Source organism: Streptomyces sp. V4I2, from assembly GCF_030817655.1.
GTDB classification, from domain to species: domain Bacteria; phylum Actinomycetota; class Actinomycetes; order Streptomycetales; family Streptomycetaceae; genus Streptomyces; species Streptomyces plumbiresistens.
In genome coordinates this window covers 9129607-9242955 of the sequence record NZ_JAUSZM010000003.1, presented here as the reverse complement: position 1 = coordinate 9242955, position 113349 = coordinate 9129607, and the positions used below count along the sequence as shown (strand labels likewise).

Annotated in this window: 97 protein-coding genes and 1 pseudogene (2 of these 98 cut by a window edge); 44 read left to right on the top strand and 54 right to left on the bottom strand. The window is 71.6% G+C overall.

Going from position 1 to position 113349, the window contains the following annotated elements; all coding sequences use genetic code 11:
• The 5 genes from QFZ76_RS43115 to QFZ76_RS43095 all read right to left on the bottom strand — a co-directional run.
• A protein-coding gene (locus tag QFZ76_RS43115; protein WP_307678784.1) for a 1-acyl-sn-glycerol-3-phosphate acyltransferase crosses the window boundary here: on the bottom strand, nucleotides 1–751 show its 5' portion. The gene continues 47 nt to the left of window position 1, outside the view; only the first 751 of its 798 coding nucleotides appear in the window; it begins with the start codon at nucleotides 749–751; the stop codon falls past the left edge of the window.
• The gene (locus tag QFZ76_RS43110; protein ID WP_307678783.1) at nucleotides 751–1521 is read right to left on the bottom strand and encodes a GNAT family N-acetyltransferase; all 771 of its coding nucleotides are present in this window, start codon (nucleotides 1519–1521) and stop codon (nucleotides 751–753) included. The genes QFZ76_RS43115 and QFZ76_RS43110 overlap by 1 nt, the downstream gene beginning before the upstream one ends.
• Nucleotides 1522–1726: 205 nt before the next feature.
• A complete protein-coding gene (locus tag QFZ76_RS43105) occupies nucleotides 1727–2476 on the bottom strand; it encodes a succinate dehydrogenase/fumarate reductase iron-sulfur subunit (RefSeq protein WP_266450819.1) in 750 nt (249 codons plus the stop codon).
• The gene (locus tag QFZ76_RS43100; RefSeq protein WP_307678782.1) at nucleotides 2473–4425 is read right to left on the bottom strand and encodes a fumarate reductase/succinate dehydrogenase flavoprotein subunit; all 1953 of its coding nucleotides are present in this window, start codon (nucleotides 4423–4425) and stop codon (nucleotides 2473–2475) included. The genes QFZ76_RS43105 and QFZ76_RS43100 overlap by 4 nt, the downstream gene beginning before the upstream one ends.
• A gap of 2 nt (nucleotides 4426–4427) precedes the next feature.
• A complete protein-coding gene (locus QFZ76_RS43095; RefSeq protein WP_307678781.1) occupies nucleotides 4428–5096 on the bottom strand; it encodes a succinate dehydrogenase in 669 nt (222 codons plus the stop codon).
• 119 nt (nucleotides 5097–5215) lie between these two features.
• On the opposite strand from QFZ76_RS43095, the gene QFZ76_RS43090 reads away from it, so the two are divergent.
• Nucleotides 5216–6103, top strand: a complete 888-nt coding sequence (locus tag QFZ76_RS43090; protein ID WP_266450813.1) for a LysR family transcriptional regulator — start codon at nucleotides 5216–5218, stop codon at nucleotides 6101–6103.
• Between the two features lie 18 nt (nucleotides 6104–6121).
• Here QFZ76_RS43090 and QFZ76_RS43085 read toward each other — a convergent pair whose 3' ends face one another.
• The 4 genes from QFZ76_RS43085 to QFZ76_RS43070 all read right to left on the bottom strand — a co-directional run bounded on the left by QFZ76_RS43085 (nucleotide 6122) and on the right by QFZ76_RS43070 (nucleotide 11767).
• Nucleotides 6122–7462, bottom strand: coding sequence for a protein kinase (locus QFZ76_RS43085; RefSeq protein ID WP_307678780.1), 1341 nt, complete (start codon nucleotides 7460–7462; stop codon nucleotides 6122–6124).
• 153 nt (nucleotides 7463–7615) lie between these two features.
• The gene (locus tag QFZ76_RS43080; protein ID WP_307678779.1) at nucleotides 7616–9751 is read right to left on the bottom strand and encodes a bifunctional diguanylate cyclase/phosphodiesterase; all 2136 of its coding nucleotides are present in this window, start codon (nucleotides 9749–9751) and stop codon (nucleotides 7616–7618) included.
• Complete coding sequence (locus QFZ76_RS43075; protein ID WP_307678778.1) at nucleotides 9748–10560, bottom strand: SAM-dependent methyltransferase; 813 nt, start codon at nucleotides 10558–10560, stop codon at nucleotides 9748–9750. The genes QFZ76_RS43080 and QFZ76_RS43075 overlap by 4 nt, the downstream gene beginning before the upstream one ends.
• A gap of 232 nt (nucleotides 10561–10792) precedes the next feature.
• Nucleotides 10793–11767, bottom strand: a complete 975-nt coding sequence (locus tag QFZ76_RS43070; protein ID WP_307678777.1) for an SCO0930 family lipoprotein — start codon at nucleotides 11765–11767, stop codon at nucleotides 10793–10795.
• Between the two features lie 415 nt (nucleotides 11768–12182).
• Between QFZ76_RS43070 and QFZ76_RS43065 the strand changes: the two genes are divergently transcribed.
• The 3 genes from QFZ76_RS43065 to QFZ76_RS43055 all read left to right on the top strand — a co-directional run bounded on the left by QFZ76_RS43065 (nucleotide 12183) and on the right by QFZ76_RS43055 (nucleotide 14124).
• On the top strand, nucleotides 12183–12428 hold the full coding sequence (locus QFZ76_RS43065) for a hypothetical protein (protein ID WP_307678776.1): 246 nt from the start codon (nucleotides 12183–12185) through the stop codon (nucleotides 12426–12428).
• Nucleotides 12429–12600: 172 nt separating this feature from the next.
• Nucleotides 12601–13365: a hypothetical protein gene (locus QFZ76_RS43060; protein WP_307678775.1), complete on the top strand. Its 765-nt coding sequence runs from the start codon at nucleotides 12601–12603 to the stop codon at nucleotides 13363–13365.
• 243 nt (nucleotides 13366–13608) lie between these two features.
• Nucleotides 13609–14124: a hypothetical protein gene (locus QFZ76_RS43055; protein ID WP_307678774.1), complete on the top strand. Its 516-nt coding sequence runs from the start codon at nucleotides 13609–13611 to the stop codon at nucleotides 14122–14124.
• A gap of 138 nt (nucleotides 14125–14262) precedes the next feature.
• On the opposite strand, the gene QFZ76_RS43050 is transcribed toward QFZ76_RS43055, so the two are convergent.
• Complete coding sequence (locus QFZ76_RS43050; protein WP_307678773.1) at nucleotides 14263–14760, bottom strand: hypothetical protein; 498 nt, start codon at nucleotides 14758–14760, stop codon at nucleotides 14263–14265.
• A gap of 333 nt (nucleotides 14761–15093) precedes the next feature.
• Between QFZ76_RS43050 and QFZ76_RS43045 the strand changes: the two genes are divergently transcribed.
• Nucleotides 15094–15765, top strand: a complete 672-nt coding sequence (locus QFZ76_RS43045) for a class F sortase (RefSeq protein ID WP_307678772.1) — start codon at nucleotides 15094–15096, stop codon at nucleotides 15763–15765.
• Nucleotides 15766–15798: 33 nt separating this feature from the next.
• On the opposite strand, the gene QFZ76_RS43040 is transcribed toward QFZ76_RS43045, so the two are convergent.
• The gene (locus QFZ76_RS43040) at nucleotides 15799–16647 is read right to left on the bottom strand and encodes a polysaccharide deacetylase family protein (RefSeq protein ID WP_307678771.1); all 849 of its coding nucleotides are present in this window, start codon (nucleotides 16645–16647) and stop codon (nucleotides 15799–15801) included.
• 493 nt (nucleotides 16648–17140) lie between these two features.
• Here QFZ76_RS43040 and QFZ76_RS43035 point away from each other — a divergent pair, with 493 nt between their 5' ends.
• Nucleotides 17141–17605, top strand: a complete 465-nt coding sequence (locus QFZ76_RS43035; protein WP_307678770.1) for a universal stress protein — start codon at nucleotides 17141–17143, stop codon at nucleotides 17603–17605.
• 14 nt (nucleotides 17606–17619) lie between these two features.
• Here the strand turns inward: QFZ76_RS43035 and QFZ76_RS43030 are convergent, their stop codons facing one another.
• Nucleotides 17620–18636, bottom strand: coding sequence for a 2-oxoglutarate and iron-dependent oxygenase domain-containing protein (locus QFZ76_RS43030; protein ID WP_307678769.1), 1017 nt, complete (start codon nucleotides 18634–18636; stop codon nucleotides 17620–17622).
• Nucleotides 18637–18835: 199 nt separating this feature from the next.
• A complete protein-coding gene (locus tag QFZ76_RS43025) occupies nucleotides 18836–19651 on the bottom strand; it encodes an alpha/beta fold hydrolase (RefSeq protein WP_307678768.1) in 816 nt (271 codons plus the stop codon).
• 57 nt (nucleotides 19652–19708) lie between these two features.
• Between QFZ76_RS43025 and QFZ76_RS43020 the strand changes: the two genes are divergently transcribed.
• Nucleotides 19709–20182, top strand: coding sequence for a MarR family winged helix-turn-helix transcriptional regulator (locus QFZ76_RS43020; protein ID WP_307678767.1), 474 nt, complete (start codon nucleotides 19709–19711; stop codon nucleotides 20180–20182).
• A 6-nt stretch (nucleotides 20183–20188) separates the two neighbouring features.
• On the opposite strand, the gene QFZ76_RS43015 is transcribed toward QFZ76_RS43020, so the two are convergent.
• Entirely contained in the window at nucleotides 20189–21340 is a 1152-nt protein-coding gene (locus QFZ76_RS43015; protein ID WP_307678766.1) for a CapA family protein, read from the bottom strand.
• A gap of 213 nt (nucleotides 21341–21553) precedes the next feature.
• Between QFZ76_RS43015 and QFZ76_RS43010 the strand changes: the two genes are divergently transcribed.
• From QFZ76_RS43010 to QFZ76_RS43000, 3 genes are all read left to right on the top strand, one after another.
• Complete coding sequence (locus tag QFZ76_RS43010) at nucleotides 21554–22099, top strand: sigma-70 family RNA polymerase sigma factor (protein ID WP_030674233.1); 546 nt, start codon at nucleotides 21554–21556, stop codon at nucleotides 22097–22099.
• A 135-nt stretch (nucleotides 22100–22234) separates the two neighbouring features.
• On the top strand, nucleotides 22235–22750 hold the full coding sequence (locus QFZ76_RS43005) for a hypothetical protein (RefSeq protein WP_307678765.1): 516 nt from the start codon (nucleotides 22235–22237) through the stop codon (nucleotides 22748–22750).
• A 151-nt stretch (nucleotides 22751–22901) separates the two neighbouring features.
• Entirely contained in the window at nucleotides 22902–23558 is a 657-nt protein-coding gene (locus QFZ76_RS43000) for a zf-HC2 domain-containing protein (protein ID WP_307678764.1), read from the top strand.
• 31 nt (nucleotides 23559–23589) lie between these two features.
• Here QFZ76_RS43000 and QFZ76_RS42995 read toward each other — a convergent pair whose 3' ends face one another.
• The 3 genes from QFZ76_RS42995 to QFZ76_RS42985 all read right to left on the bottom strand — a co-directional run bounded on the left by QFZ76_RS42995 (nucleotide 23590) and on the right by QFZ76_RS42985 (nucleotide 27993).
• The gene (locus QFZ76_RS42995; protein WP_307678763.1) at nucleotides 23590–24453 is read right to left on the bottom strand and encodes an Fpg/Nei family DNA glycosylase; all 864 of its coding nucleotides are present in this window, start codon (nucleotides 24451–24453) and stop codon (nucleotides 23590–23592) included.
• A 31-nt stretch (nucleotides 24454–24484) separates the two neighbouring features.
• Entirely contained in the window at nucleotides 24485–26572 is a 2088-nt protein-coding gene (locus QFZ76_RS42990; RefSeq protein WP_307678762.1) for a SpoIIE family protein phosphatase, read from the bottom strand.
• Between the two features lie 77 nt (nucleotides 26573–26649).
• Complete coding sequence (locus QFZ76_RS42985) at nucleotides 26650–27993, bottom strand: DUF6777 domain-containing protein (protein WP_307678761.1); 1344 nt, start codon at nucleotides 27991–27993, stop codon at nucleotides 26650–26652.
• A 193-nt stretch (nucleotides 27994–28186) separates the two neighbouring features.
• Here QFZ76_RS42985 and QFZ76_RS42980 point away from each other — a divergent pair, with 193 nt between their 5' ends.
• Entirely contained in the window at nucleotides 28187–29608 is a 1422-nt protein-coding gene (locus tag QFZ76_RS42980; protein ID WP_307678760.1) for a lipase maturation factor family protein, read from the top strand.
• Here QFZ76_RS42980 and QFZ76_RS42975 read toward each other — a convergent pair.
• The 8 genes from QFZ76_RS42975 to QFZ76_RS42940 are packed head-to-tail and all read right to left on the bottom strand — an operon-like array spanning nucleotide 29596 to nucleotide 37470.
• Nucleotides 29596–30420: an amidohydrolase gene (locus QFZ76_RS42975; RefSeq protein WP_307678759.1), complete on the bottom strand. Its 825-nt coding sequence runs from the start codon at nucleotides 30418–30420 to the stop codon at nucleotides 29596–29598. The two genes, QFZ76_RS42980 and QFZ76_RS42975, sit on opposite strands and share 13 nt — an antisense overlap.
• Nucleotides 30417–30731 (bottom strand): L-rhamnose mutarotase, encoded by a 315-nt coding sequence (locus QFZ76_RS42970; protein WP_307678758.1) that lies wholly within the window; start codon nucleotides 30729–30731, stop codon nucleotides 30417–30419. The genes QFZ76_RS42975 and QFZ76_RS42970 overlap by 4 nt, the downstream gene beginning before the upstream one ends.
• The gene (locus tag QFZ76_RS42965) at nucleotides 30728–31714 is read right to left on the bottom strand and encodes an aldo/keto reductase (protein ID WP_307678757.1); all 987 of its coding nucleotides are present in this window, start codon (nucleotides 31712–31714) and stop codon (nucleotides 30728–30730) included. The genes QFZ76_RS42970 and QFZ76_RS42965 overlap by 4 nt, the downstream gene beginning before the upstream one ends.
• Nucleotides 31711–32466, bottom strand: coding sequence for an SDR family NAD(P)-dependent oxidoreductase (locus tag QFZ76_RS42960; protein ID WP_307678756.1), 756 nt, complete (start codon nucleotides 32464–32466; stop codon nucleotides 31711–31713). The genes QFZ76_RS42965 and QFZ76_RS42960 overlap by 4 nt, the downstream gene beginning before the upstream one ends.
• The gene (locus QFZ76_RS42955; RefSeq protein ID WP_307678755.1) at nucleotides 32463–33836 is read right to left on the bottom strand and encodes an L-fuconate dehydratase; all 1374 of its coding nucleotides are present in this window, start codon (nucleotides 33834–33836) and stop codon (nucleotides 32463–32465) included. The genes QFZ76_RS42960 and QFZ76_RS42955 overlap by 4 nt, the downstream gene beginning before the upstream one ends.
• Nucleotides 33837–33873: 37 nt before the next feature.
• Complete coding sequence (locus QFZ76_RS42950) at nucleotides 33874–34902, bottom strand: ABC transporter permease (protein WP_307678754.1); 1029 nt, start codon at nucleotides 34900–34902, stop codon at nucleotides 33874–33876.
• The gene (locus tag QFZ76_RS42945; protein ID WP_307678753.1) at nucleotides 34895–36394 is read right to left on the bottom strand and encodes a sugar ABC transporter ATP-binding protein; all 1500 of its coding nucleotides are present in this window, start codon (nucleotides 36392–36394) and stop codon (nucleotides 34895–34897) included. The genes QFZ76_RS42950 and QFZ76_RS42945 overlap by 8 nt, the downstream gene beginning before the upstream one ends.
• Nucleotides 36394–37470, bottom strand: a complete 1077-nt coding sequence (locus QFZ76_RS42940) for a sugar ABC transporter substrate-binding protein (protein WP_307678752.1) — start codon at nucleotides 37468–37470, stop codon at nucleotides 36394–36396. The genes QFZ76_RS42945 and QFZ76_RS42940 overlap by 1 nt, the downstream gene beginning before the upstream one ends.
• A 164-nt stretch (nucleotides 37471–37634) precedes the next feature.
• Between QFZ76_RS42940 and QFZ76_RS42935 the strand changes: the two genes are divergently transcribed.
• Both QFZ76_RS42935 and QFZ76_RS42930 read left to right on the top strand, forming a co-directional pair.
• The gene (locus QFZ76_RS42935; protein ID WP_307678751.1) at nucleotides 37635–38345 is read left to right on the top strand and encodes a FadR/GntR family transcriptional regulator; all 711 of its coding nucleotides are present in this window, start codon (nucleotides 37635–37637) and stop codon (nucleotides 38343–38345) included.
• Entirely contained in the window at nucleotides 38345–39118 is a 774-nt protein-coding gene (locus QFZ76_RS42930) for a YqjF family protein (RefSeq protein ID WP_373464567.1), read from the top strand. Before QFZ76_RS42935 ends, QFZ76_RS42930 begins: the two co-directional genes overlap by 1 nt.
• Before the next feature lie 175 nt (nucleotides 39119–39293).
• On the opposite strand, the gene tnpA is transcribed toward QFZ76_RS42930, so the two are convergent.
• Entirely contained in the window at nucleotides 39294–39725 is a 432-nt protein-coding gene (tnpA, locus tag QFZ76_RS42925; protein WP_307678750.1) for an IS200/IS605 family transposase, read from the bottom strand.
• A 23-nt stretch (nucleotides 39726–39748) separates the two neighbouring features.
• Here tnpA and QFZ76_RS42920 point away from each other — a divergent pair, with 23 nt between their 5' ends.
• Nucleotides 39749–40600, top strand: a complete 852-nt coding sequence (locus QFZ76_RS42920; RefSeq protein WP_307678749.1) for a substrate-binding domain-containing protein — start codon at nucleotides 39749–39751, stop codon at nucleotides 40598–40600.
• A gap of 50 nt (nucleotides 40601–40650) precedes the next feature.
• Nucleotides 40651–41679, top strand: a complete 1029-nt coding sequence (locus tag QFZ76_RS42915; protein WP_307678748.1) for a S9 family peptidase — start codon at nucleotides 40651–40653, stop codon at nucleotides 41677–41679.
• Between the two features lie 15 nt (nucleotides 41680–41694).
• On the opposite strand, the gene QFZ76_RS42910 is transcribed toward QFZ76_RS42915, so the two are convergent.
• Nucleotides 41695–43239 (bottom strand): alpha-L-fucosidase, encoded by a 1545-nt coding sequence (locus QFZ76_RS42910; protein WP_307678747.1) that lies wholly within the window; start codon nucleotides 43237–43239, stop codon nucleotides 41695–41697.
• A gap of 17 nt (nucleotides 43240–43256) precedes the next feature.
• Nucleotides 43257–45092: a family 20 glycosylhydrolase gene (locus QFZ76_RS42905; RefSeq protein ID WP_307678746.1), complete on the bottom strand. Its 1836-nt coding sequence runs from the start codon at nucleotides 45090–45092 to the stop codon at nucleotides 43257–43259.
• 249 nt (nucleotides 45093–45341) lie between these two features.
• Between QFZ76_RS42905 and QFZ76_RS42900 the strand changes: the two genes are divergently transcribed.
• Nucleotides 45342–46679 (top strand): amidase, encoded by a 1338-nt coding sequence (locus QFZ76_RS42900; RefSeq protein ID WP_307678745.1) that lies wholly within the window; start codon nucleotides 45342–45344, stop codon nucleotides 46677–46679.
• A 7-nt stretch (nucleotides 46680–46686) separates the two neighbouring features.
• Here the strand turns inward: QFZ76_RS42900 and QFZ76_RS42895 are convergent, their stop codons facing one another.
• Both QFZ76_RS42895 and QFZ76_RS42890 read right to left on the bottom strand, forming a co-directional pair.
• Nucleotides 46687–47169, bottom strand: a complete 483-nt coding sequence (locus QFZ76_RS42895; RefSeq protein ID WP_307678744.1) for a GNAT family N-acetyltransferase — start codon at nucleotides 47167–47169, stop codon at nucleotides 46687–46689.
• Nucleotides 47170–47228: 59 nt separating this feature from the next.
• Complete coding sequence (locus tag QFZ76_RS42890) at nucleotides 47229–47402, bottom strand: hypothetical protein (RefSeq protein ID WP_184826938.1); 174 nt, start codon at nucleotides 47400–47402, stop codon at nucleotides 47229–47231.
• Nucleotides 47403–47850: 448 nt separating this feature from the next.
• Here QFZ76_RS42890 and QFZ76_RS42885 point away from each other — a divergent pair, with 448 nt between their 5' ends.
• Together QFZ76_RS42885 and QFZ76_RS42880 are read left to right on the top strand one after the other, a co-directional pair.
• Nucleotides 47851–48300 (top strand): hypothetical protein, encoded by a 450-nt coding sequence (locus QFZ76_RS42885; RefSeq protein WP_307678743.1) that lies wholly within the window; start codon nucleotides 47851–47853, stop codon nucleotides 48298–48300.
• A 25-nt stretch (nucleotides 48301–48325) separates the two neighbouring features.
• Nucleotides 48326–49120: an SDR family oxidoreductase gene (locus QFZ76_RS42880; protein WP_307678742.1), complete on the top strand. Its 795-nt coding sequence runs from the start codon at nucleotides 48326–48328 to the stop codon at nucleotides 49118–49120.
• 167 nt (nucleotides 49121–49287) lie between these two features.
• On the opposite strand, the gene QFZ76_RS42875 is transcribed toward QFZ76_RS42880, so the two are convergent.
• From QFZ76_RS42875 to QFZ76_RS42855, 5 genes are all read right to left on the bottom strand, one after another.
• On the bottom strand, nucleotides 49288–50781 hold the full coding sequence (locus QFZ76_RS42875) for an SDR family NAD(P)-dependent oxidoreductase (protein ID WP_307678741.1): 1494 nt from the start codon (nucleotides 50779–50781) through the stop codon (nucleotides 49288–49290).
• A gap of 102 nt (nucleotides 50782–50883) precedes the next feature.
• The gene (locus tag QFZ76_RS42870; RefSeq protein WP_307678740.1) at nucleotides 50884–52212 is read right to left on the bottom strand and encodes a wax ester/triacylglycerol synthase family O-acyltransferase; all 1329 of its coding nucleotides are present in this window, start codon (nucleotides 52210–52212) and stop codon (nucleotides 50884–50886) included.
• 191 nt (nucleotides 52213–52403) lie between these two features.
• Nucleotides 52404–53624, bottom strand: coding sequence for a glucose-1-phosphate adenylyltransferase (gene glgC / locus QFZ76_RS42865; protein ID WP_307678739.1), 1221 nt, complete (start codon nucleotides 53622–53624; stop codon nucleotides 52404–52406).
• A 79-nt stretch (nucleotides 53625–53703) separates the two neighbouring features.
• On the bottom strand, nucleotides 53704–54855 hold the full coding sequence (glgA, locus tag QFZ76_RS42860) for a glycogen synthase (protein ID WP_307678738.1): 1152 nt from the start codon (nucleotides 54853–54855) through the stop codon (nucleotides 53704–53706).
• 38 nt (nucleotides 54856–54893) lie between these two features.
• On the bottom strand, nucleotides 54894–55661 hold the full coding sequence (locus QFZ76_RS42855; protein WP_307678737.1) for a (2Fe-2S)-binding protein: 768 nt from the start codon (nucleotides 55659–55661) through the stop codon (nucleotides 54894–54896).
• A gap of 210 nt (nucleotides 55662–55871) precedes the next feature.
• Between QFZ76_RS42855 and QFZ76_RS42850 the strand changes: the two genes are divergently transcribed.
• The gene (locus tag QFZ76_RS42850) at nucleotides 55872–57143 is read left to right on the top strand and encodes a DMT family transporter (protein WP_307678736.1); all 1272 of its coding nucleotides are present in this window, start codon (nucleotides 55872–55874) and stop codon (nucleotides 57141–57143) included.
• On the opposite strand, the gene QFZ76_RS42845 is transcribed toward QFZ76_RS42850, so the two are convergent.
• Complete coding sequence (locus QFZ76_RS42845) at nucleotides 57133–58320, bottom strand: transglycosylase family protein (RefSeq protein WP_307678735.1); 1188 nt, start codon at nucleotides 58318–58320, stop codon at nucleotides 57133–57135. The two genes, QFZ76_RS42850 and QFZ76_RS42845, sit on opposite strands and share 11 nt — an antisense overlap.
• A 224-nt stretch (nucleotides 58321–58544) precedes the next feature.
• Between QFZ76_RS42845 and QFZ76_RS42840 the strand changes: the two genes are divergently transcribed.
• From QFZ76_RS42840 to gndA, 3 genes are all read left to right on the top strand, one after another.
• A complete protein-coding gene (locus QFZ76_RS42840) occupies nucleotides 58545–59126 on the top strand; it encodes a toll/interleukin-1 receptor domain-containing protein (protein ID WP_307678734.1) in 582 nt (193 codons plus the stop codon).
• Nucleotides 59126–60976 (top strand): toll/interleukin-1 receptor domain-containing protein, encoded by a 1851-nt coding sequence (locus QFZ76_RS42835; RefSeq protein ID WP_307678733.1) that lies wholly within the window; start codon nucleotides 59126–59128, stop codon nucleotides 60974–60976. Before QFZ76_RS42840 ends, QFZ76_RS42835 begins: the two co-directional genes overlap by 1 nt.
• A gap of 155 nt (nucleotides 60977–61131) precedes the next feature.
• Entirely contained in the window at nucleotides 61132–62571 is a 1440-nt protein-coding gene (gene gndA, locus QFZ76_RS42830) for an NADP-dependent phosphogluconate dehydrogenase (RefSeq protein WP_307678732.1), read from the top strand.
• A gap of 586 nt (nucleotides 62572–63157) precedes the next feature.
• On the opposite strand, the gene QFZ76_RS42825 is transcribed toward gndA, so the two are convergent.
• The 5 genes and pseudogenes from QFZ76_RS42825 to QFZ76_RS42805 form a co-directional block, all read right to left on the bottom strand.
• Nucleotides 63158–63508, bottom strand: coding sequence for a GNAT family N-acetyltransferase (locus tag QFZ76_RS42825; RefSeq protein ID WP_307678731.1), 351 nt, complete (start codon nucleotides 63506–63508; stop codon nucleotides 63158–63160).
• Between the two features lie 39 nt (nucleotides 63509–63547).
• Nucleotides 63548–63967, bottom strand: a complete 420-nt coding sequence (panD, locus tag QFZ76_RS42820) for an aspartate 1-decarboxylase (protein WP_307678730.1) — start codon at nucleotides 63965–63967, stop codon at nucleotides 63548–63550.
• Between the two features lie 281 nt (nucleotides 63968–64248).
• A pseudogene (locus QFZ76_RS42815) lies at nucleotides 64249–64369 on the bottom strand (transposase); the annotation flags it as partial.
• 247 nt (nucleotides 64370–64616) lie between these two features.
• Nucleotides 64617–66050, bottom strand: a complete 1434-nt coding sequence (locus tag QFZ76_RS42810; protein ID WP_307678729.1) for a glycoside hydrolase family 43 protein — start codon at nucleotides 66048–66050, stop codon at nucleotides 64617–64619.
• Nucleotides 66051–66963: 913 nt separating this feature from the next.
• On the bottom strand, nucleotides 66964–67854 hold the full coding sequence (locus QFZ76_RS42805; protein ID WP_307678728.1) for an AfsR/SARP family transcriptional regulator: 891 nt from the start codon (nucleotides 67852–67854) through the stop codon (nucleotides 66964–66966).
• A gap of 314 nt (nucleotides 67855–68168) precedes the next feature.
• Here QFZ76_RS42805 and QFZ76_RS42800 point away from each other — a divergent pair, with 314 nt between their 5' ends.
• The 13 genes from QFZ76_RS42800 (at nucleotide 68169) to QFZ76_RS42740 (ending at nucleotide 85422) form a co-directional block, all read left to right on the top strand.
• Nucleotides 68169–69152 carry an AfsA-related hotdog domain-containing protein gene (locus tag QFZ76_RS42800; RefSeq protein ID WP_307678727.1) on the top strand — a complete coding sequence of 328 codons (984 nt, stop codon included), beginning with the start codon at nucleotides 68169–68171 and terminating at the stop codon, nucleotides 69150–69152.
• Complete coding sequence (locus tag QFZ76_RS42795) at nucleotides 69149–69823, top strand: HAD family phosphatase (protein ID WP_307678726.1); 675 nt, start codon at nucleotides 69149–69151, stop codon at nucleotides 69821–69823. Before QFZ76_RS42800 ends, QFZ76_RS42795 begins: the two co-directional genes overlap by 4 nt.
• Nucleotides 69820–71505 (top strand): FAD-dependent monooxygenase, encoded by a 1686-nt coding sequence (locus QFZ76_RS42790; RefSeq protein WP_307678725.1) that lies wholly within the window; start codon nucleotides 69820–69822, stop codon nucleotides 71503–71505. The genes QFZ76_RS42795 and QFZ76_RS42790 overlap by 4 nt, the downstream gene beginning before the upstream one ends.
• Nucleotides 71502–73817 carry an MMPL family transporter gene (locus QFZ76_RS42785; protein ID WP_307678724.1) on the top strand — a complete coding sequence of 772 codons (2316 nt, stop codon included), beginning with the start codon at nucleotides 71502–71504 and terminating at the stop codon, nucleotides 73815–73817. The genes QFZ76_RS42790 and QFZ76_RS42785 overlap by 4 nt, the downstream gene beginning before the upstream one ends.
• Nucleotides 73792–74910, top strand: coding sequence for an NAD-dependent epimerase/dehydratase family protein (locus tag QFZ76_RS42780; protein WP_307678723.1), 1119 nt, complete (start codon nucleotides 73792–73794; stop codon nucleotides 74908–74910). The genes QFZ76_RS42785 and QFZ76_RS42780 overlap by 26 nt, the downstream gene beginning before the upstream one ends.
• Nucleotides 74911–75022: 112 nt before the next feature.
• Nucleotides 75023–75928, top strand: a complete 906-nt coding sequence (locus QFZ76_RS42775) for an alpha/beta hydrolase (protein ID WP_307678722.1) — start codon at nucleotides 75023–75025, stop codon at nucleotides 75926–75928.
• A gap of 149 nt (nucleotides 75929–76077) precedes the next feature.
• Nucleotides 76078–78279 carry an MMPL family transporter gene (locus tag QFZ76_RS42770; protein ID WP_307678721.1) on the top strand — a complete coding sequence of 734 codons (2202 nt, stop codon included), beginning with the start codon at nucleotides 76078–76080 and terminating at the stop codon, nucleotides 78277–78279.
• A gap of 25 nt (nucleotides 78280–78304) precedes the next feature.
• Nucleotides 78305–79648: a metallophosphoesterase gene (locus QFZ76_RS42765; RefSeq protein ID WP_307678720.1), complete on the top strand. Its 1344-nt coding sequence runs from the start codon at nucleotides 78305–78307 to the stop codon at nucleotides 79646–79648.
• A 71-nt stretch (nucleotides 79649–79719) separates the two neighbouring features.
• Nucleotides 79720–79914, top strand: a complete 195-nt coding sequence (locus tag QFZ76_RS42760; RefSeq protein WP_307678719.1) for a hypothetical protein — start codon at nucleotides 79720–79722, stop codon at nucleotides 79912–79914.
• Nucleotides 79915–80165: 251 nt separating this feature from the next.
• A complete protein-coding gene (locus tag QFZ76_RS42755; protein WP_307678718.1) occupies nucleotides 80166–81137 on the top strand; it encodes an alpha/beta hydrolase in 972 nt (323 codons plus the stop codon).
• Nucleotides 81138–81176: 39 nt separating this feature from the next.
• On the top strand, nucleotides 81177–81893 hold the full coding sequence (locus QFZ76_RS42750; protein ID WP_307678717.1) for an alpha/beta fold hydrolase: 717 nt from the start codon (nucleotides 81177–81179) through the stop codon (nucleotides 81891–81893).
• Between the two features lie 133 nt (nucleotides 81894–82026).
• On the top strand, nucleotides 82027–84330 hold the full coding sequence (locus tag QFZ76_RS42745) for a helix-turn-helix domain-containing protein (RefSeq protein ID WP_307678716.1): 2304 nt from the start codon (nucleotides 82027–82029) through the stop codon (nucleotides 84328–84330).
• A 111-nt stretch (nucleotides 84331–84441) separates the two neighbouring features.
• Nucleotides 84442–85422 (top strand): helix-turn-helix domain-containing protein, encoded by a 981-nt coding sequence (locus QFZ76_RS42740; protein ID WP_307678715.1) that lies wholly within the window; start codon nucleotides 84442–84444, stop codon nucleotides 85420–85422.
• Nucleotides 85423–85436: 14 nt separating this feature from the next.
• Here the strand turns inward: QFZ76_RS42740 and QFZ76_RS42735 are convergent, their stop codons facing one another.
• On the bottom strand, nucleotides 85437–87338 hold the full coding sequence (locus tag QFZ76_RS42735; protein WP_307680295.1) for an ABC transporter ATP-binding protein: 1902 nt from the start codon (nucleotides 87336–87338) through the stop codon (nucleotides 85437–85439).
• 209 nt (nucleotides 87339–87547) lie between these two features.
• On the opposite strand from QFZ76_RS42735, the gene QFZ76_RS42730 reads away from it, so the two are divergent.
• Nucleotides 87548–88525, top strand: coding sequence for a lysylphosphatidylglycerol synthase transmembrane domain-containing protein (locus QFZ76_RS42730; RefSeq protein WP_307678714.1), 978 nt, complete (start codon nucleotides 87548–87550; stop codon nucleotides 88523–88525).
• A 1-nt stretch (nucleotide 88526) separates the two neighbouring features.
• On the opposite strand, the gene QFZ76_RS42725 is transcribed toward QFZ76_RS42730, so the two are convergent.
• From QFZ76_RS42725 to QFZ76_RS42715, 3 genes are read right to left on the bottom strand one after another with little or no spacing between them, the layout of a single operon-like run.
• Nucleotides 88527–89777: an NAD(P)/FAD-dependent oxidoreductase gene (locus tag QFZ76_RS42725; protein ID WP_307678713.1), complete on the bottom strand. Its 1251-nt coding sequence runs from the start codon at nucleotides 89775–89777 to the stop codon at nucleotides 88527–88529.
• Nucleotides 89774–91180, bottom strand: a complete 1407-nt coding sequence (locus QFZ76_RS42720; RefSeq protein WP_307678712.1) for an FAD-dependent oxidoreductase — start codon at nucleotides 91178–91180, stop codon at nucleotides 89774–89776. Before QFZ76_RS42720 ends, QFZ76_RS42725 begins: the two co-directional genes overlap by 4 nt.
• Complete coding sequence (locus QFZ76_RS42715; RefSeq protein ID WP_307678711.1) at nucleotides 91177–92616, bottom strand: FGGY family carbohydrate kinase; 1440 nt, start codon at nucleotides 92614–92616, stop codon at nucleotides 91177–91179. The genes QFZ76_RS42720 and QFZ76_RS42715 overlap by 4 nt, the downstream gene beginning before the upstream one ends.
• A gap of 284 nt (nucleotides 92617–92900) precedes the next feature.
• Here QFZ76_RS42715 and QFZ76_RS42710 point away from each other — a divergent pair, with 284 nt between their 5' ends.
• The 3 genes from QFZ76_RS42710 to QFZ76_RS42700 all read left to right on the top strand — a co-directional run bounded on the left by QFZ76_RS42710 (nucleotide 92901) and on the right by QFZ76_RS42700 (nucleotide 96768).
• Entirely contained in the window at nucleotides 92901–93890 is a 990-nt protein-coding gene (locus QFZ76_RS42710) for a hypothetical protein (RefSeq protein WP_307678710.1), read from the top strand.
• Nucleotides 93891–93942: 52 nt separating this feature from the next.
• Entirely contained in the window at nucleotides 93943–95472 is a 1530-nt protein-coding gene (locus QFZ76_RS42705; protein ID WP_307678709.1) for an amino acid permease, read from the top strand.
• A 198-nt stretch (nucleotides 95473–95670) separates the two neighbouring features.
• Nucleotides 95671–96768: a mechanosensitive ion channel family protein gene (locus QFZ76_RS42700; RefSeq protein ID WP_307678708.1), complete on the top strand. Its 1098-nt coding sequence runs from the start codon at nucleotides 95671–95673 to the stop codon at nucleotides 96766–96768.
• 38 nt (nucleotides 96769–96806) lie between these two features.
• Here QFZ76_RS42700 and QFZ76_RS42695 read toward each other — a convergent pair whose 3' ends face one another.
• Nucleotides 96807–98348, bottom strand: a complete 1542-nt coding sequence (locus QFZ76_RS42695; RefSeq protein ID WP_307678707.1) for a M1 family metallopeptidase — start codon at nucleotides 98346–98348, stop codon at nucleotides 96807–96809.
• Nucleotides 98349–98571: 223 nt separating this feature from the next.
• Here QFZ76_RS42695 and QFZ76_RS42690 point away from each other — a divergent pair, with 223 nt between their 5' ends.
• On the top strand, nucleotides 98572–100791 hold the full coding sequence (locus QFZ76_RS42690; protein WP_307678706.1) for an NADP-dependent isocitrate dehydrogenase: 2220 nt from the start codon (nucleotides 98572–98574) through the stop codon (nucleotides 100789–100791).
• A 74-nt stretch (nucleotides 100792–100865) separates the two neighbouring features.
• Here the strand turns inward: QFZ76_RS42690 and QFZ76_RS42685 are convergent, their stop codons facing one another.
• Nucleotides 100866–101207: a DUF5713 family protein gene (locus tag QFZ76_RS42685; protein ID WP_307678705.1), complete on the bottom strand. Its 342-nt coding sequence runs from the start codon at nucleotides 101205–101207 to the stop codon at nucleotides 100866–100868.
• Between the two features lie 85 nt (nucleotides 101208–101292).
• Here QFZ76_RS42685 and QFZ76_RS42680 point away from each other — a divergent pair, with 85 nt between their 5' ends.
• The gene (locus QFZ76_RS42680) at nucleotides 101293–102090 is read left to right on the top strand and encodes an N-formylglutamate amidohydrolase (RefSeq protein WP_307678704.1); all 798 of its coding nucleotides are present in this window, start codon (nucleotides 101293–101295) and stop codon (nucleotides 102088–102090) included.
• A 482-nt stretch (nucleotides 102091–102572) separates the two neighbouring features.
• Here the strand turns inward: QFZ76_RS42680 and QFZ76_RS42670 are convergent, their stop codons facing one another.
• The 3 genes from QFZ76_RS42670 to QFZ76_RS42660 are packed head-to-tail and all read right to left on the bottom strand — an operon-like array spanning nucleotide 102573 to nucleotide 105180.
• Entirely contained in the window at nucleotides 102573–103097 is a 525-nt protein-coding gene (locus QFZ76_RS42670) for a hypothetical protein (protein WP_307680294.1), read from the bottom strand.
• 14 nt (nucleotides 103098–103111) lie between these two features.
• Complete coding sequence (locus tag QFZ76_RS42665) at nucleotides 103112–103750, bottom strand: RNA polymerase sigma factor (protein WP_307678703.1); 639 nt, start codon at nucleotides 103748–103750, stop codon at nucleotides 103112–103114.
• Nucleotides 103747–105180 carry a S8/S53 family peptidase gene (locus QFZ76_RS42660; protein WP_307678702.1) on the bottom strand — a complete coding sequence of 478 codons (1434 nt, stop codon included), beginning with the start codon at nucleotides 105178–105180 and terminating at the stop codon, nucleotides 103747–103749. Before QFZ76_RS42660 ends, QFZ76_RS42665 begins: the two co-directional genes overlap by 4 nt.
• A gap of 149 nt (nucleotides 105181–105329) precedes the next feature.
• Between QFZ76_RS42660 and QFZ76_RS42655 the strand changes: the two genes are divergently transcribed.
• Nucleotides 105330–107897: a CHAT domain-containing protein gene (locus QFZ76_RS42655; RefSeq protein ID WP_307680293.1), complete on the top strand. Its 2568-nt coding sequence runs from the start codon at nucleotides 105330–105332 to the stop codon at nucleotides 107895–107897.
• Nucleotides 107898–108011: 114 nt separating this feature from the next.
• Here the strand turns inward: QFZ76_RS42655 and QFZ76_RS42650 are convergent, their stop codons facing one another.
• Nucleotides 108012–109841, bottom strand: coding sequence for a LuxR C-terminal-related transcriptional regulator (locus tag QFZ76_RS42650; RefSeq protein WP_307678701.1), 1830 nt, complete (start codon nucleotides 109839–109841; stop codon nucleotides 108012–108014).
• 77 nt (nucleotides 109842–109918) lie between these two features.
• Between QFZ76_RS42650 and QFZ76_RS42645 the strand changes: the two genes are divergently transcribed.
• Nucleotides 109919–111004, top strand: a complete 1086-nt coding sequence (locus QFZ76_RS42645) for a M12 family metallopeptidase (protein ID WP_307678700.1) — start codon at nucleotides 109919–109921, stop codon at nucleotides 111002–111004.
• 120 nt (nucleotides 111005–111124) lie between these two features.
• Here the strand turns inward: QFZ76_RS42645 and QFZ76_RS42640 are convergent, their stop codons facing one another.
• Nucleotides 111125–111607 (bottom strand): GNAT family N-acetyltransferase, encoded by a 483-nt coding sequence (locus tag QFZ76_RS42640; protein WP_307678699.1) that lies wholly within the window; start codon nucleotides 111605–111607, stop codon nucleotides 111125–111127.
• A gap of 8 nt (nucleotides 111608–111615) precedes the next feature.
• Nucleotides 111616–112596: a YafY family protein gene (locus QFZ76_RS42635; protein WP_307678698.1), complete on the bottom strand. Its 981-nt coding sequence runs from the start codon at nucleotides 112594–112596 to the stop codon at nucleotides 111616–111618.
• 99 nt (nucleotides 112597–112695) lie between these two features.
• On the opposite strand from QFZ76_RS42635, the gene QFZ76_RS42630 reads away from it, so the two are divergent.
• On the top strand, nucleotides 112696–113070 hold the full coding sequence (locus tag QFZ76_RS42630) for a hypothetical protein (protein WP_307678697.1): 375 nt from the start codon (nucleotides 112696–112698) through the stop codon (nucleotides 113068–113070).
• Here QFZ76_RS42630 and QFZ76_RS42625 read toward each other — a convergent pair.
• Nucleotides 113049–113349, bottom strand: the final stretch of a protein-coding gene (locus QFZ76_RS42625) for an NtaA/DmoA family FMN-dependent monooxygenase (protein WP_307678696.1). Its footprint extends 1067 nt past the window's final position; 301 of the gene's 1368 nt are visible here — the last part of the coding sequence; its start codon lies off the right edge, out of view; it ends in the stop codon at nucleotides 113049–113051. The genes QFZ76_RS42630 and QFZ76_RS42625 overlap by 22 nt on opposite strands.

Genomic DNA, 113349 nt, shown 5'->3' with positions numbered 1-113349 from the left:
CCGCCCGGGCCAGCGCGCGGCGGTCGGGGTGGCTGCCCGCCGGGATCACGGCCCGTACCTCGACCTCGGCCACCAGCCCGCGTGCCGACGCCACCCGCCACAGCGAGGCGAGCAGCGTGTCCTCGCCGACGAAGGCGGGCGCCGTGCTGGCAGCTCCCCGAGCCGTGCGGTAGTGGATGCGGACCGGCTGGATGGGCACCCCCGCGTCGAGCGCGGCCTGGAAGACGGCCCGGCGGAAGGGCCCCTGGGCGCGGCCGCACCAGGTGCTCCCCTCCGGGAAGGCGACGACCGCGGAGCCGTCGCGCAGCGCCCGGGCGACACCGGCGACCGTGGCGGGCAGCGCGCGCAGCCGGTCCCGCTCGATGAACAGCGCGCCCCGCGCGGTCAGCGGCCCCGCCACGGGCCACCGCCGGATCTCGGCCTTGGCGAGCATCTTGGCCGGGCGTACGGCACCCAGCAGCGGGATGTCCAGCCACGAGATGTGGTTGGCGACCAGAAGCAGTCCGCCGGTGGGCGCGGCGGCGCCGGTCATCCGGATCCGCACCCCCGCGGCCCGCACGACCGTCCGGCACCACCACCGCACCACGGCGGTGGGGACGAGCCCGCCGATCGGCGACAGCAGGACCCCGGTGACCACCAAGGCCGTCACCGCGGCCAGCCGCAGCACGGCCAGCGGTACGGCGACGGCGGCGCCGGCCGGCTCCACGCACGCCCTCGGGGTGCAGGGCGCGCCCGGCAGCCAGACGCTCATCAGGCGGGGACGAGGGAGAGGAAGTGCCGCAGGTAGCGCGGGTTGACCCGGCGCATCGACAGCAGCACGTACAGGTCGGCGACCCCGAAGTCCGGGTCGTGGGCGGGCTCCGCGCAGACCCAGGCGCCGAGGCGGAGGTAGCCGCGCAGGAGTGCGGGGAGTTCGGTACGCGCCGGGACGCTCACGTCCTTCGGGACCCACGGCAGCAGCGGACGTACCCGGAACTCCTCCGGGGCCAGGTGCTTCTCCCGCACCCGGTCCCAGGTACCGGCCGCGACGGTGCCGCCGTCGGCCAGCGGGATGGAGCAGCAGCCGGCGAGCCACTCGTGGCCCCGGTCCACCATGTAGCGGGCGATGCCGGCCCAGATGAGGCCGATGACCGCACCGTCCCGGTGGTCGGGGTGGACGCAGGAGCGGCCGACCTCGACGAGCCCCGGGCGGATCGGGTGGAGCGGGGTGAGGTCGAACTCGCCCTCCGAGTACAGCCGTCCGGCGACCGCGGCCCGCTCCGGCGGCAGCAGCCGGTACGTCCCGACGACCTGCCCGGTCGTCGTGTCGCGCACGAGCAGGTGGTCGCAGTACGCGTCGAAGGCGTCGACGTCGAGTCCGGGCTGCGCGGAGGTCAGGAGGGCGCCCAGCTCCCCGGCGAACACCTCGTGCCGCAGCCGCTGCGCGGCCCGCACGTCGGCCTCGTCGCGGGCCAGGGTGACGGTGTAGCGGGTGGGGGCGGTGGACTGCGGGGGACGGTCGAGCGTGGAAACGCCGGTCATGGCACTCTCCTGGTCACAGGCCTGGGGCGGCGAGCGGTGCCGCCGCTCCTGTTGTGCCGACGCCGGCTGTCCGGCGCGTGACCCGCGCAGAGAGACATGATGTGGGCTTGTTGAATGCCAGGGGTGCCTGGCGGGGCCGGGGTTGAGCACCACGGCGGCCCCGCCCGTCCGCACCTTGTCGGCGAACGTTCTTGAGCAGCGGCGTCTAGCGCTTCGCCACCTTGCGGGTCGCGCGCAGCCACTCCTTGTTCATGCCGGTGATGGACACCAGCGGGATGCCCTTCGGGCACGCCGTCGCGCATTCACCGGCGAGGGTGCACCCGCCGAAGCCCTCCTCGTCCATCTGCGCGACCATGTCCAGCACGCGGGTCTCGCGCTCGGGCGCGCCCTGGGGCAGGACGTTGAGGTGATTGACCTTGGCGGAGGTGAACAGCATCGCCGCCCCGTTGGGACACGCGGCCACGCACGCCCCGCACCCGATGCACTCCGCGTGCTCGAAGGCGAAGTCCGCGTCCGGCTTGGGCACCGGCGTGGCATGGGCCTCCGGCGCGGCGCCCGTGGGCACGCTGATGTACCCGCCGGCCTGGATGATCCGGTCGAAGGCGGACCGGTCGACGACCAGGTCCTTGATCACCGGGAACGCCGACGCCCGCCACGGCTCGATATCGATCGTGTCGCCGTCCTTGAAAGACCGCATGTGCAGCTGGCAGGTGGTGGTGCGCTCCGGGCCGTGCGCGTCCCCGTTGATCACCAGGCTGCACGCCCCGCAGATGCCCTCCCGGCAGTCGTGGTCGAAGGCGACCGGGTCCTCCCCCTTGAGGATGAGTTCCTCGTTGAGGGTGTCGAGCATCTCCAGGAAGGACATGTCGGAGGAGATCTTGTCCACCTCGTAGGTGGACATGGTGCCTTCGGCGTCGGCGTTCTTCTGCCGCCATACGCGCAGGGTGAGCTTCATGCGTAGCTCCGCTGAGTGGGGTGGACGTACTCGAAGACCAGGTCTTCCTTGTGCAGGACGGGGGCGTCACCGGTGCCGGTGAACTCCCAGGCGGCCGCGTACGCGAACTCCTCGTCCCTGCGGGCCGCCTCGCCGTCGGGAGTCTGGGACTCCTCCCGGAAATGGCCGCCGCAGGACTCGGCGCGGTGCAGCGCGTCGAGGCACATGAGCTCGGCGAGCTCCAGGTAGTCGACGACGCGGTTGGCCTTCTCCAGCGACTGGTTGAACTCCTCGCCGGTGCCGGGGACCTTGATGCGCCGCCAGAACTCCTCGCGGATCTGCGGGATCCGCTCCAGCGCCTTGCGCAGTCCGCTGTCGGTGCGGGCCATGCCGCAGAACTCCCACATGAGTTCGCCGACCTCGCGGTGGAAGGAGTCGGGGGTGCGGTCGCCGTCGACGGTCAGCAGCAGGTTCAGCCGGTCCTCGGTCTCCGCCAGCACCTCCTGTACGACGGGGTGTTCGGCGGTGACGGCCTCGTGGTGCGGGCTGCGGGCGAGGTAGTCGTTGATGGTCGCCGGCAGCACGAAGTAGCCGTCGGCGAGGCCCTGCATGAGGGCGGAGGCGCCCAGCCGGTTCGCCCCGTGGTCGGAGAAGTTGGCCTCACCGACGGCGAACAGGCCGGGGATGGTGGTCTGGAGGTCGTAGTCCACCCACAGCCCTCCCATGGTGTAGTGCACGGCGGGATAGATCCGCATCGGCACCTCGTACGGATCCTCGTCGGTGATCCGCTGGTACATGTCGAAGAGGTTGCCGTACTTCGCCTCGACCGCCTTGCGTCCCATCCTCTTGATCGCGTCGGCGAAGTCGAGGTACACGCCCTGCCCGCCGGGTCCGACGCCCCTGCCCTCGTCGCAGACGTTCTTCGCGGCGCGGGAGGCGATGTCACGCGGGACCAGGTTGCCGAAGGACGGGTAGATGCGCTCCAGGTAGTAGTCGCGCTCGTCCTCGGGGATCTTGTTCGGCGGCCGGTCGTCGCCCTTGGCCTTCGGCACCCAGATCCGGCCGTCGTTGCGCAGCGACTCGCTCATCAGCGTCAGCTTGGACTGGTGCTCTCCGGTGCGCGGGATGCAGGTGGGGTGGATCTGTGTGAAGCAGGGGTTGGCGAAGTAGGCGCCGCGCCGGTGCGCCCGCCAGACGGCGGTGGCGTTGGAGTTCATGGCGTTAGTCGACAGGTAGAAGACGTTGCCGTAGCCGCCGCTCGCCAGGACGACGGCGTCCGCGAAGTAGGTGTCGATGCGCCCGGTGATGAGATCCCGGGCCACGATCCCGCGCGCCTTCCCGTCGATGACGATCAGGTCGAGCATCTCGGTCCGCGGGTGCATCTCGATGTTCCCGGCCGCGATCTGCCTGCTGAGGGCCTGGTAGGCACCGAGCAACAGCTGCTGGCCCGTCTGGCCGCGGGCGTAGAAGGTCCGTGACACCTGGACGCCGCCGAAGGAGCGGGTGTCGAGCAGACCGCCGTACTCCCGCGCGAACGGCACGCCCTGTGCCACGCACTGGTCGATGATCTCGACGGAGATCTGCGCGAGCCGGTGGACGTTCGACTCGCGCGCCCTGAAGTCGCCGCCCTTCACCGTGTCGTAGAACAGGCGGTGGATCGAGTCCCCGTCGTTGCGGTAGTTCTTCGCCGCGTTGATGCCGCCCTGCGCGGCGATGGAGTGCGCGCGGCGCGGGGAGTCCTGGTAGCAGAACTGGACGACGTGGTAGCCCTGCTCGGCGAGGGTGGCACCGGCGGAGCCGCCCGCGAGACCCGTGCCGACGACGATCACGGTGTGCTTGCGCCGGTTGGCCGGGTTGACCAGCTTGGCCTCGAAACGGCGCTTGTCCCAGCGCTCGTTGACGGGTCCGGCGGGGGCCTTCGTGTCGACGACCGGTTCTCCGGTCGTGTAATCCACGTACTCAGCAGTCATCTTCAGCTCACCACTCCGGTCATGACGCCCACGGGTACGGCGATGAAGCCGGCCGTGAGCAGCAGCGCGAGGACGTTGGCGACGGTCTTCAGGGCGCGGTCACGGGCCTGGCTGCCGACGCCCATGGTCTGGGCGGCGCTCCAGAAGCCGTGCCGGATGTGCAGGCCGAGGGCGAGCATCGCGACGATGTAGATCACGTTGCCGTACCAGGTGGAGAAGGTGTCCACGACGTTCTGGTACGGGCGGCCCGCCTGGAAGCCGGGGTGCACGGTGCCGGTGGTCAGGTCCAGGATGTGCCAGACGATGAACAGGCCGAGGATGATCCCGCCCCAGCGCATGGTGCGCGTCGCGTAACTGGCCCGCGGCTTCTTGTGGACGTACTTGCTGGGGCGCGCCTTGATGTCGCGGCGGCTGAGCTGGTACGCGGACGTGGCGTGGGCGACCACCGCGACCACCAGCACCACGCGGATGAGCCAGAGCGTCCACTCGTAGTGCATGAACGGCTCGCCGACGGTGCGCAGCCAGTGCGCGTAGTGGTTGAACTCCCCCGCGCCGAAGAAGATCTTCAGGTTTCCGATCATGTGGGCGACCAGGTACAGCAGCATGATCAGGCCGCTGACGGCCATCACGGTCTTCTTGCCGACGGAGGAGTCCCACACGGTGCGTGCCATGGACGGTCGTCGGTCCGTCCGCGTTGCCAGAGCCATGTCACAGCACGCTACGGGCGTGCTGCCGATCGGTCCAAGACATGGTCCGGCTTGATTCCATAGCCTACGGCTATCGTAGGCCCATGCAGTTCCAGCAGCTCCAGTACTTCGTGGCCGTCGCCGAGACCCGGCACTTCACCCGCGCCGCCGAACTCGTCCATGTCGCCCAGCCGTCCCTGTCGCAGCAGATCAAGGCGCTGGAGCGGGAGTTGGGCGCGGATCTGTTCCTGCGGGCGCGCGGCAACATCACGCTCACCGACGCGGGCGAGGCCCTGCTGCCGCTGGCCCGGCGCATCCTCGCCGACGCGGACACCGCCCGGCACGAGGTGCTGGAGCTGGTGCAGCTGCGCAGCGGCCGGGTCCGGCTGGGCGCGACCCCGAGCCTGTGCACGGGTCTGCTGCCGGACGTGCTGCGCGCCTTCCACGACCGCTACCCGGGCATCCGGCTGCTGATCGAGGAGGGCGGCTCGCACGATCTCGTACGGGAACTGGCGCGCGGCGCCCTCGACCTGGCCCTGGTCGTCCTCCCGCTGCCGACGCCCTCCCCCGCGCTGACGACGGTGGAGCTGCTGCGCGAGGACCTGGTGGTCGTCTCGTCTCCGGAGGCACCGGCGCCGGGCGGCCCGGGCCGGCGCACGGTCCGGATCGCCGACCTGGAGGGCGAACGCCTGGTGATGTTCCGGCACGGCTACGACCTGCGCGAGCTGACCGTGGCGGCGTGCCGCGCCGAGGGCTTCGAGCCGGACTTCGCGGTGGAGGGCGGGGAGATGGACGCGGTGCTGGGCTTCGTACGGGCGGGGCTCGGCGTGGCCGTCGTGCCGCGGATGGTGGCGACGCGGTCCGGGCGCGGGCTGCGGGTCACTCCGCTGGCCCGGCCCGGACTGCATCGGATCATCGCCCTCGCACACCGCAGCGACGTGGCTCCGCCGCGGGCGGCACGGGAGCTGCAGCGGATGCTGCTGGAGCGCTGAGCCGTCGCCCGGCCGTCGCTATCGGTCGCGATAGAGGTGCCTGTTCGACCGACGCCTGTTCCGCACATGTACGAACGTTGCGCTGCCGACCGTCAGGATGAGGGCCGCCCACCAGGGCAGCAGCAGGACGGTCACCACCATCATGATCGCCCCGACCGTGAGGGGCTCGTCCCTACGGGACCTGGGCCGGGGCGGCGGCGCCGGCGCCGGCGTCCGTGAGACGGCGCGCTCGCGGCGGTTCGGCTGCGGAGGCCGGGCATCGGCCCAACCCCGCCAGGCGGGGCGGTGCGGGGCCGCACTCCCGGGATCCGAGGGGATCGGCGGACGCGAGGCCGCGGTGCCGCGGTCCAGCCGGGTCGGGGGATGTGAGGCCGCCGGCCTGGGTGAGGGGGGTGTGACCCGGGTCCGGGCGTCGGCCTCGTGCGGCGCGTCCGCGCGCGGGCTCCTGCGCGGAGGTGGCGCAGGCGGCGGTGTGGCGGAGCCTTCGCCGCCCAGTTCTTCCAACCGCTCCCGCACGTCTCGCGCGGTCTGCGGACGGTCGTCCGGGCTCTTGGCGAGCAGGGCGAGAATCAGCGCGTCCCAGCCCGTCGGCAGCTCCGCGCGCAACCGGCGCGGCGGGGTGGGCGGTTCGTCGATGTGCTTGCGCAACAGCGGGTACACGGAGGGCGCTTCGAACGGCAGCCGCCCGGTGACCAGCTCGTAGAGTATGCAGCCCAGCGAGTAGAGATCGCTGCGCTCGTCGACCGGCCGGTCCGGGTCCGCCCGGATCTGCTCCGGCGACATGTAGGCGGGCGTGCCCAGCGACGTTCCCGTGGCGGTCAGTGCCGTCGGAGCCCCGGTGCCGTCGAGGAAACGGGCGATACCGAAGTCCAGCACCTTGACCTGACTGTCGTCCTCGCCCGCCTCGCCCCTGGTCACCAGTACGTTCGCCGGTTTCATGTCCCGGTGCACCACCCCGGCCGCATGAGCCGCCACCAGCGCCTTGGACATCTGGCTCCCCCAGCGGCACGCGTCGTCCAGCCGCGGCAGCCGGCCGGCCCCCTGGATCAGCCGGTCCAGCGGCCGACCGTGCAGCAACTCCATCACGAGGTACGGCAGTTCCGGTCCGCCGTCGAGGGCGGCCGTCCCGATGTCGTGCACCGTGACGATGTGCCGGCTCGACAGCCTCGCCACGACCTGGGCCTCCTGGACGAACCGCGCCACGGCCTTCGGGTCCTGGACCTGACCGAGCTGGGTGATCCGCTTGACGGCGACCTCGCGGCGCAGTCGCTCGTCGTGGGCGCGCCACACCTCCCCCATCCCCCCGGCACCGATCCGGTCGGCCAGTAGGTAACGCCCGTCCAGCAACCGCTCCGCCATCCGCCCCTCCACCGGTCAGGTGCGCATGATGTCCCGGTGACACACAGCGGCGCAAAGCAGCAGGTCAGACCATTCGCACAGCCGTCTGTGCGACATTCACACCGGGGCCTTTCGTTCGAGTGGACGGCCCGATGCGCGGGTCACATGTTCAGGTCAGCCCGTCGCGTCCACCAGCGCCAGCTCGTGCAGCCGCTCGGGCGGGCCCGGGCGGGCGTAGTACCAGCCCTGGGCGGTGTCGCAGCCCAGTATCCGCAGTTGTTCGGCCTGGGCGCCGGTCTCCACGCCCTCCACCGTCACCGCGAGGTTCAGGCTGTGGGCGAGGGAGACGATCCCCTCGACGATCTTGAGGTCGACGGGGTCGGCCGGGAACTGCTGCATGCTCTGGGTGAAGGAGCGGTCCAGCTTGAGGATGCTCACCGGCAGACGGCGCAGGTTGGCCAGGTTCGAGTAGCCGGTGCCGAAGTCGTCCAGGGCGATGTCGACGCCCATCTCGGCGAGCCGCCGCAGCGGCTTCAGCAGATCGTCGTCGGCGCCGATCAGCGCCGACTCGGTGACCTCCAGGCAGAGCGCGTCGGGTTCGACGCCCATCCGCTCCAGGATGTCGACGGTGTCCTGCACCAGGCCGGGATGAGTGAGCTGGCACGGCGAGAGGTTGACGTTGATCCGCATCGGAACCGCCGCGTCGTGCCGTTCCCGCCACTCCCGGGCCTGGCGCACCGACTGCTCCAGGACCCAGCGGCCGAGCGGAACGATCAGCCCGGTGTGCTCGGCGAGCGGGATGAACCGGTCGGGCCCCAGCACTCCGTGCTGCGGATGCAGCCAGCGCACCAGCGCCTCGGCCCCGCGCACGCTGCCGTCGCCGAGGTGGACCAGCGGCTGGTACTCGATGAAGAACTCGCCCCGGTCCAGGGCCGTCGGCAGCGCCGTGGTCAGCCCGTGCCGGGTGATGGCGCGGGCGTCGGCCTCCGGGTCGGCGAGCTCGAAGCGGTTGCCGCCCGCCGACTTGGCCCGGTACATGGTGATGTCGGCACTGCGCAGCACCTCCGCCGGGCTGCGCTCCCCCGCCGGGCCCTCGACGATGCCGATGCTGCCGCGCACGGTCAGCTCACGGCCGTCGACGCTGATCGGGGCGACCATCGCGTTCATGATGCGCGCGGCGAGCTCGTCGACCTCGCGCTCGGTGTCGGGCCCGGTGGTCAGCGCCACGAACTCGTCGCCGCCGAGCCGGGCGACCATCTCGCCGGGCGCGGTCGCGCAGGACTGCAGCCGGTCGGCGACCTCGACGAGCAGCCGGTCGCCGGCCGCGTGCCCGAGGCTGTCGTTGATGGTCTTGAAGCCGTCGAGATCGAGGTAGCACAGCCCGAACCGCTGGCCCTTCCCGGCGCCCAGTGCCTTCTCCAGGCGCTCGAAGAAGAAGGTGCGGTTGGGCAGGCCGGTGAGCGCGTCGTGGGTGGCCTCGTAGCGCAGCCGCAGGTTGAGCAGGCGGCGCTCGGTGGTGTCCTCCATGAGGGCCAGCTGGTACTGCGGGTTGCCGTCGGCGTCGCGCAGCAGGGAGACCGTCAGGTTGGTCCACAGGACCGTTCCGTCGGGGCGGTGGAAGGCCTTCTCCGTGTGGTAGTGCTCGCGGTCGCCGCGGACGAGTTCCTCGTAGAGCTTCCAGGTCTGGGGGGCGTCCTCGGCGTGCGTCCACTCCATGACGTTGCGGTCACGCATGGTCTGTTCGGAGACGCCGAACATGCGCAGCAGCGCTCCGTTGACCTGGAGGACGTTGCCTTCGAGGTCGGCCATGCCGATGCCTATGGCCGCACCCTCGAACACCGCGCGGAAACGGGCCTCGGTCGCGTGCAGCGCCTGGGCGACCACGCCCTGCGCCTGCAACGCCGCCTGCGCGATGGCCTCCTGCTCGGCCAGCGTCCGCTCGCGCAGCGCCTGGGCGAACCCGGCGGCCATGGCGTGCTGCAGCCGCGCGGCGCGCGCCCGCAGATCCTCCTGGACGCCGTCCTCGCCGCAGTAGAGGACCAGGTAGGCGTCCACGCAGTCCAGGGTGCGGCTCAGCGCCTCCGGGTCGGTGCAGTGCACGGAGACCAGGGCGGCGCCCACCGCCTTCGCCTCGTCCGCGTCGTAGGTCCTGGCCTTGAGCGCCTCGCTCAACCGCCGGGCCAGCGGCAGCAGTTGCTGTTCGAACTCGGGCCGGGTCGCGGACGTCGAGGTCACCGGGAACACGGCCCGGCTCCAGATCGTCGCGAACCGCCGCAGTCTGTCCTCGGGCCCGTCCGGTTCCGCGCTCACGCTGTACGCCCCACGCCCGCGAACCCGGAGAACGCGTACGGATCCTCGTCCTCCGGTGCGGTGTCCGGCCGCCAGTGCGGCATCGCCACGAGTCCGGGCTCCACCATGTCGTACCCCTCGAAGAACCGCGCGATCTCCTCGCGCGAGCGCATGATCAGCGGATTGCGAATGTCCTTGTACACGTCCACCGCGCCCTCCGCCCGTTCCGCCGGCAACGGGATTCCCTCGTACGAGGCATGCGTCAGGAGCAGCAGGCTGCCGGGCGCGAGCGCGTCGCGCAGTTCGGCCACCGCTGTGTACGGGTCGTCCGCGTCTTCCACGAAGTGCAGTATGGCAACGAGAAGCAGCGCCACTGGCCGGTTCAGGTCGATCAGCCGCTGTACTTCGGGGCTCGCGAGGATCTCCTGGGGCTTGCGGAAGTCGGCCGCGACCACGCCCGCGCCCTCGTTGCCCGCGAGGACCGCCTCGCTGTGCGCCACCGCCACCGGGTCGTGGTCGACGTACACCACGTGCGCGTCGCCACACGCCGCCTGGGCCACCTCGTGGACGCTTCCGAAGGTCGGGATGCCCGAGCCGATGTCCAGGAACTGGGTGATGCCCTCGTCGACGGCGAAGCTCACCGCGCGGCGCATGAACGCCCGGTTCGCCTGCATGATCTTGGGCAGACCCGGCATGAACTCCATGGCCTTGCGGGCCGCTTCCCGGTCGACCTCGAAGTTGTGCGAACCGCCCAGGTAGTAGTCGTAGATGCGCGAAACGCTCGGCACCGAGATGTCGATGCTTCGTGGGGCCCAGGCGGGACGCTCCATCTATCTCTCCAAGGCGTAGGCGATCCGGTGTTCGAGCAGAGGCTACTGATCGCCCGCCAATGGAGCGAGCAGAAACGGAAATTGACCGTCCGTTCCCGGTCACTGCCTGCGGCACGTGCCGAATTGATGCCCCGCCGCATCCGTCACGAAAAGTGCGGTGAACGACGGCAAACCGGTCCGCCCCCTCCGTGCGGCGCGGAGGGGGCGGACCGGTTGATCGGATACGCCGTTTCTACTGCTCGGGCGCTCCGACCGGCTTGCCGTCGGGTGCCACGGCGTACCAGGTGCCGCCGACGCCCTGGCCGTTGGTGTCACCGGGCTTCTTGTCACCGGCGAAGGTGTAGATCGGCACGCAGTCGATGGACTGCTGCTTGATGCCGTCGGGGCGGTCGAAGACCACATAGCCCCGGTTGGGCGTGGATCCCTGCAGATCGATGCCCTTGGTGTCGTTCGCGTCAACCGGTGCGACGACGGGCCACTTGTCCAGGCAGTCGCCGGTGCACTTGGTGGACATCGGCCACTGCGTGTCCTTCATGAAGCGGTAGACCGTGTGGCCGTTCTTGTCGATGACGATCTCACCGAGCTTGGCGTCCTTGCGCGTCGACAGCCCAGGCAGGTCGGCGGCGACGTTCTTCGCCTTCTTGCCGTCGGGGGCCAGCGCGTACCACTTGCCGCCCACGCCCTGCCCGGCGACGTCGCCGGCCTTGGTGTCCTTCGCGTAGCGGTACGCCGGCCAGCCGCCGATGGTCAGCTGCTTGGTGCCGTCGGCGCGGGTGACCTCGCCGAGCTGCGCCGCGTCGACACCGGAGCCGGCCTCCGCGTCGTCCGCGGGAACCGGCGGCCAGGCGGTGGCACAGTCGCCGTTGCAGTTGGACTTCGGCGGTTCGGCCGTGTCCTCGTCGAAGCGATAGAGGGTCAGGCCCGCGCTGTCGGTCAGCACGCTGCCGAGTTCCGCGTTGGTGGACACGTTCAGTTCGCCCGCGGTGGACGCCTGGGCCGCTGCGCCCTGCCCGGCCTCCGGAGCGCTCGTGCCGGAAGCGGTACCGGTACCGATGCCGCCCACGGTGTAGTCGCCCGCCGCGGCCGTCGCGCCGACGTTCTGGCTGCCGGTCGACGGTGTGCCGCCTTCCTGGCCGCACGCGGTCGTCAGCGCCAGCACGGCCGCAGCGCTCGCCACGAGTGAGGCGCTCCGCCAGGAGGTCTTCATCGTCAACTCCCCATACTTTCAAAGGTGTTGCAACGCCCTGCTGCGCCGCTGCACGACCATGGGTACGCACGGGGCCCACGGTTGTGTTCAAACGCCTCGAACATTTCTTTTCGAAACCTGTGACTCCGGGGTTCCCTCTTTCGGGGCAATCCCCTCGTGGCCGGGCGTGCCAGGGCCCGCCAGGCCTCATGATCTCCGTCGTGCATCGACCCGAACCGACCCAACCCGCCCCTGCCATACGGGCGTTTGCCCTGTTGGCACTGACGTGGCTGCTCGTGGGCGCCCCGGCCGAGGTGGCCGTGGCCGACGCCTGCGCCTCCGCCTCGACGGGGCCGGGCGGCACGCAGGCGGTGGCGGTCGCCGGCGGCCTCACCTGGCCGACTCCCCCGGCCTGCCCACCGCCTCCCCCTCCGCCGTGCCCGACCCTCACACCCACGCCCACCCCCACTCCTACGCCCACCCCGACTCCACCGAAGCCCACGCCCACTCCGGCACCCACGCCGCCGAAGCCGACCCCGACGCCCGAGCCGCCGCCGGCGCCACCACCGGCACCGCAGCCGGCGCCACCCCGTCCGCAACCGACCCCCACACCGACTCCGCCCCCGCCCCCGCCTCCGCCGCCCCCGTCCCCCACTCCCACTCCGTCGGCGAAGCCCACTGAGCGCCCCTCCGCCGCTCCGGTCACCTATCCGCGGTACACGGCGCGCCACCCCCGCGAACGAACGGCCCACGGCGCCACGTCGCCGGTCACCTACGTCCTGCTCATCACCGTCCCCGCGGTGATCGCCGTCGCCGCCCTGCGGCCGCGCTAGTACTGATCATGGAGGCACCCGTTGCCGGAATGGCTTGTTCTCACCCTCGCGATGCTGGCCGCCTGCGTCGTGGTGGTCGTCATCACCGTCGTACGGGACCGCAGGGCGCCCGAGGACGAGGACCCCAGCGAGACGCCGGACGTCATCGAGTACATGACGATGTGGATCGGCGTGGTGTACGCCATCGTCCTGGGTCTGGCCATCGCGGGAGTCTGGGAGGCGCGCAGCGCGGCGCAGGACCACGTCCAGGCGGAGGCGCAGGCGCTGCACGAGATCTCGGAGCGGGTCCGGGTCTATCCGGCCGACGCCCGTGACCGTATTCGGGGCGATGTCAACGCCTATGTCGGACACGTCGTCACCACCGAGTGGGAGTGGATGGCCGACAAGGGTCAGGTCACCGAGCGGGGCACCCAGCTCCTGCAGCAGGTCCGCGCGGACGTCACCGACTACCAGCCGAAGACCGACTTCGAGGCCCAGGCCTACCAGCCGGTCCTCGACCAGATGGCCGCCGCGGACCAGGCGCGCAACGCCCGGGCGGACTCGGCCGCGCCCACCATGCCGGGCGTGGTGTGGTTCGGACTGATCGGCGGCGGTGTCGTCACGATCGGGATGATCTTCGCGCTGCAGATCCGGCGTACGGCACGCGAGCTGGTCCTCGCCGGGCTGTTCTCCGCGCTGATCGCCTTCCTGCTCTTCCTGATCTGGGACTTCGACGCGCCCTACAGCCGGGGCATCACCGCGTCGGCCGACCCGTTCCTGAGCCTCTTCCCGGGCATCAAGGGCTGACGGCACCGTCACGCCCGCCGACAGGTCCTCACCACAGAGTCGGCCGGGGGAGCGCCCGGCACGCCGCCGCCGTCCCCCGGCCGCAGGAACGCGGTAGCCCGAGCGGCCCACACGCTTGCCCCATTCGCGCGACTGCGATCGCCAAGACGCACACCTGTTCCTAGCGTTTCGGTCATCGAGGTGCATTTCCGGCGCAAGCGGAAAAGGTCCGCGCCTGCTCCTCGGGGACCCGGAGGATTCATCATGCGCGCGATACGCGTCGCTTCGGCCGCACTGCTGGGCGTGAGCGCCCTGACCGTCACCGGCTGCGTCGCCCAGGCGAGCGCCGAGAGCTCCGGCTTCCGGGTCGCCGTCCTGCCCTCGACCATCGCGGCCGGCGGACAGGTGGCCCTGCGGGCGACCGGCTGCGACCAGGACGTGCTCGTCACCTCCGGCGTCTTCGACGACGTCACCATCCGCAGGGGCCAGACGTCGGCCACGGCCATGGTCGACTGGGACGCCAAACCGGGCGCCCTGTACGAGGTGACGTTCCACTGCGGCACCTTCTGGCAGAACGCCACGCTGACCATCGCCGGCGACCGCCCGGTCCCGCCGACTCCGGTGCCGGTGCACCCGAGCCGGGGTGTGCACGCCGGTGAGGGCGGCAGCTTCGCCGGGTTCGACCTCAAGGAGATCGGCCTGGGAGCCGCGCTCATCGCGGGGTCGGTCGGGGCGGCGTACCACTTCTCCCGTCGCCGCACCGACGAGGACGGCGCCTGACCGCACCGCCCGTCCGCGTCATCCGCGCAGGCCTTCGCCCCGGATCCCTGAAGAAGGGACCGGGGCGAAGGCCTGCGCACGTGCTATCCGTTGTCTCCGAAGGGGGGAGGCCGGATCAGGTGCCGGGCTCGCGGAGCGTCAGATCCGCTTCTCGGACCGGCGGCGCATCCAGAACACCCCGCCGCCGACGACGGCCGCGGCCACGAGCCCGCCGCCGATGGCGATGTCGGTCGGGGTCGCCCCGGTGGAGCTGCTGCCGCCGATACCGCCCTGGACACCACCGATGACGGTGAAGGCGACCGGGTTCGTCAGCGTCTGGCCGTTGCAGTTGACCGTGATGCTGTGCGAGCCGGGGCGGGCGTTGTTGTTGATCGTCGCGGTTCCCTTCGCCGTCTGGTTGGCGCCGTGGATCGGCTTGAGCGTTGTGCTCGGGAACGCGTCCGAGGTCATGGTGCCGCCGGTGGGGCAGTTGTCGACGGTGACGGTCAGCTGCCCGCCGCGGGCGATGACGCTGGGCAGGGCGACGATGTTGCTGGGGCCGACGCCCATGCCGTCCCGGGCGACGGCCGCGGGGGCGGCGAGCCCGAGAGCGGCGACGGCGGCGCCTGCGGCCGCCAGGGCACGAGTAGTACGCATGTGATCCTCCGCGGGAGGCGCCCCGGGAACCGTCCCCGGTCGATCGGCGAGAAAACGCCTCCCAGACAGACCCTCAGATGCCGTGCGCGGACCCGCATTTCGGGAATGGTCCGTCCTGGTGAGCGGACACGCCGAGCGACAAGCACACAATCGGATATCACCGCAGGTCACGGACCGTCAGAAAATTCCTTTCCGCGGCAACTCGGATGGCGCACCAAGGGCTGCGCGGGCCACCCGTTCGCGTCCGTCCCGTCGCCGGTTTCGCGCGCGGCACTTAGCGTTCTCGTATGCGCGAACAGACGTGGCGACGGCCGCGTCGAGAGGGGAAGTCGAATGTCTGCGTCCGAGCTGGCCGAATTGGCCGAAGAGGAGGAGCGGCGCAAGAAGCGTGCTCCCTGGGGCGTGATAGCGCTTGTTCTGCTGACCGGCCTCGCGCTCATTCGCAATGGTTCGGGGGAGTTCGACGTCGGGCCGCCGCAGCCCGCGTCGGCGGCCGCGGCGGACAGCCGGCTGCCCGGCGGCACCTTCGCCGCGGCACCCGAGCCGCTGCCGTACTCCATCCCCGACCGGGTCAGGCTCCCCGCTATCCAGGTCGACGCGCCGGTCATCCCGGTGGGTCTGGACGCGGACGGCTGGGTGGCCGCGCCACCGCCGGAGGACCCGAACCTGGCCGGCTGGTTCACCGGCGGCGTCTCCCCCGGCGAGAAGGGCACCGCGGTCGTCGTCGGCCACGTCGACAACCAGCAGGGCCCCGCCGTGTTCTACGGACTCGGAGCCCTGAAAAAGGGAAATGCCGTCGAGATCGCGCGCACGGACGGAAAGACGGCCGTGTTCGAGATCTACGGCATCGAGGTGTTCGAGAAGAACAACTTCCCCGGCGACCGTGTCTACGGTTCCAAGGGCAGCCCCGAATTGCGGGTCATCACCTGCGGCGGCGGTTTCTCCAAGCAGAGCGGTTACAACGGTAATGTCGTCGCCTTCGCCCGCCTGGTCGAGGTCCGCTGAGCGTTCCCCGACCCGGCGGGCGGTGCGGCCCGGTCAGGTGTGCTGCCGCCGCGGGACGGTGATGTGGTAGCCGGAATCCAGCAGATTCGGCAGATAGTCGCGCAGCGCTCTGACACTCTGGGTGCGGTCGCCCCCGGCGTCGTGCGAGAGCACCACGACCCCGGGGGCGGCGCCGTGCTCCACGCGTTTGACGATCCTCCGGGTGCCGGGGGTGGTCCAGTCGAGGGTGTCGACGGTCCAGGCCAGCGGTTCCATGCCGAGTTCGGCGCCGAGTTGGAAAGCGGCGCGGTTCCAGGCTCCGTAGGGTGCGCGGAACCACACGGGCCGCTCGCCGTACGCCTTCTCGATGACGTCGCAGGTGCGTTCCATCTCCGAGCGGATCCGCCCGCGGCTCAGGCGGGTGAGCAGCGGGTGGGACCAGGTGTGGTTGCCGACGGCGTGTCCCTCGTCGGCCATGCGGGCCAGCAGGTCCGGATTGTCGGCCGCCATCTCCCCGCACACGAAGAACATCGCGCGGACCTCGTACTCCGCCAGGGTGTCCAGGATGTCCGGGGTGTAGCGGGGGTCGGGCCCGTCGTCGAAGGTCAGCACCATGGAGCGGCCGCGCCCGGACACGCGCAGGAGCGGCTCGTGCCGTACCAGGCTCCGGTGGGAGGCGGTCCGTGGCGGGCCGTAGCCGGTCAGGGGCTGGAGGCGGTAGGCGGAGGGCGTGAGCGCGCGGCGGGCCGGGAGGCCGGCGGCGGGGGCCGCGGGCCGGACCGGCTCCTCGCCGGTGACCGCCGCCAGCACTCCGGCCGTGCCTGCCGCCGCGCAGGCCGCGGCGCCGGCGAGCAACGCCCGGCGCCGGGTGAGCAGCCGGGTGAGCAACTGATCCTTCGTCATGACTCATCAGTCGCCCAAGGCGGACCCGACGCACCACAGCAACACCGGGGCGGCGGCACGATTCCACCCGCCCGGCCCACCAGCGCGGGGCGCGGCCTCACCCACTCGGCGGAGTCGTGACACCTCGGCAGCGGCGGCGTACCCGTGAGAAGGACAACGTCTCATGGGTCGTCAGAAGGCCCGGATCCGAACGGATGCGGACCTGCTCGGGCAGGTCCGCATCCGGTTCTCCGGGCCCGGCCCCGTCCCCTCCGTCGGGGCCGAGCGCCGAGGGCGACGGCAGGCCTTCGCCGGCGGCCGGCCGATGCCCGCCCTTCGGGTGCCCCTTTCCTCGGACTTTGCGCAACGACGGTACGGGGACGAAGGCTTCGGCGGTCGCGGGGCGGCCGGCACGGTGACAGGCGTGGCCCGACTGCGGGAACAGTCCGGCCCGCTCGACCGTCGAGACGTCCCGGCGGGGGTGGGACCTGCGGTTTCCGATAGCCTCACAGCCGTGACGGAACAGCAGCACTCGCAGGGGTTCGAGCGGGGAACGGACGGCCCCAAGGTCATCGTGGTCGGCGTGGACGGCTCCGACTCATCGCTCCGCGCCGCGGCATATGCCGGCGGCCTGGCCCGGCGCCAGCACGCGTTGCTGGCGGTCGTGTACGTGCAGCCGATGCTCGCGGGAGGCGCGGCGCTCGGGGCGCCGGTCGCCGACACGACCGACGCGATCGCCGAGGACCTGGTGGCGCAGATCCGGCACGCGACCGAGCAGACCCGCGGGATATTCGACGTGCGCTGGGAGTTCCACACCTTCCGCGGCGACCCCTACAACGGTCTGGTGAAGGCGGCGGACGACCTCAAGGCGGACGCGGTGGTGGTGGGCGCCTCCGAGCAGGCCGGCCACCGGATCATCGGCTCGGTCGCGGTGCGGCTGGTGAAGGCGGGGCGGTGGCCGGTGACGGTGGTGCCGTAGGCGGACGCGGGGGCTCAGGCCGGCGCGTCTTCACGGAGCCGGTCCAGGATCTTCAGCCGCCCCTCGGCCTCGATACGAGCCGTCGTTACTCGGTTCGGGTAGCACCGCATGAACATGTTCGTGAAGTGGGTGCCGTAGTGGATGAACTCGTCGGTGCCGGCGTCGGTGAGAGGGCGGGCCACCGCGTTGAAGGCCGGCTCGTGGAAGTAGGCGAGGGTGTAGCGCTCGCGCTCGGCCAGGCGGACCTTGTGCGGGGTGGACAGCAGGGCGCCGCCGGTCATGAACTGCATGATGTCGCCGGGGAAGACCGTGAAGACGGCCGGGACCGGGGCGACGTAGGTCCAGGGCTCGGCGTGTTCGTACCGGCCCGCCATGGACTCGCCGGGCAGCCAGTTCCGGCCGCGCTCCTCGCCGGGTACGGGCGGGCGGACGTAGAGGCCGCCGACGTCGTCCTGGGCGGCGATGACCAGCAGGCCGTAGTCGGTGTGGGCACCGATGCCGCGCTCGGAGGTGGCCGCGGCGGGCGGGAAGCGCAGTACGCGCATGTGGTGCCAGCCGTCCTCGGTGAGGCGGGTGAAGCGGTCGGTGTCCCGCCGGCCCAGGCCCAGGGCCGTCAGCCGCAGCAGGCGGTGGCCGATCTCCCCGACGGCGGCCAGGTAGTCCTTCATGGCCCGGGCGTAGGCGGGTGAGGGCCAGGGGGCGGGGCCGTGACAGGGCCACCGCTCGATGACGCGCGGGTCGTCGGCGGGGATGTCGGGGCAGACGGTGAAGATCTCCGAGCCGTCCCGCTCCCCCGCCGTCTCCTCCTCGCCGGATGCCACATAGCCGCTGTAGGTCAGGTCCGAGACGTGGGCGGCCTTCTCCTTGAGGGGTCTGCCGCAGAAGGCCCGGGAGGCCGCCAACGCCCGTGCGGTGGCGGCCTGTTGGGTCGCGGTGGCGCTGATCTGGAAGATGCCGTCCGACTGCCAGGCCGAGACGAGGGCCCTGCCGAGGGTGCGGTCCGCCTCGCTGCCGTCGACAGCGGGCGGCAAGCGGAATGTCCTCAACGGCGTCGGGATTCGTTGGTCGCTGCTCATGAGCGTGCTCCGAGAGCCGTGCGATGGGGTGCGCTTTCGGTTCAGCGCCAAGCTACTGCGGGCCCGTCCTCCTGAACAGCCGTTCAGTTACGTGAGTCCGCCACGTATGTGCGGGGCGTTCCCCGCCGAAGAGACGGACGCGACGCGTGCGCCGCTAGAGGCCGCGGAGGAAGCCGAGAAGGATCTCGTTGAATACCTCCGGCTGCTCCAGGTTCGGGTAGTGGCCGACGCCGTCGATGATCCGGGAGCGGCCGTCACGGACAGCGCCGGCGAGGCGCTCGGCCGCGTCGGTCATGTCGGCGGGTTCGAGGCTGCCGTTGAGGGCGAGGACCGGGACGTCGATCTTCGGCAGGCGGGTCCAGGAGTCGGTCACGCGGACGTGCCAGTCCTTCTCGCCCGGCTCGTGCTTCGAGATCGTACTGAGGGCCATCTCCCGCAAGCGGCGCAGGATGTCCTGGTCGATGTCGTCGGCGGTCCGGTGCTGACCGTGGATACCGCGCACGTACGCCCTGAGCCAGCCCTCGATGTCGCCGGCGCCCAGCGTGCGCGCGTACTCGGCCTGGATCTCCCGGTGCCAGGGATCCGTGTACTGGAAATCGCCGGTCGCGGCGCCGCAGGTGACCACCGCACGGACGAGCTCGGGGTGTTCCAGCACCGTGTCGGTGGCGATCAGCCCGCCCATCGACAGTCCGACGAGGACCGCGGGCCCCGCGTCGAGGTGGCGCAGCAGACCGGCGAGGTCGTCGGCCCAGCGGAACGGCGCGGTCGCGTTGGCGGAGGAGCCGTGGCCGCGTATGTCCGGGGCGATCACGCGGTGTTCGGCGGCGAGGGCCGGGATCTGGTCGTTCCAGAACCGGTGGTCGGCGAACCCGGCATGGAGCAGGACCACCAGGTCCCCGGAGCCGGTGTCGAGGTAGGCGAGATCGCCGTCGGCAGACGGGAAGAAGCGAAGGCTCGAAGCAGCATTCATGACAACCAAGGTGTCATCTTCGAGGGAATTTGACAACCACGGTGTCATGATGGCCCGGTGAACGACAGCCAAGAGCCCCTCACCCCCGACGAACTCGGCCGGCGCCTCACCGAGGTCTTCGACCTGGTCGGCCCGCTCTACCGGCGCGCCGCGCGCAAGGTCGAGCAGGCCGAACCGGTCGAGGGCGCGTCCGCGGGCGTACGCGCGGTGCTGAACCTGCTGCGGCAGAACGGCCCCATGACGGTTCCTCAGATGGGCCGCGCACAGGCGCTGAGCCGGCAGTTCGTGCAGCGCATGGTCAACGACGCGGCGACCCGCGGCTGGGTGGAGGTCACACCCAACCCCGCCCACCAGCGGTCCTCGCTGATCCGGCTCACCGAGGACGGGCAGGCCACCATCACTGCCGTGCTGGCCCGGGAACACACCCTCAACCGGCAGGTGGGCGGCGATCTGACCGACGCCGAGGTGCGGGCGTGTGTGCGGGTGCTGACCGAGATGGTGCGCACCTTCGACCACGTGGACGTAGAGTGACCCGGGCTACCGCCCCATCGTCAGCCCGTCCTGCGCCGCACCCCGGCTGAGGACCACGTCCCGGATCCGGTCGCGCACGCCCCGCACGTCGGCGCCCTGGGCGAGTGCCCGGTTGAGGTTGACCACCCGGCCGGCATCGACGTCGAAGTGCTGCGGCACGAACTCCGCCTTCGTCACCTGCCAGCGCTCCCCCGGCCGGGCGGGCGGGACGAAGGTGAAGCGGCCGAGGGTGGACTGGTTGCCGCGCGGGTCCCGACCGCCCTGGTGGTTGAACATCTCGCCGGCGACCTGGTCGCCCATGCCGTAGATCACCCAGGTGCCGTTGACCTTCTGGTACGCCTGCGGGACGTGCGCGTGGGTGCCGAGGATCAGGTCGATGTCGGGGCGGGCGCCGGTGCGGGAGGCGGTGAGTGTGCGGGCCAGCGCGAGTTGGCGCTCGTCGGGCGCGTCCTGCCACTCGGTGCCCCAGTGCAGGGACACGACGACCACGTCGGCGCCCGCCGCCCGGGCCGCCCGGGCATCCGCGACGATCTTGTTCTCGTCGATCAGATTGACGGCCCAGGGCTGACCGGGCGGGAGCGGGAAGCCGTTCGTGTCGTAGGTGTAGGCGAGGTGGGCGACCTTCGCGGGGCCCGCGCGCAGCACCGTGGCCGTGCGCGCCTCGGCCTCGCTGCGTGCCGAGCCGGCGTGCCGTACGCCCGCGCGGTCGAGGGCGTCCAGGGTGCGGCGGATGCCGTCGGCGCCGTCGTCGAGGCTGTGGTTGGAGGCGGTGGAGCAGCCGTCGTAGCCGGTGGCGGCGAGGCCCGTGGCCACTTCGGGCGGGGACTTGAAGGCGGGATAGCCGGTGTAGTCGCCGTTCGCGCCGTAGACCGTCTCCATGTGGCACAGGGCCAGATCGGCGCGGGAGACGACCGGCTCGACGCCGGCCAGTATCGGGCGGAAGTCGTAGCCGGTGCCGCCCGCGTCGAAGCGGGCGCGGTCGATGATGGAGCTGTGCGGGAGGACGTCGCCGGAGGCGACGAGCGTGAAGCCGTCGGCGTCGGTCGGCGCGGGATGTCCCGGCCGGGCGGGTGCGACCTGGTCCTGGGCCTGACAGGCGGCGCCCGCGGCGAGGAGTGCCGTGAGGGCCAGGGCCACCTGCCGTCTGCGTGCAATCATCAGCTCACCCCACTGTGATCATATTTACGCATAAATAGGTACGGTGCTGAAGGCGCCCGCAAACAACCTGCCCGCCCTCTTTAGCCCGTCCGGAGCGCGCGCACGGCCGGATGCGGACCGTTCGTCGAACCGTTCGTCGACGCGATCGACCGTCCGCCGCAGACATCTGCGCCCGCCCTGTCCAGGACCGGCCCCCTGATGTGCCATACGGCCATGACGGCCGGAACCACTCTCACGAACGGGACGACCGCCGAGCACGAGCTCGCCGCACTGCAGCGCGAGCACGGCCGGCCCCTTTTCGCGCTCTTGCTCCGGCTCTGTGACGGTGACCGGCAGCGCGCCGAGGACCTGGTGCAGGAGACCCTCGTCCGCGCCTGGCAGCATCCCGAGGCCCTGCGCGCCGACGACTTCGAGTCCGTACGCCCGTGGCTGCTGACCGTGGGCAGGCGGCTCGCGATAGACGCGCGGCGGGCCCGGCAGGCGCGGCCCGCGGAGGTCGGCGACGCGATCCTGGAGAACGCCCGGGTGTGCGCCGACCACGCCGAGCGGGCCGCCGCCACCCTCGATGTGCGCGAGGCTGTGAAGACACTCACTCCGGAGCACCGTGAAGTCCTGGTGCTGGTGTATTTCCAGGGGGCGAGTGTGGCGGAGGCCGCGGAAATCCTCGGTATCCCGCCCGGTACGGTGAAGTCCCGCGCGTACTACGCGCTGCGCGCCCTGCGCCGGGTGCTTCCCGGATATGCGGCCGACCTGCGGTGAAACCCATGGCCGAGTCAAACCTCCGTAAAGCGCCTTGCCCCTGACCCCGGTTGAGTAATCGGCTGTCCTCATCCGTGTTCCGCACTGGGGCCCCGCAACGGGCGATGCGCACGCACCGGAGGAAGGCAGGAAGGAATGCTGCACAGAGGTCAAGAGAGCACGGACGGCGCCGGCGGCGGCGAACTCACCGTCCCCATGGCGTGGTTGTACGCCGAGTACATCGCCGACGAACTGCTGCGATCCGGGGATCTGATGCCCCCGACGTCGTTCGAGTTCCGCGCCGGGCGGGACGCTCTGGCACTGACCGTCTTCCTGTCCGACACCGACGGGGAACTGTCCGGCATCCAGGTCGTCTCCCAGCTGGAGAACTGGCTGTCGCTGACGGCGTACGACCAGCCGTGGCAGGTCTGGGTGGACGAGCGGATGGTCCAGCTCACCGCCGACGCGGCGGCCGCCGACGGGCCCTCACCCGACCTGGACCTGGCCCGGGCGGCCTGGCGCTGGCTGGAGGAGACGGAGCTGCTCGCGCCCGATCTGAACGCGGTGCCGGGAGGCGGTCCGGTGATCGGTGAGGACGAGGGGCCCAAGGTGTGGACGCCTGCCTGGCAGCTCGGGTTGCCTCTGGGACACCTCGCCATCCACCTTTTTTAGATTCGTCTCGACTCGGACCAATCCGCGGGTGTGGCCGCTCCGAATCCCTTGGTTGCGATTCTGTGAGTGCCTTGAGTGATTCGGCGGGTTGGTGCGTACCGGTGGGAGCAAGGAGTGACCCCACCCGCACCCAACGGCACGAGGATTCGTCATGAGGTCCCTGGAGAGGCATCGCGACGTCGGCGCGTACGCGCTCGGCGTGCTGGACGAGGCGGACGCGTTCCGCTTCGAGGACCACCTCATGGAGTGCCCCCGCTGTGCGGCATCCGTGACCGAATTCGGGCCCCCGACCCGGCAGTTGATGTTGTACCGGCGGGCGACACCGCGCGTGGTGCACCCCACGGCGCAGCCCGGTCCCCGGATGCTGGAGCGGCTCCTCGGCGAGGTCGCGGTACGGCACCGGGCGCGGCGCAGGCGGCTGTGGTATGTCGTGGCCGCGTCGGTGGTGCTCGCTGTGGCGGGCCCCGGAGCCGTGCTGATGACGAACGGCGCCGACGGGGCCGTGCGGGTCACCGCGAGCGACGAACGGACCGGCGTCTGGGCCGAGGTCACCACCGAGGACGAGGCCTGGGGCAGCGACATCGAGGTCAAGGTCAAGGACGGCGCCGGTCCCCGCACCTGTCACCTCGTCGCCATCGGCCACGACGGCTCCGAACAGACCATCGCCACCTGGGGCGCCCCCGGCCACGACGCCCGCCCCAACACCATGCGCGGCGGCTCGACGATGCACCCCGACCAGATCGCCCGCTTCGTGGTCCGCACGGCGACCGGGGAGCAGCTGGTGACGCTCGAGCCCCGCCAGGACTAGGGCCTCTCCCCCGGGCGCGGGCCGGGCTCGGTCACTTGAGCAGCCGTGACAGTCTGCGGTCCGCGAGTGGCTTGCCGCCTGTCTGGCAGGTGGGGCAGTACTGGAGCGAGGAGTCGCTGAAGGAGACCTCGCGGATGGTGTCGGCGCAGACCGGGCAGGGTTCGCCGGTGCGGCCGTGGACGCGCAGGCCGGACTTCTTCTCGGCCTTGAGGCGGCCGGCCGCCACGCCTCGGGAGCGCTCGATCGCCTCGGTGAGGGTGGTGCGGAGGGCTCCGTAGAGTCTGCTCGTCTCCTCCGGGCTGAGGGACGACGTCGGCTTGAAGGGGGACATCTTCGCGGCGTGCAGGATCTCGTCGCTGTAGGCGTTGCCCACGCCCGCGATGAGGCTCTGGTCGCGCAGGGCGCCCTTGATCTGCCGGCGTTCGCCCTCGAGCAGGGCGGCGAGGCGGGCCTCGTCGAAGTCGTCGGCCAGCGGGTCCGGGCCCAGCCGGGCCACGCCCGGGACCTGCTGGGGGTCGTGGACGACGTACACCGCGAGGCGTTTTTGGGTGCCCGCCTCCGTCAGGTCGAAGCCCGCGCCGGTCTCCAGGGCAACCCGCAGGGCGAGGGGGCCCTTGCCGGGGCGGGGCGGGCCGTCGGGGAGCTTGTCCTTCCAGTGCAGCCAGCCGGCCCGGGCCAGGTGGGTCACGAAGTGCGGGCCGCCGTCCGTCTTGAGGTCGAGGAACTTGCCGTGCCGGTGCACGGCGGTGACCTCGCGGCCCTCGACGGCGGTGAGCGGAGGGTCGTACGTCTTCAGGACACTGATCGCGACGGGCAGCACCCGGACGATCTCGTGGCCGACCAGGTTGTCGGTGAGGAAGTCCTTGAGCGCTTCCACCTCGGGGAGTTCCGGCATACGTCCAGAGTGCCACCGGTCGCCGAAGTGCTCAGGTCCGCTCCGGCACCACGAACTCGCACCACACGACCTTGCCGCCGCCCCGCGCCTCCACGCCCCACACGTCGGTGAGCAGGTCGACGAGGAGCAGGCCCCGGCCGGACACGCCCGACTCGCCCGCCTCGCGGCGGCGTGGCAGGGCGCTGGAGGAGTCCTCGACCTCGACGCGCAGCCGGCGGTCGCGGCCGGTGAGGACCCGCAGGGTGACGATCGCGGAGCCCTCGGTGTGCATCAGGGCGTTGGTGATCAGCTCGTCGGCGACGAGTTCGATCTCGTCGGAGAGGCCGCGGGCGCCCCAGGCGCCGACCGCGGTGCGGATCATGTGCCGGGCCTCGGCGAGGGCCTCGGCGTCGCCGGGTGCCACGTGCTGCTGGAGCCGGCCCCCGGACCGGGGGACGCCCAGGCCGCGGCGGCGCAGCAGGAGCAGGGCGACGTCGTCGTCACCGCCGCGTTCCTCGGCCACGTCGATCAGGCGGTCCGCGAGGTCGCGGACGTCGTCCGGGCCGGTGGCGATGAGGGTGGTGAGGAGCCGCATGCCGTCGTCGAGGTCGGCGCCGGGCTGTTCGACCAGGCCGTCGGTGCACAGCAGCAGGGTGTGGTCGGGATCCAGTTCGAGAGTGGCGACGGGGTATTCGAGGCGCCCGAACTCGGCGGACAGGCCGAGCGGCAGTCCGCCCTCCACGGAGATCCGGCGGCAGCTGCCGTCGGGCCTGCGGACGAGGGGGTCGATGTGGCCGGCCCGGACCACCTGGACCACGCCGGTGGACAGGTCTGCCTCCGCGTACAGGCAGGTCGCGAAGCGGTCGGTGTCGAGTTCGTGCAGGAAGACGGAGGCGCGGGCCATCACCGCGGCCGGGGTGTGGCCCTCGGCGGCGTACGCCCGCAGCACGATGCGCAGCTGGCCCATGACGGCGGCGGCGTGCGTGTCGTGGCCCTGGACGTCACCGATGACGGCGCCGACCCGGCCGCCTGGCAGCGGGATGACGTCGTACCAGTCGCCGCCGACGTCCCGGCCGAGGGAACCCGTGGCGTCGCCGGCGCGGTAGCGGACGGCGACGTCGGCGCCGGGGACGCTGGGGATGGTGCGCGGCAGCATGGCCTGCTGGAGGCCGGTGGCGAGGTCCATGTCCTGCTCGTGGAGCATGGCCCGCATGAGGCTCTGGGCGATGCTGCTGCCGAGGGCGATCAGGACGTTGCGGTCCTCGGGCGAGAAGCCGTGCCGGTCGCTGTAGAGCAGACCCATGGCGCCGATCGGGCGGGCCTCGGCGATGAGCGGGAGATAGGCCGCCGAGGTGATGTTCAGGTCGGTGATGTGCGGCCAGAGGACCGGGTACCGGTCCGCGAACTCCTCCGGCGACTCGATGAAGCGGGGCGTGAGGGTCCGGACGGCCTCGCTCATCGGGTAGGGCTCGTCGATCCGGGTGATGTCGGTACCGGGGACGAAACTGCCCGCGGGGCCCTCGGCGACCAGCCGGATGCGGCCGGCCTCGACCAGGCCGAAGACCAGGCTGGTGGCACCGAGGTGGGTGAGGCCATGGGTGTCCTTGAGGACGTCGATGACGTCCTGGACGGTGCGGGCGTGGGCGAGCGCGGCCGTGGTGAGCTGCACGACGTTGGTCTGCTCGCGCAGGGCTGCGTCCAGGGCGGCCTGCTCCCGGCGGACCTCGCTCTCCCTCAGCTCCCGGGTGGCGTCCCGGACGATGCCGATGATCCGACGCGGGCGGCCCGACTCGTCGCGCCGGATGCAGCCCTGGGTGTGGGTCCAGCGCAGGGTGCCGTCGCGGCGGCGGAGACGGAAGTAGGCGCCGTAGTTCTCGCTGCCGTCCTTCATGGCCTGGGCGACCAGGGTGTCCAGCCGGTGGGCCTCGGCCCGCGGGACCCGGATGCCGAGGGACGTCGGGTTCCCGTCGTACTCGTCGGGGCGCAGGTCGAAGACCTCGTGGGCCTGGGCGTCCATGTGGAACACACCGTTGTCCAGGTCCCAGTCGAAACTGCCCATACGGTTGAGCGCCAGGATCGGATCCGGGTGGGCGGGCCAGTCGTCCGGGAGTGACAGGGCGCTCGCTCCCCGATCAACCATGGGGCCACCTTGCCAGGATTTGTCCGATACTTCGACCGGGGAGGCGGACGGGGACGCGGGCCGTCGGGCGCCTGCGGTCAGCTGCCGAAGACGTCCGTGGGGCTGCCGAAGACGCTGTCCGTGCCGGCCGGGTCGTCGGGGATCAGGCCGCCGCCGTCGGGCAGGTCGGGGGTGTCCGGCACGGCCTCGGGGCCGACCTCGTCCGGGGAGTCGTGGAGGGTGCCGGGGGCCTCCCCGGTGGGGTCCTCGGCGGTCGGCCCGTCCGGGATCGCCGTCCCGAGGTCGGGCACGCTCGTGTCGTCCGACGGGACGAGCGGGCTCTCCGGGTCGCTCGTCGGGGGCGTGGCCGTGACGGGGGCGGCCGTGGGGCAGTCCGTGGGCTCGCTCGTCGACGTCTCCGTGGACGGGTCCGTGGATTCGTCAGACGGGCCCATGAGTTCGTCCGCCGGGTCCATGGGTTCGTCCGCCGGCACATCGGTCAGTACATCCGTCGGTACGTCGGTCGGCCCATCCGTCGGTACGTCGTCGGTGGCGTCCGGTGTGACGGTCGCGGTCGGCGTCACGCAGTCGGTCGCCTCCGGGGAGGAGCTCTCCGTACGCTCGTCCGTCGGGGAGACGGACGCACTGTTGTCGGGGATCGGGGTCGGCGTCACCGGGTCCGGGGCGGGCACCACGCGGTCGTGGCGGACGTCGTGGCCGATGCTCCGCTCGATCCAGGTGTTGGTGACGACGTCGATGATCGTGATGTTGGTCATGACCTGGGTGGTCGGGGCCACCATGATCACCTGGGCGGGCCGGTATCCGGCCCAGGGGTGCCCGCTGGTGCCCGGGCTGCCCTGCGTCGCGACCGGCGGCTTCAGTGGGTTGCCGCAGGCGCACCGGACCCGTGGCACACCCCGGTCGTCGACGAGGACGGCGGTGCCGGCCTGGAGGACGGACTGGTAGCTCGTCGCCCGTCCGCCGCTGAAGCCGTGGTTGGTGACCCGCGTGTCGGCGCGCAGCGCGACCGGCGCCAGTCCACGCAGGTAGGCGGGGATCGACGCCTGGGAGATGCCCTCGACCCGGGCGAAGGCGCGGGCCTTGGCCGGGTCGCGGGTCAGGTGGTCGATCTGCCGGTCGACGTCGCAGCTGCCGATCCGTGCGGCGCCGCCGTAGAGCCCGGGCGTCTCGCCGGACACGGACCGTACGGCGGTCGGTCCCGACCCGTCGTCCGGTAGCGGCGTTCGGGTGACCGGGGACGGCGTGGCTGTCGAGGTCGCCGTGGAGTCCGTGAAGGGATCGGGCCCCTGGGCCGCGACCGGCTGGAGGAAGAGTTCCCCGCTCGCCTTCGTGTTCTCGTCCCCGTCGCCGCCGCAGCCGGCGACGAGGAGCGCCGCCGAGAGCGCGCAGGCCGTGACGAGGGTTCCGGTGGGTACACGCACCACACTCTCCCGTCGATCCCGTCGATCCCGTCCATCCCGTGCAGCGCCGCTGTCGGGGCGCGGCAGTTCGTCACTATTGTCTGCTTCACTCACTTGGGTTACGCAAGCGGAGACCGTGGTACACGGAGAGTCACCTGAGGTTCCGGCGCGAGAACGTTCCGGCGCGAGAATGGGAGAGGAGGAGCGCACGGCCGTGGACTGGTTCACCGCATCCGAGTACTGGCTGAGCCGGCTGGTCTTCCAGCGGGCTCTGGCCGTCCTGTACCTCGTGGCGTTCCTGACGGCGGCCCTGCAGTTCCGTGCGCTGATCGGCGAGCGCGGCATGCTGCCCGTGCCCCGGTTCGTGGCGCGGATGCCCTTCAAGCACGCCCCGAGCCTCTTCCAGCTCCACTACTCGGACCGGTTCTTCGCGGCCTGTGCGTGGACGGGCTGTGCGGTGTCCGCGGCACTGGTCGCGGGGCTCGACTCGTATCTCCCCCTGTGGGCCGGGATGGTGCTGTGGCTGGTGCCGTGGGTGCTGTACCTGTCGATCGTGAACGTCGGCCAGACCTGGTACGGCTTCGGCTGGGAGTCCCTGCTGCTGGAGGTCGGCTTCCTCGCCGTGTTCCTCGGCAACGACGAGGTGGCCCCGCCGATCCTCGTGCTGTTCCTGCTGCGCTGGATCCTGTTCCGCGTCGAGTTCGGGGCGGGTCTGATCAAGATGCGTGGCGACGAGTGCTGGCGGAAGCTGACGTGCCTGGACCACCATCACGAGACGCAGCCGATGCCCGGCCCCCTGAGCTGGTTCTTCCACCACCTGCCCAGGCCCCTGCACCGCGTGGAGGTGGCCGCCAACCACGTCACCCAACTCGTGGTGCCCTTCCTGCTCTTCACCCCGCAGCCGGTCGCCACGGCGGCGGCCTCGCTGATGATCCTCACCCAGCTGTGGCTGGTGCTCTCGGGCAACTTCTCCTGGCTGAACTGGATCACCATCGTGCTGGCACTGTCGGCGGTGGAGCTCCCGAGCGATCCGCCGTCGGTGCCCGACGCGCCGCTCTGGTACGAGGTCGTGGTCCTCGCGGTCGCCGCGCTGCTCGTGGGGCTCAGCTACCAGCCGGTCCGCAACATGCTCTCCCGGCGCCAGGTCATGAACCGCTCCTTCGACCCGCTGCACCTGGTCAACACCTACGGCGCCTTCGGCAGCGTCAGCCGGGTCCGCCACGAGGTGGTCGTCGAGGGCACGTCCGACGACGTACCGCGCGAGGACTCCGACTGGCGGGAGTACGAGTTCAAGGGCAAGCCGGGCGATCCCCGGCGCTGGCCGCGCCAGTTCGCCCCGTACCATCTGCGGCTCGACTGGATGATGTGGTTCGCCGCGCTGTCGCCCGCGTACGCCGGCTCGTGGTTCGGCACCCTGGTGGAACGGCTCCTGGAGAACGACCGCGACACGCTGAAGCTGCTGCGCCGCTCCCCGTTCCCGCCCGACGCCCCGCCCCGCTACGTCCGCGCCCGCCTCTTCCGCTACCGGTACACGACGTGGCAGGAGCTGCGGGAGACGGGCGCGTGCTGGGAGCGGACGTACGTGCGGGAGTATCTGCCGCCCACGCGGTTGGCCGGGGTGGCTCAGAGGTCATAGACGCGGGTGGCGGTGGACTCGAAGACCTGGGTGTGGTCCGCCGCGCCGATCAACTGCCGTGCCAGGTCCAGCACTTCGCCGTACCTCGCCTCCGTGGTGCACACCGGCCAGTCCGAGCCGAACATCAGCCGGCCGGGGCCGAAGGCGTCCAGCACCGTGTCGGCGTACGGCCGCAGGTCCTCGGCGGTCCAGGAGCCGGGGGCCGCCTCGGTGACCATGCCGGACAGCTTGCAGACCGAGTTGGGGGACGCGGCGAGAGAGCGGACGTCGGACGCCCAGGGTTCCAGCGCGCCGGAGGCGACGGGCGGCTTGCCCAAGTGGTCGAGGACGAAGGTGAGTTCGGGCAGGGCGGCCGCCGCCTTGGCGCAGGCCGGCAGTTGGTGGGGCAGGACGACCAGGTCGTAGACCAGGCCCGCTTCGGCCACGGCGGTCAGGCCGCGTCGTACGTCCGCCCGCAGCAGCCACTGGGGGTCCGGCTCGCCCTGGACCTGGTGGCGGATGCCCTTGAGGTACCGCCCGCCGGGGAGTTCCCGCAGCCGGGCCAGTTCGTCGGCGACGTCGGGGCGGGTGAGGTCGGTCCAGCCGACGACACCCGCGATCAGGTCGTGGCGGGCCGCGAGGGCGAGGAACTCCGGCGTCTCCTCGGGCACGGTGACGGTCTGGACGAGGACGGTGCGGTCGACTCCTGCCGCGCGGGCCTCGGGCGCGAGATCCTCGACCGTGAAGTCGCGCCGGAGCGGGCTGCCCCGATCGATCCAGTCCTGGTCCCGGACGGACAGGTCCCACACGTGGTGGTGCGCGTCCACGGTCACGGCAGCTCCCACACCACGGGCAGGCCGGCGTCCGCGCCCTCGCCGGAGTAGTCGTGCACCACCTCCAGCAGCTCGGCCATGCGGGCCTGCCAGGCGAGGTTGACCGGCAGCTTCTCCAGCTCCGCGAGGAGGCGGGCGTAGTCCTCGCACTCCAGGACGTGGAAGAGGTCGGTGCCGCTGCGCCAGATCGTCCAGGAGGTGGCGCCGGCGGCGCGGATCGCGTCGGTGAGCTCGGCCGGGACCTCGCGGTGGGCGGCTTCGTACGCGTCGATCCGGTCGGCGCGGACCTTGGTGTGCAGGGCGACTCTCATGACGACTCCTCGGCGGGGACGGGGGCGTCGGCGGGCAGGAGGCCGGTGTCCCTGGCCTCCTGCCAGAAGGCGGCGGGGACGGTGGCCGCGAACTGGTCGGCGCAGTCGTGGACCTCGGCCGCCGAACGGACGCCGACGAGAACGCTCGCGACCGCCGGATGGGCCGCGCAGAAAGCCAGGGCGGCGGCCCGCAGGGTGGTGCCGTGGCGGTCGGCGACGGACTTGAGCCGCAGGGCCCGGTCCAGCATCTCGGCCGGTGCCTGGGCGTAGTTGTACGTCGCCCCCGGCTTCGGGTCCGCCAGGAGACCGGAGTTGAAGGCGCCGCCCACCACCACCGACGTGCCGCGTTCCACCGCCGCCGGGAGCAGTTCGGTGAGCGCGCCCTGGTCGAGCAGGGTGTAGCGGCCCGCGCACAGCACCACGTCGACGTCCGTGTCGCGGACGAAGCGGGTGAGCATCTCGGACTGGTTCATGCCCGCGCCGATCGCGCCGACCACGCCCTCCGAGCGGAGCTTCTCCAGGGCCGGATAGCCCTCCCGGAAGGCCTGTTCGGCGTGGTCGTCGGGGTCGTGGAGGTAGACGGCGTCGACGCGGTCGAGGCCGAGGCGTTCGAGGCTTGCCTCCAGGGTGCGTCGTACGCCGTCGGCGGTGAAGTCCCACACGCGGCGGTGGGTGGCGGGGACGGCGAAGCCGTTCGCCAGGTCGTCGCCGCCGGCCTGCGAGGGTTCCAGGCGGCGCCCTACCTTGGTGGAGATCGTGTACTGGGCCCGCGGATGCTCGCGCAGGGCCGCGCCGAGGCGGCGTTCGGACAGGCCGATGCCGTAGTGGGGGGCGGTGTCGAAGTAGCGGATCCCGCGCTGCCAGGCGGCGGTCACGGCCTCGTGCGCCTGCTCCTCGCCGACCTCGGTGAAGAGGTTGCCGATCGCGGCGGCGCCGAAGGCGAGCTCGCTGACCCGGACGCCGCTGCGGCCGAGCGTGCTCACTGGCCCACCGGTCGCAGTCGCAGGCCCTGCATGCCGCCGTCGACGGCGAGTGAGGTGCCCGTGGTGGCGCCGGACAGGGGGCTGGCGAGGTAGGCGATGGCGCCCGCGACCTCGTCGGCCGAGACCAGGCGGCCGGTGGGCTGGCGGGCCTCCAGTGCGGCGCGTTCGGCGGCCGGGTCGGGTGCCTTGGCCAGCAGGCGGCCGATCCACGGGGTGTCCGCGGTGCCGGGGTTGACGCAGTTGACGCGGATGCCCTCGCGGACGTGGTCGGCGGCCATGGCGAGGGTGAGGGAGTACACGGCGCCCTTGGTCGCGCTGTACAGGGCCCGCTGCGGCAGGCCCGCGGTGGCCGCGATGGAGCAGGTGTTGACGATCGCCGCGTACGCGGATTCCCGCAGGTGGGGCAGGGCGGCGCGGGCGACGCGCACCATGCCGACGACATTGACGTCCAGGACGCGGTGCCACTCCTCGTCGTCGTTGTCCTCGACGGAGCCCTGGGCGCCGATGCCCGCGTTGTTGACCAGGACGTCGAGTCCGCCGAGCTCGGCGACGGCGGCCGCGACGGCCGTGCGTACGGAGGCGTCGTCGGTGACGTCGGCCCGGTAGGCGAGCAACGGCTTCTCGACCGACGACGGGTCCAGATCGAGTACGGCGACCTGGGCGCCGCGCGCGGCCAGGAGTTCCGCGGTGGCCCGGCCGAGGCCGGAGGCGCCGCCGGTGACCAGGGCCTTGAGGCCCTCGAAGTCGCTCATGCCGCCTGTCCCTTCTTGTTCTCGTGGTTCCGCGTCTCGATGTCGGCGGCCCAGAAGGCGCCGTCAGGGAAGGTGTACCGCGCGATGGACTCCGGTCGCATGGCCGCCGAGAAGCCCGGCGTGGTGGGTGCCGTGTAGTGACCCTCGCGGATCACCACCGGGGCGAGGAAGTGGTCGTGCAGATGGTCGACGTACTCGATGACGCGGTCCTCGGTGGTGCCGGAGAGGGCCACGTAGTCGAACATCGACAGGTGCTGGACGAGTTCGCACAGGCCGACGCCGCCCGCGTGCGGGCAGACCGGCACGCCGAACTTGGCCGCGAGGAGCAGCACGGCGAGGTTCTCGTTGACGCCGGCGACGCGGGCCGCGTCGATCTGGACGACGTCGACGGCGCCGGCCTGGAGGAGCTGCTTGAAGACGACCCGGTTCTGCACGTGCTCGCCGGTGGCGACCTTCACCGGGGCCACCGCCTTGCGGATCGCGGCGTGGCCGAGGACGTCGTCGGGGCTGGTGGGCTCCTCGATCCAGTACGGGTCGAACTCGGCGAGTGCCTTGGTCCAGCGGATCGCCTCGTCGACGTCCCAGCGCTGGTTGGCGTCGATCGCCATGCGGATGTCCGGGCCGACGACCTGGCGGGCGACCCGGCAGCGCCGGATGTCGTCGTCGAGGTCGGCGCCGACCTTGAGCTTGATCTGCCGGAAGCCGTCGGCGACCGCCTCGGCGGCGAGCCGGGTGAGTTTCTCGTCGTCGTAGCCGAGCCAGCCCGGGGAGGTGGTGTAGGCGGGGAAGCCCCGGTCGAGGAGGTCGGTGGTGCGCTCGGCCGCTCCTTCCCGGCCCTTGCGCAGGAGCTTCAGCGCCTCCTCGGGGGTGAGCGCGTCGGTGAGGTAGCGGAAGTCGACCTGGCCGACCAGCCACTCGGGGTCGGCCTCGGCGAGCAGCCGCCACAGCGGCTTGCCGGCGCGCTTGGCCGCCAGGTCCCACACGGCGTTGGTCACCGCGCCGATCGCCATGTGCATCACGCCCTTCTCGGGCCCGAGCCAGCGCAGCTGGCTGTCCCCGATCAGGTCCCGGAAGAGCGAGCCCGGGTCGGCGCACACCTCGTCGACGGACCGTCCGACCACATGGTGGCGCAGCGCGTGGATCGCGGCGACCTGGACCTCGTTGCCCCGCCCGATGGTGAAGGTGAAGCCGTGCCCCTCGGGTCCGGCCGCGCCCTCTTGGGAGTCCGTGCGCAGCACGACGTAGGCAGCCGAGTAGTCGGGGTCCGGGTTCATCGCGTCGGAGCCGTCGAGCTCGCGCGAGGTGGGGAAACGGATGTCGTAGGTGTCGAGCGCGGAGATGCGGCAAGGGGGGCCGGGCGTCGGGGACACAGAGGGCCTTTCGGTCGGTGGCGGGGGCCGGCGGTGGTCAGTCCTGGGCGCGTCCTGTCGTCACTCGGGCGATCATGAGGGCGACGAGGATGATTCCGCCGTAGATGGCCTGGATCCAGAAGGACGGCACCTGGGCGAGGGTGAGCAGGTTCTGCACGACACCGAGCAGGAGTACTCCGGTCAGGGCGCCGAACATGGTGCCCTTGCCGCCGTCGAGGCTGATGCCGCCGATCACCGCGGCCGCGAACACGGTGAAGATCATGTTCTGACCCTGGTTGGCGCTGATCGCGCCCACGTAGCCGGTCTGCATGATGCCGCCGACGGAGGCGAGGACGCCCGCGACGACGAACACGCCGAGCATCACGCGCTCGACGCGGATACCGGCCGCGCGGGCCGCGTCCGCGTTGCCGCCGATGGCGTACAGGGCCCGCCCGATGCGGTGGTACTTGAGGACGAACCCGGCGGCGCCGAAGGAGATCGCGGCGACCCACACCGACATGGGGATGGTGAGGAAGGTGGTGGTCGCCAGCGAGTAGAAGCTGTCGGGCATGCCGAAGAGGGTCTTGCCCTGGGTGGCGCCGACGAGCAGACCGCGCAGGACGATCAGCATCGCGAGCGTCACGATGAACGCGTTCAGCTTGAACTTGACGACCAGGACGCCGTTGAAGGCGCCGATCGCCCCGCCGACCACGAGGATCGCCAGCATGGCGAGCACGGCCGGGAACTCGGTGCCCCAGCCGGACTGGGCGACCGGCAGGACGAGGAGCGCGCCCACGGCGGGCGCGATGCCGACGACCGATTCCAGGGACAGGTCGAACTTGCCGGTGATCAGCACCAGCGACTCGGCCAGCACGACCATCGCGAGGGCGGCCGAGGCGCCGAGGATCGAGATCAGGTTGCGTTCGGTGAGGAACGAGTCGTTGACCACCGCGCCGAGCACCATCAGCAGCAACAGGGCGGGGACGAGGGCGAGTTCGCGGGCCCGGCGCAGCAGGACGGTCCTGGCCGACCGGGCGGCGGGGGTGTGGAGCGGGGCGAGCGGCGGGGCCGCTTTCGTGTCAGCCATGGTCCACTCCTTCGATGGAGGCGATCAGCTCGTGGTCGCGCCAGCCGGCCTCGTGCTCGGCGACCACACGGCCGTGGAAGAGGACGAGGACGCGGTCGCAGCGCCTGAGGTCGTCGAGTTCGTCGGAGACGACGAGGACGGCGGTGCCGTCCTCGCGGGCGCTGTCGACGCGGGCGAGCAGGGACTCCTTGGACTTCACGTCGACGCCCGCGGTCGGGTTGATGAGGACCAGCAGGCGTGGGTCGGAGGCGAGGGCGCGGGCCATGACGACCTTTTGCGCGTTGCCGCCGGACAGGTCGGAGACGGGCTGGTCGGGCCCCTCGGTGTGCACGTCGAGGCGTTCGATCAGCTCGGTGGCGACGGCGCGCTTGCGCTCGGTGCCGACGAAGCCGAAGCGGCCGAGCCGGTCGAGGACGCTCATGGTGGCGTTGTCGCCGACGGTCATGCCGATGACCAGGCCCTGGGCGTGTCGGTCACGGGGCACACAGCCGACGCCGGCGTTCAGAGCGGCCTGGACGTCGCCGAACGGGAGTCGCTTCCCGTCGAGGTGGGCCGTGCCGCTCGTGGGGGTGTGCAGTCCGGTGAGCGATTCGGCGAGCTCGATCTTTCCGCTGGCGCTGGATCCGGCGAGGCCGACGACCTCGCCGCGACGGACGGTCAGATCGATGTTCTCGAACGACTCCGAGCTGAGACCGCGGGCGTCGAGGAGAAGGGGGGCGGTGTCGTCGACGATCCTTTCCTGTACGGCCTGTTCGGCGATCGTCTCGAGGGACTCCCCCGCCATGGCCTCCACCAGCGCCGCCCTCGGCAGGTCGGCGACCGGAGCCGTGGTGATCCAGCGGGCGTCGCGCAGCACGGTCACGGTCTGGCACACCTCGTACACCTCCTGGAGGTGGTGCGAGATGAACAGGAAGGTGACGCCGGAGTCCTGGAGGGCGCGCATCCGGCTGAAGAGCCGCTCTATCTCGCGGTTGTCGAGCTGGGCGGTCGGCTCGTCGAGGACGATGAAGCGGGCGCCGAAGCTCAACGCCCTCGCGATCTCCACCATCTGGCGGTCCTCGACCTTGAGGTCGGCGGTGCGTGCCTCGGGGTCGACGTGCACGTCCCAGGCGTCGAGAAGCTCGGTGGCCTCGGCCTTGAGGCGGCGCCAGCTGATGAACCTCCGCTTGAGCGGCTGGCGGTTGATGAACAGGTTCTCGGCGACCGTCAGCTCGGGGACGACCGTGGGCCGTTGGTAGACGCAGGCGACCTTGCGGCGCCAGGCGTCCCGGTCGGCGAGCGGGGGCGCCGCTTCGCCGTCGAAGCGGACCGTGCCCTCGTCGGGTGCCTGGAGCCCGGTGAGCAGGGTGACCAGGGTGGACTTGCCCGCGCCGTTGCGCCCGACCAGGGCGTGGGACTCGCCGGGCAGGACGGTGAGCCTGCCGTCGGCGAGGGCGGTGGTGGGGCCGTAGCGCTTGACGATGCCCCGCGCTTCAACAAGTGGCGTGCTCATCAGACCGTGTTGCCCCACAGCTTCGGGTCGTCGACGTTCTCCTTGGTGACCAGCGGCGCGGGCAGTTGGTCCTCGAGGATGCCGCTGGGCAGCTTGACGATCGTCGAGTCGTGGTCGGTCGGGCCGGGCTCGAACGTCTTCCCCTGCATCGCCGCCTTGATGTAGTACATGCCGTACTTGGCGTACAGGTCCGCGGGCTGGGAGACAGTGGCGTCGATCTCGCCCTTGCGGATGGCGTCGAACTCCTGCGGGATGCCGTCGTTGGAGACGATGGTGATGTGGCCTGCCTGGCCGGCCTTCTTCAGCATTCCCTTCGACTTGAGGGTCTGCAGGGTCGGCGCGAGGTAGACGCCGCCGGCCTGCATGTAGATGCCCTTGATGTCGGGGTTGGCGTTGAGGAGCGTGTCCAGCTTCGAAGCGGCGGTGTCGGACTCCCACTTGGCGGGGATCTCCAGCACCTTCAGCTTCGGGAAGTTCTTCTTCACGCAGGAACGGAAGGCCTCGGAGCGCTCACGGCCGTTGACCGAGGCGAGGTCGCCCATGATCTGCACGACCTTGCCGGAGGAGATCTCCTTGCCTAGGTACTGACAGGCCTTCTCTCCGTACGCGACGTTGTTGGCGCGTACGACCATGGCGACCTTGCCCTTGTCGGGCGCCACGTCGACCGCGACGACCGGCACGCCCTTGCGCTCGGCCTGGTCGAGGCCGGCCTCGATGGCGGCGCTGTCCAGGGGCGCGACGACGAGGCCCTTGATGCCCTGGTTGAGCACGTTGTTGATGTCGGTGATCTGCTGCGAGGGATCGCTGTTGGAGTTGACCGTCTTCATCGCGTCCACGCCTTCGGACTTCGCCGTCTTGGGCACGTAGTCGTTGTACGACTGCCAGAACGGCGAGGTCAGCAGAGGCAGGATCACGCCGACCTTGCCGGTCCCGTCACCTGCCCCGCCGCCGGCCGAATCGGCGGTGTTGTCCTTGGTGCTGCCGCATGCGGCGAGCACGAGCGTGGCGCCGGTGGCCGCGGCCACCGCACCGAACATCCGAAACCTGTTCCGCTTCTCCACTGTCCTGTCGGGCATCTGGCGGCTCCTCATCGAGCGTGTCGAGCAGATGTCCGCATACTTATCAGACCACTCCGCCGGAAGAACACCCTCCGGCGGCACATTTCCCCGAGTTTTAGCCATAGTGGTCCGACCACTCGGGTGGTTAGACTTCGGGCGCACCTGGTGAGCGGAGGAATGGCGTGGACGAGACAGCCCCCCAGAAGGGCACCGTGACGCAGCGCGCCATCGACCGGATCAAGGCGATGATCGGCGAGGGACGGCTGGAGCCGGGCCAGCGGCTGCCCACCGAGCGCGATCTGGCGGTCCAGTTGGGCATCTCCCGCAGTTCGATGCGTGAGGCGATCCGCGCGCTCACGGTGCTGGGCGTGCTGGAGGCCCGGCACGGTTCGGGCATCTACGTCACACAGTTGGAGGCCGGTGACCTCCTGGAGACCTTCGGCGTGGTCGCCGACCTCTCGCGCGGCCCGCAACTGGTGGAGCTGCTCGAGGTGCGCCGCATCCTGGAGTCGACGGCGACCGCACTGGCCGCGGCCCGGATCACCTCGGACCAGCTCGCCGAGGTCGAGAAACACCTGACGGCGATGAACGCCACCGAGGACCCGGAGGTGATCCTCGCCCACGACCTGGCCTTCCACCGCGAGATCGCCACGGCCGCCGGCAACGAGACCATGGCCGCCATCCTGGACGGCCTGTCCTCCCGCACCTTCCGCGCCCGCGTCTGGCGCGGCTACCAGGAGGAGGGCGCCTTCGCCCGCACCCGCCGCGAGCATGCCGCGATCCACCGCGCGCTGGTCGCCCGCGATCCGGAGGCGGCGCGGGCGGCGGCGGCCGCGCACGTGGGGGAGGTGGAGCAGTGGCTGCGCTCCCAGGTGGTGGACGAGGTCCGCTGATCACCTCACGCTTCGGTAGGGAGATCGAGCCGGTCACCCTGTCCACGCCACGGCCCGTGCGGCGGCCCACGCTGGTGCAGGGCTGGCACGAACTGACCTTCCTGCACTGGCCGGTGGAGCCGGACCGGGTCGCGGGGCTGCTCCCGGCCGGCACCCGCCCGGACACCCTGGACGGAGTCACCTACGTCGGACTGGTCCCGTTCCGGATGCGCGGCGTGGGCCTGGGTCCGGGGCCGGGCCTGCCGTACCTCGGCACGTTCTGCGAGACGAACGTGCGGCTGTACTCGGTCGACGACCAGGGCCGGCGCGCTGTCGTCTTCCGCTCCCTGGACGCGGCCCGCCTGCTCCCGGTCCTGATCGGCCGGCTCGGGGTCCGGCTGCCCTACACGTGGTCGGCGATGCGCCTGCGCCGCGAGCGCGATGTGATCACCTACAGCTGCCGGCGACGGGGCTCCCGGCGTGACGGCCCCGTGAGCCGCACGGCGGTACGGATAGGCCAGCCGATCGCGGAACCCACGCCGCTGGAGCGGTTTCTGACCGCACGGTGGGGCCTGCACGTCTCGTGGCACGGCCGCACGATGCACCTGCCGAACGAACACGACCCGTGGCCGCTGTTCCGGGCCGAACTGCTCGACCTGGACGACGGTTTGTTGACGGCCGCGGGCCTGCCGCAGCCGACCGGGCCGCCGGTCAGCGTCCTCTACTCGCCGGGCGTCGCGGTGCGGTTCGGAAGCCCCTCCCCTCTGTCGGCGCCGGCCGCTCGGGGCCGATAGCCGGGTTCGTGTCCGCATCGGCCCCGACGGCTGCTGTCATCCCCGGCGCAGCCGGAACGTCACCAGCTCGAACGGCCGCCGCCCGTGAGGGCCCCGCCCATCAGGGCAGGACCATACGTGGGACGCGTGTGACCGACTGCTCTAACCTGCGGGGTCCGATGCCCCACTGTTGGCCTCAACTCACGAGGCGCTGCTGCTTTTCGACGTACTCTTCGACCACGGTCAGCGGGGCTCCGCCGCAGGAGCCTGCAAAGTAGGAGCCGGACCAGAAGTGCCCGCCCCACAGGTGGCGGCGAACGTGGCTGTCGTATTCCTGTCGGAGCCTGCGGGAGCTGACGCCCTTCAGTGAGTTGACCAGTTTGGAGAGCTGGACTTTCGGCGGGTAGTGCACGAGGAGACGCACGTGGTCCTCTCCGCCGTCGAACTGCTTGAGGTGCGCCTCGAAGTCGGCGCAGACCTCTCGCATGACCTCCTCCGTGCGGATCAGCATGGCGTCAGTGAGCGCACCACGCCGGTACTTAGTGATAAAAACCAAGTGGGCATGCAGGTTGCACACGACGTGACGCCCCATGCGTACTTCGGGATTTGGATTCCAGCGTGGTGACATAAACCAAATGATATTGTCTCCACGTGACCAAGCAACTTGCGGGGCGGAAGCAGCAGTTCGGGCATCGGGCCCGACTGGCGCTGACACCTGTGCAGGCTGAGCTCATGAATGCTCAGGCGCACGCGGCCCGGGCGATGTGGAACCAGCTGCACGTCCTGTGGACCATGACCCCGAAGTGCCAGCGTTCACCGGCCCGGATGGACCACGCGTTGCGGCAGGCCCGCAAGGACATCGACTGGTATGCCCTCCTGCCGGCGCAGGCGGCGCAGGCCGTGCTCAAGACATACGTGCAGGCGTGGAAAAACTGCTGGGACGGCCGAGCTGAGGAGCCGACGTTCAAGGCCCGGTTCCGGTCGACGATGTCGGTGGACATCCCTCAGGGCCGGGACCTGCAGATCACGCGCGTCCACCGACGCTGGGGCATGGTCAACATCCCCAAGATCGGCCGCGTCCGCTTCCGCTGCACCTGTACCGGATGGGCCACGCGCTCATCCCGGCTGCCGGGAGGGCAGTCGCCAGGCGCGCCCAGCGCGTCAAGCCCGCCACTGCAAGGTAGGCAGGAATCTCCCGCGTTCAGTTCACGCAGGAGAGCACTTCAAGACAACGACGTGATGGCGGTCGCCGGGGTCGCCGCCGCGGCCGAGCTGGGCTTCTCGGTGCCGGCCGACGTCTCGGTGGTGGCCTGGGAGGACTCGGCCCTGTGCCGCATGGTCAAGCCCTGGCTGTCGGCGCTGTCCCGGGACAGCGTGGAGTTCGGGCGTACGGCGGCCACGGAGCTGACGGCTCTGCTGGACGGCGGCCCGGCCCGGACCGTGCGGGTGCCGGTGCCGCGGTTGATCGGCCGGGACAGTACCGGGGCGGCACGGGGAGGCTGAAGGCTCGGGAAACGGGTGCCCGTCGTCGCCGCTCGGGCGACAATGGCCGTATGCGGTCATGGAGTACGGCCTGTGTCGCCGCCGCGCTGGTGCTGGTGGCCGCGACCGGCTGCAGCGGAGGCGGTGACGGCGACGACGAAGCGGCGCGCACCAGCCCGCCTGCGCCCACCCGGTCCCCCTCCGTCTCGCCCTCCCCCACCCGCACCCCCGTGAACCCGGTGTCCATCCCCGGCCTGATCCAGCGCGAGCACAAGGGCTCCGGCCTGCGGCTCGGCACCGTCCTCGCCCGTACCGACGCCTACACCAGCTACCAGGTGACGTACGAGGCGAACGGGCTGACGATCTCGGGCCTCATGAACATCCCGACCGGCGAGGGACCGTTCCCCGCGCTGGTCCTGGCCCACGGCTACATCGACCCCGCCGTCTACACCACCGGCCGGGGTCTCGCCCGCGAACAGGACCTCCTCGCCCGCAACGGCTATGTCGTCCTGCACACCGACTACCGCAACCACGCGCGATCGGACAAGGACCCCGACAACGACGTCAACCTCCGGCTCGGCTACACCGAGGACGTCATCGCGGCCGCGATGGCCCTGCGCTCGTCCGGGCGGCCGGAGATCGACGGCGACCGCATCGGACTGCTGGGCCGGTCGATGGGCGGCGGCGTCGTCTACAACACCCTGGTGGTCGCCCCGGGCCTGTTCGACGCCGCCGTCGCCTTCGCACCGGTCAGCTCGCGCCCGGAGGAGAACATCGACCACTTCCAGCGCCCCGACGGGGACCCGATCGTCGCCGAGATCGAGGCCGAGCACGGCACCCCCGAGGAGAATCCCACCTTCTGGAAAGAGGCCTCGCCGATCACCTACCTGGACCGGGTCACCGAGCCGCTGCTCATCCACCACGGCACCGCCGACGACACCTGTCCCATCGCCTGGACCCGGCAGACCGTGGCCGCGTTCGAGAAGGCGGGCAAGGACGTCCAGCTCCGCACCTACTCGGGCGAGGGCCACACCTTCTCCTCCCAGTGGCCGCGCTCGATGGACACCACGATGGCCTTCTTCGAGCGCCACCTGCGCTGAGCCGCCGGGGCCCGCTCAGACCCGCGACCGGTACAGCCCGAACTCCGCGATCCGTACGGCCGCCCGCGCCCCGGTCACCCCGACCCGCCACCGCCGCGCCCGTACCGGAGCGGCCAGCAGCAGGATCCGGCTCGCGCCGACGGTCCCGGCCCGCGTCACCTCCGTCCACGCGCCGTCGAGCTGCGCCTCGACCACGAAGCTCTCGATCTGCTGCCCCTCCCGGATGTCCTCCGCCAGCCGGACCCGGTCCACCTCCCGCTCGGTGCCCAGGTCGAGGGTGACCCGCCCCGGCGAGACGGCCGTCCGCGCTCCGGCCGCCAGGTCCTCGGGCAGCTCCCGGTCCACCCGCTCACGGAACTCCCGCAGCCGGACCACGTCCGCTGCGGGCAGCAACCCGTCCGTGTCCGGCGGGATGTTGAGCAGCAGCACGGAGTTGCGCCCCACGGACCGGAAGTAGATGTCCGTCAACTGCTCGACACTCTTGGGCTGTTGGTCGGCGTGGTAGAACCAGCCGTCCCGGATGGACACATCGCTCTCGGCGGGCCACCACTGGAGGTAGTCCGCGACCGGCCGGGCCGCCACCAGGGCGTCTCTGCCGCCCATGTCGGCCGCGTCGTACGCGAGCGCGAAGTCGGTGCGCCCGTTGTCCTTCTCGGTGACCGGTACGACGCTCCACTCGTCCTCGCGCGCCGAGCCGCCCTCGTTGCCGACCCAGCGCACATCGGGCCCGGAGACGGCGATCGAGGCGTCGGGCGCGAGCGTGCGCACGAGGGAGTACCAGCTGTCCCAGTCGTACTTCTCGACCTTGTCCGGCGGGATGTGCCCCTGGGCACCGTCGAACCAGACCTCGTCGACCGGGCCGTACTCGGTGAGGACCTCGTAGAGCTGGTTGAGCATGTGCGCGCCGTAGTCGGTGGCCTGGAGGGTGTACGACCGCTGGGGTGTGCGGTCGTCGCCGTCGACGAGGGTGGGGATGGTGTGCGCGGCCCGGGTGCTGCCGTTGGCGTACACACCGTGCAGGTACTGGTTCTCGTCGGCGGGCGAGATGTAGACGCCGACCTTGATGCCGTGGCGGCGCATCGAGTCGGCGAACGAGCGCAGCACGTCGCCCTGTCCGTCCCGCCAACTGCTGGACGCCACGGTGTGGTCGGTGTAGCGGGAGGGATAGAGGACGAAGCCGTCGTGGTGCTTGACGGTGAGGATGGCGAGTTTGAAGCCGCCGTCACGCAGAGCTCCGGCCCACTGGTCGGTGTCGAGGCCGGCCGGCTGGAAGACGTCGGGGTCCTCGTCGCCGGTGCCCCATTCGAGGCCGGTGAAGGTGTTCACGCCGAAGTGCAGGAACGCGGTGCGTTCCAGGCGCTGCCAGGCGATCTGCCGTGCGGTGGGCCGGACTTGGGACGCCTTGCGGACCAGGTCGGCCTCGGTGTCGTCCGGGGAGACGGGGATGAGCTGACGGGGGCCGTCCGCCGCGGCGGACGCCGGCGGGGCCGCCACTCCGGTCACGGCCAGTGCGGTGGCGGCGGAGGTGGCGGTGACGAAGAGGCGTCGGGACACGGCCATGGTGGATGCTCCTCGCGTCAGTGGGCGGTCAAGTGCCAGCGGGCGGGCGGGCGTTGGTCGGGCGGGTACTGCACGAGCGCACCGTCGGCGCCGGCGCTCACGGCCATCCGCGTGATCGCGTTGACCAGGTGGTAGCCGCCCTGGGCGGGTTCCAGCTCCCAGCGCTGCAGCGTGTTCGCGGCGTCGCAGGTCTGCGGGACGGCTGCGACGCCCGGCTGGAGCGGCACGTTGAGCGTGAGCTTGCCGCCACGAATCTCCAGGCAGCCTTCGCCGGTCCGCAGGGTCACATAGCCGTCGGCCGTGCGCCGCACCTCGGCCTCGAAGGACCGGCCGTCCGCGTCGAAGGTGTACGTCCCGTCCGCCACCGGCACCCGGGTCAGGTCCCGCCACCCCGGTGCGTGCCCGACGGCGGTGCCGCGCGCGGTGAACGCGGCGTACGTGGCGTCGGGGTGCGGAGCGCCCCAGGTGGCCTGGGCGACGTGGCGCAGCGCGGGCCACAGGGCGACGGAGACCTCGTTCTCGGTCTCGCCCCGCCCGTTGTCGGGCCAGAGGCTGATCTTCGCGCCGGTGATGCCCTCGCTGGAGGCCAGTTTCTCGCCTTCGAAGCTGCGCGGGTCCCAACTCTGGTCGTACAGCCCCTTGGTGTCGCTGTGGAAGCCGCCGCGGACGAGGTACAGCGCGTAGGCCGCGTTCATCAACGGGTAGCCCTGCGCGAGGAGTTGGCTCGGTTTCGTCGCCACGTTCAGCCAGTGCTCGACGGTCGTGCCCGCCGTCACCGGCACGGTGTTGGCGCCGGTGAGGCCGTCGTTCCAGATACGCAGCTTCTTGCCCTTGGCCGCCGCGTAGGCGTGGACGCGGTTGACGAAGTCGATGAACGCGTCCTGCGGTGTGGCGTCGGGGCCGTACTTCTCCTGGGCGTACCGCAGGACCTGCGGGTACTTGGCGAAGTCGGAGCCGAGCATGTACTCGTCGGCTCCCATGTGCCAGGAGCCGGCGGTGAAGACATGGGCGTACTCGTCGATCAGGCTCGTGTAGTAGTCGAAGGCGGCCGGCTGGGTGATGTCGAGGCGCGAGGGCTGCTTGGCGCCGTCGGAGTCGGTCAGCTGGAGATCCGGCCGGTTCTCTATCCACGGGTCCATGTGCCCCGGCGAGTTGATCTCGGGGATGATCTCCACGTGGTACCGCTCGCCGAGGGCGACCAGGCGGCGGATCTCGTCCTTGGTGTAGTACCCCCAGGTGTTGGCCTCGGGGTGGGCGTCGCTCTTCACCTTCAGTTCGAGGAGCAGCTGGTTGAGCTTGTGGTACGCCATCTCCCGGACGAGGTTCTCCAGCCAGGGCAGCGAGATGTTGATGTAGCAGGCGCAGACGCCGACGCCGCGTTCCTTGTAGCGGGGCACGTCGACGGTGCGTCCCGCGGGGATCCGGTCGCCCTGCGCGAGGAGCTGGATCAGGGTCCGGGTGCCGTAGAAGGCGCCGGTCTCGGTCGCGCCGGTCACCGACAGCCGCTCCCCCGCGCGGAGTTCGTAGCCCTCGTCACCGAGCGCTGCCCGGCCCGACCGTACGTCGATAACGATGTCACCGGCGCGGGCGCCGCCGGTCACCACCGGAACCCGGCCGTGGCCCGCCGCCCTGAGGTCGTCGGCCAGGGTGCCGGCGACGCGGCGTTCGGCCGGGCTGTCCGCGACCAGACGGGAACCGGGCCGGAAGACATAGCTGCCGGAGGCGGGCGTCCAGTCGGAGAGGGCGGGCACGGTGACCGGCGGAGCCTGCTCCTGCCGGGCGAGGGCCGGAACCGGTGCCAGGAGCACCATCAGCACCGCCATGACGCCGACCAGTCTCAGCCGTTTTCTCATCAGCGACTCCCATTCATCGGAGGCCTGATGATTGGCTTGCCCTCTCGGCCTGTCAATGGGGCTCGATGGCACGGAAGTTGGGCCATTGATCGGATGACCTGCCGGGTCTGTCGACGGGCCCGACCGCCGGTCCGCGAAAAGTCCAAGAAGACCGGTCCGAATGTCCAAGCGCGAACGCTCTCGACGCGGCGTCCGGTCCCGGGCAGAGTTCTCCCTACGTACCCACCAGTAGCCTCCCAAGGAGCGCCCGTGACCAACTGGGTCGGCCTGACCGCCGCCGAGATCGCCGCCGCCGTACGCGAGAAGCGGGCCACGCCCCGCGAGGTGGTGGCCGAGCACCTCGCCCGGATCGAGCGGCTCGACGGTCGCGTCGGGGCGTTCCGGGTGGTCCGGGCCGAGGCGGCGCTCGCCGAGGCCGACGAGGTGGCCGCGCGGGGCGACCTGGGCGACCTGCCCCTGGCGGGCGTGCCCGTGGCGATCAAGGACAACCTCGCCGTGCGCGGCGAGACGATGCGCGTCGGCTCCGCGGCGACGCCCGAGACGCCCGCCACTGAGGACCATGTCACCGTGGCCCGGCTGCGCGCGGCGGGTGCGGTGGTGGTGGGGCTGACCAACGTGCCGGAACTGTGCGTCTTCGGCACCTCGGAGGGCGTCCACGGCACGGCCCGCAACCCGTGGGACACCTCGCGCACCGCGGGGGGCTCGTCCGGGGGCAGCGCGGCCGCGGTCGCCGCCGGCCTGGTGCCGATCGCGCTGGGCAACGACGGGATGGGCTCCCTGCGCATACCGGCGGCCAACTGCGGCCTGGTCACCATCAAGCCGGGCCCCGGGGTGGTCCCGGCGGGCAGCAGCACCTGGTTCGGCATGTCGGAGAACGGGCCCCTCACCACCACGGTCGAGGACGCGCGCCTGCTGCTGTCGGTCCTCGCTGACACCGACGTCGTACGGAAGGACCCGTCCGCCACGCACCGGGTCGCCGTCTCCCTGCGCAGCCCGATCGCCGGCGTCGCCGTCACCAGGCCGTATACGACCGCGGTGCGGGAGGCGGCGGAGCTGCTCATGAAGGCAGGTCACCGGGTGCGCCGGGCCGATCCGCCGTACCCCCTGTCGCTGAGCCTCACCTCGCTCGCCCACTGGACGGCCGGCACCGCGGTGGACGCGGAGAGCCTCGACCGTCGGCTGCTGACGCGGCGCACCCGGGTGCACGCGGCCGTGGGCCGCCGCTTCGTGAACACCGTCCGGTCCGGCGAGGCCCGTCAGGCGCTGCGCCGGCGCCTGGAGCCGTTCTTCGACGAGTACGACGTGCTGCTCACCCCGGCGCTCGCCCGCCGCTCCCCCCAGGCCGCGGCCTGGCACGAGCGGGGCTGGCTGCGCAACGTCCTGGCGAACACGAACTACTCGCCGCTGACCCCGCCGTGGAACCTGACCGGCTGGCCGGCGATGTCGGTCCCCTTCGGCACGCTGCCCTCCGGCGCCCCCTGTGCCGTACAGCTGGTGGGGCTGCCGGGGTCGGAGGCGGACCTGCTCGCGGTGGCGGAGCAGTTGGAGGAGCGGCACCCGTGGCAGCGGACGGCACCTCTGGACTAGAGGTGCGCTAGAGGGCCTTGTACATGATGTGCAGGCCCACGCGCCCGTGCCGGGGGTGTTCGTAGGCGTCCGGGACCGTGCCGAGGATCGTGAAGCCGAAGGAGGTCCACAGCTTCACGGCCGGGTTGGTCTCGACGACGGCGTTGAACACCATGCCCCGGTAGCCCTCGGCCTTCGCCGTGTCCAGGATGTGCTCGGCGAGGGCACGCCCGAAGCCCCGGCCGCCCTGGTCGGGGTCGACCATGAAGCCCGCGTTGGCGATCCGGGCGGCGGGGCCGTCGTAGTTGGGGGTGAGGTAGGCGGAGGCGACGAGGGCGCCGGTGTCGTCCTCGACGACGTAGACGTGTTTGGCCGGGGCCATCCACAGGGCGCGGGCCGCCTCTTGTGAGGTGTCCGGGTCCCAGGCGTAGGTCTCACCGGCGGCGACGATCCGGTGCCAGAAAGGCCAGATCCGTGGCCAGTCCTCGGCCACGGCTTCTCTGATCAGCATGGGCGTGAGTTTCGCACGCCCATGCCTTCGGCGATCGCGACGGGTCCTGTCCCGGTCGGTCAGTCCACGCTGGGCAGGATGTGGGGCTCGGCGAGGTCGTCCTCGTAACCGGCCAGGCGGATGGGGGCGGACCGGGCCCACACGTCGAGGCTGCCGAGCTCTCCGGGCCGGCGGCCCGCACGCTCCGGGCGTTCCTTGGGGCGTTGCTCGCGATTCGTCTTCTCCGGTGTCACCGCGCACTCCTTATGTGTCGGGTCACCCTCGGGGCATGCCTGCCAGTCAACGGCCTGGCCCTCGGCGCCCGCTCGGGTGTGGCTGGAAGCAGTTCGGACGCGGTGGCGCCGGTTGGTCGTACGAGATCAAGCCGTGGTGAACGGGCGTGTTCCATGACGGACCTTGGGTGTGGGTAGGACCCCGTGCTGCCGTCCGTCGCCTACAGATTAACCAAATGAGCGGGAGGCCGCTCGATAGGGCTGAAAACAAAGGGTAACTATCCGGAGTCGTCCCGTGTTCGACCAGGCATGATATGTGCCTGTTCGTAACATCATGCACCGTTTGGGACTCCCCCGTATGGCCTACGCCGCCGAACAGGCGACGCAGTTCAGATCCCGTTGGCCGATTCGCAAGCCGGCCATGATCTGCTGGCGGACCATACGGCTTGTCCGGCGGGAGGACTGGCGCATGGAGCTGCGCAGTGTCGAAGAGCTGATGGATCTGCTGAACGCCTGCCGGGGCGCGTGGGCCGCGCCCCCTCTCGGCGGCGGCCGAGTCGACCTCCACCAACACGCGCTGCGGACCGCCGCCCTGCTGCGCCGCACCCGGCCCGCCGACAAGGAGCTCCAGGTGGCGGGCCTGGTCCAGGCGATCGGCCCGCTGCTGCGGCCGGGCGACGAGGCCGCGCAGGCGGACTGCGCCGCCGACGCGGTCCGCGTCCTGCTCGGCGAACGCGTCTTCGCCCTCGTCCGCGGACACGCCACAGGCGACGCTGCCACCGACGACGACCTGCTGCGCCTGCGCCAGGCCGACGAGGAGGGCTGGTTCTCCGGGTTCGACGCGGGCGTCCTGGAGGACTGGCGCACCGTGCTGGAGCTGGTGGCTGCGCGCAACTCCCGTCTCGGGGCTGTCGACTGACGGTCCGTCATGAGACGGTACGCCGATGACGTCGTCGTACGGACTTGAGGGCAGAGCCGCGATCGTCACCGGCGCCACACGCGGCATCGGGCGGGCCGTCGCGGCGCAGTTGGCCGGCGCCGGTGCGCTGGTGTGCGTGACCGCCCGGGACGCCGACGAGGTGCGACGGACCGCCGGGGAGCTGGGCGGCATCGGACTGGCGGGCAGCGTCGCCGACCCGGACCACCTCTCGCAGGTCACGGAGCTGGTCCTGCGGGAGTTCGGGCGGATCGACGTGCTGGTCAACAACGCGGCGACCAACCAGCCGTACGGACCGCTGATGGAGGCCGATCCGGACGCCTGGCGCCAGGCGTTCACGGTCAACGTCGAGGCGCCGCTGCGGCTGGTGCGGTGCGCCTGGCGGGCCTGGATGGGCGAGCACGGCGGCGCGGTGGTGAACGTCTGCACGGAGGGCGCCGGGCATGTCGGGCCGAGCGTCGGGGCGTACGGCACCAGCAAGGCGGCCCTGCTGCACCTGACCCGGCAGCTCGCGGGCGAACTCGCCCCGAAGGTACGGGTCAACTCCGTCTCCCCCGGCCTCGTCCGCACGGAAATGGCGCGATTCGTCTGGGAACCGGGCGAGCGCGAGGTGGCCGCAGGACTGCCGCTCGGGCGGATCGGCGAGCCGGAGGACGTGGCGCGGGCAGTGCTGTGGCTGGCCTCGGACGCCGCTCAGTGGGTGACCGGGGCGGACCTGCTCGTGGACGGAGGAACGCGGGTACGGGCCGCGCACACGTCGGCGCCATACGCGGTACACGAACGGCTACGCGGACACCGCTGAGCACCGCACGGTGAGCACGGGTGCCCGAGACCGGGCGCGGCCGCGCGATCGCCCCCGAAGGGTGACAGGCCCGAGGGCGGGCCTGCAAGGAGTCGAACCGTGAAGTACGCGTGACCATCGCACCGGGCACCGGCGCGCGTCCCACCGCAGGCCGGCGGATCAGTGTCCTACCACTTGCCCGGCGCGTAGTCCTTCAGGAAGACGCCGTACACGTCCTCGCCCTCCTCGCCGCGGACGATCGGGTCGTATACACGGGCGGCGCCGTCGACCAGGTCGAGCGGGGCGTGGAAGCCCTCCTCGGCGAGGCGCAGCTTGTCGTAGTGGGGGCGTTCGTCGGTGATCCAGCCGGTGTCGACCGAGGTCATGAGGATGCCGTCGGCCTGGAACATCTCCTGGGCGCTGGTCCGCGTCACCATGTTCATCGCGGCCTTGGCGGCGTTCGTGTTCGGGTGACCGGCGCCCTTGTAGCCGCGGCCGAAGACGCCTTCCATCGCCGAGACGTTCACGATGTGCGCGCGTTTGCTGGTCGCCTTCGTGGCGGCGGCGGCCATGACCGGGCGGAGCTTGCTGATCAGGATGAACGGCGCGGTGTAGTTGCACAGCTGGGTCTCGAGGAGCTCCACCGGGGAGATCTGCTCGATCGTCTGCACCCAGGTGTTGCTGTCGACGACGTCGGGGACGAGCCCGCCCGCGTCGATGGCGGTGCCGTCGAGGTGCCGGGCGACGCTGGCGTTGCCCGCGACCAGGGCGAGGTCGGCGACCTGCTGCGCGTCCATGCCGGAGATTCCGGCGGGCAGCGCGGCCAGACCGTCCACCGCTCCGGAGCCGAAGGCGCCGATGACGTGGTGGGCGGGCAGCTCACCGGCCGGCAGCGGGGCGCTCTCGCCCTCGACCAGCGCGGCGTAGGCAGAGGGCAGGCGGCGCACGGTCTGCGTCGCGTTGTTGATGAGGATGTCGAGGGGGCCCGCCTCGGCGACCTGGTCGGCGAGGGCCACGGCCTGCGCCGGGTCGCGCAGGTCGATGCCGACGACTTCCAGACGGTGCATCCAGTCCGCCGAGTCGTCCATGGCCTTGAAGCGGCGGATGGCGTCCTTCGGGAAACGCGTGGTGATCGTCGTGTGCGCGCCGTCGCGCAGCAGTCGCAGCGCGATGTACATGCCGATCTTGGCGCGGCCGCCCGTGAGCAGGGCGCGCTTGCCGGTGAGGTCGGCGCGGGCGTCGCGCTTGGCACGGTTGAGGCCGGCGCAGTCGGGACAGAGCTGGTGGTAGAAGTAGTCGACCTCCACGTACCGGGCCTTGCAGGTGTAGCAGGAGCGCGGGCGCTGGAGTATCCCCGCGATCTTCCCTTCCCCGGTGGCCGACGACGGCAGGATGCCCTCCGTCTCGTCGTCGATGCGCTGGGCGGAGCCGGTCGCCGTGGCCTCCGTGACGGCCTTGTCGTGCGCGGTCTTGGCGGCCCGGCGCTCCTGGCGGCGGCGCTGCTTGACGTTGCGGTAGATGCCCGCGGTGGCCCGGCGTACGGTGATCGCGTCGGGGTGGTCGACGTCCAGCTTGTCGAGCTCCTCGAGCACACTCAGGCAGACGGCGAGCCGCTCCGGGTCGATGCCGGGACCGTAGACGATCTCGTCCGTGGTCGCCGAGCCGTTGTCTGTCACCGTCATGGCCGCTGCCGTTCCCTGGGTTTCGCGCGGCGCTCCGACGACGACCGCTTTCGAACAGGGCATTTTACGGAGCGCCGGGCCATAGCACCAAACCCGTGACGATCATGGGTCGCAGGCGGTGATCAGCGTCTGCACCTCCTCGGTCACGGCGAGGGCCAGCCGGTCGAGATCCGGTACGGCCTCGGCGTCGGCGACGAGCCCGTAGTGCACGCGCCCGCGGTACGTCGAGATGGCGACCGCGAGGGACTGCCCGCGGGCCAGCGGGGCGAAGGGAAAGACCTCGGTGACGGGGTTGCCGCCGAGCTTCAGGCCGATGCCGGGCAGGGGAACGCTGGTGACCAGGATGTCGAACCAGAGCCGGGCGGCCTGACTCACGAAGGGGCCGCCGAGCCGGTGGCCGAGCGCCGGGACGTGGTCGGCGAGCAGGGCGACGGCGCCGGCGCCCCGATTGGGTCCGGCGTCCTTGTTGCGGTCCATGGCCGTACGCACCGTGGCCAGGCGGCCGAGCGGGTCCGGGTCCGCGACGGGAAGCCGCATCAGGTACCCGGAGAGCCGGTTGCCCTGTGGGTGGGCGGTGCGCGGGCGGCGCCTGGACACGGGGATCAGCGCGCGGGGCGCCACGCCCTCGCTGCCGTCGCCGCGCTCGTCCAGCCAGCGGCGCAGGGCGCCGGCGACGACGGCGATCACGACGTCGTTGACGGTGCCGCCGACGGCCTTGCGGACGCGGTGCACGTCGTCGATGTCGACGACCACCCCGGCGGTGCGGCGGGTGCCGGTGGACCGGGCGGTGAGGGCGGCGGACGTGCGCACGTCCAGGGTGGAGCGGGCGACCGAGGCGCCGATGTCGAGGGCCCGGCCCACGTCGGACAGGGCGCCGCGCACCAGCCCCGGCAGTCTGCGGACGTCCGGGAGGAGGCCGCGGGGCGGTTCAAGGGGGCGGGGACGGCGGGCCGGCACGTCCATCGGGTCCAGGATCGCGGCGGCGAGCGTCAGCGCGCGCAGGCCGTCGGCCAGGGCGTGGTGGAACTTGAACAGCACGGCGAACGAGACGCCGTCCTCCCCGGGCAGCACATGCGCCTCCCACGGGGGCCGCTCGCGCTCCAGCGGCCGCTGCATCAGCCGGCCGGCCTCGGCCTGGAAGTCCGCGGCGGGGGCGTGCAGGGTGACGTGGGCGAGCGGGTCGAAGTCCGGAGCGGGCTCCCGCGCCGCGCCGCCGAAGGCCCCGGGGAAGCCCAGGGGCCACACGTCCACGATCCGCATCCGCAGTCCGGGCACCGCGGCGGCCCGGGCGGCCAGCAGATCGGCCGCGTGGGCGCCGGCGGTGGGCGAGTGTGCCGTGAAGACACCGAGGGCGCCCAGGTGCATGGGGTGCTCGGCGGATTCCATGTTCCAGAACGCCAGGTCGAGAGGTGCGAGCAGGTCAGAAGTCAATGGCTTGCCTCGCGTCGACGAAGGGTGAGTCAGCAGTCAACCGCCCTGAGGCGATTACGGTCAAGTACGATCAAGCTACGCACAGTTAACAACGGATTAAGTCCCGCCTCCACGAAAGAGGCGGGACTGGTGTGGCACATGGGGCCAATCAGCGCACCCCAGGCCCTGACAACACGGAACGCACCGAGGCTCTACGGCACCCGCTGGCCCTTGCCCAGCGCGATCACTCCGCCCTTGGACACCGTGTACAGCTCGGCGTCCCGCTCCGGGTTCACGCCGATCGTCGCGCCGGGCGGCACCTCGACGTTCTTGTCCAGGACGGCACCGCGCACCACCGCGCCCCGCCCGATGTGGACGTTGTCGTGCAGCACCGAACCCTGGACGACGGCTCCCGGGTCGACCACGACACCCGGTGAGAGCACCGAGCGCGTGACCTGGCCGCGGATCAGGCAGCCCGCGCTGATGATGGACTCGCTGGCGATGCCGCCGGAGTTGAAACGGGCCGGGGAGAGCTGACCCGAGTGGGTGTAGATGGGCCAGCTGCGGTTGTAGAGGTTGAAGGCGGGGCGCTCGGCGATGAGGTCCATGTGGGCGTCGTAGTACGCGTCGAGCGTGCCGACGTCCCGCCAGTAACCCTGGTCGCGGGTGGTCTCGCCGGGCACGTGGTTGGCGCTGAAGTCGTAGAGCTGGGCCTCGCCGCGGTCGGTGAGCTGCGGCAGGATCGAGCCGCCCATGTCGTGCACCGAGTTCACGTCCTCGGCGTCCCGTTGCAGCGCCTCGATGAGGGCCTTGGTGGTGAAGATGTAGTTGCCCATCGAGGCGAACACGCACTCGGGATCGTCGGTCAGGCCGGGCGGGTCGGCGGGCTTCTCCAGGAAGCGCTCCACCGTCTGGCCGTCGGAGCCGGGGCTGATCACGCCGAAGGACGACGACTCGCCGCGCGGGACGCGTATCCCGGCCACCGTCACGCCCGCGCCGCTCTCGATGTGCTGGGCGAGCATCTGACGCGGGTCCATGCGGTAGACGTGGTCGGCGCCGAAGACGGCCACGTACTCGGGTCGTTCGTCGTAGATGAGGTTCAGGGACTGCAGGATCGCGTCGGCGCTGCCCAGGTACCAGCGGGGGCCCAGGCGCTGCTGGGCCGGGACCGGGGTGACGTAGTTGCCGAGGAGGCTGGACATCCGCCAGGTGGTGGTGATGTGCCGGTCCAGCGAGTGCGACTTGTACTGCGTCAGCACGCAGATGCGCAGGACGTCGGCGTTGACCAGGTTGGACAGCACGAAGTCGACCAGGCGGTATGTGCCGCCGAAGGTGACGGCGGGTTTCGCGCGGTCCGCCGTCAGGGGCATCAGTCGCTTGCCCTCTCCGCCCGCCAGCACGATGCCGAGCACCGAAGGACCACCACGACGCATGGCCGCTCCCCTCACCTGATTGATCCATTCCTGCCCCTGGGCAGGTCGCGCTACGCCTGTTCGAGGAACTGCCGTCCGACTAATCCGGCTTGAGGATCTCCTCGTACAGCCGGGCGGTGCGCCGGGCGACCGCGTCCCAGCCGAACTCGCCCACCGCTCGCTGCCGTCCGGCCTCACCCATGTCCCGCGCGGCCGCCGGGTCACCGAGGACCGAATCCAGCGCCCGCGCGAGGCCCGTCTCGAAGTCGTCGTCCACCGGGACGAGTAACCCCGTCTTCCCGTCGTCCACGACCTCGGGAATGCCGCCGACCCGGGAGGCGACGACGGGGGTTCCGCACGCCATCGCCTCCAGGTTGACGATGCCGAGGGGCTCGTACACCGAAGGGCAGACGAACACCGCCGCGTGCGTGAGGAGTTGGATCACCTCGGGGCGCGGCAGCATCTGCGGGATCCAGTGCACGCCCTCGCGGACCCGGCTCAGCTCCTGGAAGAGCTCGCGGAACTCCTGGTCGATCTCGGGGGTGTCGGGGGCGCCGGCGCACAGCACGACCTGCGCGGCCGGGTCGATGTCCCGCACCGCGCGCAGCAGATGCGGGACGCCCTTCTGACGGGTGATGCGGCCGACGAACAGCACGTACGGGCGGTCCGGGTCGAGGCCGATGCGGCGCAGGACGTCGGTGCCGTGGTCGGGTCGGTAGAGGGTGGTGTCGATGCCGTTGTGCACGATGTGGACCTTGGCCGGATCCAGCGCCGGATAGCAGCCGAGGATGTCCTCGCGCATGGCGCCGGACACCGCGATCACCCCGTCGGCGGACTCGATCGCGGTGCGCTCAGCCCAGCTGGACAGGGCGTATCCGCCACCGAGTTGCTCGGCCTTCCAGGGGCGCAGGGGCTCCAGCGAGTGGGCCGTCATCACGTGCGGCATGCCGTACAGGAGCTTGCCGAGGTGGCCGGCGAGGTTGGCGTACCAGGTGTGGGAGTGGACGAGTTCGCGGCCTTCGAGGCCGGCGGTCATCGCGAGGTCCACCGAGAAGGTGCGCAGCGCGTCGTTGGCGGTGTCCAGCGCGGACCAGGGGCGGTGGCGGATCACACCCTCCGCGCGGCCCTCCCCCCAGCAGAGCACGTCAAGGTCGACGAGGGACCTCAACTCCCGGGCGAGGAACTCGACGTGAACACCCGCACCGCCGTACACGTCCGGCGGGTACTCCCGGGTCAACAGGCCCACTCGCACCCGGAACCCCCTGTCTCAGCGGCTGGTTGCCTTCATGGTCACCCAGATGCGGCGCGCGGGGAAGACCGCGGGGGTCGTGTGAAGCAACAGTCACCACAGACGCCTCCGCCGGGCACACGGTAGTAGAGGCAGCAGCTGCGCCGCCGGAAGGCGGTTCCGGTGAGGGTGCCGGTGCCCGCGAGGAGGGGGTGGGCGAGGAGTTCCGCGGTGCGGGCACGGGCTCGGGCGGCCACGTCCATACGGCCGTGAGCCCGCGCCCAGCCGTCCAGCTGCCGGGCGGCGCCCGCCAGCGCGGAGGCGGCGTTGCCCCACAGCAGGCCTTCCGCGACTCGGTAACGGGAGTGCAGGTGCTCGGTCAGTGGCCGCAGGTGGGCGTGCAGTACGACGTCCGCGAGGGTCTCGGCGTCCGCGGGCAGGGGTCGTACGGCGGACAGCCACAGGTCGTCGGGGGCGCTGGCGTCGGGATCCCAGTGCAGCAGCCGGGGGTCGAGGTCGGGGATCCGGTCGTAGAGGGCGGCGCAGCCGAGGGCCACCGACCACAGGCGGGCGGCGAGTCCCTGCTGGGCGACCGAGGCGGCGATCCGCACCTCGGGAGACCGAAGGACCTCCCCTACTTTCCGTACGCGAAAAGTCATAGGATTGCCGTAAACATCCGCCGAACCCTTCGCGTACACCTGCGCGAGCGTGGGCAGGGAGGCCTGCGGGGCTCCTGCCGGGCTCAGTGCGGTGCGCAGGGCGAAGAAGCCGCCGAGCCGGCGCAACGCGGCGAGATCAGGGTCGAGGTCCACGAAAAGCAGTAGTACCAAGGCTTCTAGGGGCTGCGACCACTAGGGGTCCGCCCAGGGTCACCCACCTTGGGGATGATGGCGACCGATTCGTACTCCATCGGCAGTAGGACCCATTGCCTGCTCAGGTACGACGACGGGAAGAAATTTTCGCGAGATCGTATTGGTTATGGAAGCCGACCGTACGCAGCGCCGGGCCCAGCGCCCCCGCCTCACGCAGAGGAGTCGCTCATGAGTGCCCTCGCGTTGTCCGTGCTGCTGTCGTTCGTCTCCGCCGTGGCGTATGCCGGTGGGGCGATCGTCCAGGAGCAGGTGGCGGTGTCCTCCCCCGGTCAGCAGTACGCACCGCTGCGCCGGCCCATCTGGTGGGCGGCGGTCGCGCTGAACGGCCTGGGCGGACTGCTGCACGTGGTGGCACTCGCCTACGGCCCGCTGAGCCTGGTCCAGCCGCTGGGCGCGCTGACCATCGTCTTCGCCCTGCCCATGGCCGCTCTGTTCGTCGGCCGCAAGGCCGGCGCGACGGCGTGGCGCGGCGCGATCATGGCGACGGTCGGTCTCGCCGGTCTGCTCTCCCTGGTCGGCGCGTCCGACGCGCAGTCGCTGGACACCACGCAGCGGGTGGGCGTGGCCGTCGTCACCGCCGGTGCGGTGATCGCGCTGATGATCGCCGGCCGGGCCGCACACCGGCACCCGGCGGTGCGCAGCATCCTGCTCGCGGTCGCGTCCGGCATAGCGTTCGGCATGTCCTCGGTGTTCACGAAGACCGTCGCCGTCGACTGGACGGGCGGGGTCTCCACGGCCGACGTGCCGTCCCTGGCCGTGATCGGCGTCCTGGCCACGGCCGGCATGCTGCTCTCCCAGGCCTCCTACCGCGGCGCGGGCCTCGCGGCCCCGCTGGCCACGCTCACGGTCGTGAACCCGGTGGCGGCGGCCGCGGTCGGCATCACGATGTTCGGAGAAACCTTCCGCTACGGCACGACGGGCACCGCCCTCGCGCTGAGCTGCGGTGTGGTCGCGGCGGGCGGCCTGATCCTGCTGACCACGGAGCGGATGGAGCGCACGCACGCGGAGCCCGTGGAGCCGCAGCCCGAGCCCGCGGCCCAGCCGGTGGCGCCGCTTGCCGAGCCGGTCCCCGCCGTGGGGCCGTCGGCACGGGTGCCCGAGCAGCCGGGGGTGCGGGAGGGCGTGCTCGTCCCGACCCCGTCGACCACGGCGGTTCAGGAACCCGTGCCCGCCCCGGCTCCGGTGGCTGCCGCGGTCCCGGAGAGCGTGCTCGTTCCGGCCCCTGTGTCGCCGTCGGTACTGAACAGCGTCCCGCCGGTGCCGGACAGCACGCCACCGGGGCTGGAGAGTGTCCCGCCCGTCCGGCAGGACGCCCCCGAGGACGCGGAGCCGTCGGTGACCGACGTGCCGCCGTATCTGTACGGTCCCTTCTACGGCGGCCCGTTCATTCCGCTGCCGGTGCGCGGCCGGGGCCGGCGCCGGACCCGCGTCAGATCCTGACGCCCCCGGCCCTCAGATAGGCCACCGGGTCGATGTCCGTTCCGAAGCCGGGCCCCGTCCGCACCTCGAAGTGCAGATGCGGGCCCGTGCTGTTGCCGGTGGAGCCCGAACGCCCGAGGCGCTGACCGCCGCCCACCGTCTGCCCGGCCTTCACGGAGATCGCCGACAGATGCGCGTACTGGGTGTAGCGGCCGTCGGAGTGCCGGATGACCACCTGGTACCCGAACGAACCGCCCCACCCGGAGGTGACGACCTTGCCCGCCGCGACCGCCTTCACGGACGTGCCGGTGGGCACGGCGAAGTCGACGCCGGTGTGGTAGCCCTTCGACCAGGAGGAACCCGTCTTGCGGTAGGGCGTGCCCAGAGTGGCGTTCACCGGGGAGACCAGGGAACGGCCGGTCGTGGCCTTGTCTTCGGTGTCCTGGGTGTTCTGGGTGCTCTGGGTGCTCGAAGAGGCCTTCTCGCTGGTGGACCTGCCGCTGCCGGACTGCGTGGTCGTGGTGGTGCCGGCGGCCTCCTGGCCGCCGCGCAGCTTCAGCCGCTGGCCGGGCACGATCAGGTCGGGATCCGAGCCGATGGTCTTCCGGTTGGCCGTGTACAGCCCGCGCCAACCGCCCGGGACGCGCTCGGCGTCGGCGATCTCGGAGAGCGAGTCGCCGCGGACCACCGTGTACACCTCGGCGGTCCCGGCCCGGGACTGGGGCGTGGTCTGCGGCTGCACGTCCGCCGTGGAGCCGCTGCCCGACTTCTTCGGAGTGCTGTCGCCGGTCCCGGCGGGACGGATGTCCGGGGTGTCGCCGCCCCGCGTCAGCCCGGCCCGCACCGAGCACGTCGGCCAGGCTCCCGGCCCCTGCCCGTCCAGCACCTTCTCCGCCACGGCGATCTGCTGGTCCTTGGTCGCCAGATCCGCCCTCGGCGCGTACCGTGTGCCGCCGTACGCCTCCCAGGTGGACCGCGTGAACTGCAGTCCGCCGTAGTAGCCGTTGCCGGTGTTGATGTTCCAGTCGTTGCTCGACTCGCACGCGGCGACCTTGTTCCAGGTGTCCACGTCGGCGGCCTGCGCGACCCCGGCCCCGATGAGCGGCATCGCCATCCCGGCGCCGCCCGCCGTGACGGTGAGCGACGCGCGGTTGATCCTGTTCGGCTGATACCGGCGGTGCCGGCCGCGTACGGCCATGAAGAAGCCCCCCTCGACATGCGTCAGGAGGGGCAAAAGTAAGCGCTGCGAACAGGCCATGACAAGACGGCAATCGGCCGCTTCCTTTACCTCCGTGGGGCGGGAACTCGTCCAAGGCGGTCCGCGCAAAGGGGAGTTGACCAGTCATCAGGCGGCTACACTCCGTTCCACCAGGGGCGGAGTCGTGTTCAGGCAGATTCCTGGACACGGGGAATGGGGCAGCGATGGACTACGAGTTCGACGTGTTCATCAGTTACCGAAGAAGCGCGGGACACGTCAGGGAATGGGTCTGGAATCATTTCTTCCCCATCCTCAAGGGCTGCCTGGAGGACGAGATCGGGAAGGTCGAGATCTTCATCGATCGCCATCTCAACGACAAGATCGGTGTCCCATGGCCCGACGAGCTCGTGGGATCACTGCGCAGGAGTCGGCTGCTGGTTCCCGTCCTGTCCGCTCCGTACTTCCACTCGGAGTGGTGCGCGGCCGAGTGGGGAACGATGGAGGAGCGGGAAAGGCTGACACAACGCCAGGGCCTCATCTTCCCCGTCGTGTTCGCGGACGGTGAGAACTTCCCGGCGGAGGTACACCGCCGACAGCTCGACAACGCGTTCAAGAACTACAGCGTGCCTCATCTCAAGTACCGGGACTCCGAGTCGTACGCGGACTTCCATCAGGAGGTGCAGCGCCTCGCGGGAAACATTCGCCAACGCCTGGAGCAAGTACCCGAGTGGTGTGACGACTGGCCGACCAAGATGCCACCGGTGGCCGAAGCCCGGCCTGCCCCGCTCCCACGGTTCGGTGCCTGATGGAGACCGGTCAGATCGTCACGTTCTACTCGTACAAGGGTGGCGTGGGCCGCAGCTTCGCTCTCGCCAACACGGCGGTGCTGCTGGCTCGTTGGGGTTATCGGGTGCTGTGCGTCGACTGGGATCTCGAGGCGCCGGGACTCTCGTACTTCTTCGACCCTTACCTGGAGTCCTCGCCTCGGACAGGGCTGTTGGAAATGGTCGAGGAGGCCCGCGACGCACCCGTCCGCCCGTCCCTCGCCATGGAGCATCGCACCGCGGTCAGCCTCCCCAAAGGCGTAAGGCTGGATCTGATCCCGGCCGGCAGACAGGACGAGACCTACATTTCCCGCCTTCAGGAAGTCGACTGGGAGAACCTGTACGCCGACCACGATTTCGGGGAGACCCTCGAATCGTGGCGGGCGGAGTGGATGAACCACTACGACGTCGTCCTCGTCGACAGCCGCACCGGCATCACCGACTCCGGAGGTATCTGCACCGCGCAGGTCCCCGACGTGCTCGTCTTCGCCTTCACCGCGAACCAGCAGAACGTGGACGGCGTCCTGGACATCGTCGACCGCGCCATGAAGGCCAGGGACGGTCTCCCCTACGACCGGCCGCGGCTGCTGACCGTGCCGCTGCTGAGCAGGTTCGACGCACAGCCCGAGTACGAACAGGGCGAGACCTGGCGCCGGACGCTGGCCGAGCGGATGGAACCGCGGCTCAGAGACTGGGCTCCGCGGGGAAGCACTGCGGCCGAACTGCTGCAGCGGATCACCATCCCCTACTTCCCGATCTGGTCCTTCGGTGAGTCGCTTCCCGCCCTCACCGAAAGCCATCGCAACCCCGAGCAGGTCACCTACAGCATCGCTTCGCTCGCCGCGCTCCTCGCCCGTCGCCTGGAAGACGGACGTCTGTTGATCGAGAACCGTGACTCCTACGTCGACAGCGCGGTGCAGGCAGCACGGCGGACGTACGAGGCGGACGTCTTCATCAGCTACAGCCGGACGACCCAGAAGCTGGCCCGGGACATCATTCCGTTGCTGAACGAGAACGGTGTGACGACGATGCCGGGGCGGATCGACGGACCGGACGTTCCGCCCTCTCCGGAGATGCGACAGCTATTCATGGACGAGTGCCGCCACTTGGTCATGCTCGCGGACGAACACCCCCCGGTCGAGCAAGAGCAGGACATCATGTATTTTCTGCGCCATTCGGTCAGTTCGGTCACCGAGCGACTCACGCTGCCCGTGGTGACCTCCTCCGAGGCGCTCGCCACGCTGCCCCACGTCGCCCGGACCCTGCAGGCCTTCAATCTGGAGAACGGCACACTGCCCCAAGCCGCTCGTGCCATCGCCGCCCAACTGCACAACGGGCCCGGGCCGGTCGAGTTCAGTGCACCGGGGCACAGTCCTGTCGAGCGCTTCGACGTCTTCGTCTCCTATGCCCACGCAGACCAGGACTGGGCGCTGGCCCTCGCCGAGAACCTCCAGCGACTGGGTCTGCGCGTGTGGGTGGACCAGTGGCACCTCGCCCTTGGCGATCACTGGGCCTCTCGGCTTCAGGACGCTCTGGCCAACTCCGACGTGCTTGTCCCGGTGGTGAGTCCGCACTGGATGCGGTCGACGTCGGCAACGCAGGAGTACACCACGGCGCTGGGCAGGAAACGCGTGGTCACCGTACTGCTGGGTGACACGGACCGCTCTCCGTTCGTCTCCACAGAACCGCAGGTCGACTTCCGCGGGGTGTCCTCGCCCAAGCACTACGTGAGCGAGGTCGAACGTCTGGCCCGGCTCGTGCTCGGCGTGTCCCGCGGTCATCCACTGCCCCGCAGGGGCTCCTTCGTACTGCCGGATTACCTGCTTCACTGAGCCACAAAGGATCCTGACACGTATCTGCGTACGCGCCTCCGGAAAACACCCCGGATGTGCGATCGGTGGGCGGGCGCGTCAGGATGGCCGAGGGGCAGTATTGGGTGCGCACGACCGGCACCACTGATTTCCGGACTTACATGGGAGCCAACCGTATGAGCACTTCAGCCCAGATCGGCGTCACCGGACTCGCGGTCATGGGCCGCAACCTCGCCCGAAACTTCGCGCGCAACGGCTACACGGTCGCTGTGCACAACCGGACGGCGTCGCGTACGCACGCGCTGGTGGAGGAGTTCGGGAGCGAGGGCGACTTCGTTGCGGCCGAGACCGCCAAGGACTTCGTGGCGGCGCTCGAGCGGCCGCGGCGGCTGGTCGTCATGGTGAAGGCCGGGGAGCCGACCGACGCGGTGATCGAGGAGTTCGCCCCGCTCCTGGAGCCCGGCGACATGATCATCGACGGCGGCAACGCGCACTTCGCGGACACCCGGCGCCGGGAGCGCGCACTGCGCGAGCAGGGCATCCACTTCGTCGGCACGGGCGTCTCCGGCGGCGAGGAGGGCGCGCTGCACGGGCCGAGCATCATGCCGGGCGGCTCGAAGGAGTCGTACGACTCGCTCGGTCCGATGCTGGAGAAGATCTCCGCGAAGGCGGCGGACGGGGCGCCGTGCGTGACGCACGTGGGTCCGGACGGCGCCGGGCACTTCGTGAAGATGGTGCACAACGGCATCGAGTACGCCGACATGCAGCTGATCGGCGAGGCGTACCAACTGCTGCGCGACGTCGCCGGATACGAGCCCGCGCAGATCGCCGACATCTTCCGCACGTGGAACACCGGGCGGCTCGACTCCTACCTGATCGAGATCACCGCCGAGGTGCTGTCGCACGTGGACGCGGCGACCGGCAAGCCCTTCGTGGACGTGGTGGTGGACGAGGCCGAGCAGAAGGGCACCGGACGCTGGACCGTCCAGATCGCCCTCGACCTCGGCGTCCCGGTCTCCGGCATCGCGGAGGCGGTCTTCGCCCGCTCGCTCTCCGGGCACGCCGCGCTGCGGCAGGCCTCGCGGGGGCTCGCCGGGCCGAAGGCGTCGCCGCTGAGCGAGTCCGAGGCGGGGGCCTTCGCGGACCGCGTGGAGCAGGCGCTGTACGCCTCGAAGATCGTGTCGTACACGCAGGGCTTCCACGAGATCGCCGCGGGCAGCGAGGAGTACGGCTGGGACATCGACCTCGGTGCCGTTTCCGCGCTCTGGCGGGGCGGCTGCATCATCCGCGCGGCCTTCCTGGACCGGATCCGTGCGGCGTACGACGCCCGGGCCGACCTGCCGAGCCTGCTGTCCGACGAGACGTTCGCGCAGGAGATCGCGGCGGCCCAGGACGACTGGCGTGAGGTCATCATCGCCGCGACCCGCCAGGGCGTCCCGACGCCGGGCTTCGCGGCGGCCCTCGCCTACTACGACGCCCTGCGCGCGGAGCGGCTGCCCGCGGCGCTCACGCAGGGACAGCGGGACTTCTTCGGTGCGCACACCTACCGGCGGACCGACCGGGACGGGTCGTTCCACACGCTGTGGGGCGGGGACCGGTCGGAGGTCTCCGAGTAGGAGACGCGGTACGGAGGTTCGACGAACGGCGTGGGCGGCCCGGTGGCCGTCCACCGCCGTTTTTTTGTGCGTCGGGGCCCTGGGACCGGCGGTGCCGGCTCAGGACAGGGGCGGTCCCGGCTCCGGGTTCGGAACCGGCTCCGGGCCCGGGGGGATCGGGGACGGAGAGGGCTCCGGGGTCGGGTTCGGGGTGGGGCCGGGCGCGGGTGGCGTCGGGGTCGGACCCGGCGGGGGCGGCGTCGGAGTCGGGCCCGGCTGCGGGGGCTGGGGGTCCGGGCCGGGTGTGGGCCCCGGCCCGGGACCCGGCGTGGGGTCCGGGTGGACGGGATCGGGGTACGGGTTGGTCATGGCGTCCTCCGGCCAGTCGGTCGACATCGGCTCTGGACTACTCCCCCGCGTACCCGACGGCAGCGCCACCACTCACCCCGCCGCGTGAAGGGGCTGAGCCGGGTGGGTCTGCGGGCGTGCGCCCCGCGTACGTCCTCGCCGAGGGCGGGACGGCGTCGGCGGTGTCGCGACCGGTCCGGCGAGGACGATCAACCGGAGTGGTCGGACCGCGTCGCTCAGGACCGGCCCGGACGGTCGCTCAGAACCGGCCCGGATGCGCGACCAGCCACTGCTTCGCCGCCCGCAGCAGTTCCGGGGCGGCCGGCGGAGCCTCGTCGGGGTGGCGTTCGGCCCACTTGACGACGTACGGGCACAGCGGGGCGACGACGATGCCCTCGCGCTTCGCCGTGGCGTACAGCTCACGGGCCAGGGAGCCCGCGATGCCCTTCCCCTCGTGGGCCGGTTCGACGATCGTGTGGACCGGGACGAGCGCGCCCTCGGGCGACTCAAGGACGAAGTACTCGATGTGGCCGACCACTTCACCCGAACCGCCGCCGATCGCCTCCAGGCGGCCCGCCGCCCGGTCGTCGCGGATCTCGATGTCGCTCATGGGCACGCTCCTGGTCCGAAGATCGTCGAAAGTCGGGGGTCAGACCACCACGGCCTGCGGGCTGCGCTCCTGGTCCGAGCCCGGCACCGGCTCGGACGGGTCGGCCCCCAGGGCCACGACGCGGTTGTCGCGGTCCACGTGCACGACCCGGGGTTCGAGTGCCCGCGCCTCGGCGTCGGTCACCTGAGCGTAACTGATGATGATCGCCAGATCGCCGGGGTGGACGAGGTGGGCGGCCGCTCCGTTGATCCCGACGACACCCGACCCGCGCTCGCCCTCGATGACGTACGTCTCGAGCCGGGCGCCGTTGGTGATGTCGACGATGTGCACGAGTTCGCCGGGCAGCAGGTCGGCGGCGTCGAGCAGGTCGGCGTCGATGGTCACCGATCCCACGTAGTGCAGGTCGGCCTGGGTGACGGTGGCGCGATGGATCTTGGACTTGAACATGGTGCGCAGCATCGAGATACTCCCGAAAAGTAGGCTCCCTGCCTGCGTTTTTGCAGGTCAAGGGCTATTTCCACACCTTACAGCGAGTCGCATGGTCGCTGACATTTCTGACGGTTCATCAGATGTTGGGAGGGGCACCCGGGGTCATCCTCACGCCCCCGGGGTGTCCCTCACGAACGGCCACGAACAGCGTACGCAGCGGCCCCCCGAAGACCCTCGTGACGATCGCCACAGCAGGGCTCGACCATCCGACCGTGTGCGGGTCGAAGCGCAGGCGAGTCTGCACGATCTGGTCAGGGCGGCGTTGGCCTGCCGGTCGCCGCCACGGTTGAGGCGACGGTCCTGCCGGCTGCCCGAGGAACGCCCGACAGGGCTGACCCCGCACAGCGCGGCGAAGGACGCCTCACTGCCCAGGCCTGTATCTGCTCGCCGAGCTGCCCGATTCGCTGGGCCAGCAGACACAGGGTGATGCGGGTGGCCTGCAGTACCGCGTCTTCACCGTCCTCGTCCGACCGCCGGACAATAACGAGAGGTCTTCACCGTCGCTCGCTCTCGCTTACGAAACCACTCGTGGGTGGGATGCCGGCGCCGGCCCGGTCAGCTGAGCGGGCGGCAGTTGAGAGGTCGCCGTGCAGGCGCCGGCATCCTTGTTCTGCGCGGGTCAGCTCGTCACACGGAAGGTGGCGTCGCTGCGCGCCGTCGCGGTGGTGATCGGTTCGAGCTTGAGTTGGTACGCGTAGTGGCGGATGTACCGGTCGGGGTAGTTGTAGGACTGGAACGACGACCATGTCGCGTCGGCGAGTCCGGCGACCTGGCGGAAGGTGGCGTCCTGGGCGAACGCGGTGGTGCCGTCGTTGTAGGCGAGCTGGAAGTCGAATGCGGAATGCCGCAGGAAGTACCCGGGGAAGTTCACCGACTCGAAGGAGACGGTGCCGGTACCCGCCAGGCCGGTCCGCAGCCGGAACTGGGAGTCGTCGACGGGGCTGACGTTCGGGTCGATGCGCACGTCGAAGTTGGTGTGCCGCACGTACCGGTCCTGGAAATTGAACGACTGGAGCCGGTTGACCGCGGTGTTGGGCCAGCGTGCGAGCACGCGGCTCTCCTCGGCGGCCGTCATGTTCAGGATCCAGCCGTGGCGCTTCTTGGTGCCGCCCATGTTGTAGCTCGTCGATGCCTGCTTCTGGTAGGCGGCGGGGTTGGACGGGTCAGTCGTCAGGACCGGCATGTACCCGCCGCCCGTGGCGTACTGGTCCAGGTAGAGGGCCCACTTGTTGCTGCCGTTGAACTTCATCCACATCGGGCCCTCGACCTGGGAGCCGGTGAGGCCGATGCCGGAGAGGTTGCCGAGGTTGGTCCACGTCCCCAGGATCGAGTTGCTGCCTTCGAGCGTGATCTGGCCGTCGCCGGAGGCCCGCACGTAGCGGTAGTTGCCGACGCCGGACGGCGTCTCGATGATCTGGGTGTCGATGATGCCCTGGGTGCCGGCGCGGTCGATGTAGAGCTGGGGGGTGGTGATGCTGCGGAAGTCGGTGGTGCGGGCGTAGTAGATGCGGTGCTTCAGCACGCCGTTGAGGGTGGCGTTCGTCGCCCAGTACAGGACGTAGTCGTTGGTCTCCGGGTTCCAGATCGCCTCGGGCGCCCACGCGTTGCGGCCGTCGGGGATCGCCCCGGCGACGTTGAGCAGCCGCGGCTGCGACCAGGTGGCCAGGTCCGTGGACTCCCACACCACGAGGTTGCGGCTGGCATCGGTCTGGGAAGAGCTCCACGTCTGCCCGCAGCCGATGCACAGGTCGGTCGCGATGATCCAGTACTTGCTCCCGTCGGGGGATCTCACCAGTGCGGGGTCACGCACCCCCCTCGTACCGACCGTGGAGCGCAGGACCATGCCGCCGCCGTTGAGGTCGTTCCAGTTCACGCCGTCCGTGCTGTGCGAGAGGTACATCTGCTGATTGGTCGACCCCTCCCCCGTGAAGTGCACCATCAGGTAGCCCGGATCAGCGGCGGCGGCCCGCTCGGGTGTGGTCAAGGCTTGGGAGGTGAAGAGTAGGCAGGCGGCGACCAATATCGCCGCCAGCCGGCCGAGGAGCCTGGCCATGTGCGTCTCCTGTCGTACTACGGGTTCCATGATCGGGGGAGGTGGGTTCGAAGGGGCAGCTCGCGGTCGCTGTGCTGCGGGACAGCAGCTGCTGTCGCGTGACGCGAAACGTCGCGTGGGGCCGGTCAACAGGCGAGGGGCCAGAGTGATCGCCTGAGCGTGGCAGCGACCGGGGACAGCGCAGCGGCGGGCTGGGTGACGAGTGGAGCAAGCAGGGCCGGCAGAGGAGCCACGACAGTGGACCAGTAACAGGTGCGGTACACGGGCTGTCCCCTTTGACGGCCATCGGGTTCGATATGTCGAACGCTGTGCGTAACTTCGACAGGAAGATAGGTTTCGGCCAAGAGCACGTCAATGGAACTGGCCACTTTGCTGCCGAATATTCTGTGGTCGCATGAAGCGCCACGACGCTCGGGCCTGGAAAGGGCCCTGTTCGCCCTTCGCCCGAGCTCAGGAAGTGTGCCGACCATCCTCGAGCCCACCTCTGGGTGGCACCTTCGATCCGTTGGCCGTCGCCCGGTTGCCGACCGTCGATGGCGAGTCCGTTGGAGCGGTGGACGACGGGTCCCTCTCAACCAGCCGCGAGACACCGACCGGGGCATAGCAGTCGGGCGTGAGCTGCGCGGTCGTCATCGTTCCCGCCCCGGCGCTACTGACACGACCCGGGCGGCCCGTCGTAGGCGTGCAGCCCTTCGAAGCGCTGGCTGTTGATCGACTGTCGAACACGGAGACACTCGGACGGCGCCGGGAGCCCGACGGCCACCTCGACGCAGTTGCCGCCCTCCTGCTTGCACTGCACACGGCGGTGTTCACCCGCGTCGCCCCGTCCCGCGCCCCCGCGGTCCGCACCCGCCGCCCTGCTGTGACCCGCCGCCCTGCCGTGACCGCTGCCCGGCGCCGGGACCGTGGTGTGTCAGGTGAGCTGGTCGGTGCGCAGGGTGGGCAGGATCGTGCCGAGGCGGGGCAGGGTCGTCTGCTGGAGGGCCGGCAGGACCATCAGCTCCGAGTCCTGCAGGAGGAGCTGGGCATGGAGTGCGCGCAGGCTCGGGCCCGGTTCGGCGCCCATCTCCGCGATGCTGCGGGCGCGGTGGTCGGAGTACAGCTTCAGGGCCTCGTTGCCTCGGTCCGAGCGGTAGAGGGCCAGCATCAGCAGCCAGACGAAGCGTTCGCGCAGCGGGTACTTGTCCACCGCGTAGTGCAGGTACGGGACGGCGTTGCGGTGTCTGCCCAGCTCCAGTTCGAGCTCCGCGCGTACCTCCATGTCGGAGAGGAAGCGCTCCTGGCGGTACAGCCGTTCGCGCTGGAGCATCGGGCCCTCCAGGCCCTCGGCGAGCGGTCCGGTGGACATGACGCGGGCTCGCTCCAGCAGTTCCGCCGCCTTGAGGATCTCGCCCTCGCGGGCGGCGCTGATCCCGGCCGACGCCAGCCCTTCGTACGCGTAGAGATCGACGTACGCGTTCGCGGTGTCCAGGCGGTAGCCGCCCCCCGACCACTCCAGGGCTATGCCCTCCTCAGGAGAGGCTTCCGCCGCGAACAGGCCACGGAGGCTGGAGACGGACTTCTGGATCAGGTTCTTGGCGTAGGCCGGGTAGTCCTCACCCCAGAGCGCCTCGATCAGCTGATCGATCCCGGTTTCCATACCGCGCCTCAGTAACAGCATGGCCAGCAGGGCGCGTTGCTTGGGCGGGCCCAGCTCCAGTGGGCTGTCGGCGTGTGTCACCTGCAGCGTGCCGAAGAGGCGGAAATGCCAAGGTGACTCGTCTCTTGGTTCGTAGCCGACCTCACGCAACAGCACGCCAGACATGTGCAACCCCCCGGTCAATCAAAGCCATGTGACAGCAGAACGGTAGGCACTGCAAGCGCTTTCTGCCAGCCGGTAAGCGGCCGGAAGATGGCTCAAAGTCTGCCCGTGACGGGCCCGGAACAGGGAACACTCTGACCCAGTCCTCACCGCGGCACGTACATACGGGGCTCGCCGGGGCCCTCGTCCACGCGCCGGTCATGCCGACCAGGGCCGTCAGCGTTTCGTCCAGTCCTTCGTCCAGCCTTTCGTCCAGGGCTTGTTCCAACCCCCTCCTGCAAGGTGATCCCGTTCTCACTCACCTGCCAGGAGGATCGATGACGGGCCCAGCACCGCAGGACCAGCTCCGTTCCGCCCTCAGATACGACAGCACGGTGCCCCGCGCCACGGTCCACCGTGCGGCCATTGCCGAGGTCTTCCTCACCGACGCGCGACCGGTGCCGGACCAGCCGGAGACATACGAGGTGGCGGCACAGCTGCCACGCGCGCACATCATGGGTGAGCAGTCCGAGAACCACGACTTCCTCCTGCTGGTGGAGGTCCTTCGCCAGGGTGGGCTGTTTCTCGCCCACATCTACGAGAAGGTCGGCCTCGACGAGGCCTTCATCTTCCGTGACCTGCAGATACAGATGCTCGACCTGTCCGCCGTCCGGACGGGCAACCGGCCGGCCCGAGTCGTCTGCTCGTTCGCGGTGATCCCGCAGCGCAAGCGGAACGGCCGTGTCCAGGCGATCGACTTCTCCGGCGTCCTGACCGTGGAGGGCAAGGACGCGCTGCGTTTCAGCGGCGGGCTGGCCTTCTTCAACCGCAAGGTCTACGACGCGCTGCGGGTCCGCCGTCGCGCCTCCCTCGCCGGGGTGCTCGGCATGCTGCCCGTGCACGTGGCCGCCGATCCCGCCGCGGTGGGACGCCGGCACGCGTACAACGTGGTGATCACCCAGCCGGTCGTGACGGGGCCGAGCACGCTGACCGCCACCGTGCTGTCCGACACGTCCCACCCTCACCTGTTCGACCACCAGCTCGACCACATCCCCGGCAACCTCCTGATGGAAGCGGCCCGGCAGCTGGCGGCGGCGTCGGTGTCGTCGCTGCACTCCATCTCCGCGCACGGGCTGCGAGTGACGGCGCTGGACGTCCGTTTCCAGGAGTTCGCCGAGCTCGACCTGCGTGCCGAGGCCCGCGCCCGGGTCGAGCAGTTCCGGCTGGACGAGTCGCTCGGCACCCTCGTCGTTCCGGTCACGGTCGACATCGTGCAGCAGGACAGCATCGCGGCCTCGTTCCGTCTGGAGGTGGCGCAGTGACCACCACGCCCATCACCACCGTCGTGGTCGATTACGGCGGTGTCCTCACCAATCCCCTGGAGGAGACGTTCGCGGCCTTCGCGTCGGCCGTCGGGGTTCCGGTGGCGGACCTGCGGGACGCCTTCGCGAAGGCCACCGCCCGCCACGGCCGCAGCCCGATGGCCGACCTGGAGACGGGCCGGTGCACGGAGTCGGAGATGGTCGAGCGCGTTCTCGTGGAACTGCCGGACGGCAGGGGCCAAGGCCTGCTCGACGGACGGGACTTCGCGGAGCTGTGGTTCAGCGCCCGGACCGTCAACGAGCCGATGGTCTCCTTCGTGCGCTCCCTGCGCCAGAACGGCTACCGCACCGCTCTGCTCACCAACAACGTCGCCGAATGGGGACCGCGCTGGCGGGCCCAGCTCCCCGTGGACGAACTCTTCGACCTCGTCGTCGACTCGTCGGCCGAGGGCGTGCGCAAACCCGACCCCGAGATCTACCGCCGACTGCTGGAGCGGCTGCCCGCGGCGTCGCACGAGTGCCTCTTTCTCGACGACCTCGAGGAGAACTGCTCCACCGCCTCGGACCTCGGCATGTTCGCCGTGCCCTTCACCACCACCGACGAAGCGATCGACCACATCTTCGCCATGCTGCGCTCTCGCGGGACCCATCCAGTCAGGAAACCGGTATGAGTAACCAGGAACCCGTGCTGATCGCGGGAGCAGGCCCGACCGGGCTGACGCTGGCGTGCACCCTCCTCCAGCACGGCGTGGAGTGCCGGGTGATCGACCGCAGGGGCGGACCGGCCAGCGAGCCGAAGGCCCTGATCCTGTGGAGCGGCGCGCTGGAGGTGCTGCGCCGCATCGACGTGGCCGACTGCCTGACCAAACGCGCGCTGCCGCTCGCCGGGGCGTCCTACTGGTCCAACGGCAAGCGCGCCGGCCAGGTGCGGTTCGGTTCGCTGGCCGGCACGGCCTTCCCCCGCCCGCTGTGCGTACCGCAGTCCATCACCGAGGCCTCGCTGTACTCGCGGCTGCGCAAGCTCGGCGGCGACGTCGAGTGGAACACCACCCTCGTCGGCGTCGAGCTCACCGGCGGCGCCACGGCTTCCGTCTCGGCGACCCTCTCGGCGCCTGGTTCCACCCCGTTCTCCTCGATGTCACCGCGCTGGCTGGTGGGGGCGGACGGCTCGCACAGCAAGGTGCGCGAGGCGGCGGGAATCGCCTTCGAGGGCAGCACGTACGCCCGTGACTTCCTGCTGGGCGACGGAGAGATCAGCGGGGACCTGCCCAAGGACGAGGCGCAGTACCACCTGACTCCCGAGGGTGTCCTGGTGGTCGTGCCGCTGCCCGGCGGCGGGCACCGGATCTTCTTCGACCGGGACGCCACCGGTGAGGTGTCGCCGCTGTCCGACGACGACCTCCAGGCGCTGCTGACGGCCCGTGGTCCCGACGGCTGGAAGATCCGGCGCACCAGCTGGCGGAGCACGTTCCGGGTGCACACCAAGGTGGCGAGCGCTTTCAGGTCCGGCCCGCTCTTCCTGGCGGGTGACGCCGCGCACTGTCACAGCCCGGCCGGCGGGCAGGGCCTCAACACCGGCGTGCAGGACGCCTTCAACCTGGGGTGGAAGCTGGCGGCCGTACAGCACGGCGCGGACCCGGCGCTGCTCGACAGCTACGAGGTGGAGCGGCGCCCCGCGGCGCTGCGGGCGCTGCGCAACTCGGACCGGCAGACGCAGCTGTGGATGCTGCGCGCCGGACCGAAGCGGGTACTGCGCGACACAGCGCTGAGGCTGGCGTCGGCATCGGGTGCTCTCGACCGCAAGATGGTGCCCGAACTCGCGCAGCTGGACCCGGGCCTGGAGTCGAGCCCCGCGGTGCCGGGCCGGCTCTCGGCGGGCGGCGCAGCCGGGGAGGCCGGCGCCCGCGTCGACAAGAAGTCCACGCTGCGGCCTGGTGGGCGGCTGCCCGACGCCGGCTGGCATCCGCTCTCCGGCACGTCCACGTGGTCGCTGCACGAACTGCTGGCGGCCGGCCGGCACACGCTGCTGGTCGTCGCGGCCGGAGCCGGTTCCGCGGATGCCGAGCGCACCGCTCAGGAGACGGCCGACATGGTGGGCCGCTCGCCGGTGGCCGACCAGGCGGACGTGGTGTTGGTGACCGGTCTGCGGCCCGCTGGCGTCTGGGACGACTCGGTGCCGGTCGCCCGGGTCGTCGAGACGGGTCAGTCGCTCGTCTCCCTGGCCGCGCAGGGCCCCGTGGTGATCTACGTCCGGCCCGACGGCGCGGTCGGCGCCTGGTCCTCCCACCACGACCTGACGGCGCTGGCGTCGGGCGTGTCGGTGCTCACCGCTCCCGCGGGGCGTGCGGCATGAGGCAGGAGCCGCCCGGGCGCGCGTCCTTCGGGCTGCGTTCGCTCGGTGCCCGGATCGCGCACCGGCCATGGCTGTTCCTGCTGGCGGCCGTCGTCCTGATCCTCGACGCCGTCGTCCTCGGCGCGGACCTGACCGGGCGGCTCAGCAACGGCGGCACCACGGACCCCGGTTCGGAGTCCACCCGGGTCCAGCGTGTGCTGGAGGAGCACTACCCGGAGATGCAGCCGAACGTCGTACTGCTGGTGTCCGTGCCCTCCGGGGCGCAGGTCGACGACCGGAAGCCGGCCGCACAGGGTGTGCGGCTCGCCGAGCGGCTGGCCTTCGAGACCTCGGTGACCGGGGTCCTGTCCTACTGGCAGACCGGACTGGAGGAGCTGCGCTCCCGTGACGGCGGGCAGGCGCTGATCGCCGCGCGGATCGACGGCGGTGACGACCGGGCCAGGGCCGAACTGGAGCGGCTGGCACCGGACTACCGGGGCCGTCAGGGCGATCTGACCGTACGGGTCTCGGGCGCGCTCGCCGTGCAGAACGAGATCGAGAGCACCGTGGCGGAGGATCTCACCCGCTCGGAGCTGATCGCCCTGCCGCTGACCCTGATCGTCCTGGTATGGGTGTTCGGCGGCCTGGTCGCCGCGCTGCTGCCCGTCCTGGTGGGTCTGGCCACGGTTCTCGGCACGGGCGCCCTGCTGCGCATCGTGACGGGGTTCACCGAGGTGTCGGTGTTCGCCCAGAACCTCACCACGGCGCTCGGGCTCGGGCTGGCGATCGACTACGCGTTGCTGATCGTGCGCAGGTTCCGCGAGGAGCTGGGCACGGGTGCCGATCCCGGGACGTCCGTGGTACGCACCCTGCGCACGGCCGGCCGTACCGTGCTGTTCTCCGCGCTGACGGTGGCGGTGGCGCTCGCCTCGATGCTGCTCTTCCCGCTGTACTTCCTGCGCTCCCTGGCCTACGCGGGCATCAGCGTGGTGCTGGTGGCCGCGCTCACCGCGCTCACCGTGCTGCCCGCCGTCCTGGTGCTGCTGGGCCACCGGGTGGACGCACTGAGGGTGCGCCGGCGCCGTACGGCCGAGCGTCCCGCCGCGTCGGCGGGACGGCTGACGAAGGCGGTGATGCGGCGTGCGCCGCAGGTCACCGTGGTGGTGACCGGTCTGCTGCTCCTGCTCGGACTGCCCTTCCTGGGCGCCCGCTTCGGCACAGCCGACGACCGCCAGCTGCCCGAGACGAGTGAGGCACGGGCCGTCCTGGAGGTCCTGCGGGACGACTTCGACGACTCGCCCGAGGGGGCAGTCCCCGTCCTGCTGACCACCGGCACCGCCTCCCGCGCCGAGGCCCGGGCCGTCGTGGGACGGCTGGCGGCCGAGCTGTCCGGCCTCGACGGCGTCACGCGCGTCGAGTCGTCGGCGGGCACCTACCGTGACGGAGGCCGGTCGGAGGTGCCCTCGCCCGCGGACGCGTCGCGCCGGCAGGCCGGTCACGACCTGCTGACCGTGGTCGCCGACGACGACACGTCCGCCACCTCCGCCCCGCACCAGCGGCTGGTGGAGGAGCTGCGCGCGGCCTCCGAGTCCGCGGGAGCGTCCGTGGGCGGGCCGGCCGCCGCCCTGGTGGACAGCAAGGCCGCCATCGGCCGCGGCCTGCTGCCCGCCCTCGGCTTCGTGCTGATCGCCACGCTGCTCGTCGTCTTCCTGCTGACCGGCAGCGCGGTGCTGCCGCTGGTGGTCGTCGGGCTGAACGCCCTGAGCCTGACGGCCATGTTCGGAGCGGTGGTGTGGGTGTTCCAGGACGGCCATCTGTCCGGGCTGCTCGGCTTCACCGCGACCGGCGACGTGGAGACGACGCTTCCGGTGCTGATGTTCTGCGTCGCCTTCGGCCTGTCGATGGACTACGGCGTCTTCCTGATCGCCCGGATGAAGGAGGAGTTCGACCGCGGCGGCGACCACCGCGCGGCCGTGGCGCACGCGATGCGGACCACCGGCGGACTGATCACCGCGGCCGCCGTGGTCCTGAGCGTGGTGTTCGTGTCCATCGGCCTGTCGCGGATCACCAACACGAAAATGCTCGGCTTCGGCATCGCCCTCGCCGTGCTGGTCGACGCCCTGGTGGTGCGGACCCTGCTGGTCCCCGCCGTGATGCGGCTGCTCGGACCCCGCGCCTGGTGGGCGCCTGAACCACTGCTGAAGGTGCACCGCCGCTTCGGCCTGCGCGAGGAGCCGGCCGCGGACCTTGCCCACCCGTCCGCCGTCCCCGACCCCGCTGACCCCGAATCCCGTGAAAGGACGAAGAATGAGCGACACGTCGCCTCCCGGTGACCCCAGGGGAGCGGGGGACTCCACCGGACTGCGCAGAGTGCTCGTCACCGGAGCCACCGGCCTGCTCGGCAACGCCGTCGTGGAACAGCTCCTGGCCGGCGGCACCGAGGTGACGGCGGTGGTACGCAACGCCGACCGCGCTCGCGAGCTGCTGCCGGACCACTTCGCGCTGCGGCTGGTCACCGGTGACGTCACCGACGTCCGGACGTACGCCGACGCCCTGCGCGGCATGGACGCCGTGATCCACACGGCCGCGTACTTCCGTGAGTACTACCAGCCGGGCCACGACCTGGAGTTGCTCTACCGCACCAACGTGGCCGCGGTGGAGGAGCTGCTGAAAGCGGCGTCGGACGCCTCGGTGCCGACGGTGGTACACACCAGCTCCATCGCCGTGCTCGGTGGCGGCGACGTCCGGTCACCGGGCGACGAGGGCACCCCCAACGGGGCGCCCACGCAGGACAACCACTACCGCGCCAGCAAGATCCGGGCCGAGCGGGCGATCCGCGGCGTCGAGGACGCCCTGCGCGAGCGGTACGGCGCGCGGTACGGACTCAGGGTGCCCCTCGTCCTGCCGGGCTGGATGTGGGGGCCCGGTGACGCGGGCCCCACCTCTGCGGGACGGCTCTTCCTGGCCGTCGCGCACGGCGCCGTCAAGGCGCTGCCCGCGGCGGGCAACCACGTGGTGGACGCCCGTGACGTGGCCGCCGTCTGCGTCGCCGCCGCGGAGCGGGGCGACGCCGGGCACCGCTACATCGCGGGCGGCTCCTGGTACCCGCTGCACGAGATCTGCTCCGCCGTCGTCCGGGCGACCGGCACCGGGACGGTGCCCCGCAGGCTTCCCGCCCCCGCGGCCATGCCGCTCGCCTCCCTCATGGAGTGGCAGGCGAAGGCGCGCGGAAAGGAGCCCGTCGCCACCCGCACCGGTATGCGGGTCCTGCTGGAGGGCGACCGCCGCAGGGTCTCGTCCGCCCGGGCGATACGGGAGTTGGACATCGCCTTCCGTCCGCTGGATCAGACCATCGCCGATCAGGCCGCGTGGCACCGCGCCCGCCGGCAGCTGCCCGCCGTGGCACAAGGGACGAGGATCGCATGAGCATCATCAGGCGGACGGCCGTGCTGGCCGCGTCGCTGGCCCTGCTGGCCAGCCCGCGCGCAACACCAACCGCAGCAAGACCGGTTGCCGCACGGGCGGCACAACCCACCGGGTGAGCGGGCACCTGACCGCGCCCGCGTCGGTGCTGTCGGGCTCGAAGCGGGCGATCACGTTCTACCAGCACGGCATCGCGTCCGGGGAGTGGTACTGGCGCCTGGACGTGCCCGGCTACCACTACGCCGAGGAACTGGCCGAGCGCGGGCATGCCTCGCTCACCATCGACCGTCTCGGCTACGGCGCGAGCGACCGCCCCGACGGCCTCGACACCTGCATCGGCGCCGAGGCCGACATCGCCCACCAGATCGTGCGGCAACTGCGTTCCGGCACGTACGGCCTGGACGCGGCGGCGGCCACCGACCCCGCGGCCGTCAAGGGCGACCCGCCGGCCTTCGACACCGTGACGCTGGCCGGGCAGTCCAACGGCGGCCAGGTCGTACAGATCGAGGCGTACTCGTTCGGCGAGATCGACGGCCTGATGATCATGGACTGGTCGGACCGGGGCCTGACCCCCGAGGCCAACACCCGCTTCTTCAGTGCCCTGCAGACCTGCATGGCCGGCGGCCAGCCGAGCCGGAAGGCCGGCGACCCGAGCGGCTACGCCTACTACGACCTGGGCGCCGACCAGTTCCGGCGAGGGAACTTCCACGACACCGAGGAGCGGGTCGTGGACGCCGCCACCCCGCACCAGAACCGCCACCCCTGCGGTGACATGACCTCCCAGCTCGACGGCGTCTTCACGGACCTCGAACACATCGGGTCGATCGAGGTGCCCGTGCTCCTGGTCTACGGGGACGACGACGCCCGCGTCACGGGCGGCGCCGCCCACCAGCGCCTGTTCACCGGGGCCGACACCGAACTCGTCGACATCCCCGGGGCCGGCCACTACGCCACCATGGCCCGCTCCGCGCCCCGCACCTTCGACCGGATCGCGCGCTGGCTCGACGCCCGCGGTCTGTGACCGGATCCCTCACTCACAAGCCCCCGTCACCCCCACCCACCCGGAGACCGAGAATGCCGACCACACATCAACCGGCGAGCCCACACGCCGCGCAGACCCCGCCGGCCTTACGACGATGGGGCCGGGTCACCGCGACCAGGTCCCGGCTGGTGATCTGGACGAGTGTCGTCCTCACCGTCCTGGGACTGGTGCTCGCCGCGGGCGCCATGGACCGCCTGGTCCTCAGCCGCTTCGAGAGCCCCGGCTCCGAGTCGCTGACCACCAGGGCACAGCTGGAGAAGGAGTTCGGCGAGGGCACGCCCAGCGTGCTGCTCATGGTGACCGCCGAGCGGGGCACCGTGGACGACCCGGCGGTGGCCGCCGAGGGCCGCAAGCTGGAGAAGGAACTGGCGGCGCAGGACGGGGTGGCCGAGGTCTCCTCCTACTGGTCGCGAGGGGCCTCGCCCGCCATGCGCGGCACCGACGGCAAGCAGGCCCTGATCATCGCCCGCATGTCCGGCACGGTCACCGAGGCCCGTACCAACCTCGGGGAGTTCTCCCCCGAGTTCAGCCGGGACACCGCGCTGGTGAAGGTCCGGGTCGGCGGCGGGGACGAGGTCTTCCGGCAGGCTGCCGAGCAGTCCCGGAAGGACTTCCTGCGGGCCGAGATGATCGTGTTCCCGCTGGTGCTGCTGCTGTTGTTCGCCATCTACCGCCGGTTCTCGGCCGCCCTGCTGACACTGGGCATGGGCCTGTTCTCGGTGATCGCCACGCTGGCGCTGCTGCGGGGCGTCACGTACTTCACCGACGTGTCGACGTTCGCCGCCAACCTGGCCCTGGTGATGGGCATCGGACTGGGCGTCGACTACAGCCTGTTCGTCATCAACCGGTTCCGTGAGGAGCTGCGGGCCGGGCGGTCCGTCGCCGAGGCCGTCGAGCACGCGGTCGGCAGCGCCGGCCGCACGGTCGCGTTCAGCGGGCTCACCGTCCTGGTGTCCCTGTCGTGCCTGCTGCTCTTCCCGTTCCCGTTCCTGCGTTCCTTCGCGTACGCCGGTGTCGCCACCGTCCTGACGTCGGTGTTCGCCGCGCTCGTCATCCTGCCGGCGTCGCTGGCCCGCCTGGGCCACCGGGTCGTCCGCAAGAACGCCGCCGCCCGCTCGGACAACGGCTGGTGGCACGCCACGGCCCTGCGGATGATGCGCCGGCCGCTGCTGTGGGGCATCCCGGCCCTGGTCGTGCTCCTCGGTCTGGCGGCGCCGACCCTGGGCCTGACGTTCGGCGTGCCGGACGAGCGGGTGCTGCCCGAGACCACCTCCAGCAGGGTCGTCCAGCAGGACGTCCGCGACAACTTCGCGGGTGAGGAGATGGACGCCATCCAGGTGCTGCGCACCGGCCAGCCGGGCACCGCCGCGGGCGAGGCCTCGATCGACGCCACAGCGGCCGCGCTGTCCCGGATCGCCGACGTCCAGCAGGTCGACGCGCTCACCGGTTCGTACGCCGAGGGCCGGAAGATCTCCGGGGCGAACGCCGCCTCCGACAGGTTCGCCCACGACAAGGACACCTGGTACTCGGTCGTCGCCACCCACCACGGCCTGGACCGGGACATCGACCGGGTGCTCTCCGAGATCCGGACCACCGCCGGCGAGGGCGCGTCCGCCGACGCCGAGGTGCGGATCGGCGGTTACCCCGCCGAACTCAAGGACTTCCGCACCGAGTTGACCGACCGGCTGCCACTGGTGTTCGGGCTGATCCTCGGGGTCACCTTCGTGATCCTGTTCCTGATGACCGGCAGCGTGCTGCTGCCCGCGAAGGCCATGGTGCTCAACACCCTCAGCATGGGCGTGATGTTCGGCGCACTGGTGTGGGTCTTCCAGGACGGCCACCTGTCCGGCCTGCTGGGCTTCACCCCGAGCGGCTCGATCGAGCCCAGCATCCCCATCCTGATGTTCTGCACCGCCTTCGGCCTCTCGATGGACTACGAGGTCTTCATGCTGTCGCGCATCAAGGAGGAGTACGACCGCACCGGTGACAACGTCAGCGCGGTGGCCGTCGGCCTGGAGCGCAGTGGCCCGCTGATCACCTCCGCGGCGGTCATCCTGGCGGCCTCGTTCGCGACGTACGCCTCGTCGGGCATCGTCTTCCTCAAGATGCTGGGCCTGGGCATGGTCGTGGTGATCCTGGTGGACGCGACGCTGATCAGGGCGGTGCTCGTCCCGGTCTTCATGCGGCTGGCCGGCAACGCCAACTGGTGGGCGCCCGCGCCGTTGCGCGCGTTGCACGACCGGTTCGGTATCTCCGAGTCGGAGCCCGTCGAGGCGAGCGGCCCGCGCGCCTCGACCGCGACTGTCGGCGCGCCCGCCGGCCGTTCCTGATCCACCGAGTTCCCGAGGAGAGACGATGCTGGGAATCGGAATGTGGGTGCTCATGCTGGCCGGCTCCGGCCTGCTCCACATCTACCTGTGGAGGCGTCTGGTCCGTGACACGACCAGGCCCGCGACCCTCGGTCGGCGGCTGGGGACGGCAGCGGTGGTGGTCTCGGCGCTGCTCGCACCCGGAACCAGGATCGTCACTCCGATGCTGGACCCGTCGCAGGACGGCGGCGGGCGCTGGCTCGCCTGGCCGGGCTACACCCTGATCGGGGTGCTGCTCTACCTGCTGCTGGCGCTCGCCGTGCTGGAGGTGCCGCGGGTCCTCGTGCTGCGCCGCCTGCGGCGCACCGAGCGGCGGACGGCGCCCCGGTCCGCCGAGGCGCAGCCGGTGACCGCCGCAGTGGCCGGCGTCCCGGTCACGGCGGGTGCTCCCTCGGCCGGGGCCGCGGCGGCCCCGGTGGCCGACGGGGACGGGGCGGCGACCGGCCCCGAGGACGCCTCGGGGCCCCGTCCCCCGGCGGACGGCCCGATGATGGGCCGGCGGCTCCTGATCGGACGGGCGGTCGGCGCTCTCGCGGGTGCGACCGCGCTCGGCACCGTCGGTCACGGAATGTCGGTGGCGCTCGGCGACCCGCGGATCAAGCGGGTTCCGATCCCCCTGTCCAAGGTGAACGCGCGGCTGGCGGGTCTGCGCATCGCCGTCGTCAGCGAACTGCACCTCGGTCCGATGCTCGGGCGGTCGCACACCGAGCGCGTCGTCCGGATGGTCAACGGGCTCCAGGCCGACCTGGTGGCGATCGTCGGTGACCTCGCCGACGGCACCGCCGCCCAGCTGGGACCGGCGACGAGGCCGCTGCGGCACCTGGAGTCGCGGTACGGCAGCTTCTTCGTCACGGGCAATCACGAGTACCTCTACGACGGCGTGAAGGACTGGCTGGACGAGATGCGCGCCGTCGACGTCCAGCCGCTGGTGAACGAGCGCGTCGAGATCCGGCACAACGGCGCCTTCCTCGACCTGGCGGGCGTGGAGGACCTGGCCGGAGAGGAGACCGGCCGTGGCCCCGACCTGGAGGGCGCCCTGAGCGGACGGGACACCTCGCGCCCTGTCGTGCTCCTCGCCCACCAGCCGGTGTTCGCCGAGGAGGCCGCCCGCCACGGCGTCGACCTCCAGTTGTCCGGGCACACCCACGGCGGTCAGATGTTCCCGCTCACCGCCGTGACGGCGATGTCCGGTCCGGTCACCGCCGGGCTCGGCAGCGTGGACGACACGACCCTCTACGTCACGAGCGGCGCCGGCTTCTTCGGCCCACCGGTCCGGGTCGGCGCCCCCGCGGACATCTCCCTGCTCGAACTCCGCCCGCAGAACGGGTGACCAGGGCTGCCCGCCGGCCGGTCACCAGCGTTCCACGACAGCTCCAGCAGCCGACGAGACAGGAGAGCCCCATGCGCGGCCCGACCACCCACCCGGAAGCCGGCACCGCCCCAGACCTGCCGCGGACCGACGACACCGCACGCCCCGACCCCGAGGCGTCCCACGAGCCCGTCCCCCACCGGCATGCGGCCCTCCACAATCCCCTCACCCACATCCTCGGCATCTTCGTCGGGGCGAACCCACGCCACACCGGGCTCCGGCCCTGACCTGACCTCATCCGCCGGCGCATCCGGCAGTGCAGGGCACTCGGCTTGTCGGGCAAGCCGTCCGCGAAGCGCGAAGGGACGCCCGCGTCGAGGGCTCGTGTTTGCGGTCTGGCCCACACCGCCGTGCGCTGTGGGGTCGGCGCCGGTGCGCTCCTGGGCAAGGCAGGTCGGCCGCGCGGACCTAGCGTGCGGAGCGAGGAACCCGCGGTGGATGAAACCGCGGTCGACGCACCACACTTCAGGAGAGCCACATGTCCGACGCCGTCGAGCCGGTCCAGCCGGTCCTGGAGCCGGCGGCCGCCGCGTTCGTCGAGGCCACCGCGAACCCGCCCTACCTCTTCGACCTGGCGCCCGCCGAGGGTCGCAAGGCCGTCGACGAGGTGCAGTCCGGCGAGATCGAGAAGCCGGAGATCGACGAGGAGTGGGTCACCGTCGAGGGCGGTCCGACGGGCAGTGTCCGGGCCCGCATCGTCAAGCCGGCGGGCGCCGAGGGCACCCTGCCGGTGATCCTGTACATCCACGGCGCGGGCTGGGTGTTCGGCAACGCCCACACCCACGACCGCCTGGTGCGTGAACTCGCCGTGGGCGCGAACGCCGCGGTGGTCTTCCCCGAGTACGACCTCTCCCCCGAGGCCCGCTACCCGGTCGCGATCGAGCAGAACTACGCGGTCGCCCAGTGGGTCGTGCAGCACGGCGCGTCCAAGGACCTGGACGCCACCCGCATCGCGGTCGCCGGTGACTCGGTCGGCGGCAACATGACCGCCGCGCTGACGCTGATGGCCAAGGAGCGCGGCGATGTCCCGCTGGTGCAGCAGGTGCTGTTCTACCCGGTCACCGACGCCGCCTTCGACACCGGCTCCTACCACCAGTTCGCCACCGGCTACTTCCTGCGCCGCGACGGCATGCAGTGGTTCTGGGACCAGTACACGACCGACGAGGCACAGCGCGCCGAGATCACCGCCTCCCCGCTGCGGGCCACCACCGAGCAGCTCACCGGACTGCCCCCGGCCCTGGTCATCACCGGCGAGGCCGACGTCCTGCGCGACGAGGGCGAGGCCTACGCCAACAAGCTGCGCCAGGCCGGCGTCCCGGTCACCGCGGTCCGCTACCAGGGCATCATCCACGACTTCGTGATGCTCAACGCGCTGCGCGAGACGCACGCCGCCGAGGCCGCGATCTCGATGGCCGTCGGCACCCTGCGCACCGCGCTCCACGGCCACTGAGACAGCTGGCCACTGAGACATCCAGAGGGAGAACCCAACATGTCCCGCACCCCCACCGTCCTTCTCGTGCACGGCGCCTTCGCGGACGCCGGCAGCTGGTCCGGCGTCATCGCCGAACTGCAGAACCACGGCATCCCCGTGATCGCGCCGCCCAACCCGCTGCGCGGCCTGGCGTCCGACGCCGCGTACGTCGCGGCCGTGGCCGCCCAGATCGACGGCCCGGTCGTGCTCGTCGGCCACTCCTACGGGGGTGCGCTCATCACCGTGGCCGGCACCGCGGAGAACGTGGTCGGCCTGGTCTACGTCGCGGCCTACGTCCTCGAAGAGGGCGAGAGCCTCGGCGAGTTGCAGGGCCGCTTCCCGCTCTCGCCGCTCGTCAGCAACCTCAAGGAGTGGACGTACCCGGTCGAGGGGGCGAAGTCCGCGGTCGAGGTCAGCATCAAGGCCGAGGCCTACCCGGAGATCTTCGCCGCGGACGTCCCGGCCGCCGTCACCAAGGTCCTCGCGGCGGCCCAGCGTCCGCTGGCGGCGGCCGCGTTCGAGGAGAGCGCCGCCGCGGCCGCGTGGAAGACGAAGCCGTCCTGGGCGCTCGTCGCCGGCTCGGACCAGGCGATCAACCCCGAGGTGGAGCGCTTCGGCGCCAAGCGGGCCGGGGCCACGATCGTCGAACTCGAAGGCGCCTCGCACGCCGTCGCCGTGTCCCGGCCGAAGGAGGTCGCCGACCTGATCCGCGAGGCGGTAGAGGCGACGAGCTGACGCGGACGGCTCCCGCCGGCCGTCGCCTGCCGTGCGCACCGCTCGCTTACCTCCAGCACACGGCACCCCCATAGAATCCTCGTGATCATGTCCGGGCGTTCCGCTCGCGCATGGTGTGCACGAGGGGGGCGGGGTGGCCGAGGAGAGCGCGGCGTTCGGGGCACTGCTGCGGGAGCTGCGGCTCGCCGCGTCGTTGACGCTGGAAGGCCTGGCCGAGGCCTCGGGTGTCAGTGTGCGGGGCATCGGGGATCTGGAGCGCGGTCGCCGGGCGGCCCCGCAGCGCCGTACGGTGGCCGCCCTCGCCGACGGCCTGGGCCTGGCCGAACCGGCCCGCGAACGGCTTCTGGCCGCCGCCAGGGCCGGGCGCAGTCCCGGCTACAGCCCCGTCGGCGTACAGGCCTTCCCGCGCGGCATCGACGACTTCGTGGGCCGGGAACGGGAGTTGGTGCGGCTGAGGGAGCTGGCCGAGGAGGCGGGCATGGCCGAAGCGTCCCCGGCCGGGACCGCACCCGAGCCCTCCGTCTCCGCACCCCGCCCGCCCGTCGTCGCCGCCGTGTCCGGTCCGCCGGGAACCGGCAAGACCACCCTCGCGCTGCACACCGCCCGGAAGCTGACCGACCGCTTCCCGGACGGGCAGCTGATGGTGGAGCTGCGGGGGATGGACGACGTTCCGCCCGAGCCGCTCGAGCTGATGCTGGGCGTGCTCAAGGCCCTCGGTGTGGCCGACCGGGACCTGGCGAAGGCCGGGCCGCAGGGGCATCCCGGGCTGTACCGGCAGGTGCTGGCCGACCGGCGGTGTCTGCTGGTGCTGGACAACGCCCGTGACGAGGCGCAGGTCCGCCCGCTGCTGCCCGGCGGCGGCGCGGGGATGGTGCTGGTGACCAGCCGGCGGATGCTCACCGGGCTGGAGAGCGTGCACCGGCTGCCGCTCGGGGAGCTGAGCGCGGAGGAGGCAGCCGTGTTCCTGACCGCTCTGGTGGGCGAGGAGCGGGCCGCGGCGGATCCGGCCGCACTGGCCGAGGTCGCCGAGCGGTGCGCGCATCTGCCGCTGGCGCTGCGGGTGGCCGGCAACTGGCTGGCCACCCGCACCGGTTGGAGCGTGCGCCGGCTGGCCGACCGTCTCGCCGTCGAGGAACGCCGCCTGGACGCGCTGACGGCCGGGGACCTGCGGGTGTCGGCCGCCTTCGACCTGTCCTACCGCCAGCTCACCCCCACGGCGGCCCGGCTGTTCCGGCGCCTGGCCCTGGTGGACGGCCCGGACGTCGGTGCGGCCTGTGCGGCCCGGTTGACCGGGCAGCAGCTGTTCGACGCCGAGGACACCTTGGAGGAACTGGTCGAGGCCGGTCTGCTGGGTACGCAAGGGGACCGTTACCGCCTCCATGACCTGCTGTGCCTGTTCGCCCGCGCCCGGCTGGCAGCGGAGGAGAGCGCCGAGGACGCGGCGCGGGCCCGCGCGGAGATGGACGGGTGGCTGCTCAGGACCGCGATCGTGGCCGGCCGCTGGTACGAGCCCGGCCACGGCGCCCCGCCGCCGACCTGGCAGGGCACCGTCGACCTGTCGACCGCCGGAAAAGCCAGGGAGTGGCTGCAGGCCGAGGGCACCAACTGGCTGGCCGCGCTGCGCCGGGCCGCCGCCGCGGGCGAGCACGCCACCGTGGTGGAGGTGGCCGAGGCCCTGCACTGGTTCTCCGACCAGTGGATCTTCTGGGGTCACTGGCCCGAGGTCTTCGGTACCGCTGCTCTTTCCGCCCAGGCGCTCGGCGATCCGGTCGTGGAGGCCACCCAGCTCAATTACCACGCCTGGGCGCTGCTCCTGTGCGAGGGCCGCCACCACGACAGTCTCGCGCGCTCCGCCGAGGCACTCGCCGCCGCTCGGCGCGCCGACGATCCGGCCCAGCAGGCATGGGCCCACTTCTACACGGGCTGGGCCCTTCGATGGCTCGGCGACTACGTGCCCGCCGCCGACCACAACCACGAGGCCGCCCGGCTGTTCGAAGCCGTCGGAGACCTGCACGGCACCGTGCAGGCCATGAGCGGACACGGCAGCGTCCTGCTGGAGGCGGGCCGGGCCGAGGAGACCATCGCCTCCAACCTGCGCACGCTTGCCTTCCTCGACCAGGCCGGAGACCGCCTCGAACCGCACATCGCCCTTTTCACCCGGTTCAACATGCACAGCGGCACGGGCCGCGCCTACGCCCTCATGAAGCGCTGGGCGGAGGCCGTCGAGCACTTGCAGACGTCCGTCGGACTCAGCCACGACAGCGGCAACACCGGCCTCGAGAGCCGCGCTCTGGCCCACCTCGGCAACACCCTGCTCGCCGCCGGCCGCGAGGCGGAGGCGCAGGACGCGTTCACCCGCTGCCTCGCCCTCGGCGCGGGCGCGGACCCCGGGGCCGTCGCCGAGGCCCACGAACAGCTGGCCTCCCGCGACACCTGAACGACGGCGGTACTCCCACCGTGTTTCTGCCTGTGTTCTGCCTGGAGCCCGCGTCATGCCCCTGATTGGCTGCTGTTGATCCACAGCACAGGCAAGAAGGGGGAGAGCCGGTTGAGCCCGGTACTGACGACCGCGTCGGTTCCCGACGGGGACAAGGTCACCTACTGGCGCGACGCGCTGGGACGAGCGCTCGTCCCCATGACCGTCGCCCCGCACGGCACCGGGCCGTTCCACGGCCGGATCACGACCAGCCTCCTCGGCCATCTGCGGGTGTCCACCATCGAGGCGGACGCCCAGCGGATCAGCCGTACACCGTCACTCGTCGCGCGTTCCCCAGAGGCGTTCCTGGCCGTCGGCATCCAGGTGTCGAGCACGGCGACCCTCACCCAGGACGGCCGCAGGGCCCAGGTGCGCGAGGGCGACCTCCTGGTCTACGACACGACACGGCCGTACGCCCTCGACCACCCGGCGCGGTTCACCACCCATGTCTTCCTTCTCCCCCGCCGGGCACTGGGCGTGCCGGACGCCGACCTCCGCCGGATCACCGGCACCGCCATCGGCACCTCGGACGGCTTCGGCACCGTGCTGCTGCCCTTCCTGGCCTCGCTGGCGACCTCGGCCCACTCCTTCTCACCGGCCGTCGCGGGCAGGCTGGCCGGCAGTGTCGTCGACCTGGTCGCCACCCTGCTGGCCGAGCGAACCCGTCAGTCCGGCACGCACCAGGACGACACACGCGCCCACCTGGTGCTGCGCGTCCGCGACCACATCGACCGGAACCTCGGCGATCCGGCCCTGTCGCCCGAGGCCATCGCGGGGGCGCACCGGATCTCCGTCCGGTACCTGCACCGGCTCTTCGAGGGCGAGGGCGTCACCATCGGACGGCTGGTGCAGCAGCGCCGCCTGGAGGAGTGCGCCCGCGAACTGGCCCGCCGCGGCCGGAGGAACGCCACCGTGTCGGCCGTGGCCCGGCGTTGGGGCTTTGTCAGCCCCACTCACTTCAGCCGGGCCTTCCGCACGGCGTACGGCGTCTCCCCGAGCGAGTGGCGCGATCCGCGCACCCACGAGATGTCCGGGGCCGACCCCGGCACCTGAGCCGTCGGCCCCGCCTACGCCGCCGACCCGATCTCCGTGATCTCCGTGATCTCGCCGTCCGACCGCTGCGTGAACTGCGTCCGGTACAGCTGGGCGTACCGTCCGCCGGCCGCCAGCAGCTCCTCGTGCGTGCCGCGTTCCACGATCCGCCCCGCCTCGACAACGAGGATCAGGTCCGCCGCGCGCACGGTGGACAGCCGGTGGGCGATCACGGCCGCCGTCCTGCCCTCCAGGGCCTCGGCGAGCGCCTCCTGTACGGCCGCCTCCGAGGTGTTGTCCAGGTGGGCGGTGGCCTCGTCGAGGATGACGACGCGCTGGCGGGCCAGCAGCAGCCTGGCGATGGTCATGCGCTGGCGTTCGCCGCCGGAGAGCCGGTAGCCGCGCTCGCCGACCACCGTGTCGAGGCCGTCGGGCAGGGACCGTACGAGAGCGTCCAGGCGGGAGCGGCGCAGGGCGTCCCACACCTCCTCCTCCGTGGCCGCGGGCCGGGCGAGGAGGAGGTTGGCGCGGACGGTGTCGTGGAAGAGGTGGCCGTCCTGGGTGACCATGCCGACGGTGCCGCGCAGTGACTCGGCGCTCAGGTCACGGACGTCGACGCCGCCGACCCGGACGGCGCCCTCGTCGACGTCGTACAGGCGCGGCAGCAGCTGGGCGACCGTCGACTTGCCGGCGCCGGACGAGCCGACGAGGGCGACGGTCTGCCCGGGTTCGGCGCGGAAGGAGATGCCGTGCAGGACCTCGGCGCCGCCCCGGGTGTCGAGGGACGCGACCTCCTCCAGGGAGGCGAGGGAGACCTTGTCGGCGGACGGGTAGCCGAAGCGGACGTTCTCGAACTCGACGGGGACCGGGCCGTCGGGGACCGATCGTGCGTGCGGCTGCTCCTTGATCAGCGGCTCCAGGTCCAGTACCTCGAAGACGCGCTCGAAGCTGACCAGGGCGCTCATCACCTCGACGCGGGCGCCGGCCAGTGCGGTGAGCGGGGCGTACAGGCGGGTCAGGAGCAGGGCGAGGGCCACGACGGCGCCCGGGTCGAGGGTGCCGCGCAGGGCGAACCAGCCGCCGAGGCCGTAGACCAGGGCCAGGGCCAGGGCGGAGACCAGCGTCAGGGCGGTGATGAAGAGGGACTGCGCCATGGCCGTGCGGACGCCGATGTCCCGTACCCGGCGCGCACGGACCGCGAACTCCTCGGACTCCTGCTCCGGGCGGCCGAAGAGCTTGATCAGGGTGGCGCCGGGCGCCGAGAAGCGCTCGGTCATCCGGGTGCCCATCGCCGCGTTCAGGGCCGCCGCCTCCCGCTGCATGCCGGCCATGCGGCTGCCCATGCGCCGCGCCGGGATCACGAACACCGGCAGCAGCACCAGCGCGAGCAGGGTGACCTGCCAGGACAGGGTGAGCATCACGGCGAGGGTGAGGACCAGGGTGACCAGGTTGCTGACCACTCCGGACAGGGTGTTGCTGAAGGCGCGCTGGGCGCCGATGACGTCGTTGTTGAGACGGGAGACGAGCGCTCCCGTACGGGTACGTGTGAAGAACGCGACCGGCATCCGCTGCACATGATCGAACACCGCTGTCCGCAGATCCAGGATGAGGCCCTCCCCGAGCGTCGCCGACAGCCGTCGGCCGAGCACGCCGAGGGCCGCCTCCGCGACCGCGATGAGCGCGATGAGCAGCGCCAGGCGTACGACGGTGCCCTCGTCGCGGCCCGACACGATCGCGTCCACGACCTGTCCGGCGAGGACCGGGGTCGCGACGGCGAGCAGCGCGGTCACCACGCCGAGCGCGACGAACCGGGCGATACGGCGGCGGTGCGGGCGTGCGAACTCGCCGATGCGGCGCAGGGTGGCGCGGGCGAGGGGGCGGCGTTTCTGCTCGGCGTTCATGACGCTCTGCAGCTGGGTCCAGGCTGTGGTCTCCATGCTCATGAGAAGGACCGTAGGACCTCAAGCATGATTGAGGTCAATGTGCTTCCGTCGTCCACCCGCCCGTCGTCCACCCGCCCGACGTCCCCCACACCTCGTCCCCCTCACCCCTCGTCCCCCGCGCGAAGGATCCGATGACCGTACGCCATGCCTTGTCCCCGCTTCCGCAACCCGCAGTTGGTGCGGGGTGGGAAGCCTCTCCGGATGTGACAGCGGTACAACTCCCCGAACTCCCCGAACTCCCCCGTCGCCTCCCGGTCCGCAGGATCCGCCAGATCCTGTGCCTGCTTCCGCTCCTGCTCGTCACCGTCGTGGCGGTGGAGCACCGGTCCGTGCTCGCCGAGGGCTTCGGTCATCTGCGCAACGCCGCGTGGCCCTGGCTGCTGGTCGCGGCCGGCGCCACCTGTCTGACGTGGGTCGCCGCCGCGCTCACCCGGCAGGGTGCCGTGGTCGAGTCGCTGCCCAAACGGCGGCTGGTGGCCACGCAGTTCGCGGCGGGCGCGGCCAACCACCTGCTGCCGACGGGCCTGGGCGCGAGCGCGGTCAACCTGCGCTTCATGACGGTGTGCGGGCTGCCGCTCGCCCGTTCCTCCGCCGCGCTCGCCCTGTATCTGCTGGCGGAGTCGATCGGCCGGCTCGGTCTGCTGGCCGCGCTGCTGATCGCCTTCCCGGACGCGCTGCGGCTCGGGACGCTCCTGCCCGAGGGGGCCGTGGGCCCGCTGCTGCTGGCCGTCGCGGCGGCTCTGGTCGTGGCAGCGGGCGTGCTCGCGTGGGTACGGCGGCTGCGTACGGCCGTGCTGTCCTTCCTGCGGACCGCGCTGGGCGAGGCCCGGTCGGTGCACACGCGTCCGGCTCGGGCGCTCGCCCTGTGGGGCGGCTCGCTGGCCTTCCCCGCGTTGCAGGCGGCCGGGCTGGTCGCGGTGGGACAGGCGCTCGGGCTGCCGGTGCCGCCCGCGCACATGGCCCTCGCCTATCTCGCGGCGACGGTCGCGGTCGCCCTGGTGCCCACGCCGGGCGGGATCGGCTCGGTCGAGGCGGCGCTGATCATGGCCCTGGTGGCGGCGGGCGGCCCGGTGGCCGTGGCCACGGCGGTGGTCCTCGCCTACCGGATCATCACCGTGTGGCTGCCGCTGCTGCCGGGAGCCTTGACGCTGGGTGCGCTGGTGCGGCTGAAGGTGATCTGACTCAGCGTTCCGCCAGCTCCACGCGCACCGGACCGCCCTTGGCGTCCACGTCCCGGGTCCAGCGTGCCGTCAGGGTCACCGTGCGGTTCGGTACGACGCTCCGGAGCCGTTCGCGGTGCAGCAGACGGCCGTCCTGGGTGACCCGCAGGACCGGGCGGGACAGTTCGGCCGCCGTGCGCAGGACGTACGGCAGCCGGTCGGCCGGCGTGACCCGGTTCGGTGCGATCCAGCGCAGGGGCGGGTCCGCGATCAGCGGGACGCCGTCCGGCGATTCGGCTTCGGCTCCGGCTTCGGCTCCGGCTTCGGCTTCGGCTTCGGCGAGCGCCTCCAGGACGGCACCGGCCGCGTGCGCGCCCTCGCGGGCCGCGGTGGCCGCGCTCTCCACGGGGTGCAGCACGCTGCCGACGGCGAACACGCCGGGCCGCGAGGTGCGCAGGAAGCCGTCGACGGCCGGGCCGCGGGTGCCGGGGTCGAGGAGCAGTCCGCCGCGCCGGGCCAGTTCATGATCGGGCACGAAGTCGCCGGTGAACACGACGGTGTCGCAGGACAGCGTGGCCGTCCTGCCGTCGCGGTGGCGTACCCGCACGCCGGACAGACGTCCGTGGCCGACGAGTTCGGTGACCGTGGTGCCGGTGAGGAGCGGAACGCCGTGGCGGAGGCGGGCGTCGAGGGCGCGGGCGGGTGCGGTCTGCGGGCGGGGCAGGTCGGTGACCATCGCGACGACCGCGGCTCCGGCGGCCCGTACGGTGTCGGCGGCCCGGTACGAGACGTCCTGCGCGCCGACCACGACCACGCGCGTGCCGATGTGCTGCCCGTACAGGTGCACGGCCTGCTGGAGCTCCCCCGTGGTGTACACCCCGGCGGGGCGGGTGCCGGGCACCAGCCGTGCGGCGCGGGGTCGTTCGCGTGCGCCGGTGGCCAGGACGACGGCCCGCGCGCCCAGGGTCTCCGGCCCGCGCGGGCCGACCGTGCGCAGGGCCAGCGGCCCGGCCCAGTCGAGGGCCGTGACCCCGGTACGTACGACGGCTCCGGCGCGCTCGGTGGCGGTGACGAGCAGGCGGGCGTACGACGGCCCGGTCAACGGATGCAGCCAGGTCCCGTAGCCGCCGTGGGCGCAGTGCCGCGGGACTCCCCCGGCGTGCTGCTCGCGGTCCAGGACCTCGACGCGGCCAACACCGGAGGCGGCCAGGCGGGCGGCGGCGGCGAGCCCGGCGGGGCCGGCTCCCACGACGAGGACGTCGACCGCCCTCATGCTCCGGCCTCCTCGAACAGCTCCCGCACCGCGGCGCCGCAGTAGAAGCCCTGGCAGCGGCCCGCCCGGGCCCGGGTCCTACGGCGCAGGCCGTCGAGGCCGGCCGGGGGGATCGTACTGGCGAGGGCGTCGCGGATCTCGCCGCGGGAGACGCGTTCGCAGTGGCAGACGAGGGTGCCGTACTCCGGGTCGGCCTCGATGAGTTCGGGCCGCTGGTAGGGGCGCGGGAAGGCCTCGCCGAGGTTGGGCATGCGGACCGGCGCCAACGCGCGGACCGCGCCGGTCTGTTCCAGTCCGGCTTCGGCGAGCAGTCCCGTCACGTGGTCGGCGATGGCGAGGGACGCGGTGAGGCCGGTGGAGCGGATGCCGCCGACGGTGACGTACCGCTGGTCGGGGTGGGCGGCGATGCAGTAGTCGTCGTGCTCGGTGGCGGCGCGCAGGCCCGCGTAGACGGCGGTGACCTCCTCGTCGAGCAGGTCGGGGAGGACGCGGCGGCCCTTGTCGCGCAGCAGGGTCAGCCCGTCGGCCGTCGAACCGGTGGCCTGCTTGTCGTCGAGGTCCTCGGCGGTGGGGCCGAGCAGGACGTTGCCGTAGACCGTGGGGGCGACCAGGACGCCCTTGCCGAGCGCCGTGGGCACCGGCAGCAGGATGTGGCGTACCAGGTCGCGGGCCAGCTTGTCGAAGACGAGGAGCTGGCCGCGGCGCGGGGTGACGGTGAAGTCGTCGTGGCCGAGCTGCCGGTCGAGGGTGTCGGCGTGCAGGCCGGCCGCGTTGACGAGCCAGCGGGCGCGCAGCGGGCCTCGGGTCGTGCGCAGCACGTGCGTCTCGTCCGGCCGGCTCGCCTGTTCCACCCGGCAGTCGAGGTGCAGGTCGACTCCGTGCCGGACAGCCTGGGTGGCGTAGGCCAGGGTTGTCGTCCAGGGGCAGATGATGCTCTCGCCGGGTACGTGCAGCGCGGCGAGCGCGCCGGGGCCGAGGTGCGGCTCGCGCTCGTACAGCGCGGCGGGGCCGATCAGGCTGGTGTGCCAGTAGTCGTTGCGTTCGGCCTTCTCGGCGAGGCGGGGCAGCGCGGCGAGCTGCTCCTCGTCCCAGGCGACGAGGAGCGCGCCGACGGGTTCGACGGGGATGCCGGACTCGGCGGCGTACCCGGCCAGCAGGCGTGCGCCCTCGCGGACCAGGCGTGCCTCCAGGGAGCCGGGCACCGCGTCGAAGCCGGTGTGCAGGATCGCGGTGTTGGCCTTCGAGGTGCCCTGACCGATGTCGTCCTGCGCCTCGACGAGGGCGACGCGCAGCCCGGGGTGGCGGGCGAGGGCGCGGGCGATCGCGCAGCCGACGACTCCGGCGCCGACGATCGCCACGTCGTACGTGGTCGACGGCAGCGGCCCGCGGTCCGTGACCGTCATGCGGGCGTCCCGTCCAGCAGGGCGGTCACGGCCGCGCGGAAGCGGCCGAGGCGTTCGGCGGCCTCCTCGGGCGACACGCGCGGCTCGTACACCGCGGCCGGCTTCCAGTCCGGCAGCGCGTCGGCGAGGCTCAGGCCGGGTTCCGCGCCGAGCCGGGCCAGCGCGCCCACCCCGAGTGCGGTCGCATCAGGCAGCGCGGACACCTCGACGGGACGTTGCAGCAGGTCGGCCTGGGTCTGCATGAGCAGGGCCGAGCGGGTCAGGCCGCCGTCGACGCGCAGCACGTCGAGCGCGTCGCCGAGGTCGGCCGCGGCGGCCTCCGCGAGGAGCACCACCTGCGCGGCCAGCCCCTCGCAGAGCGCGCGCACCAGGTGCCCGGGCCCGGTGTCCAGGCCCAGCCCGGTGAGCGAGCCGCGCAGGTCGCCGCGCCACCAGGGGGCGGCGAGCCCGGCGAGGGCCGGCACGAAGGTGACGCCGCCGCTGTCGGGCACGGCCCCGCCCACGGTGTCGAGGTCGGCGGCGCCCCGGATGACGCCGAGGTCGGTGAGCCAGCGGACGGCGGAGGCGGCCGTGTACACCTGGCCGTCGAGGCAGTAGCTGGTGTGTCCGCCGAGCCGCCAGGCGACGCAGCTGACCAGTCCGGAGGTGCCGCGCCGGGGCGTGTCGCCGGTGTGGGCGAGGAGGAACGCGCCCGTGCCGTAGGTGCACTTGGCGCCGCCGGGTGCGGTGATGCGCTGGGCGAGCAGGGCGGCCTGCTGGTCGACGACCAGGGCGGTGAGCGGAATCCCGGTGCCGAAGGCGGTGGTCGTACCGACGAAGCCCGCGTTGTCCACGACGTCCGGCAGTCGCTCGTCGGACAGGCCGTACCGCTCCAGTGCGCGCGGCGACCACTGGGCGCGGTCGAGGTCCAGGAGCTGTGTACGGCCGGCGGTGGCGGCGTCCGTGACGTAGGCGCCGGTGAGGCGGTGGACCAGCCAGGCGTCGCTGGTGGTGACGACTCCCTCGGCGGTGAGGTGCCGTCGTATCCAGGCCATCTTGGGGGCGGCGAAATAGGGGTCGAGGGGCAGGCCGGTCAGCTGCCGCAACTCCTCCGCGTGCTCGGCGAGTTCGGCGCAGACGCTCTCGGCCCGGCGGTCCTGCCAGACGAGGGCGTCGGTGAGCGCCCGGCCCGTCGCCGGGTCCCAGGCGAGCACGGTCTCGCCCTGGTTGGCCAGGCCCAGCGCGACGACGGGCTCGCCCGCCTGGGCGAGGGCGCGGGTACCGGCCTCGACCACCGAGTCGTACAGCTCGGCCGGGTCGGCCTCCACCAGTCCGCCGGGCAGGTGGCGGGGCCGTACGGCGGCGAAGCCGGTGCCGATGACGCCGCGTTCGGGACAGATCACCAGGGCCTTGGTGCCGGACGTGCCCTGGTCGACGGCGAGTACCGGACCCGTCATCACGCCCCTTCCTCGGTGATCACAGCCCGACAGCCTGCCGCCGTCCGCGGTGTCGCGTCAAGGGCGCGCCGACCAGGCGGTACGCGCTGCCGTGCATTGGCTGATGGCCAGTCAATTGACCTTTACAACAAAGAAGTCCGGGAACCGCGGGTGGCGCACATGCGGCGCCCCTATAGTGACCGCCGACCAACGCGATCTCCTCAACCGCCGCCCCGAGGAGGGCTGTTGTTACTCCACCCTGCCGTCCTGCCCGACCTGTTCCCGTTCCCGGGGGCGAGCGGCTGATGGCCAGAGACGGAGCGCGTCCCGCCTACGACCCCGCAGGCCACGACACCGACCTGCGCGCCGCCCTCCAGGAGGTGCGCACCGGACGCTGGATGTCGATGCGCACCCTGCTGGAGCGGACCGTGACCTGGTGGCAGTGGACGCAGCGCACCCAGGTCCTGGCCGCGGCCGCCGCCGGCACCGACGTGGTGCGGACCTGGCTCGCCGAGGAACCGGACAGCGTCCCGGCGGCGGTGATGCGGGCCCGGGTCGCCGTGGAACGCGCGTTACGGGCCCGGCGCGAGGAACACCTCCGCACCCACGAACTGTGGATCGAGGCCTGGGACCTGAGCGACGCGGCCACCCGGACCGCACCGAAGGACCCGGTGCCCTGGGTGTGTCTGCTGGCGCTCGCCCAGCTGGACCGCAGACAGCTGTGGGAGGAGCACCGGGCGGCGCCGCCCGAACCGATGCTGCCGCCCGGGCCGTGGGGCCTGCTGGCCGAGGCCGAGCGGCGCGACCCCTACAACCGCGAGGCCCACCACCGCATGCTGCAGTTCCTGTACGCGCAGGCGGCGTCGGAACAGCTGGCGGAGGCGGTCGGCTGCGCGCACTGGGTGGCCGGCACGGCCCCGCCGGGCTCCGCGCTGCACGTCCTGCCGCTCCATGTGCGGGCCGAGCGCTACCGGCGCGGCGGCGGGCGCTCCGCCGCCCTGGACCTGCACTGGGTGGCCGAGGAGGCCACCCGCGAGGCACGCCGGGCGTACCACTCCTGGTTCGAGCAGTCCCTGCCGGTCGAACAGTCCCCGCTCGACCTCAACCACCTTGCCCACGCCCTATGGGGGGCGCTGCAGTTCGAGGAGGCGGCCCGGGTGTTCGACGCGATCGGCCCGTACTACACGCCGGTGCCCTGGACCCACCGCACCGCGGATCCGGGCGACCAGGCCCAAGCCGTACAGATCTTCCTCCAGGCCCGCGCGCGCAGCCGGTCGGCGCCCCGCGAGGCCTGACGCCCGCCCGTTGATGTCCCGGTACGTCCGTCCCTTCCCCGGAGGTCCCCGCATGTCCCCCACTCCCGGTCCGTCGACATCCCGAGGAGTACCGCCGCACGACGAGGAGAAGCGGCTGCGCGAGCTCGGCTACCGGCCGGTGCTCGCCCGCCGCATGGGCGGCTTCGGCAACTTCGCGATCAGCTTCTCGGTGATCTCGATCCTGTCCGGCTGCATGACCCTGTACGGCTTCGGCATGGGGGCGGGCGGCCCCGCCGTGATGCTGTGGGGCTGGGCGGGCGTCGGCCTGTTCGTGCTGTGCGTGGGACTCGCGCTGGCGGAGGTCACCAGCGCGTATCCGACGTCCGGGGCCCTGTACTACATGGCCGACCGGCTCGGCGGGCGCCGCTGGGGCTGGTACACGGGCTGGCTGAACCTGCTCGGTCTGCTCGGCGCGATCGCCGGCATCGACTACGGCGCCGCCCTGTTCGCGGGGGCGTTCGCCAACCTCCAGTGGGGCTTCGAGCCGACGCCGGAGAAGACCATGCTGATCTTCATGGCGATCCTGCTGCTGCACGCCGTGCTGAACCTGTTCGGGGTGCGGCTGGTCAGCGTGCTCAACTCGATATCCGTCTGGTGGCACCTGGCGGGCGTCGCGCTCATCGTGGGCGCCCTGGCGATCGTCCCCGACCACCACCAGTCGCCGTCCTTCGTCTTCACCGAGTTCGTCAACGACACCGGCTGGTCCAACCCGGTCTACGTGGCCGCGATCGGCCTGCTGCTCGCCCAGTACACGTTCTCCGGCTACGACGCCTCGGCGCACCTGTCCGAGGAGACCTCCAACGCGTCGGTGTCGGCCGCGAAGGGCATCGTCCGCTCCATCTGGGTGTCGTGGCTCGCGGGCTTCGTGCTGCTCGCCGGTCTCACCTTCGCCATCCAGGACTACGACGCCACGCGGGCCACCGAGACCGGGGTGCCGCCCGCGCAGATCCTCCTCGACGGCCTGGGCACGGACGGCGCGAGCGCGCTGCTGCTCGTGGTGATCGTGGCCCAGCTGTTCTGCGGCAACGCCGAGGTCGCCGCGGCCAGCCGCATGGTGTTCGCGTTCAGCCGGGACAAGGCCCTGCCGGGTTCCGCACTGTGGCGCAAGGTCAGCGACCGCACTCAGACCCCGGTCGCGGCGGTGTGGCTGTCGGTGGTGGTCGCCGGTCTGCTCGCCCTGCCCTCCCTGTACTCGGCGACCGCGTACGGCGCGGTGACGGCCATCAACGTGATCGGCATCACCCCGGCGTACGCCATTCCCGTGCTGCTGCGGCTGCGCGCGGGGGATCGTTTTCAGCCGGGTCCGTGGAGCCTGGGCCGGTGGAGCAAGCCGATCGGATGGGTTGCTGTGGTGTGGGTGGCCTGTGTGACGGTCCTGTTCTGCCTGCCGCAGTCCTCGCCGGTCACGGTGGACACGATGAACTACGCGTCCGTGGCCCTCGCCGTCGTCCTGCTCCTGGCCACGGTGTGGTGGTTCGTCGCCCGCCGCTCGTACGGAACGCCCACCACGGCCGCGTACTCCGACCGGGAACAGGCCGAACTGTCCGAGGGAATCGTCTGAAACACCGCGATCCGGCACCGCTCCAGGTACGAACTCCTGTACCCGATGCGGCAGGATGAGCGGTCGCGTCGGCCCTGGGGGGTTTCCTGGCCGACGCGGCCTCTCATCCCGGAATCGAACAGGTGGCAACGTGACGCAACTTCACATCCGGCCGTCGGCGAAGGCCTTCGCCGCAGGACTGCTCTGCGGAGGTGACCGGTGAAGCGGGACCTCACCATGGACGACCTGGTGATCGCCGGCATCGCGGTGATCGCGGGCCTGCTGGCGGCGTTCCTGCTGCGGATGCTGCTGCGCTGGCTGGGCAAGCACGCCGACCGCACCCGCTGGAGCGGCGACGACGTCATCGTGGACGCGCTGCGGACCGCGGTCCCGTGGGCCGCGATTGCGGGCGGCGCGGCCTCCGCGGCGGCGGCGCTGCCGCTGACCGCGACGGTCCAGCACAACGTCAACCAGGTGCTGACCGTCCTGCTGATCTTCGTCGTGACGGTGGCCGTGGCCCGGGTCGTCGCCGGCCTGATGCGGTCGGTCACCCAGTCCCGCCCCGGCGTCGCCGGATCGGCCACGATCTTCGTCAACATCACCCGGGTACTGATCCTGGCGATCGGCTTCCTGGTGGTGCTCCAGACGCTGGGCATCTCCATAGCGCCGATGCTCACCGCGCTGGGCGTCGGCGGTCTGGCGGTCGCGCTGGCCCTCCAGGACACCCTCGCCAACCTCTTCGCGGGCATCCACATCCTCGCCTCCAAGACCGTGCAGCCCGGCGACTACATCCGGCTGAGCAGCGGCGAGGAGGGCTACGTCGAGGACATCAACTGGCGGCAGACCACGGTCCGCTCGCTCTCCAACAACCTGGTCGTCATCCCCAACGGGGAGCTCGCGAAGACGAACATGACCAACTTCATGCGTCCCGAGCAGCAGTTGACCATCCTGGTGCAGGCGGGGGTCGCCTACGACAGCGACCTGGAGCAGGTCGAGCGGGTGACCATCGAGGTCGTCGCCGAGGTGATGACCGAGATCACCGGCGCGCTCCCCGAGCACGAGCCGCTGGTCCGTTTCCACACCTTCGGCGACTCCCGGATCGGCTTCACGGTGATCCTGGGCGTCGGCGAGTTCAGCGACCAGTACCGGATCAAGCACGAGTTCATCAAGCGCCTGCACAGGCGCTACCGCGCCGAGGGCATCCGCATCCCGGCGCCGGCCCGGACGGTGGCGTTGCAGCAGGGCGCGGTGGTGATCCCGCAGCAGCGCGGCGCGGAGCTCGAGCCGGACGAAGTCCCCTCCGCCCGGCTCGACTGACCGCCCGGCTCGACTGACCGCCTGCCTCGGCTGACCCCTTACAGGGTGGCCGAGTTGTCGTGGTAGTGCCCGCCCGTCCGGCTCTCCGGCTGCCGCAGCGACGAGCTCACCGGCGTGACCGTCCAGTCCGGGTGGCCGGGCATCCGCGGGTTCTTCGTGCCGTACAGCCAGTCCCGCAGGAAGCCGGACTGGTCCTGCCCGGAGACCTCCGAGGCGACGGCGATGTAGTCCTCCGTGGACGCGGACGAGTTGCGGTACCGCTCCAGGAAGGTCCGCTCGACGGCGTGGAAGACGTCCTCGCCGACGGCCTGCCGGAGCGCGTAGAGGACCAGGACGCCGCCCAGGTAGCGCTGGCTGTCGAAGAGGTTCGCCTCGTTGGGCGACGCGACCGGCCCGGAGGTCCTGCGCCACTGGTCGCCGCGCGCGTACGTGTCCTTCATCCGGGCTTCCATGGTGGTCAGGCCCAGTGAGTCGGCCCAGCCGCGCTCGTAGCGGTACAGCAGTCCGTAGAAGTCGGCGTGACCCTCGTTCAGCCACAGGTCGGCCCAGGTGGCGGGGCTGACGCTGTTGCCGAAGTAGGAGTGGACCAGCTCGTGCATCATGTGCGAGCCGATCCTCGACTCCTCCTGGAGCAGGTAGTTCGGCTTGTAAAGGGTGAGCGTCTGGGTCTCCAGGCCCGTGAAGTCGAAGGCGGCCGGGTCGTCGGAGTTGCAGGGCAGCAGGCCGTACGTCTCGAAGGGGTACGCCCCCAGGCGCTGCTCGATCCACTCGACGAGCCGGGGGGTGAGCGCGAGGGCGGGCTCCAGGGCGGCGGCGCGGGCGACCGGCACGACGTCCCGGAGCGGGAGGCCGTGCGGGCCCTGCCGGTCCTTGACCAGGTAGTCGCCGACGGTGATCTGCACCAGCTCGGTGGCGATCGGCGAGCGGGACCGGTAGGTGTACGCGGTCCGGTCGCCGTCGAGGCTCTCGGTGCGGACGAGCGCGCCCGTGGCGACGCCGCGCAGACCGCTGGGCACGGTGAGGCGGAAGGTGAATCCGGCCTTGTCCGCCGGGTGGTCGTTGCAGGGGAAGACGGTGTGCGCGGAGTTCGGCTGGGGGCACACCGCGAAGCCGTCCGGGGTGGCGACCCAGGCGGTGTGCGCGAGCTCCCGGCGCGGGTCGGCCGTGTACTCCACGCAGACGGTGACGGGCGCGTTCGCCGGCAGCGGGCGCGCCGGCGTGATCCGCAGCTTCTCCTCCACCTGCTCGTACGTGGCCGGGCCGCCAGCGACACGGACCGTGCGTATGTCCAGGCCGAGGGCGTCGAGGGAGAGGCGGGTCAGGGCCTGGGTGGTGAGGATCCGCAGGGTCGCCGTCGCGTCGACGAGCTGTGTCGTCGCGTCGTAGGCCAGGTCGAGGTGGTAGGCCGAGACGCGGTAGCCGTCGTTGCCGAGGCTCGGGAAGACAGGGTCGCCGAGGGTCTCGGGGCCCGGGGTGCCGGTCTCCTTCGGGGCCGCGTGGGCCAAGGGGGCCGTGGTCAGGGCCGCGGCCGTGCCGATCAGGGCGGTGGCCGGGGCCGTCACTCTGGTGCGATATCTCATGGTCAGCTTTCGCTCGGGCAACCGGGTGGTCAGGACCGGCCGCCGCATCCGATGGGTGATCGTGGGTGATCACCCTCCATGACCGCATGATCGAAAGCATCGGTTGCCTGGGAGCGGATATTTCTCACCGGACCGCACGACTGCGCGGACCCCTGTCGAGCCGAGGTCGATCAGGAGATATCTTGATGTCGAGCAATGTTGCAGACGTGGAGCGGAGCACCCGGTGACTGACTCGACCATCATCTATACGCACACTGACGAGGCCCCGGCCCTGGCGACGTATTCCTTCCTGCCGGTGGTCCAGGCGTACGCCTCGCAGGCGGGTGTCGCCGTCGAAACCCGCGACATCTCCCTCGCCGGGCGCATCATCGCGCTGTTCCCGGAGTACCTGGAGGAGGGGCAGCGCATCGCGGACGCCCTCGCGGAGCTCGGCGAGCTCGCCAAGACGCCCGAGGCCAACATCATCAAGCTGCCGAACATCTCGGCGTCGATCCCGCAGCTCAAGGCCGCGATCGCCGAGCTGCAGAGCCAGGGCTACGCGCTGCCGGCCTACCCGGACGACCCGAAGACCGACGAGGAGCGGGACATCCAGGCCCGCTACGACAAGGTCAAGGGCTCCGCGGTCAACCCGGTCCTGCGTGAGGGCAACTCCGACCGCCGCGCCCCCGCGTCGGTCAAGAACTACGCCAAGAACCACCCGCACCGCATGGGCGCCTGGTCCGCCGAGTCCAAGACGAACGTGGCGACCATGGGCGTCGACGACTTCCGCTCCACCGAGAAGTCCGCCGTGATCTCCGAGGCGGGCTCCCTGAAGATCGAGCTGGTCGGCGACGACGGCTCCACCAAAGTCCTGCGCAAGTCGGTACCGGTCCTCAAGGACGAGGTCGTCGACGCGTCCGTCATGCACGTCGCGCCGCTGCGCGAGTTCCTCACCGCGCAGATCGCCCGGGCCAAGGCGGAGGGCGTGCTGTTCTCCGTGCACCTCAAGGCCACGATGATGAAGGTCTCCGACCCGATCATCTTCGGTCACGTGGTGCGCGCCTTCTTCCCGAAGACGTTCGCGAAGTACGGCGAGGCCCTCGCCGCGGCCGGCCTGACCCCGAACGACGGTCTGGGCGGCATCTACAAGGGCCTGGAGGGCCTGCCCGAGGGCGCCGAGATCAAGGCCTCCTTCGACGCCGAGCTCGCCGAGGGCCCGGAACTGGCCATGGTCGACTCCGACAAGGGCATCTCCAACCTGCACGTGCCGTCCGACGTGATCGTCGACGCCTCGATGCCGGCCATGATCCGCACCTCCGGCCACATGTGGGGCCCGGACGGCCAGGAGGCCGACACCCTCGCGGTCCTGCCGGACTCCAGCTACTCCGGCGTGTACCAGGCCGTGCTCGACGACTGCCGCGCCAACGGCGCCTACGACCCGTCGACGATGGGCTCGGTCCCGAACGTCGGCCTCATGGCGCAGAAGGCCGAGGAGTACGGCAGCCACGACAAGACCTTCGAGATCCCCACCACCGGCACGGTCCGCCTCGTCGACCAGGCCGGCAACGTCGTGATCGAGCAGACGGTCTCCGCCGGTGACATCTTCCGCGCCTGCCAGACCAAGGATGCCCCGATCAAGGACTGGGTGAAGCTGGCCGTCACCCGCGCCCGCGCCACCGGCAACCCGGCGGTGTTCTGGCTGGACGAGACCCGCGCCCACGACGCCAACCTGATCGCCAAGGTCAAGGCGTACCTGACGGAGCACGACACCGAGGGTCTGGACATCCGGATCCTGAACCCGGTCGAGGCGACCAAGCTGTCGGTGGAGCGGATCCGCCGCGGCGAGGACACCATCTCGGTCACCGGCAACGTGCTGCGCGACTACCTCACCGACCTGTTCCCGATCCTGGAGCTGGGCACCAGCGCCAAGATGCTGTCGGTCGTCCCGCTGATGGCGGGCGGCGGCCTGTTCGAGACGGGCGCCGGCGGCTCCGCGCCGAAGCACGTCCAGCAGCTGGTCAAGGAGAACTACCTGCGCTGGGACTCCCTCGGTGAGTTCTTCGCGCTGGTCCCGTCCCTGGAGCAGTACGCCGACTTCACGGGCAACTCCCGCGCCAAGGTCCTCGCCGACACCCTCGACCGCGCCACGGCGACCTTCCTCAACGAGGACAAGTCGCCGACCCGTCGCGTCGGCGGCATCGACAACCGCGGCAGCCACTTCTTCCTGTCCCTGTACTGGGCGCAGGAGCTGGCCAAGCAGACCGACGACGCGGACCTGGCGAAGGCCTTCGCGGCGCTCGCCGAGACCCTTGCGGCGAACGAGCAGAAGATCATCGACGAGCTGAACGCCGTCCAGGGCAAGCCGGCCGACATCGGCGGCTACTACCAGCCCGACCCGGCCAAGGCCGCCGCGGTCATGCGCCCGTCCACCACGTGGAACGAGGCCCTCGCGTCCCTGAGCTGACGCGACGGCCCAAGACAGGCCCGTACCTGACTCCGCCCCGGCCGGCAGCCGCCCGGCCGGGGCGGAGCCGTGTCTCACCAGTCCCGGGTGGCGATCAGCGCCTCCACGTCCGCGTCCGAAAAGCCGTAGGCCTGTGCCACGAACCAGAAGTCCTCGGCTATCTCCTCGCGGGCCACCGTCTCGATGTCGCTGTCGGCCTCCTCGAAGGCGGCCTGCAGGTCGTTGAACTCCTCGGTGGCCGCCTGGGTCAGGGCGTACAGCGCCAACAGGTCGGCGGGCCACTCGGCCTCGATGCGCTCGCACAGCCGCAGCAGGATCTCCCTGCCCCGGTCCACCACGCGGTCGGGGTAGTAGTCGTCCTGGTAGAGCCCCTTGAGAAACGGGTGTGCGGTCACCTGCTGGTTGCTGACGGGCATGCTGCGCCCCGCCCTTCCTCGACGTTCCGATGTGGCACCTTGATCGTGAACCACGCCACTGACAACGCCCCCCGGGAGCCGCCTCATGACCTCCGCCGCACCGTCCTTCGAGCTGCTGCCCGGCGCGGCGGACTCCCCGGTGATCCTTCATGTGCCGCACTCGGCGCGGGAGATACCGCCTGCGGTGCGGGCGGGGATCGTGCTGGACGACGCGGAGCTGGAGCGGGAGCTCGACCACATCACCGACGCGCACACCGCGGAGATCGCCGCCGAGGCCTCCCAGTTGTCCTCGGTGGTTCCCTGGCGGTTCGTCAACCGGCTCTCGCGGCTGGTCGTGGACCCGGAACGGTTCCCGGACGAGCGGGAGGAGATGCTCGCCGTGGGGATGGGCGCCGTGTACACGCGGACGACGCATCGCGCACCGCTGCGGCCCGCGGACACCGACCCGGAGCCGTTGATCGCGCGGTACTTCCGGCCGTACGCACGGGCGATGACGGCGGCCGTGGCCGAGCGGCTCGCGGCCGCCGGACGGGCCGTGATCATCGATGTGCACTCCTATCCCACCCGCGCCCTGCCCTACGAGCTGCACGGCGAGGGGCCGCGGCCGCCGGTCTGTCTGGGCACCGACTCCTTCCACACACCGCCCGAACTGCTCGCCGCCGCACGGGAGGCGTTCGCGGAGTGCGGGGAGATCGGGCTCGACAGCCCGTTCGGCGGGGCGTACGTGCCGCTGGAGTTCTACGGGACGGAGCGGAGGGTGAGCGCGTTGATGGTGGAGATCCGCCGGGACACCTACATGAGCGAGCCGGGCGGCCCGGCCGGCCCTGGGCTGACGCGTCTTGCGCAAGCCCTGGCCTGCCTCGTCGACGCCCTGACCGGCTGACCCCCTGAACTACCCCGGCACAAAAGGCGGACGGACAGACGGGCCGCGGAGGCGGGCCAGGGCGGGCGCCGGACCGACCCCTCACGCGCCCGCCCTGGCCCGCCTCCTCGACGCCCTGACCGGCTGACCCCCGCTGGACCACCCCGGAGGGAAAGGCGGACGGGCGGTGGTGAGGATGGGGCACGACCGAGGAGACCACGGCGCCGACCGGGCAGGTGCCGCCGCCGGTACAGGGCCGGCCGAGTGCGGCCTGGAGGGGACGGAGTTCGACGCGGCCTCGTGGACCTCATGGGCAAGGGCCCTCTGCCCCCTCCCGCACCGGCGCCGTCGTCGCCCGGCTGCAGACCGGGCTGCTGGTCGGCACACTGCTCGACCGGATGCCCGGGCTGCGGCTCGCGGTCACCGCCGGCCAGGTCATCCGGCGCCGGAAGGCGATGATCCGCGGGCCCCGCCCGTCCCCGTGGTGCGAAGGGGCCGCCGGCTCAGGCCCGCAGCCACTCCGTGACCACCACCTCCCCGCCGGCCCGCAGCCGCAGTGCGAAGGGCCCGGCGGGGGCCACGTCGGAGGTGAAGCGCCCCATGTCGTCGGCCGTGAGCGAGGCGCCGGTGCGGGGTCCGCTGAGCACCTCGATGCCGGCCGGCTGCGGGGGCAGTACCTGTCCCATGAGGCCCTGTGCCGTCACCTCGACGTCGACCGTCACGTCACCGGTGTGAAAGGTCAGCATCCGCGGCGAATCCGTCGCTCCTCTGACCGGGATCGCGTCGACCAGCGAATCGAAGGTCAGCTCGGCGAGCCGGGCGTCGAGGTCGTGCAGCGCGTAGGCCTCGACGGCGAGTTGCCGCAGCTCGGCCGGCACCGGGTCCAGGATGCCGGCCGCCAGGCGCAGATCGTCCAGGAGACTGTCGTCGAACCCGGCGTCCGGTCCGTCGCCGAACTCCTCGTCGCCGATGCCTTCGTCGGCGAAGGAGCCACCATTCAGGTCGTTCAGATCACTCATGTCGTTCATGTCGTTCATGTCGTTCACAACGCTCCCCGTGCGTCGAGTCGGGCCCGCAGGCGGCGCAGACAGCGCTGGCGCAACGGCCCGATACTGCCCACCGCGATCCCCAGTGCGCCGGACACCTCCTGGTAGCTCGGCGGCGGCGAGGCCATCAGCACCCGCAGCAACTGCCGGCACCGGTCGCCGAGTTCCTCGAACTCCTGCCACACCCGCCGGATCCGCTCGGTCTCGGCGGCGGCTTCCTCCGAATCGAGGAACGACTGCTCCGGCGTACGGTCCTCGCTGATCCGGTCCAGGACCTGCGGGTCGTCCGTCGGCATCAGCCGCCTTAAGCTCTTGAGCACCTTCAGGCACTCGTGCCGCGCGGTGCTGGCCAGCCAGGAGCCCGCCTTCTCCGGTTCGCGGATCCGGCCCAGATGCTGGGCGAAGCGGAACCACACGGTCTGGTACACCTCGTGCGCGTCGGCGTCGGACAGCCGATGCGCGCGCACCACGGACCACACCAGCGGGCTCAGCCCTTCCACCAGCGCCTTCCAGGCCGCCGCGTCGCCGTCGACGGCGGACTGGACGAGCGCGCCGACCTCTGCACGGTCCACGGTCCCACCCCTCGTGTACGGCAAGTCATCGTACGCCGTGGAGTGGACGGTTCCGGCCGTCATGCGCCCGCCGGCGGCTGCCCGCCCGGGACCGGCCGCCAGGTGGCCGGCCGCAGAGCCGGCACGTGCGCCCCGCGCACCTCCGCGAACTCGGTGTTGGAGGCGAGCAGTTGCTGCCGGGCGACGCGGGGGTCGGTCTCCTTGTGGGCGGTCATGTGGGCGGCGATCAGACCCGCGACGACCGGGGTGGCGAAGGAGGTGCCGCTCCACTGCGCGAGCCCCTCGAACGTCACCTGGTCGGGCGTGACGGTGTCGCCCTCCTCGCTCAGCACACCGGTGTGCTGCGGGGACTGACAGGTGCAGGCGTAGGTGAAGCCGTAGCGGCAGTCGTCGTACGTGGAGTGCTGGTACACGTACGGCACGGGTGCGTCGAAGCCGGTGAGGGGGCTGGTGAGGCGCTCGCCGGGGGCGTAGGCGTTCACCCAGGCGCCGTGGTTGCTGAAGCAGGCGCCGTGCTCGCCGTCGCCGCGCAGCGCGCCGACCGACAGGACGGCGTCGTGGTAGTCGGGCAGCGAGGCGTAGGCGGCGGGCCAGAAGGGCGTGGCGCTGGCGTTGTTGCCGGCCGCCGCGACCAGCAGGGTGCGCTGCTGCCGGAGTTCCGTCATGAAGGCGTCGATGCCGAGCAGGCCGTCGGTGCGGCCGTTGGAGGTGCCGGCGGAGAGGCTGATGATGTCGGGCCAGCCGTGCTGTTCGACGGCGTCGAAGAGCCGCTCGCCGAACTCCGACTCCAGGATGGCGCCGGCGTCGGTGAGGCTGCTCAGCACGGTGATGTCGGTGTTGGGGGCGACGGCCGCGACGAGGCCCGCGATGAAGGTGCCGTGGCCGATGTACTGCAGGAGGTTGCCCTGGCTGTCGGTCTCTGTGCCGTGCAGGTCGCCCTGGACGTGGGCGAGCAGGGAACCCGCCGCCGGGTAGTCGTGCGTGAGGCCGTTGTCGATGACGAGGACGCCGACGGCGGTGTCCGGGTCGTGGCCGGCCTCGGCCGGGGCCGGGTTGGTGCCCTGCGCGCGGGGGGCGGGCACGGGCTCGTCGCCGGGGCAGGAGTTGACCGCGATCGACACCACGTGGTTGCGGCTGACCAGCCGGCGTCCGGCGCGTCCCTCGGGCGCGCGCAGGGCGCGCAGGGCGTTGGCGACGGCCGGGTCGCCGCGCCGGTCGCCCTGGCCGGGGTCGCCGACCCGGATACGGGTGATGCCCGAGCGGTTGGTCTCGGGGCTCGCCCGCCGCACGTGCTCGGGGGTCAGGTCGGGCGCCTCGGTGAAGTGGGCGCGCACGCTGTCCTCGACGAGCCGTGCCTCCTCGCCGTCGCGGGCGAGGATCACGCCCTTCTCGTAGACGAACTCGGCCGAGTCGTCCGGGCCCAGGGCCAGCGGAACGTCGGGCATGGAGCGTTGGATCTGGTCGAACTGCTCGCGGAAACGCTGTGGTGCCATGGCATGTCCTCCCGTTGAGGCGGCGGGTCGTCAGTCAGAGCCGCCACCGCGCTGCTTGATACAGCACCAAACTCGTGTGGCATGCAACCGGGGCCACTACCATCCATGGGGTGACAGCGGGAAGCGACTCGGTTCTCGAACTGCTGCCGATGGTGTTCGCCGCACCGAACGAGGCTCTCGCACGGGCGCAGGCCGTGCTCGACTCAGACCCGTCTCCGTGGTGTGCCTCTGTCGCCCACCAGGTGATCGGGATCTGGCAGCGGGACTGGGGCGATCTGAAGATCGCGCTGCACCACCTGCGCCTGGCCCGCGATCTGGCGGTGCGCGCGGAGTCTCCCGACCGGGAGGCGGACGTCCTGGCCGCCCTCGGTGTGGCCCTGGTGCATGCGGGCCGTACCCGGGAGGGCCTGAAGGCGCTGGAGCGGGGTGTCGCGGTGAGCAGCGGGCACACCCGCGCGCGGGTCCTGTTCCGGCGGGCCTACGCCTCGTGGGTGCTGGGGCATCACAGGGAGGCGCTGGAGGACGTACGCCGGTCGGTCCCCGTACTGCGGCAGGCGGACGACGTCATCTGGACGGCGCGCGCGCTGACCCTGCGCGCGACAGTGCATCTCGCGCTCGGCACGGTGGACCGCGCGGAGGCCGACTTCACCGCCGCCGAGGCGCTGTGGGACACCACCGGCCAGGAGCACGACAAGGCGGACGCGGTGGAGAGCCGGGGACTTGCCGCGTTCCGGTCGGGCGACATCCCGGCGGCGCTGCGGCTGCTCGACGAGGCCGAGGAGCGGTACGCCAAACTCGGCACGCCGACCTTCATGCTCAACATCCGGCGCTGCGAGGTCCTGATGGCGGCCGGGCTCGCCCCGGAGGCGCTGGCCGAGGCGGACGCGGCGATCGCGGTCCTGGACGGCATCGGCGGGCAGTCCACCCGCAAGGCCGAGCTGCTGCTGGCCGCCGCGCGGGCGGCCCGGTCGGCCGGTGATCCGCATACGGCGATCGCGCGCGCGGACATGGCCGTACGGCTGTTCGCCGGGCAGCGGCGCACCTGGTGGGAGACGCACGCCCGGCTGGTGCTGATCGAGGCGCGGGTCGCCGCCGGGCGCGGCTCGGGGCGGCTGGTCGCGGACGCCGCCGCGGTGGCCGACCGGCTGGCCTCCTTCGGCGCACCGGCCGCTCCGGAGGCCTCGCTGCTCGCCGGGCGGATCGCTCTCGGCCTCGGCTGGACGGCCGACGCCGAACGGCACTTGACGGTCGCCGCCCGCAGCAGGCACAGCGGTCCGCCGCTGGCGCGGATGACGGGCTGGGCGGCACAGGCGCTGTGGGCCCGGGCCGCCGGTTCGAGCCGGGGTGTCCTGGAGGCCTGCCGGCGCGGCCTCGACGTGCTGGACGATCACCGGACCACGCTCGGCGCCTCGGAGCTGCGGGCCCGGGCCACCGCGCAGGGCGCTGAACTCGCCGCGCTGGCCCAGCAGGCCAGTCTCGACTCGGGCGGCCCGCGGCGGCTGCTGGTGTGGAGCGAACGCTGGCGGGCCACCGTCCTGTCCGCGCCGCCGACCCGGCCCCCGGCCGACCCCGCCCTGCTCAGCGGCATGACCGCCTTCCGGGAGATCGCCGCCCGCGCCGAGGCCGCCCGGATGGAGGGCCGTCCGGTTCCCGCACTGGAGCGTGAACAGCGGCGGCTGGAGCGGGAGATCCGCTCCCGGACCCTGCACATCCGGGGCGACGCACCGGGCGACGGCGACCGGTTCGACCCCGCCCGGCTGCTGGAACGCCTGGGGGACGACGTACGGCTCGTGGAACTTGCCGTGCTCGACGGGCGGGTGCAGGTGCTGCTGTGCGGGCGGGGGCGGGTGCGGCGGTTCGAGGCCGGGCTGCTGGCCGAGGCGGAGACCGAGGCCGAGCATGTGCAGGCCGGGTTGCGGCGGCTGGCCCATCCGGGGGCGGAGGCCCGGCTTCCGGTGGTGGAGGCCGCGGGGCGCCGCCTGGAGGAGCTGCTGTTCGGTCCGGCGGCCGCGCATCTGGGCACGGGCCCGGTCGTGGTGGTGCCGCCGGGACGGCTGCACCGGGTGCCGTGGGCGTTGCTGCCGTCGCTGCGGGAGCGGGTGTTCAGCGTGTCGCCGTCGGCGAGCAGCTGGCTGCGCGCCCGGGAGACGGCACCGCCGCCGGGCGGCCGCCAAGTGCTGGTGAGGGGGCCCGGGTTGGCGACCGGCGGCGCCGAAGTACCCGAACTGGCCGACCGGTACGGCGGATCGACCGTGCTCGAGCACGAGGAGGCCCGTGTTCCCAAGGTCTTGGAGGAGCTGGACGGCTCGGCACTGGCCCATATCGCCGCGCACGGCACCTTCCGCGCGGACAGCCCCCTGTTCTCGTCGCTGCGGATGGCCGACGGTCCGCTCATCGTGCACGACTTCGAACGCCTGGACCGCAGCCCGTACCGGATCATCCTCTCCTGCTGCGACACCGCCCGGTTCGCGTCCGTCGGCGCCGACGAGCTGCTCGGCCTGGTCACCGCGCTGCTGCCGCTGGGCACGGCGGGGGTGGTGGCGTGCAGTGCGCCCGTCAACGACGCCGCGGTGGTGCCGCTGATGCTCGCCCTGCACAAGGGGCTCAGCGCGGGGCTGTCCCTGGCGGAGGCCCTGCGCGACGCCCGTGCCGCGGTGCCGGGTGACGCGACCCATCAGGCGACGGGGTGGGCGTTCTCGGCGTTCGGGGCGGCCTGAACCTGTGCGGGTGGCGGCCTGATCCGGTGCGTGGGGCCGTCTGATCCTGTGCGTGTGGCGGCCTGACCCCTCCCCCGATGACGGGGGTCAGACCGCCGGTCCGGTGGGTGCGGCTCAGGCCGGCTGCGCCTGCGGCAGTTCGACGAGCCACGGCAGCGCGCCGCGGTCGCTCGCGCCGAGGCGGACGTACGCGCTGTAGAGGTGATTGCCGACGGTACGGATCGACAGGGTGAGCTTCTCGGCGATCTGCCGGTTGCTCAGGCCGGCGGCGGCGAGCGTGACGATCTGCCGCTGCCTGGCGGTCAGTTCGCCGAGGACCAGGCCGGACAGCGCCGGGGTGCGGGCGCCCTGGCAGCGGCGGGCGAGGGCGACGGCACGGGTACGTGAGGTGCGGGCGGCGCGCGGATCGCGGTGGGCGCGTACGGCCTGGGCGTGCGCCTCGGCCGCGAACAGCAGGAAGCCGCGCTCCTCCAGCTCCTGGGCCGCCCGGTCCAGCGCGGGACCGTCGCCGCGGGCGAGCGCGTCGGCGTGCCCGCGGAAGACGCCGGACAGCCGGCCGCCGGCCGCCTCGGGGACACCGAGCCGGACGGCGTCGTACCCGTCGTCGGTGATCGCCGCCACGGCCCCGTCGAGGTCGCCGCCCGCCGCCGCCAGCCAGGTGGCCGCCCCACCCCCGTGAGGGCGGCCACCCAGGATCTCGTGCGCGGTCGTCGCGTCGCCCGACTGGGCGACGGCGAGGGCGAGTTCGCTGCGGCAGGACACCCGGTCGCCGGGCCCCCGCAAGCCCTCCCGCGCCCAGGCCGCCGCCTCGCGCAGTTCTCCCCGCAGCCGCGAGAACCGCGCGCGGACGGCCGCGTATCCGGCCGGCACCGAGGCGCCCTCGTCCAGCAGCCACTCCCCCACCGGTGCCGGGATCGCCCGTACGTCCGCCCGCTCGATGCCCCTGGTCAGTGCCGCGGACTCGGCGGCCAGGGCGGCCCCGCAGCTGTCCGGCGTGCGGGACAGCCGCCGGGCCCGCAGCCGTCCGGCCGCCGCGCGCAGGACCGGGCCGTACAGGGGGTGGGCGAGGCGCACCGCACCGTGGTCGTCGACGAGGACCAGGCCGTCGGCCTCCAGGTGTTCGAGGGGACGCAGGTCGAGGTCGTCGAGGTGGAGCGGGAGGGGCTCGGCGAAGGCCAGCCGTTCGAGGGTCTCGCGCTCGTCGGGGTCGGTGCGGTCCAGGAGGTGCGCGGTGCGTTCGCGGACGGTCGCCGTGACCGGCACCGGGCCGCGCCAGGCCCACTCGCCCGAGGAACCCGGGACGGGAGCCAGCAGCCCGCGCACGGCGCCCAGCAGGTCGCGCAGCAGCCGCAGGTCGCCCTGGCACAGGCGGTACAGGCGGTCGACGGTGAGCGGCTCCAGGCCCTCACCGGCGCCCGCGGCGAGCAGCTGGGTCGTCTCCTCACGCGGCAGCGGCTCCAGGGCGAGGCGCGGCAGCAGCTCCCCGGTCCACAGCCGGGAGATGGCGCCGGGCACCGGGGCGCCCTCGGTGGCGACGACGAGGAGGCGGGTGCGGCCGTGCACGGCCAGCTGGTGGACCAGGGCGGCCGAGGCGTCGTCGAGCAGATGGGCGTCGTCGACCAGCAGCAGCCGGGTGCCGGACAGGAGTTGGACGGCGCGGTGCAGGGAGACGGACTCGGGGAGCAGGTGCGCGAACGCGGCGAAGGGGAGCTGCCGGGTCTCGGGCGTCCCGGCGACCTTGGCGCAGTCGGTGCCGCGGACCGCCTCGGTGGCGAGGCGGGTCTTGCCGCTGCCCGCCGGACCGGTCACCACGATGCCGTGGCGGGCGGCGGTCAGGGCCCTGCGAACCAGGTCGAGTTCATCCTCCCGGCCGGTGAACGGCCAGGGCAGCTCCAGCGTCTTCGCGTCCCGTTCGAAAATCGTCACGACAGCAAGAGCCGCCATACTCACGCCTGATACAGGGGGACTTGAGTAGCCCCCGACTCAGGCGCCCCGGGGCGGCCCGGGGCAGTCTGTTCGCCATGACCGCACGCTACTGCTCACTCGCGCAGCAGCCCGCCCCGGCTTTCACTCCGGGACTGGCCGCCGAGCGGCACAGTGCGCTCATCGCGGGCGGCCGGATGTGGGCCAACCAGACCGTGCTGCACTACTACTTCTTCGACGACGACACCGACGGCTCCGTCATTCCCGTGCCGGGATCCGGCGCGACCAGGCGGGTGTCGTGGGTCGGCGCCAAGGAGCAGCGGGACGTCGTACGCGAGTGCTTCCGTGAGTGGCAGGACCTCGGCATCGGCGTCCGGTTCACTGAGGTCGAGGACCGTTCGGAGGCCGAGCTGCGGATCGGGTTCCAGCTCGGCGACGGCTCCTGGTCGACCGTCGGCAAGGACGCCCTCCGGGTCGGTCTGCACGACCGCACCATGAACTTCGGCTGGGACCTGACCGCGCCCGGGGAGCGCGGGACGGCCCTGCACGAGATCGGGCACGGGCTCGGCATGCTGCACGAGCACCAGAGCCCGTTCGCCGGCATCCACTGGGACGACGAGGCCGTCTACGCCGATCTGGCGGGCCCGCCGAACTTCTGGAGCCGGGACCGGACGTTCTTCAACATCCTGCGCAAGCTGGACCCGCGGGAGGTGAACGGCTCGGTCTGGGACCCGCAGTCGATCATGGAGTATCCCTTCGAGGCGGGGCTGATCCTGGAGCCTGAGCAGTACCGTGCGGGCCTCAACCCGCCCGGCACGCTCTCCGCCGCCGACAAGGAGTACGTCCTGCGCTGGTACCCGTCGGCCGAGGCCCGGCCGGCGCCCGCACTGGTGCCCTTCCGTTCGGCGCCGCTCGGGCTCGCCCCGGGCGAGCAGGCCGACTTCGTCATCGAGCCGCCGGAGACCCGCGAGTACACCGTGGGCACCTTCGGGGAGAGCGACGCCCTGGTGGTGCTCTTCGAGGAGCGGGACCAGGAGCCCCGCTACCTCACCGGTGAGGACGACGGGGGCACCCCGCGCAACGCCACGATCAAGGCCCGTCTCGTCAAGGGCCGCCGATACTTCGTCCGTGTGCGCCTGTACTCCAGCTGGGGTTCGGGGGAAACAGCGGTCATGTGCTGGTGACAGCACATGCGGGCCGCACACGGGCGATGCTGGGCCACTGTCCGGCGCCGGGGGAGCGGTCAGGGGGCAATGTCACCTTCGGGGGAGGGTGACATTGCCCCCCGACCCACGCCACTTCCGTCAGCCGCCGAGCTCCGCATGCATCTCGGGATCCCGTACGGATGGCAGGTCCCGGGTGAAGACGACACGAGGCCGGCCCGGGCCGTCGTAGTCCTCCACGACGCGGGCGTCGAAGCCCAGGCTGCCGTGGAAGGCGACGGAACCCTCGTTGGTGACCGAGGTGATCGCCTTGAGGCGGACCGCGCCCTGTCGCCGCGCGGCCTCGACGAACTCCCCGTACAGACGGCGGCCGAGGCCGGTGCCGCGTGCGTCGTCCCGGGTGGCCACGAGATGCACGTACCCGGTGTGGTCGGGTGTGACGAAGCCGATGAGGTAGCCGCGGATGCCGTCGTCGGAGCGGGCGACCAGACAGGTGGACCCGAACTCCTGCACCAGCGCCGTCAGATGCAGCGCACGGAGGTCGCGGTCACCCCAGTAGCGGGCGTGGTCCGCCAGGACCTGGTGGAGGTCCGTGACCTCGGCGGGGACGATACGAAGAGCCATGGCGTCGATCATGGCAGGGAGCCGCGCGGTGCCCGGTAGCGGGCGGCGGTGCGGCGGGCGGTCTCGGCCAACTCCTCCCGGACCTGCGACGGTTCGACGACCTCGGCGTCGGGGCCGAAGCCCAGCAGGCGGCGGCAGGCGGCGCGTGCGGAGTCGAAGTGGAGGACCAGGCGGTGCCAGCCGGCCTCCGGGTCCGGGGTCGCGCGGGCGGCGGACGTGGTGTCGCCGAGGACCTCGGGCAGGGCGGCGAGGGCGGCGGTCGTGAGGCGTACGGTGACCGGGAGTTGGTCCAGGCTTGCCTCGAAGTCGGCGGTCCAGCGGGCCCAGTGGTCCGCGAGGTCGAAGTCGGCGGGGCGGGTGAAGGGGTCGGGGAGGAGCTCCGCCGCCGCGATCCGTGACGCCCGGTGGGCGCGGATTCCACGGTCCGACCGCACGACCACGTACCAGACGCCCGCCTTCGCGACGAGCCCCAGTGGGTCGACGACCCTCGCCGTGGTCCGGCCGTCACGGTGCGCGTGGGTCAGGCGCAGGCGTCTGTCCCGCCGTACGGCATCGACGAGCACGGCGAGGTGCGGGACCGGTTCGGGCGGCCTGAACCATGCCTGTGTGTCGATGTGGAAGCGGCTCGCCGCGGTGTGCGCGCGCTCCCGGCCGCCCGCAGGCAGCGACGCCAGCAGCTTCAGCCTCGCCTGCGCCAGCGCGTCGCCCAGCGCGATCCGCTCCAGAGGGCCGCCCGTGGAGACCGCCAGCAGGGCCGTCGCCTCCTCGGCGCTGATCCCGAGCAGCGGACTGCGCCAGCCGTCCATGAGGCGGCACCCGCCGCCGGGCCCGCCGCTCGCCACCACCGGCACCCCGGCCGAGCCGAGCGCCTCCAGGTCCCGGTAGACGGTACGGACCGACACCTCCAGCTCCGCAGCGAGTTGACGGGCCGTCATCTGCCCGCGGGACTGCAGACAGAGCAGCAGTGACAGCAGTCGGTCCGCTCGCATCGGGCGCTCGCTTCCTCCCCGTATGACTGACACAGGATGTCAGTCATGGGGTCGTAGCGTCATCCGCACACAGGACACCGACCTTCAGGGAGACAGCACGTGATCACCGGATACGTCATCGGCGAGAGCCTCCGCCCCGGCGCCGTGTTCGAGCCGCGCGGACTGCGGCTGCGCAAGGTGAGCCGGGTCGATGTCGGGGCGAGCGCGACCGCCGCGCAGCCGCGGCTGTGGACGTTCGTCGAGTGGGAGACCGACGACGACCACCATGTGGGCTTGCTCGCGGACGCGCTCGCCGACGTGCTGGAGCCCGCGAACGGCTGGTACGCGGACTTCATCGCCGGGGACGAGCGGGTGGTCGCCTTCGCCGGGAAGGTGTTCCGCTACCGGCTCGGTGATGAGGCCGGCCGCGCCGAGGCGATCGCGTACGGACGGTCGGTGGGGACTCCCGAGCATCAGCTCGACTGGAAGGAGTGACCGTCCGGGTGCGCGAGGCCCAGGTGGTGGCGCAGGGTCGGGCCCTCGTACTCGGTGCGGAACACGCCCTGTTCCTGGAGCAGGGGGACGACCTGGTCGGCGAAGACGTCGAGGCCGGTCGGGGTGATGTGCGGGACGAGGATGAAGCCGTCACTGGCGTCGGACTGGACGAAGTCGTTGATGGTCTTGGCCACGGTGGCCGGGGAGCCCACGAAGTTCTGGCGGTTGCCGGTCTCGATGACCAGGTCGCGGATCGACCAGTTGTGGGCGGCGGCGAGT

What these genes read in the sequence shown, in the direction of transcription:
- QFZ76_RS42660 (WP_307678702.1), bottom strand. Translation starts at nt 105,180, where the DNA reads ATGGCACCACAGCGTTTCCGCGAGCAGTTCGACCAGATCCAACGCTCC.
- QFZ76_RS42650 (WP_307678701.1), bottom strand. Translation starts at nt 109,841, where the DNA reads ATGGCGGCTCTTGCTGTCGTGACGATTTTCGAACGGGACGCGAAGACG.
- QFZ76_RS43050 (WP_307678773.1), bottom strand. Translation starts at nt 14,760, where the DNA reads ATGCGTACTACTCGTGCCCTGGCGGCCGCAGGCGCCGCCGTCGCCGCT.
- QFZ76_RS42850 (WP_307678736.1), top strand. Translation starts at nt 55,872, where the DNA reads ATGAGTGCCCTCGCGTTGTCCGTGCTGCTGTCGTTCGTCTCCGCCGTG.
- QFZ76_RS42670 (WP_307680294.1), bottom strand. Translation starts at nt 103,097, where the DNA reads ATGAACGACATGAGTGATCTGAACGACCTGAATGGTGGCTCCTTCGCC.
- QFZ76_RS42640 (WP_307678699.1), bottom strand. Translation starts at nt 111,607, where the DNA reads ATGGCTCTTCGTATCGTCCCCGCCGAGGTCACGGACCTCCACCAGGTC.
- QFZ76_RS43040 (WP_307678771.1), bottom strand. Translation starts at nt 16,647, where the DNA reads ATGACGAAGGATCAGTTGCTCACCCGGCTGCTCACCCGGCGCCGGGCG.
- QFZ76_RS43055 (WP_307678774.1), top strand. Translation starts at nt 13,609, where the DNA reads ATGCGCGCGATACGCGTCGCTTCGGCCGCACTGCTGGGCGTGAGCGCC.
- QFZ76_RS42695 (WP_307678707.1), bottom strand. Translation starts at nt 98,348, where the DNA reads ATGAGATATCGCACCAGAGTGACGGCCCCGGCCACCGCCCTGATCGGC.
- QFZ76_RS42905 (WP_307678746.1), bottom strand. Translation starts at nt 45,092, where the DNA reads ATGAGAAAACGGCTGAGACTGGTCGGCGTCATGGCGGTGCTGATGGTG.
- QFZ76_RS42910 (WP_307678747.1), bottom strand. Translation starts at nt 43,239, where the DNA reads ATGGCCGTGTCCCGACGCCTCTTCGTCACCGCCACCTCCGCCGCCACC.
- QFZ76_RS42715 (WP_307678711.1), bottom strand. Translation starts at nt 92,616, where the DNA reads ATGACGGGTCCGGTACTCGCCGTCGACCAGGGCACGTCCGGCACCAAG.
- QFZ76_RS42915 (WP_307678748.1), top strand. Translation starts at nt 40,651, where the DNA reads ATGCGGTCATGGAGTACGGCCTGTGTCGCCGCCGCGCTGGTGCTGGTG.
- QFZ76_RS42880 (WP_307678742.1), top strand. Translation starts at nt 48,326, where the DNA reads ATGACGTCGTCGTACGGACTTGAGGGCAGAGCCGCGATCGTCACCGGC.
- QFZ76_RS42710 (WP_307678710.1), top strand. Translation starts at nt 92,901, where the DNA reads ATGGCCAGAGACGGAGCGCGTCCCGCCTACGACCCCGCAGGCCACGAC.
- QFZ76_RS42685 (WP_307678705.1), bottom strand. Translation starts at nt 101,207, where the DNA reads ATGCCCGTCAGCAACCAGCAGGTGACCGCACACCCGTTTCTCAAGGGG.
- QFZ76_RS43000 (WP_307678764.1), top strand. Translation starts at nt 22,902, where the DNA reads ATGAGGTCCCTGGAGAGGCATCGCGACGTCGGCGCGTACGCGCTCGGC.
- QFZ76_RS42810 (WP_307678729.1), bottom strand. Translation starts at nt 66,050, where the DNA reads ATGGCCAGGCTCCTCGGCCGGCTGGCGGCGATATTGGTCGCCGCCTGC.
- QFZ76_RS43045 (WP_307678772.1), top strand. Translation starts at nt 15,094, where the DNA reads ATGTCTGCGTCCGAGCTGGCCGAATTGGCCGAAGAGGAGGAGCGGCGC.
- QFZ76_RS42735 (WP_307680295.1), bottom strand. Translation starts at nt 87,338, where the DNA reads ATGGAGACCACAGCCTGGACCCAGCTGCAGAGCGTCATGAACGCCGAG.
- QFZ76_RS42765 (WP_307678720.1), top strand. Translation starts at nt 78,305, where the DNA reads ATGCTGGGAATCGGAATGTGGGTGCTCATGCTGGCCGGCTCCGGCCTG.
- QFZ76_RS42845 (WP_307678735.1), bottom strand. Translation starts at nt 58,320, where the DNA reads ATGGCCGTACGCGGCCGGCACCGCCGGTATCAGCCGAACAGGATCAAC.
- QFZ76_RS43005 (WP_307678765.1), top strand. Translation starts at nt 22,235, where the DNA reads ATGCTGCACAGAGGTCAAGAGAGCACGGACGGCGCCGGCGGCGGCGAA.
- QFZ76_RS42895 (WP_307678744.1), bottom strand. Translation starts at nt 47,169, where the DNA reads ATGCTGATCAGAGAAGCCGTGGCCGAGGACTGGCCACGGATCTGGCCT.
- QFZ76_RS43075 (WP_307678778.1), bottom strand. Translation starts at nt 10,560, where the DNA reads ATGGAGCGTCCCGCCTGGGCCCCACGAAGCATCGACATCTCGGTGCCG.
- tnpA (WP_307678750.1), bottom strand. Translation starts at nt 39,725, where the DNA reads ATGTCACCACGCTGGAATCCAAATCCCGAAGTACGCATGGGGCGTCAC.
- QFZ76_RS42750 (WP_307678717.1), top strand. Translation starts at nt 81,177, where the DNA reads ATGTCCCGCACCCCCACCGTCCTTCTCGTGCACGGCGCCTTCGCGGAC.
- panD (WP_307678730.1), bottom strand. Translation starts at nt 63,967, where the DNA reads ATGCTGCGCACCATGTTCAAGTCCAAGATCCATCGCGCCACCGTCACC.
- QFZ76_RS42840 (WP_307678734.1), top strand. Translation starts at nt 58,545, where the DNA reads ATGGACTACGAGTTCGACGTGTTCATCAGTTACCGAAGAAGCGCGGGA.
- QFZ76_RS42705 (WP_307678709.1), top strand. Translation starts at nt 93,943, where the DNA reads ATGTCCCCCACTCCCGGTCCGTCGACATCCCGAGGAGTACCGCCGCAC.
- QFZ76_RS42960 (WP_307678756.1), bottom strand. Translation starts at nt 32,466, where the DNA reads ATGAGCGACTTCGAGGGCCTCAAGGCCCTGGTCACCGGCGGCGCCTCC.
- QFZ76_RS43085 (WP_307678780.1), bottom strand. Translation starts at nt 7,462, where the DNA reads ATGGCGGAGCGGTTGCTGGACGGGCGTTACCTACTGGCCGACCGGATC.
- QFZ76_RS43105 (WP_266450819.1), bottom strand. Translation starts at nt 2,476, where the DNA reads ATGAAGCTCACCCTGCGCGTATGGCGGCAGAAGAACGCCGACGCCGAA.
- QFZ76_RS42825 (WP_307678731.1), bottom strand. Translation starts at nt 63,508, where the DNA reads ATGAGCGACATCGAGATCCGCGACGACCGGGCGGCGGGCCGCCTGGAG.
- QFZ76_RS42720 (WP_307678712.1), bottom strand. Translation starts at nt 91,180, where the DNA reads ATGACGGTCACGGACCGCGGGCCGCTGCCGTCGACCACGTACGACGTG.
- QFZ76_RS43100 (WP_307678782.1), bottom strand. Translation starts at nt 4,425, where the DNA reads ATGACTGCTGAGTACGTGGATTACACGACCGGAGAACCGGTCGTCGAC.
- QFZ76_RS42990 (WP_307678762.1), bottom strand. Translation starts at nt 26,572, where the DNA reads ATGGTTGATCGGGGAGCGAGCGCCCTGTCACTCCCGGACGACTGGCCC.
- QFZ76_RS42635 (WP_307678698.1), bottom strand. Translation starts at nt 112,596, where the DNA reads ATGCGAGCGGACCGACTGCTGTCACTGCTGCTCTGTCTGCAGTCCCGC.
- glgC (WP_307678739.1), bottom strand. Translation starts at nt 53,624, where the DNA reads ATGCGTCGTGGTGGTCCTTCGGTGCTCGGCATCGTGCTGGCGGGCGGA.
- QFZ76_RS42970 (WP_307678758.1), bottom strand. Translation starts at nt 30,731, where the DNA reads ATGAGAGTCGCCCTGCACACCAAGGTCCGCGCCGACCGGATCGACGCG.
- QFZ76_RS42835 (WP_307678733.1), top strand. Translation starts at nt 59,126, where the DNA reads ATGGAGACCGGTCAGATCGTCACGTTCTACTCGTACAAGGGTGGCGTG.
- QFZ76_RS43095 (WP_307678781.1), bottom strand. Translation starts at nt 5,096, where the DNA reads ATGGCACGCACCGTGTGGGACTCCTCCGTCGGCAAGAAGACCGTGATG.
- QFZ76_RS43015 (WP_307678766.1), bottom strand. Translation starts at nt 21,340, where the DNA reads ATGATTGCACGCAGACGGCAGGTGGCCCTGGCCCTCACGGCACTCCTC.
- QFZ76_RS42680 (WP_307678704.1), top strand. Translation starts at nt 101,293, where the DNA reads ATGACCTCCGCCGCACCGTCCTTCGAGCTGCTGCCCGGCGCGGCGGAC.
- QFZ76_RS42875 (WP_307678741.1), bottom strand. Translation starts at nt 50,781, where the DNA reads ATGACGGTGACAGACAACGGCTCGGCGACCACGGACGAGATCGTCTAC.
- QFZ76_RS42805 (WP_307678728.1), bottom strand. Translation starts at nt 67,854, where the DNA reads ATGTCTGGCGTGCTGTTGCGTGAGGTCGGCTACGAACCAAGAGACGAG.
- QFZ76_RS42655 (WP_307680293.1), top strand. Translation starts at nt 105,330, where the DNA reads ATGGTGTTCGCCGCACCGAACGAGGCTCTCGCACGGGCGCAGGCCGTG.
- QFZ76_RS42800 (WP_307678727.1), top strand. Translation starts at nt 68,169, where the DNA reads ATGACGGGCCCAGCACCGCAGGACCAGCTCCGTTCCGCCCTCAGATAC.
- QFZ76_RS42940 (WP_307678752.1), bottom strand. Translation starts at nt 37,470, where the DNA reads ATGCCCGACAGGACAGTGGAGAAGCGGAACAGGTTTCGGATGTTCGGT.
- QFZ76_RS42995 (WP_307678763.1), bottom strand. Translation starts at nt 24,453, where the DNA reads ATGCCGGAACTCCCCGAGGTGGAAGCGCTCAAGGACTTCCTCACCGAC.
- QFZ76_RS43110 (WP_307678783.1), bottom strand. Translation starts at nt 1,521, where the DNA reads ATGACCGGCGTTTCCACGCTCGACCGTCCCCCGCAGTCCACCGCCCCC.
- QFZ76_RS42885 (WP_307678743.1), top strand. Translation starts at nt 47,851, where the DNA reads ATGGAGCTGCGCAGTGTCGAAGAGCTGATGGATCTGCTGAACGCCTGC.
- QFZ76_RS43070 (WP_307678777.1), bottom strand. Translation starts at nt 11,767, where the DNA reads ATGAAGACCTCCTGGCGGAGCGCCTCACTCGTGGCGAGCGCTGCGGCC.
- QFZ76_RS43090 (WP_266450813.1), top strand. Translation starts at nt 5,216, where the DNA reads ATGCAGTTCCAGCAGCTCCAGTACTTCGTGGCCGTCGCCGAGACCCGG.
- QFZ76_RS42950 (WP_307678754.1), bottom strand. Translation starts at nt 34,902, where the DNA reads ATGGCTGACACGAAAGCGGCCCCGCCGCTCGCCCCGCTCCACACCCCC.
- QFZ76_RS42760 (WP_307678719.1), top strand. Translation starts at nt 79,720, where the DNA reads ATGCGCGGCCCGACCACCCACCCGGAAGCCGGCACCGCCCCAGACCTG.
- QFZ76_RS43025 (WP_307678768.1), bottom strand. Translation starts at nt 19,651, where the DNA reads ATGAATGCTGCTTCGAGCCTTCGCTTCTTCCCGTCTGCCGACGGCGAT.
- QFZ76_RS42755 (WP_307678718.1), top strand. Translation starts at nt 80,166, where the DNA reads ATGTCCGACGCCGTCGAGCCGGTCCAGCCGGTCCTGGAGCCGGCGGCC.
- QFZ76_RS42790 (WP_307678725.1), top strand. Translation starts at nt 69,820, where the DNA reads ATGAGTAACCAGGAACCCGTGCTGATCGCGGGAGCAGGCCCGACCGGG.
- QFZ76_RS42780 (WP_307678723.1), top strand. Translation starts at nt 73,792, where the DNA reads ATGAGCGACACGTCGCCTCCCGGTGACCCCAGGGGAGCGGGGGACTCC.
- QFZ76_RS42665 (WP_307678703.1), bottom strand. Translation starts at nt 103,750, where the DNA reads ATGACGGCCGGAACCGTCCACTCCACGGCGTACGATGACTTGCCGTAC.
- QFZ76_RS42785 (WP_307678724.1), top strand. Translation starts at nt 71,502, where the DNA reads ATGAGGCAGGAGCCGCCCGGGCGCGCGTCCTTCGGGCTGCGTTCGCTC.
- QFZ76_RS42645 (WP_307678700.1), top strand. Translation starts at nt 109,919, where the DNA reads ATGACCGCACGCTACTGCTCACTCGCGCAGCAGCCCGCCCCGGCTTTC.
- QFZ76_RS42945 (WP_307678753.1), bottom strand. Translation starts at nt 36,394, where the DNA reads ATGAGCACGCCACTTGTTGAAGCGCGGGGCATCGTCAAGCGCTACGGC.
- QFZ76_RS42725 (WP_307678713.1), bottom strand. Translation starts at nt 89,777, where the DNA reads ATGAGGGCGGTCGACGTCCTCGTCGTGGGAGCCGGCCCCGCCGGGCTC.
- QFZ76_RS43010 (WP_030674233.1), top strand. Translation starts at nt 21,554, where the DNA reads ATGACGGCCGGAACCACTCTCACGAACGGGACGACCGCCGAGCACGAG.
- gndA (WP_307678732.1), top strand. Translation starts at nt 61,132, where the DNA reads ATGAGCACTTCAGCCCAGATCGGCGTCACCGGACTCGCGGTCATGGGC.